Origin of the sequence: Reyranella sp., assembly GCF_044224635.1 — a bacterium.
Lineage (GTDB): Bacteria > Pseudomonadota > Alphaproteobacteria > Reyranellales > Reyranellaceae > Reyranella.
Genome location: NZ_JBGAKA010000009.1, coordinates 56,287 through 167,287 on the forward strand (window position 1 = coordinate 56,287; position 111,001 = coordinate 167,287).

A 111,001-nucleotide genomic window follows, 5' to 3' on the forward strand; every position below is an offset into this window, starting at 1 on the left:
GCGCCGGCCTCATTGTCCTCCCCAGCGAAGCTGGGGAGGTGTCGCCGTCTTACGGCGACGGAGGGGTCATAAGCCATCGGCCCGCCGCTTCTTGTGATTCATGACCCCTCCGTCCGCGAAGATGCGGACACCTCCCCGGCAAAAGCCGGGGAAGAGAAGACGTTGCGGCGCCAGCCTTGAGGGCCGGCGCCGCCGAAAACGATCCGAGCTGTTTTGCGTTTTTATCGAGAGAGGGGGCGTCGGTCGTTCTCGTTTGGGGTTGGCGACAAATCTCGTTTTCCGTTGGCGTTGATTTTCGTTCAGGCTTCCCCGACCGTCTCCAGGATCGAGGCGGTGAGGGCGTCGATCGGCGTCTTGCCGGCCCACACGACGTACTGGAAGGCGGGATAGAAGCGCTCGCTTTCGTTGATGGCGACCTCGACCAGGTCGTTCAGTTGCTCGGGCATCAGGCCGGTGGTGCCGCGCAACGGGATGGCGTGGCGGAACATCGGCAGGCCTTCTTCGCTCCACAGATCGAAGTGACCCAGCCACATCTTTTCGTTGATCAGGGCAAGCAGCACGTGGATGTCGCGATGACGCTCGCTCGGGATGCGGACATCGTAGGCGCAGGTGAAGTGCAGGGCCTCGACGTCCTCGCGCCAGCTGAAGAACATCCGGTAATCGCACCACCGGCCGGCGACCTCGACAGCGATTTCCTGATCGGACGTGCGATCGAAAGGCCAGTCATTGTCGGCCACGATCTTCTCGATCATTTTCAAAGGGTTGAGATCGGCTTTTCGCCTAACTCGCTCTTGTCGCGATAACGCCATCGACCCCACTCCCCCAACTTGTTCCGTCTTGCGGTGCCTGCTGGACCTTTTGTTACGACGGGTGGTCGACATATCGTTGGTGGAGACCAAGCCACCTACAAGCGGTAGCCTGCCACAAGCCATCAATTCGATGCAATCGAAAATAGTGGCTTAAATGGGGAAAAAGCAAGCGATTCCATAATTTTAATCCCCAGAGTTAACACAAGTTGCTTTGTATTTTGCATAGCGGCTGTGCGAGCATTTGCCTAAAATCTAGGCAAATGTCACGGACCGCTACAATCGATCCGGAAGCGCCGGTCTACTGGCGCGCGCTTTCTTTTTAGCCAGGCAAGTTTGCATTGGGCCTTTTATTAAAGTAGATTGTCGACAATCGACGATTGTTGAACCAATCCTTGTCACTGCCCGATCTCTCGCCGGCCGATTCCATGCCGCGGCTGGACCCTGTCCCGCGAAGCACGCTGCGCGCACACGTCGCCGAGCGGTTGCGGGCGGCGATCCTGGCTGGCGACATCGCGCCCGGCGCGCCGCTGGTGGAGACGGCGCTGTCGCAGCGCTTCGACGTCAGCCGCGGGCCGTTGCGCGAGGCACTGCGGCAGCTGATCGAGGAAGGGTTGCTGGTGACGGTGCCCTATACCGGGACGCACGTGGCGTCGCTGTCGTTCGAGGACGTGCGCGAGATCTACTCGCTGCGTACAGCGCTCGAGATTTTCGCTTTCGAGCAGGTGTGGGAACATCGGGACGATCGCTTCCGCCGCGAGCTGGCGCGCCGCAACGCGGCGCTCCTTGCCACGATCGATGCCGGCGACGATCGCGCCAGCATCGCCACCGAGCTGGCATTGCATGGGCTGGTCTACGAGGCGAGTGGCCACAAGCTGCTGCAGCGCGCCTGGCTCGGGCTGCGCGGACGGTTGCAGCTCTACTGGGCGGCCCATCATCGCGCGCATGGCCGTCGCGGACCGCGGCGCGACAGTCACGACAGCTACATCGCGGCGGCGCTGGGTGATGATCTCGCGGCGCTGCGGCTGGAGATCGCCGATCACATGCAGCGCGGCATCGCGGTGACCGAGCGCTTCCTGCGCTCGCTGCCGCAGGCGCCGCGTGACGGGCTCGATGGGGTGACGAAGAAGGGGGACTTGAGATGACGATCAACCGACGTTCGCTGCTGGCCGTAGGATTGGCCAGCTCTGCCGTGCTTGCGTTGCCGCTGGCGGCGCGCGCCGACGGCACGCTCGACGAGATCAAGAAGCGCGGCACCTTGCGCGTCGGTGTCACCCAGGCGCCGCCCTGGTTCTCGAAGGATCCCAAGACCGGCGACTGGACGTCGGGCCTCGGCGTGTCGATGGGCAAGGCGATGGCCGAGGCGCTGGGCGCCAAGGTCGAGGTGGTCGAGGTGACCTGGGGCAATGCGATCGCCGCCCTCCAGGGCAACAAGATCGACATCATGTTCATGATGGACGCCACCGACGAGCGCAAGCAGGCGGCCAATTTCCCGGCCGCGCCGCTGCTCTGGTACTCGCTCGCCGTGCTGGCGCGCGACGACCTGCCGGTGAAGACCTGGGCCGATCTCGACAAGCCCGGCGTGCGCATCGCCGTGCCGCAGGCCTCGACCATGGACAAGTGGGTGAGCGAGCACACGCCCAAGGCCGAGATCCAGCGCTTCCCCGGCAATGCCGAGGCGATCGCCGCCTTCCAGTCCGGCCGCGCCGACGTCGTCTGCCTGTTCCATCCGCCGCTGCTCGCCGCCCGCCAGCGCCTGGGCAAGGGCAAGATCGTGGTGCCGACTCCCGCCGAATCGCGGCCGTCCAGCGCCGCGCTGCGCAAGGATGACGCCGCCTTCACAGCCTGGGTCGACAAGCAGCTGCTGGCCTTCTACCAGAGCGGCCAGACGCAGAAATGGTACGAGGCGGCGGTCAAGGATTTCGGCCTCGATCCCGCCCTGGCGCCGCCGGTCATGAAGGAGATGATCAAGTAGGCGGCGGCATCCGCGGGCGATGTACCGCTGGGATTTCGCGCCGGTCCTCGCCAATGCGCCGCTGCTGGCGCAGGGCCTGGTCAACACGCTCAAGGTCACCGGCATGGCGCTGAGTTGCGGCCTCGTGCTGGGCTTGGCGCTGGCCCTGCTGCGCCTGTCGCGCCATCGCTGGGCGTCGTGGCCGGCCGGCCTCGTCATCGAAGTCTTCCGCACGACGCCGCCGCTGGTCCAGCTGTTCTGGTTCTTCTTCGCCCTGCCGCTGATCGTCGGCATCGAGATGACGCCGTTCGTCGCCGCCGCCGTGACCTTCTCGATCCAGTCGGCGGCGTTCTTCGCCGAGGTCTTTCGGGGCGGCATCGTGTCGGTCGAGCGCGGCCAGTGGGAGGGCGCGCTCGCCATCGGCATGACGCATCGCCAGGCCTTGCGTCGCATCGTCCTGCCGCAGGCGGTGAAACGGATGATGCCGGCCTTCATGGAACGCGCGATCGAGCTCATGAAAACCACGACCCTGGTCGCCACCATCTCCTATGCCGACCTGCTGTTCGCCGCCAACGAGATTGCCCAGAAGACTTTCAGGCCGCTCGAGACCTTCACCGTGGCGGCCGGCATCTACTTCATCGTCATCTTTGCCGCGAGCCTGGTTGCGCGCCTGATCGAGCGCCGTCTCGCGGTGAGCGGCGAGACGACGGTGCACTGATGAGTCCCCGTCAAGAGCCGCGACTGGTCGGGAGCGACAACGGGCGATGAATCACGCCTGGGATTTCGCCTCCGTGCTGGCCAACACCGACGCGCTGCTCGCCGGCGCGGGAGGCACGCTGCGCATCTTCGCGATCTGCCTGGTGGCCGGGCTGGCGCTCGGCCTGGTGGTCGGGCTCGGCCGTTACGCCAGGGCGTGGTGGCTCCATCTGCCGGCGACGGCGTTCGTCGAGTTTTTCCGCAACACGCCGGTGCTGGTCCAGATCCTGTGGTTCTACTTCGCCCTGCCGATCCTGATGCCGTTCGAGATCAGCCCGCTGGCCGCCGCCTCGCTCGGCATCTCGCTCAATTCGGCGGCGTTCTCGGCCGAGATCTATCGCGGCGGCATCCAGTCGATCGAGCGCGGCCAGTGGGACGGCGCCCGCGCCATCGGCATGAGCTGGGCGCAGGCGATGCGGCGCATCATCCTGCCGCAGGCGATCAAGCGCATGATGCCGGCGCTCACCAATCGCGCCATCGAGATCTTCAAGATGTCGACGCTCGCCTCGGCGGTGGCCTATGTCGAGCTCTTGCAGCAGGCCAAGCTGATCGCCTCGCTGAACTTCAACCCGATCGAGGCCTATACGGCGGTGGCGGTGATCTTCTTCGTCTTCCTGTGGCCCCTGGTTCAGCTCACCTACGGGCTGGAGCGCCGGTTGCGGAGGGATGAATGACCATCCTGCGCGTCACCGGCCTGGTGAAGCGCTTCGGCGCCAACGAGGTGCTGCGCGGCATCGACCTCGCGGTGGAGCGCGGCGAGCGCATCGCCATCCTGGGGTCGTCCGGCTCGGGGAAGAGCACCCTGCTGCGCTGCCTCAATTTCATGGAGCTGCCGACGTCTGGCCGCATCGAGCTCGACGGCCAGCTGCTCGGGCGCGAGGGCCGCGGCGGGGCGCGCAGCTATCGCGACGGCGAGCTGATCGGCGTGCGCCAGCGCGTCGGCATGGTGTTCCAGCAGTTCAATCTCTTTCCCCACATGACGGCGCTCGGCAATGTCATGGAAGGCCTGCGCACCGTGCGCCGCCAGTCGAAAGCCGAAGCGCAGGCGCGGGCCGAGAAGGAGCTGGCGCGCGTCGGACTCGCCGACAAGGCCGACCACTATCCGGCGCACCTGTCGGGCGGCCAGAAGCAGCGCGTGGCGATCGCCCGCGCGCTCGCCATGGATCCCGAGCTGCTGCTGTTCGACGAGCCGACCTCGGCGCTCGACCCCGAGCTGGTCGGCGAGGTGCTGGCGACCATCCGCAGCCTTGCCGACGAGGGCCGCACCATGCTGCTGGTGACGCACGAGCTCGGCTTCGCCTACCACGTGGCGACTCGCGTGATCTTCCTGGCCGATGGCGCGATCCACGAGCAGGGCACGCCCGACCAGGTGCTGCGCGCGCCGAAGCAGCCGCGCACCCGCGCCTTCCTCGACAGTCACCGGCAATACAGCCTCTAGGAACCAGGAATGTCAGCGACCGAGATCACCAGCGCACAAGCCTACCAGGCCGACAGCCGCAACGATGGCGTGCTGGTCTACGTCAACGGCGCGTTCGTGCCGCGCGGCGAGGCACGCGTCTCGGTGTTCGATTCCGGCTTCGTGCTGGGCGACGGCGTGTGGGAGGGCCTGCGCCTGGTCAAGGGCCGGCTGATCAGCCTCGACGCCCATCTCGATCGCCTGTTCGAGGGCGCCAAGTCGATCGACCTCGATATCGGGTTCACCCGCGAGGGCGTCGTGCGCGCGGTGCAGGACACGCTCGACCGCAACGGCATGACCGATGGCGCGCACGTCCGCCTGATGGTGACACGCGGGCTGAAGCGCACGCCGAACCAGGATCCGCGCTTCGTGATCGGCAAGGCGACGGTCGTGATCGTCGCCGAATACAAGACCCCGGTGCCGGAGGCCAAGACGCGCGGCTACGCGCTGTTCACCTCGACCTTCCGCACGACGGGTCCCGACCAGTTCGACCTGCGCCTCAACTCGCACAGCCGGCTCAACCTCATCCAGGCGCTGATCCAGGCGATCAAGGCGGGCGCCGACGAGGCGCTGATGCTCGACCCGCGCGGCTTCGTGGCGTCGTGCAATTCGACCAACTTCTTCATCGTGCGCCGCGGCGAGCTGTGGACCTCGACCGGCGCCTACAGCTTCAAGGGCATCACCCAGCGCAACGTCATCGACGCCTGGCAGGCGGTGGGCGGCGTCGCGCGCGAGTGCGATTTCACCCTGGCGCAGGTCTATTCCGCCGACGAGGCCTTCGTCACCGGCACCCTGGGCGGCGTGACGCCGGTGACGAAAGTCGATGGACGAGCGATCGCCGATGGCAGGCCCGGCAGCGTGACCGCACGGGCAAGCAGCCTCTATCTGGAGTCGGTCGGCGCGGCGTGAAGGTGCTGGCCTTCGCGGCCTACTTGATGGCCAGATCAGACCAGAGCGGTGCTTTCGTAGGTTGAAGCACCCTGAACATCACTTCACTCACTTGGACTTTGGTGTCGTCCTGAGCGCAGCGAAGGACCTGATCGCCGTTTGCCACAAGTGTGCTCTGAAACTTCTGGCGATGAGATCCTTCGCTTTGCTCAGGATGACAGAAGAGGCAGGCGCTTGGTCCCAAGTGAACCGATCGGATCTTGGGAGCCTCCGCCGTCGACGCCGCGGCGGATGACGCCCTTCCCGGCAAGCTCGTCGATCTCGCGATCGTCGAGGCCGATCTCGCGTAATGCTTCGTGGGTATGTTGACCGAGCATGGGCGCCGGGCTGGCGATGCGCCCGGGTGTCTCCGAGAGCTTGATGGGCACGCCGACGACCTGCAGCTCGGGAATCTTCGGGTGCGGCAGGTTCACGACCAGCTCCTGGTCGCGGACCTGCTCGTCCTTCATGACTTCGGCGATGTTCTGGATCAGGCTGGCGGGAACGCCCCATTCGTCCATCAAGGCGACCCACTCGGCGGCCGGGCGCGTGGCGAACAGCTCCGCCAATGACGACACCAGCTCGCTTCGATTGGCGACGCGGGCGGAATTCGTCGCGTAGCGCAGATCGTCGATCCAGCCGGTCCGCTCGATCGCCCGACAGAAGCGTTTCCACAGTCCGTCATTCCCGACGGCCAGCAGGAAATAGCGGTCCGCGGCCATGAATGCCTGATAGGGGGCCACGGCGCCCGTCACGTGGCCCATCGGCTTGGGCGGCACGCCGGCCGCCTGGGTCGCCACCGCGAAGTAGCTCATGGTCGCAATCTGGCCGGCCAGCAGCGACGACTGCACGTGCTGGCCGCGGCCCGTCTTCTCGCGCGCCCACAGCGCGGTCATGATGCCGCCGTAGGCGAGCAAGCCGGCGGTGATATCGGCGGAAGGATAGCCGACCCGGACGGGCTCGCCGTCGGGCGTTCCGGTCATGCTCATGACGCCGCCGTAGCCCTGCATGATGAAATCGTAGGCGGCCTTGTGGGCGATCGGCCCTGAGCGGCCGAAGCCGGAGACCGAGCAATAGATGATGCGGGGATTGCGCGCCGAGACCTCGGCATAGCCAAGGCCGAGGCGCTCGACGGTTCCGGTGCGAAAGTTCTCGATCAGCACGTCGCAGCGCTCGGCCAGCCGCAGCACGATCTCCCGTCCCGCGTCGGACTTGAGGTCGATCGCCACGCTCTTCTTGTTGCGATTGACCGCGAGATAGATTGCGCCTTCCCCGTTCCACAGCGGCGCCATGGCGCGCGTTTCGTCGCCCCGCTCCGGCTCCTCGATCTTGATGACGTCCGCGCCCATGTCGGCAAGCGTCATCGAGCAGAATGGGCCCGCGATTGTTCGTGCCAGCTCGAGGACACGCACGCCTTCCAACGGCAGGGACATGATTACCCAGTCTCCTCAATGATGTCTTGCGTGGTGCGCGCGTTCTTCAGCGGCTCGGCTCACGCGCGGTCCGGATTGTAGACCCGCAGCGGGCGATGGGTTTTGTAGGCGGATTTCTGGTCGGCCCACATGACGCCCGTGGCGCCGCCGCCATCGACGACGATGGCCTGGCCGGTGACGAAGCTCGAGCGGTCGCTTGCCAGGAAGAGCGCCATTTGCGCGATGTCATCCGGCCGGCCGGGCCGAGGGATCGGTTGCAGTCCGGCATAGTCGGCGATGCGCTCCTCGATGAGCGAATCCGGCTTGCCCACGGTGTTGGCGGAGAGCGGCGTGGCGATGGCGCCGGGACAGATGCAGTTGACGCGGATCGAAGCCTCGCCGAGCGGCATCGCGGCCGCCTTGGTCATGTGGATCACCGCCGCCTTGGCCGCGGAATAGACGATCGGGCCGCGGCCGGCGGTCACGCCTGCGATCGAGCCGGTGTTGATGATCGAGCCGCCGCCTTGCCGGCGCATCACCGGTGTCGCGTGCTTCATGCCGAGGAAAACGCCCCTGACCAGGACGTCGAAGGTCATGTCGAACTCGTCCGTCGGAATGTCCTCGAGCGGGCCGAGCGCGCCACCGAAGCCGGCATTGTTGAACATGCAATCGAGCCGTCCCCATCGGTCGACTGCCATGTCGATTGCGGCCCTCACCTGGTCTTCCTGGCGCACTTCGCAAAACACGAAGGCTGCGGCAGCGCCGAGCTCCTCGGCCAGCGCCGCACCGCGCTCGCGCTGCATGTCCGCGATGACGACGCGCGCGCCCTCGTTCACGAAGAGGCGGGCCGACGCTTCGCCGATGCCGCTGGCGCCGCCGGTGACGACGGCGACCTTGCCTTCCAGTTCTGCCATGGCTGTCCTCCCCCTGGACTAGACACTGCCCTCCAACCGATAGGGCGTCATCGACGTCTGCGCCGCCTCCCGCCGGTCGTGCCAGCGTTTGCCGCCGCCGTAGTAGGCAAGGCTGCCCGGCTTCGCCTTGCCGTCACCGTTGTAGTAGGAGAGGCAGTCCCGCAACGGCGCCGACAGGACATCCATCTGGGCACAGTGCCGGGCATACTCGTCTTCGGCCTCCGCGGTCACATCGATGGTTGCCGCGCCGCGCGCCCTGACGGTTTCCAGGGCCCAGACGATGTAGTGGACGTGCATCTCGGCCACGCGGGTGAAGTTGAATTGGCCGCCGCCGCCCTGCGGGCCGTTCATGATGAAGAGGTTGGGGAAGCCGGCGGAATGCATGCCGAGGAAGGTCTTCGTCCCCTCGGTCTCCCACTTCTCCTTCAGCGTCTGCCCGCCCAGTCCGCGAATCATGTTGAAAGAGCCGGTGCCCATCCATTCGAATCCGGTCGCGTAGATCAGCACGTCGAGCGGATACTCCACGCCGTCGTGAACGACACCTCGTTCGTTGATCAGCTTCACGCCCGTGGGCGCCGTGTCGACCAGATGGACATGATCCAGGTTGAAGGTCGGCAGGTATTCGTCGTGGAAGGTCGGCCGCTTGCAGCCGTAGGGATAATAAGGCTTCAAGGCCGCCGCCGTCTGCGGGTCCTTGACGACGGCGTCCACCCGACCGCGTATCTGCTCCATGATGCGGAAGTTGCTGTGGAGCTGGGCCTCGATCATCTCCTCGGGCGAAAGCTCGCGCTCGTACTGCTTCTGGCGCTTGTAGTTCGTGATCTTTCCCGACAGGAAGTCGTCATTGCCCTGTAGCGCGGTGCGTCCGGCGGAGATGAGGGCCAGGCGCTCCCGCCGCTTGACCGCCCAACCCCCCTCGTGCGGCCACGTCGCGTATTCTTCCTGTGTCGTGGCCCGCTGGTCGCGCACGTCGATGGACGAGGGCGTCCGCTGGAAGACATGGAGCGACTTCACCACCTTGGCGATCTCGGGCACGACCTGCACCGCCGTGGCGCCGGTGCCGATGATCCCGACGCGCTTGCCGCCCAAGTCGATGTTGTAGTTCCAGCGCGAGGTGTGGAATGCCTCGCCCCTGAAGGTCTCCATGCCGTCGATCCTGGCGAGGCGCGGGGTCGTCAGGATGCCGTTGGCCAGAACGACGAAGCGGGCGCGCATGGCATCGCCGCGGTCGGTCCTGACGATCCAGCGCCTGGCCGCTTCGTCCCACACCGTTTCCTCGACCGTGGTGTGGAACAGGCAGCGCTCGTAGAAGCCGAACCGCTCCGCCATGAGCTGGCAGTATTCCAGGATCTCGAAGCCCGAGGCGAACTTCATCGACGGGATGTGGCCCATCTCCTCGAGCAGCGGCAGGTAGCTGTAGCTCTCGACGTCGCAGGCGATGCCGGGATAGCGGTTCCAGTACCAGGTGCCGCCGACGTCGCCGCCCTTTTCGCAGAAGCGCACGTCGGTGAAGCCGGCCTTCATCAGCCGGTACCAGAGGAGGAGTGCGCCGAAGCCTGCCCCGATCACCAGGATCTCGCAGTCGTCGTCGAGGGCGTCGCGCGGCACCGGCGCATCGGAATAGACATCCTCGAGATACCGGGCGAACTCGCCTTCCAGGCGGATGTAGTCGGCGGCGCCGGTGCGGGCTTCCTTGAACTTCCGGTACTTCGCCTGCTCCTCGGCATCGAAGACCGCGCCGGGCGGTGGCGGCGGCAGGGTCTTCAGCGCCTCGTCCTCGACGATCGAGTAACCCTTCCCCGCGATCTTGTCCGTCGCCTTGGCGGCTCGGGTGGCGAACAGCTTGCGGCCGGTCTCGGCGTCGATGCGGACAGCCTGGCTCATGGGTGCGGCCCCTTCGTCGGCGTGTTCCCGGGCATCGAGCCAACCTCCGTCCCGGTCAGTATCTTGCCTCACTGTAGGAGACGGGGCGCGGTTGAGTAAGACGAGAATCGGCGGCCCAGCTTCCGCCACGTGAAAGCCTCTGTGCCGAATGCCGGAGCGCGGTGGACTCGCCGAGATGGCCTTCAGAACGGCGCAGTGTCTCTCTGCACGTCGATCGTCCGCATCGCGATGTCACGCATCAGCCCGATCTCCGTCATCTCGCGTCCCTCGACGAGCGCCTGGGTGACGATCGCCAGGTCGGGCCAGCACAGATCGCCGGCCGGCGACGCCTCGTGCATCCAAAGGGCGGTGCGCAGGAACATGTCGGCCCATTTCTGGCGATGCTGCGCAAAGACAGTCTGTAGGAGATACGTGGCGAGCTTCGGACGGCTGGCGCCGGATGCCTGCTCGATGGCCTGGGCGACCTCCGGGCTGTCCTCGAACCAGGATTGGGCGATGGCTTCGAGATCGACCAACTCGTCGCTCCTCTGCAGGATCGACGTGACGGCGGCCGGCTGGCGCATCGTCTTGGGTACCTCGGCGATCAGGTCGGCAAGCGTCTTCTCGAAGGGCATCAGCGAAGGCTGCCAGTCCGCCCCGCCGATCGTCTCGGCGACCTGCAGCAGGCCGCCGGGCGGGACGCCGCCATCCTGCAACCCGAGCGCCAGCTGGTGCGCGACGACGCGGTCGAGATAGGCGCGCGATACGGCGAGCGTCGGGATGTCCCTTCGGGCTTCGGCGATCTGCCGGTCGATGGCGCGGCGCGGCTCCGGTTGGTGGCTCCAGGCATCCGCGACCCCGCCCTTCGTCATCAGCGACGACAGGCGCACCTTCCGCCCGCTCGGTGATACCAGCAGGAAGATCTGTGTCGCAGAGCCATCGATGCCGCTGGCGTCGACCGACGTGACGCCGCCTTCATCCCATTGCGCGCAGTCGACACCGGCCGCCCGCGCCTTGCGGACGATTGCGTCGACGCCGGCGCGCTCGGTTTCGGGCCGCCAATTGCGCATCGAGATCAGCCGCCGCACGTCGGTCGGGGTCAGGGACCCGGCAACCTCTTCGAGCGCGTCGGCAATCGCACGACGAACGGACGCTTCCGGGTCGAGCAGGAACAGGACCGCGGCGCTGCGCGCCGGCGCACTGCCGCCGAGCGCCATGGCGCCGGCCACGGCGCCGCGCGCGTCCATCGGCATGGCGTGACTGCCCTTCATCAGCATGACGATGGTTTCGAACGGATCGCGGCCGCAAGCTTCGAGGATTTCGTCGAAAGCGGTGCGAATGTCCGGGGGCGCCCCATCATCGTCGTGCTCGACAGGTTGCTCGACCGCCAGCGCCGCGAGCTCCGGCGACGCCGGTATCTTCGATTGGTGAAGCGCATCGCCCAAGGCGGCGAGCACGCCGGCATCGACCTTCCCCGTCCGGACCTGCCTGACGACCTCTGACTGGAACTCGGCGATCAGCTCGGCCGCGTCAGCATAGCCGCGGTCGGCGCGGTAGCGCAGCGTCTCGAGCAGCCTCTGCAGGACGACGAGGTAACCGACGGCCAGAGATTCGTCGTCATCGGCCCGAGGCAGGTGCCGCGCGAGGCCGGCGAAGGCGGCAAAGACCTCGCGTGGCGCGCTTTCGCAGTACCGCTCGAGCTCGGCGGTGAGCGGCGGTGGTTGGCCCTTGGCGAACGCCCGCGCAATCCGTCTGGCATATTCGTCCGTCTGTGTCCGTTTCGACCGGGCTCGGCTCATCGCTCGCTCCTTATCGAACGATGGTAGCGGGACGTCGCAGCGCAGTCCTGTGGATCGGTCAGTGCGGCCCCATCCCGACTGACGGTTCGCACGAGATTGCACGCCTTTTAGGTGCGCAATACTGCTAGAGTCTTTGCGTGAATTCCCTTCCGCTACGATCTCTGGAAGCCTTTGTCGTCGTTGCACGCGCCCTCAGTCTGGCGCGCGCGGCGGCGATGCTCAATATCACGGTGCCGGCGGTGAGTCGCAGGATCCAGATCCTCGAGCGCCATCTTGGAGTCTGGCTGTTTGATCGCTTGCCCCGAGGTCTCGCCCTCACGGCAGCGGGCGAGCGCTACGTCGCGGAGCTTGGTCCGGCGTGGGACGCCGTGCGTGCCGCCACGGAGGCGGCAAGGGTTCCGGTGCGCCGCGATGCCTTCAGGGTGAGCGTCATCCCGACCTTCGCCGCGAACTGGCTCGTGCCGCGCCTCACCAGGAGCGGCATCGCGCTGGGCAACCTCGAGATCGAGCTCGAGACCTCGCCCGATATCGTCGATCTCGCCCAGCGCCGCGACCTCGACTGCGCCATCCGGCTCGGCCGCGGACCGTGGCCCGGCGTGGCCGGCCGCAGGGTCCTGCCGGTCGAGGCCTATCCGGTGGCCAGTCCCGGGCTCATTCCAGGCGATCGCCTGGAGAGCCTCGACGCGCTCTCGGCGCATACGCTCATCACAAGCTCACGGGATACATGGCGACCTACCGCTATCTGCGCGCCTTCACCGCCGCGCCCGATCCGGCGGTGCTCGCCTTCCTGCGCCGGCGGCTCGATGACTTTCTTGGTATTCTCGACGGCCATCTGGCGGACCGCAGCTTCGTGATTGGGGAGCGGGCGACGATCGCCGACATCTCCCTGATGGCCTACCTGTCGTTCCCGGTCCACGAGAGCGGATACGATCTTGCCGCGAGCCGTCCCGCCATCGCCGCCTGGCTTGCGCGCCTGGCCGAGCTTCCCGGATGGCAGGCACCCTACGATCTGCTGCCGGGCAAGCGCCTGCATTGCCACGTGTGACCGCTGTTTCCGGCAGATTGACGTCTGCCTCATCAGTGCGCAGTTGAATCGATATAGCCTATAGGCTATACTACTCCGCAGGCCGTGGACCATCGAGTTCCACGATCTGCTTGCTCCGGAATTTCGAAGCTGGCGGCATGACGTTCAGAGGGCCGCGGCGACGGCAATCGAGACGCTCCAGATCATCGGTCCGACCTTGGGTCGGCCTCACGCCGACACGCTGAAGGGATCGAGACATCGCAATATGAAGGAGTTGCGGTTCGGTGTCGGCGATGGCGAGTGGCGCATTGCCTATGCCTTTGATCCGCGTCGACAAGGCATCTTGTTGGTCGGCGCGACGAAGTCGGGCGTGGCGTCGGATCGATTCTATCGGCGTTTGATCACGACGGCCGACCTTCGGCTCGATGCGCATCTTGCAGAATTGCGCGCTAAGAGGAGATAGCGATGCCCGTGGCGTTTGAAGACATGATGAAGGAACTCTTTTCTCCGAAGGAGCGTGCCGCTATCCGGCGAACGGCGACTGCAGCTGCGAAACGGCACTTGGCGCTCAGGGAATTACGTGAGGCTCGCAACCGCACCCAGGTGGCGGTCGCCCGACGGCTGAGCGTGAAACAGGTCAATATCTCGCGATTGGAAGGCCGCGACGACCTGCGCCTGTCGACGCTCAGCAAGTACATCGACGCGATTGGCGGCCGGCTTCATCTGATCGTCGAGTTTCCGGAACAGGAGCCTGTCGTGCTGAGTGGCATCGGCCGCCGCCGCCCAAAACTGAAGAAGAAGGCCGCCTGAGCCGGAGACTGACGTTCAGTGCCAGACCCGCCGCGCCGTCTCCAAAATCACTTCGAGCTTGCGCCACTGCTGGTCGTGGTCGAGGTCGTTGCCGGACATGCCTGAGGCGAAGCCGCATTGCGGGCTCAGCGCGAGCTGGTCGATGTCGATGAAGCGGCTCGCCTCCTCGATGCGGCGCTGCAGGGCATCGACGGTCTCGACGTCCCCCGTCTTTGTGGTGACCAGGCCGAGCACAACGACCGGCGCCGTGCCGATTGGGCCCTTGGGCACGAAGCGCAGCGGCTCGAAGCCGCCGGCGCGGCCGGTGTCGTACTCGAGCAGCAGGCGATCGAAACGAAGGGTCGCGAACAGCTCCTCGGCGATGCCGTCGTAGGTACCTTCGCGATGCCACATGCTGGCGCGGTTGCCGCGGCAGATATGGATGCCGAACACGGCTTTGCCGGCGTGCCGGGCGACCACTGCATTCGACGCCTTGATGGCGCGCCGGAGGTTGGCCATCGGATCCTCGCCACTGGCACGCATGCGCTCCAGGGTCGCGCGGTCGACGTAGCCAGTGTAGCTCGGCTCATCGAGCTGCACGTAGGGACAGCCCGCCTCGACCAGCTCGCCGACCATGCGGCTCTGAACGTCGACGACATCGGCCAGGAAGGCGTCGGCGCTGTCGTAGGCGGCCTTGGAGGCGGGCAGGTCGCACATCTGCGAGACCCGGTCCGGGCCCATCAGCATTGCCTTGCCCGGCGTCGTGGCGATCGAGGCGAGACGCCGGTATTCGGCAAGCGGGAAGTTGCTCAGCAGCCGCAGGCGTGCGGTCGCCGGCGTCTTGTAGCTCTGGACGGCATCGGCGCCCATCGTGTTGGCGCGCTCGTGCTCGTGGCGCATCGCCGGATTGGCGAGAAAGGAGCGCCACGACGCCTCGTCGAGCGCCCAACCCTCGATCCTGCTGAAGCTCACATGCCAGTTGATGCGGCCGAACTCGCCGTCGGTGACGACCGGGAAGCCGATCGACTGTTGCCTGGCAACGACGTCGCGCACGGCCTGCTCGACCAGCCGATCGAGGGCGTCGCGCGCGAGCGCGCCCTTGGCGCAGGCAAGGAACGCATCCTTGAGCGACGACGGGCGCAACAGGCTGCCGACCTGGTCGACGCGCAGCGCGAGAAGGTCGGGCCGGCGTGCCATTCTGCGCGCCGCGCCTATTCGGCCGCGAGCTTGCGCGCCGCCCGCGGGTCGCGCGTGATCATGCCGTCGGCGAGGTCGCGCTCGATCATGGCGTCGGGCCGCTCGGCGAGGCGGCCGAAGCCGCCGCCGCCGCCCACGAACATCTCGACCAGGTCGCCTTTGCCGAGATCGACGGCGGCCTTGCTGCGCAGCTCCTCGACCGTGCCGTCGGCGCGCAGGATGCGGCAGTAGCCGCGCTGGCCGGGCTCGCCGCCCTGCAGGCCTTCGGGCGCCAGGCGGAAGCGGTCGGAATAGATGGCGAGCTGCACGTCGTCCGTCAGGATCTCGCAGCGGCGGAAGAAGCCGGCGCCGCCGCGCCGCGCGCCCAGGCCGAACGAGTCGGGCGCCAGCTCGTAGCCGACGATGCGGAAGAAATCGTAGTCGATGTCGAGCGATTCGACTGGCGCGTTCGAGCAATTGCTGAGCGGCGAGTCGACGGCGTCGCAGCCGTCGGCATCCCGGGAGGCGCCGTAGCCGCCGCCGAAGATCTCGAGATAGACGCTGTAGCCCCTCTCGCCGAGATGGGAGAGGCAGAGCGCCGTCGTGCTGTCGAAGCCGGTGGCGATCACCCGGTCGGGCAGCGCCTGCGCCAGCGCCTTCATCACCGCGTTGAAGGCGCGATAGGCCGGGATCATGCGCGCCCGCACCGGCGCCGGCGGCCTGGGATTGAGCAGCGAGCCGTACGGCACCTTTATGGTGATCGGCCGCGCCATGCCCTCGTTGTAGGGAATGTCCGCGCTGGTCAGCACCGACTTCACGCACGACAGCGCGGCCGACAGGGTGCTCGAGTAGGGGCAGTTGAGGTTGCGCTTGACCTGGCCGCAGGTGCCCTCGAAGTCGATCTCGACCGAATCGTCGCTGATCGTCACCTTGGCCTTCACCACCAGCGGCTCGTCGCTGAGACCGTCGTCGTCGACCGCGTCCTCGCCGTAGAAGGTGCCCTTGGGCGCCTGGGCGATGGCGGCGCGCACGCGGCGCTCGGAGTAGTCCTGCATCTCCGCCATCGCCGCTTCGACCTTGTCGGCGCCGTAGCGCTCGCACAGCTGCTTCACCCGCAACACGCCGATCGCGTTGGCGGCGAACTGGGCGTTGAAATCGCCGATCGTCAGGTCGGGTACGCGTACGTTCGCCGTCACCAGCCGCTCGAAGCTGCCGCCGTTCCAGTCGCGCGCGAAATCGTACTTGCTGGGCGGGAAGCGCAGGCCTTCCTGGTAGACATCCGAGGCATGGATGTTGAGGCCGGGCGCCCCGCCGCCGAGATCGAGATGGTGCGCCACCGAGGCGCCGAAGCCGACCACGCGGCCGCCCACGAAGATCGGCGTGAAGATGAACACGTCGGGGATGTGCTGGCCGCCCTCGAACGGGTCGTTGTTGATCAGGAAGTCACCTTCCTTGAGCGTCTCGACGGGATGGCGCCTGAGGCAGGCGCGCAAGGTCTCGCCGATCGGGCCGAGCTGCATGGGGATCAGCTCCGCTTGGGCGACGGTGTTGCCGTGGCGATCCATCAGGCCGGCCGAGCCGTCGCGTGCCTCGCGCAGGATGGTCGAGTAGGCCGAGCGGATCAGCTTCACGCCCATCTCGCGGGCGGCAGCGATCAGCGCCTGGCTGATGACGGCATAATCGAGGGGACTGAGCTGGCTCATGACGATCTCCGCAGGATCATATTGTCCGCTTCATCGAGGGTCGCTGTCCATCCGGGCGGCACCCAGGTGGTGGCGGTGTAGCCCTCGACGACGGCCGGTCCGGCAATGACCTGGCCGGCCGCGAGCGCCTCGGCCGCGTGGCGGGCGCAGTCGATCCAGGCCTCGCCGTGGAAGATGCGCGTCGCGTCGGCGCCGCGGCTCGCCTCGGTCTCGCGGTCGAGACGCGGCGCGGCGCCGATCGGCAGGGTGGCGCCGACCCGCAAGGTCACGATCTCGACCGGCCGGTCGAGCGTGGCGCCGTGCATGAAGGTGCGGTGATGGGCGTCGGCGAACAGGCCCGCGAGATACGCCGCGTCGAGCGCGCCGAGCCGGCTTGCCGGGATCTCGACGCCGACCTCGAAGGCCTGGCCGACGAAGCGCATGTCGAGCGTGTGGGTGTAGACGAGCTCGCCCGGCAGCTTCATGTCGGCGAACTGCTGGGCGAGCCGCGCCCGCATCTCGGCGAAGACGCGGCCGGCCTCCGCCGCCGCTTCGTCGTCGAGCTTCATCTTGCGCGTCACCGCATCGAACTTGGTGTAGTCCGACGCCACCAGGCCGTAGGCCGAGATCACGCCGGCGCTTGGCGGTACGACGATGGTGGAGATGCCGAGTTCCTCGGCAATGCGCGCGGCATGCAGCGGACCGGCGCCGCCGAACGGCACCAGCGCGTAGTCGCGCGGATCGCGGCCGCGCTCGGTCGAGACGAGCTGGATGGCGCGCACGATGTTGGCATCGGCGAGCTGCAGGGCCGACGAGGCGGCCTGCTCGATGCCGAGGCCGAAGCGCGTCGCCAGGGGCTCGAAGGCGCCTCGCGCGGCGTCGCCATCGAGCGTCATGCGGCCGCCCAGGAAGGCGCCGGGCCGGATGGTGCCGATCACGATATGGGCGTCGGTGGTCGTCGGTTCCGTGCCGCCCTTGCCGTAGCAGGCCGGGCCGGGATCGGCGCCGGCGCTCTGCGGGCCGACGCGCAGCATGCCGCCGTCGTCGACCCAGGCGATCGAGCCGCCGCCGGCGCCGACGGAGACGATGTCGAGCACCGGCGTGCGGATCGGCAGGCCGTCGATCTCGCTCTCCGAGGCGAGCGAGGGGCGGCCCTCCTGCACCAGGCAGACATCGGTGGAAGTGCCGCCCATGTCGAAGGTGATCAGGTTGTCGAAGCCCGAGCGCGCCGCCTGGCGCGTCGCCCCCACGACGCCGGCCGCCGGACCGGAATAGAGCGCCGTGATGGCGCTCTGGCGCATCGCCTCGGCGGGCAGGCGGCCGCCGTTGGACTGCATCACCGTGAAGCGGCCGCGAAAGCCCGACTGGGCGAGCTTGCTCTCGAAGCGGTGCAGGTAGCCGTCGATCACCGGCTGGACGTAGGCCGAGAGCAATGTCGTCGAGGCGCGCTCGAACTCGCGGAACTCGCGCGCCACCTGGTGGCTGGCGGTGACCAGCACGTCGGGCAGCGCTGCGCCGATCAGCGCGGCCAGGCGCTGCTCGTGCGCCGGATTGGCGTAGGCGTTGAGCAGGCAGATCGCGACGGCGCGGTAGCCGCCCGCCTTCAGCGCCGGGATCAGCGCGCTCCGGACGGCAGCTTCGTCGATCGGTGTGTCGATCGCGCCGTCGGCGGCGATGCGCTCGGGCACCTCGAAGCAATCCTTGCGGCGCACCGGCGGCGCCGGCTTGGCGTAGAACAGGTCGTAGATGTTGCGCCGGTCGTGGCGCTGCATGAAGAGCAGGTCGCGAAAACCCTGCGTGGCGACGAACGCCACCGCCGCGCCCTTGCGCTCCAGCACCGCATTGGTGGCGACGGTCGAGCCGTGGCCGAGATCCTCGATGCGCGCCAGATCGATGCCGGCGGCCGTCAGCGCCGCGAATGCCCCGATGTCGGGGCTGCGCGGCGTGCTCGGCACCTTGGTGACAACCACGCGGCCATCCTCGACCGCCACCAGATCGGTGAACGTCCCCCCGACCTCGACTCCAACGCGCATGCAGAACGCCCTCCTGAGGGAGCCATGCTACGAGGCTGCAGGCACGTATTCCAGTCGGGTGGAGGGGCGCCGCGAAGAAGCTCGACGACGTTCTGTGGCGCCGTCGATCGCCGCGGCCTCGTAAAGTTCCTCGGGCACCGATTTCATCGATGCCAGATTTCCCTACCGGTCTGTGCTAACCGGCCAGTTCGACGATCTGGGCAGCCAGCCCCATCACCTCGGCAGCTTGCTTGGCAAGCTCCTTGGCGCCTGGGGCGTCCGTAAGTGCTATGACCACCAGGTTGAGCGACGGCACCACAAGGGCAAACTGCGCGCCGTAGCCCCAAGCCAAGGTCGCAACGCGTCGATGGAGCGTCCCCGTGAACCACAGGTATCCATAGTCGACGTTGGTCATTGGCCCGAGTGGCCAACCGAGGGCGATGTGGCGGCGCGTGCGCTCCGCCACCCATTGTGCGGGGACGACCTGCCGTCCCCGCCATCGCCCGCCATCGGCCATCGTCCACGCAAGTCTGGCCAGATCGCGCGTGCGGAGCCTGAGGCCCGAATCCGAGCGGACGTTGCCGGCGGCATCGCGTCGCCAATCGTAGTCATAGTCGCCGATACCGAGCGGCGAAAAAAGCGAGGCTCTGGCGAAGTCCTCCACTGAGCCGCCAACAGCGTGAGCCAGGATCGGCGCAATCAAGGAGACGGCTGCGCTGCTATACCTCCATACAGGTGGAACAGAGGGCTCGAGTGGCACGTCCCGGACCTGCGGTTCCAGGTCCCTCGTGTCCGATTGCCGGTCATCCGGAAAGCCACCGGTTTGCGTGAGTAACTGTGCAAGCGTCACGCCATTCGCCGCTGACGCGGGGGCTCTTGCGGCCGCCTCGGGCAGAAGTTCGGCTATCGTTTGATCGAGGCTCCTGATCTTTCCTTGTTCCAGGGCGATGCCGACGAGGATGGAGGAGATGCTCTTTGTAATCGAGGCGATGTTGCGCAGTGTCGAAGCTTTGGATCCGGCGTAATAGCGTTCCTCGACCAGGAAGCCGTTGCGCACCACGACAAGGCTGCGGAGCGTATAGAGCGACGTCGCCAGATTCAAAATCCTGGCGGGATCCAGAATTGCATCCAACGCCACCTTGTCGATGCCTTGGCTCTCAGGCGTCGCTACGGGCCAGTCAGCCATGTCGGCAGCGCGCCCACCCGCTCCGGCGAAGGCCAATGCCGACAGGCCGCCAGCGATCATCATGCGCCTCGATCTCACGGTCTAGTTCTCGAGCGTGCGCTGAAAGAAGCTGCGAACGCGATTGGCCGCGTCCTGGGCTGCCGCCTCGTTGTACTGCAGCCAATGACCGTACAGGCGGATGCCCTCGCCCAACTCGGAGGCGACGAACGAGTGATAGGTGTCAGGATAGACCACCAGCTCGACCTTCGAGCGGTCGGCGGGTTCGCGCGGTGGCCCGAAGGCACCGGTCTTGCCGGCCGCCATGTCCCGGCATGCCGCGGCCGGAGTCCAGTCGTCGAGTTCGCCGATCAGGACGAGGGTCGGCGCCGTCATGATACCGGCCATGCCGGAACACCTTGGATAGAAGGCGACTCCGGAGCGGAACTTCACGGGGAACATCGGCTCGACCAGGTCGCGCTCGAGCGCAGTCAACACCGATCCGGCGCCCAGCGAGATGCCCAGCATGCCGACGCGATCGGCGCGCACGAATGGCTGCACTGCGAGGAAATTCAAAGCCTGATAGGCATCGAAGGTCTGCTCGTTCAGGCCTCTGCTGCAGGCGTTCGTCCGGTGACGGGGCGTGAGGCTGTCGATGGCGAGAACCACATATCCCCACCTGGCGAGCCGGTCGGCCCAGGTCACGGCGACGTTGTTGAAGCCGCCGCAGCCGTGCAGTACGACGACGGCGGGAAACGGGCCCGGACCAGAGGGCCGCTGGAGGTAAGCTGGCAGCGACGCTTGGCCCTCGTTCGCGCCAGGAACCTCGATAAGCGCGCCGGCAAGGGACGGGCTTGCCAGTGTCGCCCATGCGAGGATTGCCACGAGATGGGACCACAACGAAGGCATTCCGCATCCTCCTATTGCTGAGCCGGCCGCTGTAGACATGGTTGCACCAACCACTACGGGGAGCAATCGTGCGCGATTCCGTGGATGTGTGTCGCAGGACCGATACGCCTGCTCCGCTCACGTGAGCAACGGGTCATGCACGAATGGCCGGTTGCGGGGGCAGGATTTGAACCTTGCAGGCGCCAGGTCAGCAACGCCGAGCTGCACTATCAACTGCTTGGCAGTCCGGCCGTCGATGCGAGCGCGTGACCTGCAAGGCTAGGATGCGGACAGTTTGCTGCGCAGAGCATCGGCAATGGCTACCGCGTCAGGGAAGGGCCAGGAAGTTCGCCGCAGACACGATCGCAATCCCGCGCCACGGGTGCATCGAAAGCAGGTGACGAATGTCGCTGCTCACGATGACCTCTGCGCCGCCAGCGGCAGCCAATGCCAAGTATTGGTTGTCCTTCGGGTCGCGGCACTCCCGTGCGATCTCGGTCGGCTCAACCCGATCTGCCGCAATGACTACCACGTCGAGGATGCGCTGGCGGCGTTCGATTGCGACGAAGCGATCGAACTTTGGTGGGAGTATTACCTCTCGATGTTCGTCTTCGATCGCTTGAGAAAGAAGCAGGCGATTGGGTGCGGTCACAGCACGCTGAAGGGAGTGCCTTGCCGCCTGGAGCTAAACCTCCGGCGAAATGCCCGCGCCGGATGGCGGGACATCCGCCGCGCCGCCGCCCGCCAGCTTTGCCTGCAGTTCGGCGATCTGCTTCTTGAGCTCCTCGTTCTCCTCGCGCGCCTTGGCGGCCATCGCCTTGACGGCATCGAACTCATCGCGGCGCGGAATGTCCATGCCGTCGAGGATCTTGGCGATCTGGTCGCGGAAGCGCGCCTCGACCTCGTCCTTCACGCCGGTCAACGCGCCCATGGCGCCGTTGGCCATCTTGGTCAGGTCGTCGATGAAGGGATTGCGGGTCTGCATGAATTGTCTCCTGGTGCGGCGAGTATGGTCGGCTGCTAGCATCCGGCGCAACATACACCGGAGGGCGCCGTGGGCCTGGTCAAAGTCGAGTCGAGCGAAGGCATCACCACCATCACCATGACGCGGGCCGACAAGCGCAACGCGCTGAACCAGGCCCTGTGCGACGGCCTCTACGACGCCTATTGCGCCTTCGAGGCAGGTGGCGATCAGGTCGCCGTCCTGCAAGCCGATGGGCCGGCTTTCTGCGTCGGCGCCGACCTCAAGGAGCCGCCTGGGGCGATGTGGAAGGCGGTGCCCGACGTCAGCCACAAGCTCACCAAGCCGGTGATCGCCTGCACCCAGGGCTGGGTGATCGGCGGCGCCATCTGCATGGTGATGACCTGCGATCTCATGGTCTCGGCCGACACCACGAAGTTCATGTATCCCGAGGCCAAGGTCGGCGTGTTCGGCGGGCTGATGCCCGGCATCGTCTCGCGCATGCCGCACAAGGTGGCGATGGAGCTGCTGCTGCTCGGCGAAGAGGTGTCCGTGAAGCGCGCCTACGATGTCGGCTTCGTCAACAAGGTGGTGCCGCTAGGCGAGGAGCGCGAGGAGGCGCGCCGCATGGCCAGGATCATCGCCGGCTCGGCGCCGCTGGTGATCCGCACCCTGCGCGACTTCGCCAACCAGACGCTGCCGCGCGGCCCGGCCGAGATCTTCGTGCCGGAACGCTACAAGCTCGAGCGCATTGCCAACAGCGAGGATCGCAAGGAGGGCGCCGCCGCCTTCCGCGAGAAGCGCACGGCGCGCTTCAAGGGCCGATAGGCCGATAGCTTCAAAGGCAGATAGGCCGATAAGAGAACGGGGAAACGAGGGGATTGGCCATGGGCAAGCTGATGCTGGTCGGATGCGGCAAGATGGGCGGCGCCATGCTGGACGGCTGGCTGGCCCGCGGCCTCAGCCCCAACGACATCGTCGTCGCCGAGCCGGTCGAGGCGCTGCGGCCCAGGCGCGACGGCCTGCGCACCGTCGCGTCGACCGCCGAGGTCGTCGAGACGCCGGAGCTCGTCGTCCTCGCCGTCAAGCCGCAGTCGATGGACGGCGTCCTGCCCGACCTGCGGCGCTTCGCCGACGACGGCGCGGTGTTCCTGTCGATCGCGGCGGGCAAGACGGTGAAGTATTTCGCCGCCCATCTCGGCAGCACGGCCAAGATCGTGCGCTCGATGCCCAACACCCCGGCGGCGGTGCGCCAGGGCATCACCGTCGCGACGGCGGTCGGCGGCGTGTCGGCGGCGGAGAGGAAGCGCTGCCACGATCTCCTGGAGGCGGTCGGCCAGGTGCTGTGGGTCGACGACGAGGCGCTGATGGACCCGGTGACCGCGCTGTCGGGCAGCGGCCCGGCCTATGTCTTCCTGCTGGTCGAGGCGATGGCGGCGGCCGGCGCCAGGCTCGGGCTCGCGCCCGACATGGCGATGCAGCTCGCCCGTGCCACCGTCGCCGGCAGCGGCGAGCTGCTGCGCCAGTCGAGCGAGCCCGCCGCCCAGCTGCGTGTCAATGTCACCAGCCCGGGCGGCACCACCGCCGAGGCGCTCAAGGTGCTGATGGCGCCCGAAGGTATCCAGCCTGTGTTCGACAAGGCCTTGGCCGCCGCCTCGCGCCGCTCCAAGGAGCTGGCGGGATGACCGGCGCACCCGACGCCGCGCTCGATGCCTTTCTGGGCCTGGTCGCCGCGAAGGGCTACGCCGACGTCGCCCTGCGCGACGTCGCGGCGGGTGCCGGTCTCGGGCTGGCCGAGCTCTATCGCCGCTATCCCGACAAGGCGGCGCTGGTCGCGGGCTTCCTGGCGCGCATCGACGCCGAGGTGATGGCGGGGACGCCGTCCGCCAGCGATCCCGAGGAGACGGTGCGCGACCGCCTGTTCGACGTGCTGATGCGCCGCTTCGACGCCCTGCGCCCGCACCGCGCGGCGGTCCAGGCGATCCGCCGCGCCGGGTTGCGCGACCCGCTGCTGGCGCTGTCCCTCGGCCCGGCAGTGCGCCGCTCGATGGCCGCCATGCTCGAGGCGGCCGGCGTGCCGAGTGACGGCATTGCGGGTGCAATGCGGCAAAGCGGCCTGCTGGTCCTTTACCAGTCTGTCTCGCAGGTCTTCGAGCGCGACGAAACGACCGACTCTTCGAAGACGATGGCGGCCCTGGACAGCCGCCTCAAGGGCGCCGAACGCTGGGTTCAATTTGTTGATAAATATACGAAAAAGCCTCGAGCCAATACCGCGGAGCCGACCCCGGACGAGGCCTCCGCGTAGAATCTTTGTGCACTGCACAAAATGATTCCTTGACTTGGCGCGGCGGGCGCCTACATTCCGTCTCGTTGTGCACCGCAGCATTTGCGGTTCCTACGCCCGTCCGAACGCCCATTCGCCCAAGGAGACCGCCATGTACGGCAACGGCGCCTTCAAGAATCCCTTCACCGACTTCGACTTCACCAAGCTCACGGCCGACTTCAAGATGCCGGTCGTCAACGTCGAGACCATGGTCGAGGCGACGCGCAAGAACTTCGCGGCCATGACCAGCGCCAACACGACCGCCGTCGAGACGATCAAGACGATTGCCCAGCGCCAGGGCGACATGGTCCGGGCCGCGATGGAAGACCTGTCGAAGTACGGCAGCGAAGTGCTCGCCGCGGCCACCTTTGAGGAGAAGGCGATCAAGCAGATCGACTTCGCCAAGAAAAGCTACGAGACCGCCATCGCCAACGGCAAGGAACTGGCGGACCTCTACGGCAGGGCCCAGTCGGATGCGTTCGCCGCGCTGAGCGCGCGCGTCAGCGAGATCACCGACGAAGTGAAGGCGGCGATCGCCAAGAAGTAGGTCTCCCCGTCGGCGGCCCGCAGAAACCTGGTGAAATGGGTTAAGTTGGGCCAATGACCACGATCACGTACGAAGACTTCTCCAGGGTCGACATCCGCGTCGGCACCATCGTCGACGCGGCCATCCTGGAGGGCGCGCGCAAGCCTGCCATCAAGCTGTCGATCGATTTCGGGCCGGACATCGGCATCAAGAAATCCTCCGCCCAGCTCACCGTCCATTACACGCCCGAAGCGCTGGTCGGCCGCCAGGTCGCCGCGGTGGTGAATTTCCCGCCGCGCCAGATCGGCAAGTTCATGTCGGAGGTGCTGACGCTCGGCTTCCCGATGGCCGACAACAGCGTCGTGCTCGTGGTGCCCGACAAGAGCGTGCCCAACGGCGGCAAGCTGTTTTGAACTCGTCCTCCTCCCCACGCCATGCGTGGGGAGGTGTCGCGTCTTACGCGACGGAGGGGTCATGAGCCTCAGGCTCAACCCCCTCTCATGACTCAATGACCCCTCCGTCGCCGAAGACGGCGACACCTCCCCAAGCTTCGCTTGGGGAGGAATATTGAGTCACGCCGGCAGGGCGTAGCCGATCTTCGATTCGATCTCGATCGTCTTCTTGACGGCGGGCCGTTCCATCATCCGCGCGTAGTGCGCCTCGATGTTGGGGAAGTCGCCGGGCTCGGGATCGAGCGAGCCGCGGAATCGCCAGAACAGGCGGAACAGGTGGATGTCGGCGATCGAGAAGCGTCCGCCGACCGCCCAGTCGTTCCTGCCCAGCCGCTGGTCGGCGAGCTTGTAGACGCTGCGAGCGTGCTCGATTCCCTGGCGGCGCGCCGGATGGATGGTCGAGGCGATGAACGACATCCATGACACGACCTGCGCCTCGGCCTCGACGTTGCCGGCCGGCAGCAGGCCGGCCTCGGGAAAGCGCCGCGCCAGGTAGAACAGGATCCCGGCCACCTCGGTGAGCCGCCTGCCGTCGATCAGCAGGGTCGGCACCTTGCCCTCGGGATTGATGGCCAGGAACTGGGGCGTGTGCGTGTCCTTGGTGGCGAGCGACACCGGCTTGCCCTCGAAGGCGGCGCCGACCTCGTGCAGCGCGATGTGCGCCGCCATCGAGCTGGCCCCGGGCGCGAAATAGAGCGTGAGCATGGACGATCCTCCTCGGTCGGTAGCATAGCTTTCGTTTCCTCCCCCGTAATCGGGGGAGGTGCCCCACAGGGGCGGAGGGGGAAGGCAGCAGTGGAGATCTCTGAAGGTCAGACGTCGGAATCGGAAAGATCTCGACTGTGACTCTCCCCCTTCGGCCCGTATCACGGGCCACCTCCCCCGATTGCGGGGGAGAAATGAAAAGTCGTTGTCATCCAGATTGCAGCGAGGGACCCTTCGTGAGTGTACGATCCATCGGATCGCGGATCGCGGGTCGGAGTACGAGGCACCATGAAGCAACGTCGGATGATGCGCCTCGGCGCATTTGTGCACGAGACTGGCCAGCATGTCGCCGCCTGGCGGCATCCCGAGGCGCATGCGCTGTCGGGTGTGAGCTTCGCCCAGATGCTCGAGACCGCCCAACTCGCCGAGCGCGGAAAGTTCGATCTCCTGTTCCTGGCTGACAGCGCCGCGGTCAGCCTGGCCGGCAGCGCCGATGCGCGCGGCCGCATGGGCAAGGTGGTGAAGTTCGAGCCGATGACCATCCTGTCGGCCCTGGCCGCGGTGACGAAGAATCTCGGCCTCGTCGCCACCTCGACCACGACCTACAACGAGCCCTACACGCTCGCCCGCCAGTTCGCCTCGCTCGACCAGATCAGCGGCGGCCGCTCGGGCTGGAACCTCGTCACCTCGAACAACGAGGCCGACGCGCTGAACTACAGCAAGGACGAGCACCTCGCGCACGCCGACCGCTACGAGCGCGCGATCGAGTTCGCCGACGTGGTCAATGGCCTGTGGGACAGCTGGGACGCCGACGCCTTCCGGCGCGACAAGGAGTCGGGCGTATTCTTCGACCCGTCGAAGCTGCATGTGCTCAACCACAAGGGCAAGCACTTCAAGGTGCGTGGTCCGCTGAACGTCGCGCGCTCGCCGCAGGGACGGCCGGTGCTGGTGCAGGCCGGCGCCTCGGGCACCGGGCGCGACGTCGCCGCCCGTCTGGCCGAGCTGGTGTTCACCGCCCAGACGACGATCGAGCAGGGCAGGGAATTCTATTCGGACGTCATGGCGCGCGTCCCGAAGTTCGGGCGCACGCCGGAAGAGGTGAAGGTGATGCCGGGCTTCTATCCGGTGGTCGGCCGCACCGAGGCCGAGGCCAGGGAGAAGTTCGAGTACCTGCAATCGCTCATCCAGCCGGCCGTCGGGTTGGCGATTCTCGAGCACACGATCGGCGTGCACGGCCTCGACAAGCTGCCGCTGCACGGGCCGGTGCCGGAGATGGCCGACACCAACGGCCCGTTGAGCCGCCAGCGCCTGCTGCTCGAGGCGGCGCGGCGCGACAAGCTCACCCTGTGGCAGCTCTGCCTGCTCAATGCCGGTCCGCGCGGTCACGTGCTGGCGATCGGCACGCCTGAACAGGTCGCCGACGTGATGGAAGAGTGGTTCGTGGGCGGCGCTGCCGACGGCTTCAACGTGATGCCCGCCTGGCTGCCTGGCTCGCTCGCCGATTTCGTCGAGATGGTGATCCCCGAGCTGCAGCGCCGCGGCCTGTTCCGGACGGAGTACGAATCGACGACGTTGCGCGGCAATCTCGGCTTGCCGCTGCCGCGCAGCCGATTTCACACGACGGGCGTGGTCGAAGCCGCGCAGTAGTTTTCAGTCGCTGGGAGCGCGCCACTCCCGTGGCGCAATCTTCGCCTCCCCAACGAAGTTGGGGAGGTGCCGCCGTCTTACGGCGGCGGAGGGGTCATGAGCCATGGGCCCCGCTGTCTCCCGTGGCTCATGACCCCTCCGTCCGCTTCGCGGACACCTCCCCAGCCAAGCTGGGGAGGCGAAGATTGCGCCACAGGAGTGGCGCGCGCTCCCAGCGATGACTCTCCCATCGGGCAATCTGCCTCGCATCGGGCACTGACCCGCTCGCCGCGTGATCGCGCCGTCGCCAATTGTCCAATCAATCGGTGCTTTTCATCGGTGGCATGGGAGTTGCTGCGTTGCAGCACGAGCCACACCTTCGAGGAGGGACGATGGAAATCGGCGTGTTCATTCCGATTGGGAACAACGGCTGGCTGATCTCGTCGACCTCGCCGCAATACACGCCGAGCTTCGATCTCAATCGCGAGGTACTTTCACCGCCGTCGACGGCGTGTCGCTGCAGGTCGAGAAGGGGCAGTTCGTCTGCCTGCTGGGGCCGTCGGGCTGCGGCAAGACCACGACCTTGCGCTGCGTCGCAGGCCTCGAGGAACCGGATGACGGCGGCATCCTGATCGGCGGCAAGGAGGTGACGCGCGACCCGCCGTGGCAGCGCGACATCGCCATGATGTTCCAGGATTTCGCGCTGTTCCCGCATATGACGGTGGCCAGGCAGGTGGGCTTCGGGCTGGAGATGCTGAAGAAGCCCCGGGCCGAGATCGCCCGGCGCGTCAACCAGGTGCTGACCTCGTTCGAGATCGCCAGCCTGGCCGATCGCAAGCCGGCCAGCCTGTCGGGCGGCCAGCGCCAGCGCGTCGCGCTGGCCCGCGCCATGATCACCGAGCCGCGCATCCTGCTGCTCGACGAGCCGATCGGTGCGCTCGATTACTCGCTGCGCGAGACCGTGATGCTCGAGCTCAAGCTCCTGCAGCAGCGCACCGGCATCTCCTTCATCTGGGTGACGCACGACCAGAACGAGGCGTTCTCGCTCGGTGACCTCGTGGTGGTGATGAACCACGCGCGCATCGAGCAGCAGGGTCCGCCGGAGGAGGTCCTGCAGCGTCCGGCGACCGCCTTCGTCGCGAGCTTCGTGCAGGGCAACAACGTCTTCCGCGGCGGGGTGACGGAGATCCTGGCCGGTGCGCTGCGGGTCGAGACGCCGGTCGGCACGTTCGTCGTGCCGCGGCCGATGACGGGCTCGACGCCGGCGCTGGGCACATCGGTGTCCTTCTCGGTGCGCGCCGAGCTGATCACCGACTTGGGCGTCGAGCGCCACGTCAACCGACTGTCGGTCCGCTGCACCGCCGTCGAGTATTTCGGCTCGGTGCGCCGCCACATCTTCGAGCGCGCCGACGGCGAGGTGCTGAAGGTCGACCAGTTCGGCGCCCAGGCGGCGCGCATCGCGCCCGGGCAGACCGTCCCGCTGGGCTGGACGGCAGAGGCCAGCGTGCTGCATGCGGTGTCGCCGGCATGAGCACCATCCGCGTCCGCTCGCCGGCCAGCTACTGGCTCGCCGTGCCACCGGCGCTGTGGATGCTGGGCGTCGTCGTGGTGCCGATCGTGCTGCTGGTCTGGGTGTCGCTGTGAGGCGGCCGCGCCTTCTCGACGGCGAGCCCGCTCACGATCGACAACTACGCGCGTTTCTTCGCCAACCCGATCTACGTCAAGCTGATCTTCACCACCATCCTGCACACCGTGGGGCTGATGGCCGTCACCGGCGCGCTGGGCTACTGCATCGCCTATTTCCTGACGATGAAGGTCAGGAGCCCGTTGTGGCGGACGGCGCTGTTCCTCGCGTTCATCATCCCGTTCTGGACCAGCACCCTGATCCGCGCGATCGCCTGGGTGCCCTTCCTCGGCGTCAACGGCGTCATCAACCAGACGCTGATGTTCCTCGGCGCGACCCAGTCGCCGATCGAGGCGTTCCTCTATTCGCGCACCGGCATCACCATGGCGCAGGTGTCGCTCTACACCATGATGGCGGCCGGGCCGGTCGTCTACATGCTGAACTCGGTCGCGCTGCAATGGCGCGAGGCGGCGATGACCCTGAAGGCGACGCCGTTCACCGTGTTCTGGCGCATCGTCTTTCCGCTCACCCTGCCCGGCGTGGTGATCGGCCAGGTGCTGGTCTTCCTCAACGTCATGGCGGATTTCGCGACGGTGGCGACGATCGGCGGCAACAAGCACGCGCTGCTGCCCAACCTGGTGCTGCTGTTCTACGAAAGCTCGCAGCTGCGCGCCGCCTCGGTGGTGGCCGTGCTGCTGATGATCTGCATGCTGGTGGGCGTGGTGGTCGCGCTGCGCGTCGTCGACATCAGGCGGCTGGGAGCCGAGCGATGATCGGCTGGCGCTTCCGCCTCAACCTCACCGGCTGGATCCTGGGCGCGATCACGCTGTTCTTCCTCGCCTACCAGTGGCTGCCGATCTTCACCCTGGTGCAGGTCTCGTGTGGAACACGCGGCCGAAGAACCTCGAATACTACACCGAGAAGTGGAACGAGTTCCTGGCGGCGTAGTGATCAGATTCCTCCCCAGCTTCGCTGGGGAGGTGTCGCCGTCATACGGCGACGGAGGGGTCAGAGGCCCCAGTCCCGTTGCTCATGACCCCTCCGTCCGCGATTACGCGGACACCTCCCCAAGCTGCGCTTGGGGAGGAGAATGAGTATCGACCGTCGGGTCTTTTGCTCTAGTCTCCGCCCCCATGTCTCGTCCGCTTACGCTGCTGCTGTCGGCTCATGCTCACAAGATCTGGGGCGCGCGCGCGGCGGCCGCCGTGCCTGCCGGCAACCTTGCCTTCATCACCGCCGAGGAGGCAGTAGCCGTCGACGGCCCGTGCGCCGCCGACATCGCCTTCATGACCCGCGAGGTCACCGGCTCGTCGAGCAAGGACCGGAAGACTCCCGAGCTGCAGGGCTTCGAGACCGTGCTGCGCAAGTCACCGAACCTGAAATGGCTGCAGATCCATCCGGCCGGGGCGGAGCGGCCGATCTATCGCGAGCTGCGCGACCGCGGCGTCAAGGTGACGACGGCATCGGGCGCCACCGCCGTGACCGTGGCGCACAGCACGCTCGGCGCCGTGATCGCGCTCAACCGGCGCTTTCCACTGCTCGCCGACGCCCAGCGCCGCCACGCCTGGGAGCCGCGCCTCGGCGAACGCTCGCCGCGCGATCTCGGGGGCCAGTGCGCGGTCATCGTCGGCATGGGCCCGATCGGCCGGCACGTCGCCTCGTTCCTGAAGGTGCTCGGCATGACCGCGATCGGCGTGCGCCGCACCGCCGATCCTATCGAGCCGTGCGACCGCACGATCGCCTACGAGCAATTGCACGCGGTGCTGCCGCAGGCCGACTGGCTGATCCTGTGCTGCCCGGCCTCGCCGGTGACGCGCGGCATCGCCAACGCGGCGGCCTTCGCCGCCATGCCGGCCGGCAGCCATTTCATCAACGTCTCGCGCGGCGAGGTCGCAATCGAGAAGGATGTCGTCGCGGCCCTGGCCGGAGGCCACTTGGCGGGCGCCTATCTCGACGTCTTCGAGCGCGAGCCGCTCGATCCGGCGTCGCCCTTGTGGGACATGCCGAATGTGCTCGTCTCGCCGCACACCGCCAGCCACTCTCTTGGCCAGAATGAAGCGATCTTCGACATCTTCCTCGACAATCTCGCGCGCTGGCGCGCCGGTGCCAAGCTGCGCAATGATGTCGACGATCTCGGCTGACAAGACCTGTCACAGGCCCTGGTCGTTTCGCAGGAGGCTGGCATGGATCTCGGATTGAAGGGCAAGCGCGTCGCCGTCACCGGCGGCAGCAAGGGCATCGGCCGGGCGATCGCCGAGGGTTTTGCCGCGGAAGGCGCCAACGTCGCGATCTGCGCGCGCAATGCCGACGATGTTTCGGCTGCCGTCGCGTCACTCGAGGCCAAGGGCGTGAAGGCGTCGGGCAAGGCGCTCGACGTCGCCGACGGGCCGGCGCTCAAGGACTGGATCGTCGCGGCTGCCGGCGAGCTGGGCGGTCTCGACGCGCTGGTCTGCAACGTGAGCGCGCTCGCCGTCGGCGACTCGCCCGAGAGCTGGGAGAAGTCGTTCCGTACCGACATGATGCACACGGTGAACGCCGTCTCGGCCGGCGTGCCGTTCCTCGAGAGGTCGACCTCGCCGTCGATCGTGCTGATCTCCAGCGTCTCGGGTTTCGAGGTCGATTTCGCCGCCGGCTCCTACGGCGCGATGAAGGCGGCACTGATCCATTACGCCAAGGGGCTCTCCCGCCAGCTCGTCGGCAAGGGCATCCGCGTCAATTGCGTGTCGCCGGGCAACACCTACTTCGACGGCGGCATCTGGCAGAATATCGAGAAGAACATGCCGGACCTGTTCGCCTCGACGCTCAAGGTCAACCCGACCGGCAAGTTCGGCACGGCTGAGGAAGTGGCGACCGGAGTCGTGTTCCTGTCGAGCCCGATGGCGAGCCGCATCTCGGGCACCAACCTGGTGATCGACGGCGCCCTCACGGTCGCGGTGTAGGAGCGTCTTTTTCCGTCATCCTGAGCGTAGCGAAGGGATCTCATCGCCAGAAATCTCCAAGGATTGGTCGCAGGCGGCGATGAGATCCTTCGCTAACGGCGCGGTAAACCGCGCCTTGCTCAGGACGACAGATTTGCGCGGAGGATCATCGTGAAAGCAGTCGTCATCAACGCCACCGGTGGCCCCGAGCAGCTCACGGTGGCCGACATGCCCGATCCGGTCCCGGGTCCCGGCGAGGTGCTGATCGACGTCGCCTATGCCGGCTGCAACTGGGCCGACACGCAGGTCCGCGTCGGCATCTATCCGCATCCCATGACCTATCCGATGGTGTTGGGCTTCGAGGTCTCCGGCACCGTCGCGGCGCTGGGCGCCGGCGTGACCGGCATCAAGGTCGGCGATCGCGTGGCGACCTTCCCCGAAAAGGGCGGCGCCTATGCCGAGAAGTGCGTCGCTTCGGCAACCGGCCTGATCAAGCTGCCGCCGGCCGTCGGGCTCGATGTCGGCGCAGCGTTCCCCATCCAGGCGCTCACCGCCTATCACATGCTCTACACGATCTACGGCCTGGAGCGCGGCGACACCGTGCTGGTGAACGCGATCGGCGGCGGCGTCGGGCTCGCCTGCACCCAGCTCGCCGTGCATGCCGGCGCGCGCGTCATCGGCACCGTCGGCACGCCGGGCAAGGAGACGCGGGCGCTGCAGTACGGCGCCGCGCGCGTCGTGGTGACCACGGCAGAGGATTTCGAGAAGGCGGTGCTCGACTTCACCGGCGGCAAGGGCGTCGACCTCGCGATCGATTCCTACGGCGCCACCATGCTCGACCGGACCTTCAACGTGGTGCGAAAGCTCGGTCACGTCATCAGCATCGGCGAGGCGGAAGGGCAGCCGTTCAAGAACATCCGCGAGCGCATCCTGCCGCGCTCGCAAACCTTTACGCGCCTGCATCTCGGCCATGTCGACCAGGCCTCGCCCGAATGGGACGCCGGCATCACCCACGTGCTCGCCGGCATTGTCGAGGGCTGGCTGAAAGTGCCGATCGAAGGCATGTTCACCCTCGACCAGGCCGCCGACATGCACCGCCGCCTCGAAGGCCGCCATGTCGCAGGCAAGCTGCTGCTCAAGGCGGGCAAGGGTTCGTGATCTTCGCTGGGAGCGCGTCACTTCAGGCGGAGTAACCTCTGCCGACAGTGGCGCTCTTCGCCGCGCAAGAGTGTTCCGTCATCCTGAGCGCAGCGAAGGATCTCATCGCCATTAGCCACGAGTGTGCTCTGTCACTTCTGGCGATGAGATCCTTCGCTGCGCTCAGGATGACAAGGAGAACGAGTACAAATGAAGCGAGGCCCCTGAGGGGGCCTCGCTGTCTACCCTGGGCGGGCGGGAAGTTGGAGAGGCTACTGCCTCTGGCAGACCGACGTCGGGACGTTCTGCCGTGTCGCCGCATCCAGGCACTCCCTCAGGGTCGGATAGGCGTTGGGGTTGAAAGGCTGCGTCGGAGCGGCCTGGGCAAACTGGTTGCTCTGGCCGAGATGGCCGTCCTGTACGACGTCCACTGTCGTGGCGCCGACCACGAACGCGCCTGCACCAATGGCAATAAGGAAAAACAGCGGCATTTCTGTGCCTCCTCAGGTTGTCCGTCTGCACGAACGCTGCGATCACAGCGCGTGTCCCGATCAACGTGATGGCATGCTGGGGGATGCCGCTTTCCCAATTAGGTCACAGCGCCCGACGAGAGCATTGTCGATCATATGACGATCAGGTCGCGCAACCTTGTCGCGGGACGATCGTTGAGCGCCGCTCCCTGGACCGTAACGGGCGAGAGTGCGCGTGCGCCAGCACATCCGGGTTGACCACGCGGGTCGGCGTACCGTTTGCGTAGGCTACGATCTGGTCGAAGACGTCGGTGAACTGCCCCTCGTATTTGTCGCGCGAGACGTAGCAGCGTGCGCAGCATATCGAAGTCGTCGTCGAGGATGGCGATCTTCATGATCGGGTGGCGTTCCGGCGCTCAGCTTTCGGAGATATGCAGCTGCTGGATGGAGCTGATCGTCTTGCCGAACTTTTCCCGTTGCGCGTCGCTCAGCGGCTGGTCGTCGGGCAACGAACGCAGCAGAAGCTCGTCCTCTTCCAGCTGCTTCACCAGCTTGATGGCCTGGCGAACGTCATGATGCTTGTCCTTGGGCAGGATCGGATAGGCCGAAAGGAAAAGCGACGACAGGCTGCGATTCTGCAGCTCCGGCGCGAGCGGGATCGGGCTCTTGAACACGCCGTCGAGCGCCACCTTGGCGGCGCCGACCGTCTTGGCGCGGCGCAGCAGGAAGGCCATGTTGCCGAGCCGGTGCTCGATCTCGAAGCGCAGAGTGGTCAGCTCCTGCTGGTTCTTCAGGGTTATCTCGTGGTCGTGCTGGATCTGCTGGAGCACCGCCGCACCGCCGGTCAGCAGGACGGAGGACAGCAGCCACATGCCGACCGAGCTATTGAGGAAATGCATCAGGCGCTGGCCGAAGCTGGGCCTGGACGGCGGCGGCGGCTCAGCCGGTTGGGCGGGCGGCTGCATGCTCCGGCGGACTGCGTGGCGGAGCCGTTCGTCCGCTTCGATGCGTGCGCGGTCCTCGTCAGTCAGCATCCGGTCTCCCTGCAGATCACGGCTCAATGCGCGGATCATGCCATAACACGGCTCGGGGGCCCGGCCGAAGCGACGCGTTGGAGGGCGACGATACCGGCTCAGCGTCGCCGCAGCACCGCGCTCAGGACGGCCGTCGCCAGCAGCCCGAGGCTCGCCATCACCAGCACGGCATCGCGCGGCCCGAGCTCGCGCGCCAGCGCGCCGGCGGCAAGCACGCCGAGCGGCCCGGTGCCGATGCACACGGTGACGATGCCCATCAGGCGCGAGCGCATGCTGGCCGGCGCCTCGGTGAGCATCAGGGTGGTCTGCATGTTGCTGAATCCCGCCGTGCCGAAGCCGCCGATGATCAGCACCGAGAGCGCCAGCCAGTAGGACGGCGACAGCGCCATCACGATCAGCGCGACGAAGAAGAGTGCGGCGCCGCCGGCGAACAGCAGGCGGCGGTCGACCCGCAGCAGGCCCGCCGCCATCAGGGCGCCGCCCAGGAAGGCACCGAGCGGTTCGCCCGCCGCCAGCAGGCCGACCAAAGCCGGCGAAACCCCGAACACGCCCAGGCCCAAAGGCGATACCAGGCCGGAGTAGGAGAAGGCGAAGGCGTTGACCACGATGGTGATGCCGAAGACCAGGACGATCGTCGGCCTGGTGCGCGCGAAGCGCAGCCCTTCGGCGATCTCGGCCGGCAGGCTGGCGAGCGCCAGCCGCCGCGTGATCTGGGTATGGGTGAGACGGCTCATGGCGAGGGCGCCGCCGGCCTGGACCAGCGCCGTTATGGCGTAGGCGCCCTGCATGCCCAGCCATTCGAAGGCGATGCCGCCCAGCAGCGGGCCGACCATGCGCGTCGCCGCATTGGTCGCCGAATCGAGGGCGATGGCGTTGACGATGCGATGCGGTCCGGCGACCTCGCCGACCATGCGTCGGCGGGTCGACATCTCGGTCGCCCAGAAGATGCCCGAGACCAGGTTCGCCATCGCGATGTGCCACAATGCCAGGTGGCCGGTGGCGGCGAGCAGGGCCACCAAGCTCGACACGATCGCCGGCACCAGCATGGCCAGGACGACGATCAGCTTGCGGTTCACCGCCTCCGACACGGCGCCAGCGAAGGCGCCGAAGGCGAATTGCGGCAGCTGACGGGTCGCCACCACGATGGCGACCGCGAAGGCCGACCCGGTGACCTCGAAGGCGAACAGGCTCGAGGCGAGCAGCTCCAGCCAGCGCATGGCGTTGCCGGCGCCTCCGGCCAGCCACAGCCGCAGAAAATCCGGCACGCCCAGCAGCTCGCGCACCGGGCGGTCGCGTTCCTCCGTCGAATTCATTGCCGGGGACGCTAGAGCACATTGCGTCCGGCTGGAACAGCCGACCGCGCTGTGGCGAAACAACGGAGGACGGAGGTCATGGCCGGGAGCGCGCCACGGAGAGCTTGTGAACTTATTGCCGATGTCGCTTTCGATCCGAGGTTGAAAAAATTAGAGGTCCCTCGCTGCGCTCGGGATGACAATAATACTGTCGTCCCGAACGCAGCGAGGGACCTTTCCTTTCTCGGAACTGCGGCCAAAGTCGATGCCGCTAATGAATTCACAAGCTCGGAGTGGCGCGCTCCCGGCGGATGAGTCTGCTTCTCGTCATTGGCGCGCTCCCAGCGAAATTCTTGGATGGAAAAAGCCGCGCATTCCCTCGAAACGGGAATCGCTCTAACGTGAGGTGCTTCGGTCGGCGGGCCGAAGCCGTTCGCGGGGGGAGTTTTCATGATCCAGCGTCGGGCCTTGCTCGTTGCGGCCCTGGCGGCACCGGCGATCGCGCGCGCCGATGTGTCGTCGTGGCCGGCCAAGACCGTGCGCTTCATCTGCCCGTTCGCGCCGGGCGGCGGCACGGACACGGTGAGCCGTCTGATCTGCGATCAGCTGTCTCGACGCTTCGGCCAGCAGTTCGTGGTCGACAACAAGAGCGGGGCGGGCGGCAATATCGGCACGGTGGAGCTGGCGCGCGCCGCGCCGGACGGCTACACGCTCGGCCTGATCTCGGTGGCCAGCCATACGCTGAACCCGATGCTCTACGCCAGGCTGCCCTACGATCCCGACAAGGAGATCGTCAGCATCTCGCGGCTGGCCGTCCTGCCGAACCTGCTCGGCGTCACGCCGTCGCTGCCGGTGAGCTCGGTCGCCGAGCTGATCGAGGTCTGCAAGGCCAATCCAGGCAAGTACTCCTTCGCCTCGTCCGGGCCGGGGTCGTCGCTGCATCTCAGCGGCGAGCTGTTCAAGGCCATGGCGGCGGTCGATATCATCCACGTGCCCTACAAGGGCGCCGGGCCGGCCTACAACGACCTGGTGTCCGGCACCATCACCATGATGTTCGCCAACATGCCGTCGATGCTGCCGCAGGTTCGCCGCGGCCGGATCAGGGGGCTGGGTGTCACCTCGCGCGAGCGGTCGTGGGCGGCGCCCGACCTGCCGACGATCGGAGAGACCCTGCCGGGCTACGCCGCGACGTCGTGGTACGGCGCCGGCGCGCCGACAGGCACGCCGGAACCGATCCTGGCCCGCCTCGAGACGGCGATCGCCGAGGCGCTGGCCGAGCCGGATATCCGCAAGCGCTGGGAGACCGATCTCGGCATGGACATGCCGCCGCCGGGCCGCAAGGGCTTCGAGATCTTCCTCGCCGAGGACCGCCGCCTGTGGGCGCCTGCCGTGAAAGCCTCGGGGGTCAGGCTGGATTGATCACTTCATCTTCCTCCCCAAGCGAAGCTTGGGGAGGTGTCGCGTCTTACGCGACGGAGGGGTCATGAGCAACGAGAGGTGGCCCATGACCCCTCCGTCCGCGATTACGCGGACACCTCCCCGCGCTTCGCGCAGGGAGGAAAACGACGCCCGCTACAGAACCTGCTTCACCGCCGCCAGCACGACCAGTGCGCCGATCGCCATCGCGGCGCTGCCCAGCGAGATCACCATCAGCGCGCGCCCCGGCGTCAGGCGGCCCATGCTGGCGGCGATCCAGAAGAACGGGTCGTTGACGTGGCAGATCGCCATCGAGCCTGCGCCGACGGCGGCCGCCGCCAGCGCCCGGCCGGAGGCGCTGTCGAGGCCAAGTGCCGGCAGCATCGGCTCGACCATGCCTGATGCGGTGAGCACCGCAGTGAGCGAGTTGCCCTGCATGGTCTTGACGATCGCCGCGGCGAGGAAGGGCGTCAGCAGGCCGAAGCGCGGATGCAGCGCGTGCTCGGCCAGCAGCTCGGCCATGCCGGTCTCGTCGAACACGCGGGCGAGGCCGCCGGCCGCGCCCACCGTGAGCAGCAGCGGCGCCCAGCCGCGACCCGACAGCGCCGACGGCTGCCAGCGTCCGGCGAACAGCACGGCGAGCGTGATGGCCAGCGCCGCCAGCATCAAAGGCTTGCTGATGCCGATGTAGAGCTCGCGCGCGCCACCCTTGCCCAGCGGCTCGCTCGGCATCTGCGCCACCGACTGCACGACCAGCAGCGCCACCGGCAGCATCACGGCGAGCCACGCCCAGCCCAGCCGGCCCGGCGCGGCGGCAGCCGTGCTCTCGTCGTCCGGCAGCTGCCGCGACACGTGCCACCAGCCGATTGCCACCGCGATGATGGCGACCGGCAGCGCGGCCATGAGCATGGTCGAGGCCGTCGTCTTCATCACCGATGCCGCGGCGACGGCGAGCGGCGAGGGCGCCACCAGGGCGCTGACGGCGAGCAGGGTGAGGGCGAGACCGAGCGCCCGGCGCGGCGCCTCCTGCCCGGTCGCCTGCAGCAGGGCGAGCCCGCCGGCCGCCGAGCTGCCCAGCCCCGCGAGCGCCCCGACGGCCGCCGAGGTGCCGGTGCCGAGCGGCTCGCGCAGGGCCACCGCGCCGGCCAGCGCGCCGGCCACCACCAGCAGGCCGACCTGCTCGAGCGCCGCCGAGAAGCCCAGGCCGAAGGCCTTGCCGACCGACTGGAAGGTCATGTCGGCAGCGATCCCGTAGACCACGATCGTCGCCATGATCGCGAGAAAGGCGGGAAGCCGCAGGCGCTGGACCAGCAGCACGATGGCCAGGACGGCGATCGGCACCAGGAGAGAGGCGAGAAGCATGGGGCGCGACCTTAGTCGGCTGCTAGAGTGACGTCATGCGCCTGCTGCTCGTCGTGCTGTCGTTTGTCTGTGTCGTTTTGCCTGCCCATGCCGACACCGGCCTGGCGCGCATCGAAGGCAGGAATTTTGTCACGGCCGACGGCCGGACATTGCAGATCAAGGGGATCAGCCTCGGCAACTGGCTGATGCCCGAAGGCTACATGTTCAAGTTCGAGGTCGCCAAGGCGCCGCGCCAGATCTACGGCGCCTTCGACCGCCTGCTCGGAGCTGAGCGCGCGGCCGGGTTCTGGCTGCGCTACCGCGACCGCTACATTGCCCAGGCCGATATCGAGTTCATCAAGTCAGTCGGCTTCAACACGGTGCGCATCCCGCTGCACTACCGCCTGTTCATGACCGACCAGGGCGAGATGGAGGGGGCGGGCTGGGCGCTGCTCGATCGCGTGCTGGGCTGGGTCCGTGACGCTGGCCTGCTCGCCATCCTCGACCTTCATGCCGCGCCGGGCGGCCAGACCGGCATCAATCACGACGACGGGCCGGGCTATCCGCTGATGTTCTACGTGCCGCGCGATCGCGCGCTCACCATCAAGCTGTGGCGCGCCATCGCCGGGCGCTACCGCGGCGATCCGGCGATCCTGGGCTATGACATCCTGAACGAGCCGATCGCGCCCTATCACGACGTGGCGACGCTCAACAGGCGGCTCGAGCCGTTCTATCGCCAGGTCACCGCGGCGATCCGCGAGGTCGATCCCGGCCGCATCGTCATCCTGGCCGCCGGGCAGTGGAGCTCGAGCTTCGACATGTTCGGCCCGCCGTTCGCGCCCAACCTCGCCTACACGTACCATTCGTTCTGGGCGAGCACGAAGCGCGATTCGATCCAGCGCCATCTCAACTTCGCCAACCGCTACGGCGTGCCGCTGTTCCTCGGCGAGACCGGCGAGCTGACCGACGACTGGAACGAGCAGTTCCGCCTGCTGCACGAGACGCACGGCATCGGCTGGTCGTTCTGGACCTACAAGAACCTCGACACGCAATCGACCGTGGTGTCGATCCCGCGCCCCGACGGCTGGAACGAGATCGTGGCCTTCGCCGACGGCACGCGGAAGGACAAGCCGGCGCAGGCGGTGATCGACCGCGCCATCGCCGAGTACCTCACCGGCATCGAGTTCGCCCACGGCGTGGTGCGCTGGAGCTACCTGCGGTCGCTCGGGCTGAAGGCGGGGCCGTAAGCGTTCCCCCCGTCGACGCTTGCTGTTGTCCTCCCTGCGCGAAGCGCGGGGAGGTGCCCCCGCAGGGGGCGGAGGGGTCATGAGCGACACACGTATGGATCAAGTTCGTCATCCCGCCAACGATCCGCGATTGGATTCACTTTGTGGATGATGACGTCTTATCCCAAACGGACGCCTCGACTGAGACTCATGACCCCTCCGCCCCTGCGGGGCACCTCCCCGCGCTCCGCGCAGGGAGGAAAACGATCATCGCTCCCCCGGCACCCCGAACTTCGCGGCGCGCGCCGGGTCGAGGGCGCGCCACACGTAGTCTTCCAGCTGCGGCGCATAGAGCTCCCACACGCGACGCAGGTCGGCGAGCGGCGTATCGCTCCAGTCGACGCGCAGATCGACGATCGGCCACTCGATGTCGCGGACCACGACCAGTCCGGCAGAATGGACGGGACCGGCTTCGCCGCCGGCAGCGAGCCCGGCCTCGAGCGCAGCGAGCAGGCGGCCGGGAAAATCGGTCTGTGCGGCCTCGAACGCCGTCATCATCGCGCGCGGCACGTCGAGACTGGCCAGCAGGTTGCCGGCCGAGACGGCCCCGTCGCCCTGCACGATGGCGTGGATGCCGAGCGCGCCCGCGCCGGACAGCGCCGCCGTCCGTCCCGCCGTGTCGACCAGCGCAAGCTGGCGGAAGTCGATGAAGGGCGACGCTTTCAGCTCGGCAAGTGCCGCCTCCGCCGAGGCGCCTGCCGCCATCAGGTCGAGGCCCTGCTTGCCGAGCCGCGGATCGGTGACGTTCTGGCTGGCGATTGCGCCCACGCCCGGCCGCAGGTGCGCGCAGCGCGCGGCAACCGCGGGCGATGACGAGGAGATGGCGATGCCGAACATCCCCGTCTCCGGGCAGCGCGCGGTGATCGAGAAGGTCATGCGCGGGCGGGCGGAATGACCGCGATGGCGTCGACTTCGACCAGCCATTCCGGCCGTGCGAGCGCGGAGACCACGATGCCGGTCGAGACCGGGAACACGCCTTTCAGCCACTTGCCGACGACGCGATAGACCGTCTCGCGATAGCGCGGATCGACGATGTAGATCGTGATCTTGCAGACGTGCTCGAGCTTCGCGCCGGCCTCCTCGAGCAGCGTCTTGATGTTCGCCATCGCCTGCTCGGTCTGCGCCGCGACATCGCCGATGCCGACGCTCCTGGAGGTGTCGAGGTCCTGCCCGATCTGGCCGCGCACGAACACGAGCTTCCCTTCGGCGACGACGACCTGGCAGAGGTCGTTGTCGAGCTTCTGCTCGGGGTAGGTGTCCTTGGTGTTGAATTTGCGAAGCCGCGTGTGCGCCATGGGGTGTCCGTCGTTCCTCTTCGGCTCCGCGCGGCGAAGCCTGGCAGGACTATCCGACGAGCCAGCGTTTATGGAAATCGGAAAAGAGTTGTCAGCGAGCCGCCGCCGGTGGGGGACGAAGGGACGAAGCTCATACGGTCACTCCGCAGCGATCGGCAATTCCCGGCGCGCCTTCTCCAGGTCGTGTGCGGTTTGAAGGTTCATCCAGAACTCCGCTGATACGCCGAAGCGACGCGATAGACGCAGGGCCGTATCCGCGGTGATCGCGCGCTCCCCATGGAGGATCGCGGTGATTCGGTTGGCCGGAATGCCCAGTTCGCGAGCAAGCGCACGGGCGGAAAGCGACATTGGCACCATGAACTCTTCACGAAGCACCTCGCCGGGCGTGATAAACGCCAGGGTTCGTCCAGTGCTTTCGGCCGACAGGTCTACTTTCCCTGCGTCGAGATCCTCGCGATGGATTGTCACTTTCCTTCGATGGATTGTCGTTTTCCTCCGAGGCATGTCACCTCTCCTCAATGGTAGTCCACGATCTCGACGAAGTGTGCCGCTCCATTGTGCCAAACGAAGCAAACCCGCCATTGATCGTTGATCCGTATGCTGTGCTGCCCGGCACGATCGCCCTTGAGAGGTTCCAGCCTGTTGTTGGGCGGTACACGCAATTCATCCAACGAAAGTGCCGCATCCAGCATTCGCAATTTCCGGCGCGCAACCGACAGGATGTCGGAGGGAAAGCCTTTTGGAGCCTGCCTCTGGAAGACGAGGGCCGTTTTCCTGCAGGCGAAGCTCTTGATCACGCGTTACGAATTACGTAACAGGCGCCGTTATGTCAAGCGTAACGACCGGGGTTCGCCCCCATAGGCGTTAAAATACAAAGAGACCTCACCCTGAGGAGCGGCCCGGAGGGCCGCGTCTCGAAGGGTCGGCAACAGAGCGGGTGCCGCGACACCGCCTTTTTAGCGATCTCCTGTGCGGCCCATCCTTCGAGACGGCCGCTACGCGACCTCCTCAGCATGAGGACTTTGTTGAGTCTTCGACCTACTTTAACGCGTATGGGGCTCGCCCCCCAATCAGTTCGCCAACCGATCGCGATAGTGATCGGCCAGCGCCGTCAGCGCGGCCGCGCCGTCGCCCTTGAAGGTCGGGCCGTGCATCAGGGCGATCGTCGTGGGCTTCAGCCCGGCCAGGCGGCGCAGCGTCGGCTCGGTGAGCTTGGTCACCGGCATGTAGGGCACCGCCGTCTCGGTGGCGATCGCCGGACCCACGATCTCCGACTCCGTGGTCGGTGCGGCCGGCCCGAACTGGGTGAACAGGTCGCTGCTGAACAGCGTGCCGGTGGTCTCCTCGTAGATCACGCCGGCATCCCAGTTGTGCGGCACGTGCGGCGTGTCGAGCCAGCGCACGCGCTTGCCGCCGAGGTCGAGCACCTCGTCGTTGCCGAGCACGCGCGGCTCGCGGTCTGCCATGTCGCGCAGCCAGATGTTGCACCCGACCTGGCCGTGCGCCGGCGTCGCTTTGGGGGCCGCGGCCAGCCATTGGTTGAGAGCACCCGATTCATCGGCCTCGACATGGCTGCAGGTCGTCCAGCGCAGCTTGTCGAGCGGAATCACGCTCTTCACCGCGGCCGAGATCAGCGGGAACAGCGAGCGCTGGCCGTAATGGAACAGCAACGGCTCGTCGGCATCGATCAGGAACTGGTTGAACGTGAATCCCGTCGGCCCGACGGCGGACACGAAGGTCGACAGTCGATAGATCTTGTCGGCGATCTCGGAGACTTCGGTTTTCACGGCGCCCTCCCGGTAGTGGCGATCGGCGACCGCAAGGATCGCCGATCAGGGTGCAAGAATCTCGATCAGCTTGGCATTGAACGCGTCGGCGGCCTCGTAGGCAACCCAGTGGCCGGCGCCCGGGATGACATTCATCTCGAAATCGGGCTGGCGGGCGCGGAACAGGTCGATGCGCTCCTGGATGTGGGGGTAGGTCGTTGAATCGAACTCGCCCCAGATGCCGGTGAGCGGCACTTTTACCCGCGGCAGCACCTCGCTGAGCTTGAATTGCTGGCCCATGTCTCGGCTGCGCGTCTTGGCCCGCGTCGTGTTCATGATCTGCATGTGGATGGCGACGCCGTCGACCTTGGCCGGATCGTGCAGCATCAGGATCTCGAGATTGCGCCGCGCCTCGGTGGCCAGCGTCTCGGCCGGCATCGAGGCCAGCAGCTTGTGCAGCTTCGGGCCGGGCTTGCGCGTCGCCTTGAGCCCGCCGGCGCCGACCATGACGATGCGGCGGATCTGCTGGGAGAACAGCACGGCGATGTGACCGGCCACCATGCCGCCGAACGAGAAGCCGGTTATGGCGAATTTTTCCCCGGGCGGCAGCAGGCCTTGCATGGCGATCTGAACGCAATGGGTCACCGACCAGATGTCGCGCACGTCGTCGGGCGGATCGCTGTCGCCGAGGCCCGGCATGTCGGCGGCGTAGACCGTGAAATGCCGGGCGAGCGGCTGGACGTTGCGGATCCAATGGATCCACGAGCCCGAGCCGCCGTGGAACAGCAGCAGGATCGGCTTGCCCGAGCCCTCGCCCCAGATGTGCCACATCATGCGGCCGCCATTGCCCATCGGCATGCGCACCGCGCGGGCGGTCGATTCGATTTCCTGGATGTGCTCGGCGGCGGTGCGGCCGTCCGGCATGCGCGGGACGGCGGAAAAGTCGAGCTCCTCCATCAGCCGAGCGCTCCCAGCAGCCGTTCGACGAATTGCGGCGCCTGCTTGCGGTCGATCCAGCGCAGCACGGTGACGAGATCGTTGTCGGGATCGATCCAGACGATGTGGCTGCCCCAGCCGAGCGCGAAATGGCTGCGCTCCGAGGCTGCCGCGAACTGCCGCCGGTTGGCATTGAGCCACCACATCAGGCCGTAGAACGGCGCCACCGGGCAGGGTTTCACCAGCTCGTCGGTCCAGCCCGGGTGCAGGATCTCCTTGCCCTCCCATTTGCCGCCCTGCGCCACCAGCAGGCCCATCAGCGCGAGGTCGCGCGCCGAGATGACGATGCCGCCGCCCCAGTGGCCGCCACCCGGCACCGAGACCATCTGCTTGCCGTCGATCGTCACCGCCGAGTTGCGATAGCCGTCCCATTTCCAGGTCGACGAGGCCCCGATCGGGTCCATGATCCGCCGCTTCAGCACCGACGGCAGCGGCTCCTTGAAGAGCTGCAGCAGGCAGAGCGACAGGCGGTTCACGCGCACGTCGTTGTACTCGTAGAAGGTGCCGGGCGGCTTCAGCGGGCGCCGCGTGCCCTTGGGCGCATCGGCGACGGCGATGCCGACCACGCGGTTGTGGTCGATGCGATCCTCCTTGCCGAACAGCGTGCCCTGCCATTCACTGGTCTGGGTCAGCAGGTGGCGCCAGGTGATGTCCTTGTTCTGGTCGCTCGCGAAGCCGTCATCGAGCTTGTAGCCGGCGACCTTGTCGTCGAGGCTCTTGATCAGCCCGTCGCCCACCGCGAGGCCGGCCAGCAGGGCGAGGAAGCTCTTGGCGACGCTGAAGGTCATGTCGGTGCGACCGACATCGCCCCATTCGGCCACGAGCTTGCCGCCGCGATAGACCATGCCGGCGTGGCCGCCGCGCGGCGTGACCGGCCCCAGCACCTCGTTGTCCGGCGCCTTCTCGCCCGAATCGTAGGTCATGACGAACTGGCCGTCGGGCATCTGCATGCTGGCAGGCCACTTGGATTCGGCCGATTTGGCGAACGCTATTGCGTCTTTCAGATCCTTCATGCCCGCAATCAACAGTCATTCGCGCCCACAATCAACATTGGAGGCTGCCCGGGAGCAAGCGTAGAAACGCGAATGGCCCCGCCGACCTCGATCACCCTCCGCCAACCCGACGACTGGCACGCCCATCTGCGCGACGGGCCGATGCTGCAGGCCTGTGCCGTCCATACGGCAAGCCAGTTCGCCCGCGCCATCATCATGCCCAACCTGGTGCCCCCGGTGACGACGGTCGTCGAGGCCAAATCGTATCGCGAACGAATCCGCAGTGCGGTCCCGGCCGGCCTCGCCTTCGAGCCGCTGATGACCTGCTACCTGACCGACGGCGCCGATCCGGCCGAGCTGGCGCGCGGCAGGCGCGAGGGCGTGTGGGTCGCGGCCAAGCTCTACCCGGCGCACGCCACCACCAACTCGGCGCACGGCGTCACCTCGATGGACCGCATCGCGCCCGCGCTGGAGGCGATGGAGAAGGCCGGCATGCCGCTGCTTGTCCATGGCGAGGTGACCGACGCGGACGTCGACATCTTCGACCGCGAAACGGTGTTCCTCGACCGCGTGCTGGCGCCGCTGCTGAAGCGCCACCAGGGGCTGAAGGTGGTGCTCGAGCACATCACCACCCGGGAGGGCGTCGCCTTCGTCGAGGCCGGCGGCGCGCGCGTCGGCGGCACGATCACGCCGCATCATCTCAGTTACAACCGCAACGCCCTGTTCAAGGGCGGCATCCGCCCGCACCTCTACTGCCTGCCGATCGCCAAGGCTGAGGAGCACCGCCTGGCGCTGCGTCGCGCCGCGACGGCGCCTGGCCAGACGCAGTTCTTCCTCGGCACGGACACCGCGCCGCACACCGCCGACACCAAGGAATGCGCCTGCGGCTGCGCCGGCATCTTCAACGCCCCGGTGGCGATGCAGGTCTACACCCAGATCTTCGCCGAGGAAGGCGCGCTCGACCGGCTCGAGACGTTCGCCTCGCTGAACGGGCCGCGCTTCTATGGCCTGCCGGTCAATGAGCAGCGCGTGACCTTGCACGCCGCGCCGCTGGTCGCGCCCGAACGAATCGATGTCGCGAATGGCGACAAGAGCGTCGTGGTGTTTCGCCCGGACGCGCCGGTCGAGTGGTCTTACTAGAACGACTGCCGGTGTGAAATTGATTATTCCAGCATACGTCGAGTGCCAGAACCTCAACATCCGCATGGGCAACCGGTGCATGACGCGGTTGACGGACGCCTTCAGCAAGAAGGCCGCGAGCCACAATCACATGATGGCCATCTACTTCATGCACTACAATTTCGTGCGCATTCACAAGACGCTGAAGACGACGCCCGCCATGGCCGCTGGCGTCACTCCCAAGCTCTGGGAAATGGCCGATATGGTGAAGGTGCTGGAGGATTGGGAGGTCGCCCGGCAGGGGCGGGGCGCACTATGTCTTGGGCGCAAAAGCAATCCGGCAAGGACTGTCGAAATCAGTGTAATAGAATGGGCGAGCTCCGCTGCCCGGCTCGAACGTTACGTAGAACTCTCTGTCCTTCCAGTCTTTGCCGACAACCTTTCCAGAGCCATCTGCCTGCAACGCCTTCAAATCGACAGTGAATGAATCCTTCTTCGCCGATTGCCTCGTAAAAGTGAGCGTGTTCCCCTTTATGTCGACCTGCCAGGACACATTGTTGTAACCGCACCACACCGAGGTGTTCTTACTGCCGTCGGAAACGGCAACCCAAGTCGCGTCTGCCGCGCTGGAGATGTGAGAAGCACCCGCCAGGCCGATCAATGTCGCGAGAAAAAGCCCTAGTCTCATGATCGCCTTCCCCGATTGCAGTTCTGAGGATTCTCTTTCTTCAATCGGGCGTCAAGGAATCCGGCCGATTTTCAAACTGTACCACTACCGAGACCGCCTCGAGCTTGGCGGCGCGGATCGCCTCGACCAGGGCCGGGATCTCGCCCTCGGCCAGGGGCAGCACGATTTCGCCCTGGGCGTCGACCCGCTCGGTGATCTCGTAGCGGAAACGGCGCGGCACCGGGATGTCCGGTCCATCCTGCATCAGGTCTTACAGGCTTGCCTTGGACGAGCGCCTAAGCTCGAGCAGGTCGCGAAAGCCGCGTGTGCCGACGAAGCCGCAGCGCGCGCCCTTGCCTTCCAGCAGCGCATTGGTGACCACCGTCGTGCCGTGCGCCAGCAGCGCCACCGCGCCAGGATTGATCGGCCCGGTCGCCAGCGCCTTGCCGAGCCCGTCCAGCACGCCTTCGGCAAAATTACCCGGCGTGGTCGGCACCTTCACCACGCCGATCCCGCCGGTCGCCTCGTTGACGATGGCGACGTCAGTGAACGTCCCGCCGATATCGATGCCCAGTCGCCACGCCATCGCTCAGGTTCCTGCCGGAAGGATCATTGCTGGGACCGCGCCACGCATCGGCGCCAACTCTTTACTTCGGCGCCTCGTCGCTGGGAGCGCGCCACAGGAGTGGCGCGCTCCCAGCGCGTAACCCCTTCTTTCGGAAGGGTCGATGCTGCAGGCAGCAGGAGCCGGACGAGGCAAATGCGGGACGAGGGTGGCCCGGGAAAATTCGGCAAAAGTCATAGGCCAAAAGTATCCCGACCCCTTTGATCGGCGCGCAAACAGCAATTACTATCGCATTGTTAAGTACAGCTAATCTGTAGATGTAACACAAACTCACCTAATGCATGGTCGGCGGATGCTTGCTTGCGGCCGGTGCCCCCGGCCGCGCATAGACAAGAGTGGTAACGGTGCAAGCGGGATCGCCATGCAACATCCTCTGAGGTTCGGCATCTGGGCCCTGGTCCACGGCAACCGCGCCGCCCTGCATGACCCCGAGGAACCCTACGACGCGTCGTGGGAGCGGAACCGCAAGCTGATCCTGGAGGCCGAGCAGCTCGGCTACGACTGCACGCTGGTCGCCCAGCATACCGCCAACCCGCACCGCGAGGACCTCGACCAGCTCGAGGCCTGGACGTCGTCGGCGGCGCTGGCGGCGCTGACCTCGCGGATCGAGATCATCACGGCCATCAAGCCGATGCTCTACCATCCGGTGGTGCTGGCCAAGATGGCGCTGCAGATCGAGCACATCGCGCGCGGCCGCTTCGCCATCAACCTGGTGAATGCCTGGAACCGGGCGGAGATCGAGAAGGCCGGCATTCCCTTCCTCGAGCATGACGAGCGCTACGCCTACGGCCGCGAATGGCTCTCCGTGGTCGAGCCGCTGATGGCCGGCGAGCGGGTGAGCTGGAAGGGCAAGTACTTCGACGTCAGCGACTACATCCTGCGGCCGCACCGCACCTTCCGCCCGCGGCCGCGCATCTATGTCGGCGGCGAGTCGGAGCCGGCGCGCCAGCTGGTGGCTGACCTCGGCGACGTGTGGTTCATCAATGGCCAGCCCCTGGCCGACGTCGCCCGCCTGATCGCCGACGTCGCGCGCCGGCCGCGGCCCGGCGCCCCGCTGCGCTTCGGCCTTTCCGCTTTCGTCATCGCCCGCCCGACCGAGGCGGAAGCCCAGGAGGAATTCCAGCGCCTGCTGGCGCTGGCGGCGCTCGACGCCGACGCGCGCGTGATGCAGGAGCGCAACACGGACGCCAAGGTCGTCATGAAGCAGACCATGGCGAAGTTCGAGAAGGTCGGCACCAACGGCGGCACCGCCGCCGGCCTGGTCGGCAGCTACGACACCGTCGCCGAGCGCATCCGCCAGTTCCACCAGGCCGGCATCGAGACCCTGCTACTGCAGTTCCAGCCCTTCGAGCGCGAGATGCGCCGCTTCGCCGCCGAGATAATGCCGCGGCTGAAGGTGCGAGAGGCGGCGTAGGCCCTAGTCGACAAACCGGGTCATTGCCGGGAACGCCGCTTCAGGCGCAACCCTGCCCGAAGAGCGTGTCATACGCCGGGAGCGCGCCACTCCGTGGCGTTCATGAGATGTCAAAACATGCATAAGGCGGCGCCCGAACGGGACTGCTCGCGTGGCAACTTCATGTGTAGCCAATGACGAGCAATCCCTGGCAATCGAAATCGCGACCGCCGATGCGCTACAGTGCTGACGCGCCGGATTTCCGCGCGCAGTCGAAATTGCAGAAGTGAGGTTACGATGCGCAGGATTTTGGTCATCGCTGCCTGCATGGCATTTTTTGCGGCGGGTCCAGCCCACTCCCAGGGCATCAATGAGGCTTTGACAGCTTTCGGTCTCGTCGGGACGTGGTCTCCCGACTGCGGTGACAAGACCAAGCCGAGATGGACTTTTGCCGGTGGCGGAAAGCCTGCCGTGGCGTTCAGCAGCCCAGGAAAGGAATCCGCGAACGACGAATCCGCGGAAGGCACCATCACCGCGGCCGAGATCGTGTCGCCAACGAAAATCTCCGTGACCGTCGTGCCCACCAAAAAGAACGGCAAGAGCATCGACCCGACCTCGCCGGATGCGAAGCCCGAGACTGGCCTCCTTGAAAAAGTGGGTAACATGATCAAGCCGCCTAGCGGGGCGATGCTTCAGAGATGCGTCAACTAGACGAGGCGATCATGCTGCCTCCGACGGCCGCCGAGCCGGTGAGCGGAACAAGTGGCTGCATTTGCGCACCTTGATGGCGGGGTGACGGTTACTCCGCGGACAGGGCGCCTAGGGTTGCGGACAAAGCGCGCGCGTTCGGCGCGCAATGTCCGCAACTGAACGAGGTCGCATGGTCGAGCTTCCCGATATCGCGTCGCGCTTCCCCTGCTCAGGAGGGAGAAATTCCCTGATATGGTGCAATCAGTTCCCTGTTAATTTTTCTGAATTCCCTGTTCCGATTCCCTGTTGTTCGAATGCTTGCACGAGTGCGGGTTCGGCTAGAGCCTTGTCATGACAGGCTTTTTCATGTGTCAAGACTCGGTCGGGCGAATCGCGGTTGCACTTTTTTGTTCCACCGGGACGCTGCTGTCAGCCGCCGCTGCCGAGCGCGGTGAAGGGCGAATATCGGTCTTCAACCGGTCGACAGAGGCCGTCGTGCAATCAATTGCACAGCGGGCCGCTTCATCAGTGGCGCAGTCCTTGTGCGTACTCGATCTGCATGGCGACGAGGTTCGCTGTGTCCGCGCCGTAGCGTGCCGCGATGCCGTCGAGAGCCTGGTCCAGTGCCTGCGCCGGCGGCCCTTGTTCCAGGGACGGCAGCATCGGGGTTGTCGAACCAATCGTCGCGACCTGGTCGGGGACGATGCGGATGCCGTTCTGCGACTGTCGTGCCTCGGCTGTTGCAGCGACCGTCCGCACGCGCGAGCGATAGGTGCGCGACCAGGCATCGGCGACGAGGGCAAGGGACACCTCGTCGGCGCCGGCGTCGAGTGCGATGCCGAGCCGCTCGTGATTCCACACGGCGAGCAGGCTGGCGAGCACCGTCGCGGCGAACGGCCGCGTGAAGATGAAGGCGCTGCTGTCGTGCCGCGCATCCCACTGCGCGACGCCGAGGCGCTGCGCGACGGCCTCGGCTTTCGCCCTTCCGGCGATTGCCTCGATCAGGGTCAGGGCCATCGGCATGGAGGCAGATACGCCGGTCGTCGTCGCGATGCGGGTGTCGACGACCAGGCGGCGGTCCGCGACGTATCGGATCGACGGGTGGCGGCGGCGCATCTCGTCGAGGTAGTACCAGTGCGTGGTCGCGCGCTTGCTGTCGAGCAGCCCGGCATCGGCGACGACCTTGGCGCCGGCGCACACCCCGACGATGATTGCTCCCTGGGCGGCTTGGCTCCTGAGCCACTGCGGGACCGCCGGGTCGTCATCCCGCTGCATGGCGGGGACGATGACGTAGTCGGCGCCGTCGCGGTGGCGCGCGTCGAAGTCGGCGGTAGTCGCCTGCGGCTCCACCGTGAGCGCCGGGAACAGGGTCACGGGCCCTGGTCCCGTTGCCAAGGCCTCGACATCCGCGACATCGGCGCGCCGAAGAATGCCGAAGGGCATGAGATAGTCAGTGGTCTCGGTCCCGTCATTGATGCCGACGATGGCGATCAGCGGCCGCTGGCGCTTCGGTGGCTTCAAGGCCTCAATCATGGCGGAGGTTTCGTCCTCTGCGATTCGCGGGGCAGCCTTGATTGCCGGCGGCCCAGGCAGCGACAGAATCCAGGCCGCGCCGGACACCAACGCGAGCGCCATGATTGTCACGGCGCCCCACAGAAGAAATCGCATCGCCATGGCAGGCACCATGCCTCAGGCACTGCTGAACGGCTCGTAGCCCGGTGCCAGGATGTTGGCCGGATCGTAGCGCCCGGCGGCATCGCGCAAGGATTGCCAGCGCGAACCGAGATGCTGTTTCCAGTCGTCAGGCGAGAAGGGCAGGGCACTCACGGGATAGAGAACGCCGCCGGCGTCGCGAAGGTGCTCGTAGAGCACAGGCCCTCGAGCGCCTTGTGTTCGAGCGTGGCGCGGCGCGTGGTGCGGCGCACCAGCTCGACGCCGACGCGTCGCTCGAGCGCCAGCAGCGAGCGATTGACCGATTGCAGCGAGCGCCCGAGGCGACGCGCCGTGGCCGTCTGGCTGCCACCCTCGATGATCGCGAGAAAAGTCTCGATATCTTCCATCGAGCTGCTTCGACGTTGGATCAGGTTCCGACGCGATATGGGGGCTGCCCGGTCGTCTTGCAGGGCGATCGCAAATGCCCCTTTGTCCGTCATCCCGAGCGGAGCCACCCGGAGGGCGGCGTAGCCGAGGGACCTTTCTTGCCGATGTTGCAACCAGAAAGGTCCCTCCCCTACGCCTCGCTAGCGGCACTTGCTCCGCAAGTGCCTGTCTCGGCTCCGGTCGGGATGACGGTACTTATGCGAATGATTCTATCCGGGCTCGGTGATGCGAGGAGTGCTGGAGCGCTCCGTTTCCTGCGTCTATCGTTGCGATCATGAGCAAGCGAACGATTCCCGCCGGCGCTGTCGTGCGCGGCACCGACAGGGGCTACGACCACGCAGCCCCCAAGCCCGGCAGCGAGCGGCCCATCACCGAGCGGCCCATCACCGAGCGGCCAGTCGACCCGACCCATGAAGACAAGAAGTACCCTTATCTGCGGCCCCGCGATGCGGCGACGCTGATCCTGGTGCGCCAGCGTGGCAAGGTTCCCGAGGTGCTGCTCGGCTGTCGCGACGCCAAGCATGCCTTCATGCCCAACCGCTATGTGTTCCCCGGCGGCCGCGTCGATCCGGACGATGCGCGCGTGCCGGTGGCGACGCCGCTCGACCGCTTCGTCGACGAACGGCTGCGCAAGGCGGCGACGGCGCAACGGGCGCGGGCGCTGGCCGTTGCCGCGGTGCGCGAGACCTTCGAGGAGACCGGGCTGATGCTGGGCAAGCCCCTGAAGAATGGACCGCCCGACGAGGATTTCGGCGAGCATTGGCGCGGCTTCCTCGACAAGGGGTTTGCTCCGGCCCTCGACTGCCTCGACCTGATCGCGCGCGCCGTGACGCCGCCCGGCCGGCCGCGCCGCTTCAATGCCCGTTTCTTCATGGCCCGGGCCGAGGATGCCACCGGCGAGATCCGCCATTCGAGCGAGCTCGGCGACATCCGCTGGGTCCAGCTCGACGAGGCGCGCGAGCTGCCGCTGCCGACCATCACCGGGTTGATCCTGGGCGAGGTCGGCCGTCTTGCGAAGGAGCCGCCCGATCGCAAGAAGCAGCGCAAGATCCCGCTCTTCACCACGATCCATCGCAAGCACCTGATGCTCGAGGAGTAGCGCCATGGCACCTGTCGGGACCGCTTCGCCCTCCTCGAGCGGGGCTGCTCCCGGCCCGTTGTCATCGGCCGCCGCCGGTTCGCGCCTGCCGACGCGCGGCGGCGTGCGCCTGCGCGCCCTGGTCCTCATCCGCTGGGCCGCCGTCGCCGGCCAGTTCTTCACCGTTTCGGTCGTTCACTGGGGGCTGGGCTTCACCCTCCCGCTGCTGGCGGTGTTCGGCGCGATCGCGCTGTCGGCGCTGCTCAACCTCACGGTCAGCATCGGCCGTCCGGCCTCGGCGCGCGTCGACGACCGCGAAGCGGCCGTCTTCCTCGCCTTCGACGTGCTGCAGCTCGCCGTGCTGCTCTACCTCACCGGCGGGCTGACCAATCCCTTCGTGCTGCTGCTGCTCGCGCCGGTCGCCATCGGCGCCACCGTCCTGTCGCTCGCCAGCAACATCGTGCTGTCGATGCTCACCATCCTGTGCATCGGCCTGCTCGGTCTGTTCCACCAGCCGCTGCCGTGGCGCGGCCCACCGCCCGAGTTGCCCGACATCTACCGCGCCGGCCTGTGGGCCGGCCTCACCCTCACCACCCTGTTGACCACGCTCTATGGCTGGCGGCTGGCCGAGGAGGGGCGGCAGATGGCCGATGCGCTGGCCGCGGCGCAGGCCGCGCTGGCGCGCGAGCAGCGCCTGTCGGCGCTGGGGGCGCTTGCGGCCGCGGCCGCGCACGAGCTCGGCACGCCGCTCTCGACCATCGCCGTGGTGACCAAGGAGATGCTGCGCGAGGTCGAGGCCGACGATCCGCTGCGCGAGGACGTCGAGCTGCTGTCGTCCGAATCGGAGCGCTGCCGCACCATCCTGGCCCGGCTCTCGGTCGATCCGGCCGGCGACGTGTCGGATGCCTATATCCTGGTGCCGCTGCCGGCGCTGATCGAGGCGGCGGCGCAGCCCTACAAGCGCGAGGATATCGCCATCGCCTTCGAAGCCGGCCCGACGGGCGAGGGCGTGCCGGCCATGGCGCCGATCCAGGTGCGCAGCCCCGAGCTGATGCAGGGTATCGGCAACATCGTGCAGAATGCCGTTTCGTTCGCGCGCAGCGAGATCACCATCGCGACGCGCTGGACCACGGAATGGTCGGAGGTCGAGGTCTCCGACGACGGTCCGGGCTTCTCCGAGGCCCTGTTGGACGAACTGGGAACACCCTTCATCTCGACCCGGCAGGGCGAGGAGGGACACATGGGGTTGGGTGTCTTCATCGCCAAAACGCTATTGGAGCGCACCGGGGCGACCGTGACCTTCGGCAATCGCCGGCTCGGCACGGGGGCTGCAGTATCGGTGCGCTGGCCAAACCCCGTCTTCAAGGCTACATAGCGGCCGATGTCGAAGGAGTCGCCATGAGCCAGGACACAGGCGCGGGTCGACCCGTGTCGCCCGTAATCGACGGTGCGACGGCGAACAAGGACCGCACGTTGCTGATCGTCGATGACGACGCGGCCTTTCGCAACCGGACCGCCCGGGCCTTCGAGCAACGCGGCTTCATCGTTTCGGCCGTCGGTTCGGTCGCCGAAGCGCTGGCCCAGACGGCGCGGCCGCCCGCCTTCGCCGTGATCGATCTGCGGCTGGGCGACGGCAACGGTCTCGAGCTGGTGGGGCCGTTGCGCCAGGCGCGCCCCGATATCCGCATCGTCGTGCTGACCGGCTACGGCAACATCGCCACCGCCGTGGCAGCGGTGAAGGAAGGTGCGATCGACTATCTCGCCAAGCCGGCCGATGCCGACGCCATCGAGCAGGCGCTGACCGCGCATGGCCGCAAATTGCCGCCGCCGCCCAGCAATCCGATGTCCGCCGACCGCGTGCGCTGGGAGCACATCCAGCGCGTGTTCGAGCAGTGCGACCGCAACGTCTCCGAGACGGCGCGCCGGCTCAACATGCATCGCCGCACCTTGCAGCGCATCCTCGGCAAGCACGCGCCGCGCGAACATTGATGCCACCAACGTTGATGCCACGAACATCGATGAAGGCGTACTGATCACCGTCCAGCTTCTGGTCAACGCGCTGGCGCTGGGCATGGCCTATGCGCTGGTGGCGCTGGGCTTCGTGCTGGCGCTCAATGCCGTGGGCGCGGTGAACTTCGCGCATGGCGATCTCGTCGTGCTGGGTGGCGCCGTCGCGGTGGCGGCCGGCATGTGGCTTGGCCTGCCGGGCGTGGTGCTGCTGCCGGTGGTGGCGGCGGCGCTGGCGGTCGCCGGCATCATCGCCGGCCGCGTGACGATCCTGCCGCTGACCGTGCGACCGCCCGAGGCGACCTTCGTCGCCACCATCGCGCTTGCCGCCATCATCGAGCAGGGCCTGACCGTGGAGATGGGAACGGCGCCGCGCACCGCGCCCTCGCTCGCCGGCAGCGGCTCGTTCGCGCTGGCGGACCTGGCGCTCGGCCGCCAGCCGATCGCGATCATCGTATTGGGCAGCGCCCTGGTGCTGGCGACCTGGTTCCTGCTCGAGCGCACGCAGACAGGCCGACGCATGCGGGCGGTGTCTGGCGATCGCTACATGGCGCGCGCCGTCGGCATCCCGGTCGGCCGCTACGTCCTGCTGTCGCTCGGGCTTGCCGGGGCGCTTGCGGGCGTCGCCGGGATGCTGCTGGGGCACCAGTTCCTGGTCGCCCCCACCCAGGGCGCGGGCTACATGCTCAAGGCCTATATCGCGGTGGCGCTGGGCGGCTGGGGCAGCGTGCCGGGCGCCCTGCTGGGCGCGCTCGGCATCGGCGTGTTCGAAACCTTCGTGTCGGCTGCCTTCGGCGATGCCTGGGCGTCGGCGGCCCTCTACCTCAGTGTCCTCGTCGTGCTGGCGGTTCGGCCGCAAGGCCTGTTCGGCGAGCCGGTCGGCCGCCGCGCCTGACATGCGCGCGCTCGGCGTCTTCTGGCTGGTCGCGCTCGTCCTCCCGCCAGTCATTGCCCTCGGCGTGCTGGCGCCCTTCGGACAGCGCATGGTCACCTTGGTCGGCGTCTATGCCCTGATGGGCCTGGGGTACCAGCTGATCTTCGGCCATCTCGGCGCGCTCAACCTGGCGCAGGGCGCGCTGTTCGGCGTCGGGGCCTATGCCACCGCCCTCCTGGCACCGGCGCTGGGCGGGCTGGCGCTGCCGGTGGCGCTGGCCGCTGCCGCCGGCCTGGCAGCCATCGTGGGCGGGCCGCTGCTGCGCCTGCAATCGCATTACTTTGCGCTGGCGACGCTGGCGCTGGCCTCGCTCGTCAACCTCGTGGCGGTGCATGCCGAGACCCTGACCGGCGGCGCCAACGGCCTCGCCGGCTTTGCGCGGGGGCTGCCGCGGGGTCCCTTGCTGCTCGCTGTGGTGTGGGCCTGCCTGGTCGTCCTGGTGGTGGCTTGCGCCGCGCTGGCGCAGGGGCGCGCCGGGGAGCGGGCGCGCCTGTTGCGCCAGGCGCCGTTGCTCGCGGCCACGCTCGGCATCGATGGCGGACGTTGGCGTCTGGCGGCCTTTGTGGTTGCCGGCGCGCTGGCGGGGCTGGCCGGCGCCTTCTCCGCCGCCCTGAGCGGCGTGGTCTCGCCGGAAGCGACTGGTTTTTCGATCATGGTGCTCTGCCTCACGTCGGTCGTGCTGGGTGGCACGCGCCATCCGATGGGCGCCGTGCTCGGCGCCGCGCTGGCCGTCGGGCTGCCCGAGCTGCTGCGCGACTTCCAGGGTGCCTGGCTGCTCGCCTACGCCGTTGCGACACTCGCGGTCGTGCTGTGGGCGCCCGACGGGCTGGCCGGCCTGGTCGATCGACTGCGCAACGCCCCGGTGGCTGCAGCGCCCTCGCCAGCATGGCCCGCTTTGCTGGCGCCGAATGCCGGTCCGCGGCAGCTCAGGGTCGATCGGGCGGTCAAACGCTTCGGCGGCGTCGAGGCGCTGTCCGGCATCTCCTTCACCGTGGCGCGCGGCGAGATCGTCGGCCTGATCGGCCCCAACGGATCGGGCAAGACAACTCTCCTGAACGTGATCTCCGGTCTCGAGCCGGCAGACGGCGGGACGATTGCGCTCGACGAGCGGCCGATCACGCCTCTGCCGCCTCACGCCGTCGCCCGGGCTGGCGTGGGCCGCACCTTCCAGGCGCGCATGCTCGAGGGCGAGACGCGACGCGACGAGCTGGCGCGGGCCTTGTCAGTCAGGCCGGCCTTCGTGCTGCTCGACGAGCCGGCCGCCGGCGCGACCGACCGCGAGCGCAGCGACCTGGTCGACACCCTGCGCGGACTGCGCGACGGCGGGCTGGGGCTGCTGGTCGTCGATCACGATATCGAGCTGCTGTCGCGCCTCAGCGATCGCCTGGTCTGCCTCGATCGCGGCCGGCTGCTCGCCGTTGGCGCCCCGGCAGATGTGCGCGCCGACCCGCGCGTGCGCGCGAGCTTCCTCGGCCTCGACGAGGCGGCATGAGCGCGGTGCCATGAGTGCGGTGCTCGAGATCGGCGACCTCGCGGTCGAGCCGGGCGAGATCGTCGCCGTGCTGGGCGGCAACGGCGCCGGCAAGACCCGCCTGCTCGAGACCATCCTCGGCTTCCAGCCAGGACCGGTGCGCCTCTTCGGCAGCGACGTGGCGGCGCTCGCCGTCGAGCAGCGTGTGCTGATGGGCGTGGGCTATGTGCCCGAGCGGCGGCGCGTGTTCGCGGGCCTCACCGTGCAGGAGAATCTCGAGGCCGCGTCGTCGCTGTCGGCTCCCGAGCGCCGGCAACGCGCGGCCGAGATGATGGCGCTCTTCCCCATGCTCGGCGAGCGGCCGCGGGCGCGGGCGTGGCTGCTGTCGGGCGGCCAGCAGCAGATGCTGGCGCTGGCGCGGGCCCTGATGAACCGGCCGCGCCTGCTGCTGCTCGACGAGCCGACGCTCGGCCTGGCGCCGCTGATCGTTGCCGATTTGCTGCAACGGTTGCCGGCGATGGCGGCGGACGGGCTCGCCGTCGTGCTGGCCGAGCAGCGCGCCAGCCAGGCCCTGCGCGTGGCGCATCGCGGCGTCGTGCTGAGCCGCGGCCGCATCGTGCGGCAAGGGACGGCGGCCGAGCTCGCGGCTGATCCCACGCTCGCCGATCTGATGGCCGGCGGGTAGTTCCTGCTCCTCCCCAGCGAAGCTGGGGAGGTGTCCGCGTCATCGCGGACGGAGGGGCCATGAGCCTCAGTCCCGCTGCTCATGACCCCTCCGTCGCCGTACGACGGCGACACCTCCCCAGCGAGGACGCTGGGGAGGAGGAAGAGTCACGCCCGCCGGCTCTGCGCGTTCCAGAACTGCTCGAGGTTGGCGATCAGCGCCGGGCTGAAATGGCAGAGCGCTTGCTCGCGGGCATAGAGCGCTGCGTAGCGGCGAAACATGTCGAGCGGCTCGGCCGACAGTCGCAGCGCGCGGCGATTGCCGATCGCGCCCACCATGCCCGAGCCGGTCAGCCGGTCGATGACCCGGGCAACCGTCGCATCCATTGCATCGGGCTCGACGATCTCGTCGCAGATCATGCGTCCGATCTCCGAATCGCAGTCGATGCGGCGCTCGTACATGATCGCTTGGCGGGCGATGCGATCGCCGACGAAGCGCGCCAGGCGCAGGTTGGCCATCGCCGGGATGATGCCCTCCTTGCGCGCCGGCAGAGTCATGTAGGCCCCCCGCTGGGCGATGTTGAAATCGGTGGCGAGCAGGATCTGGCAGCCGCCGCCGATGGCGAAGGTCTCGACGGCCGAGATCCACAGCTTCTCGATAGAATCGCCCGCGACTTCGTCGGGCGGCAGGTCGGGCTTGGCGAGGCCGCGCAGCACCTTGTTCACGAATCCCAGGTCACGCACCATGAACCACAGGAAGGGGATCTTGCCGTAGTACAGATGCGTGAGATTGATGCCGGCGTTGTAGACGCGCCGGCCAGCATACTTGCCGGCGGGCACGATGTCGCCGCGCAGCACCGCGACCTCGCTGTCCGGGTCGAGGATACAGACGTCGGCCGCGATCTCGGTGGCGGGCTGGGTAGAGTTGTCCTCGGCGTTGAGGAAACGCGGATTGGCGAGCAGCAGCTCGGCCGCCTTACCACGGCGCTCGACCTTGGCGTAGCCGAGATCGAGGCGGCCATCGCGCCGGAACTTCGCCAGCGCCTCGGCCGATTCCTCGCGCGGCAGCAGCATGGCGTGGCAGAGATGGGCGCCGCACGCCGGATCGGCCAGGACCTGGTTGCAGAGAATGCCCTGGTCGATCTCGCAGCCGTCCTTGTCGGCCTGGCGCAGCTCGGTTTCGGCCGCCACCTCGGCGCGCGTCGGCACCAGGCCAGGCACCAGCTGGGCGGCGTCATAGACCAGGCGATCGACGCGCACGAACTTGCGCCGGCTGTCGGTGAGCTTGTCGTAGAGCGTGACGACATGGCGACGCAGGAAGACGAAACGCGCCTGGCGCGCCGCCTGCTTGAGGGCTTCGGCGGCCTGGTGAGATGCCGCGTCGCGCTGCGGCTTGGCCGGCAGGCGTGCCAGCGTTTCGGCGACGCCGCGCCAATAGGTCGAGAACCGGGCCTGATCGGCCGCAAAATCGCCGGTGGCCGCGACCGGAGCCGATACGACCGAATTCATGCCGCCGTTTCCTGCCCGCATTGAAAATGTTGGAGCGGGCGACGGGATTTGAACCCGCGACCTACGGCTTGGGAAGCCGACGCTCTACCCCTGAGCTACACCCGCTTGGATGCCATTCTAGCCTGCGTCGGGGGCTCAATGAAAGGTCCCTGTCTTCTGGACCGGCGGGGCCGTCCCCTACCAACGGGTGTCTCGCCGGCTCACGAACTTCACCGACGATTTCGCCATCTGGATCACCTTCTGCGGCCCGGTGAAGTGACGACGCGGTGATCTCGCGCCCGGTTTGTGCCATGAGAAGCCGATGCTGGACGAAATCCTGACACCGCAAGAACGCGCCGTGGTGGCGCGTGCCAAGGCCTTCGCCGAGGAACATGTCGCGCCCAACGCGGCGCGCTGGGAATGGGAGCGGCGCTATCCGCTCGAGACGATCAAGGCCGCCTGTGCCGCTAACCTGCATACGATCGAGCTGGCCGCCAGGCACGGCGGGCAGGGCCTGTCGTTCTCCTGCAAGCTGCGCGCGTTCGAGGAAATCGCCCGGCATGATTTCGCCTTCGCCTTTGCCCTGATCAACCATCACAACGCCGTGGCGCGCTTTGCCCGCGACGGCCAGCCGGCGCACGTGGCGCGCCTGCTGCCGCGCATGATCGCCGGCGAGGTGATCGGCTGCGCCGGGTTGAGCGAGCCCGGCGTCGGCAGCGACTTCGGCGGCCTCGAGATGACGGCGGTGCAGGTCGACGGCGGCTGGAAGCTGAACGGCGCCAAGGCCTGGATCACCAATGCAGCGGTGGCCGGCCTCTCGGTCGCCTATGCCCAGACCGACAAGGCGCAGGGCTATCGTGGCATCGCCTGCTTCGCCATCGAGGCGGATCGACCAGGCTTCCATCGCGAAAAGCCGTTCGAGCTGCATGGCGGGCATGCGATCGGCGTCGGCGGGTTTCGCTTGGTCGACTACATCGCGCCCGACGAGGCGCTGCTGCATCCACCGGGCCGTGCCTTCAAGGCGGCACTGGCCGGCATCAACGGTGCGCGCGCTTACGTCGCCGCCATGTGCTGCGGCATGTTGCAGGCCTCGCTGGAAACGGCGGTGCGCTATACGCGGCAGCGCAAGACGTTTGGCCAGCCAGTGCTCGAGCACCAGGGCGTGCGGTGGAAGCTGGTCGATGCGGCGACCGATCTCGAGGCGGCGCGGCTGCTCACCTATCGTGCGGCGCGCCTGATCGACGAGGCGGGCGATGCCGTGCTGCCGGCGGCGCACGCCAAGAAGTTCGCCACCGAGATGGCGGTGCGCCGCATTGCCGACTGCATCCAGGCGATGGGCGCCAACGGCCTGCGTGCCGACTATCCGCTGGCCCGCCATCTCGCCTGCGCCAAGATCGCCGCCTACACCGACGGCTCGATCGAGATGATGAACGAGCGCATCGGCGTCGCCCTGCCGCAGGTGTTCGGGTGATCCTCTCGACGGTCGAGATGCACACCGGCGGCGAGCCGACCCGCATCATCGTCGATGGCTGGCCGGCGTTCGAAGGCCGGACGCTGCTCGACAAGCGGCGCGAGGCGAAGGAGCACTTCGATCATTTGCGGCGCGGCCTGATGCTGGAGCCGCGCGGCCACGACGGCATGTACGGCGCGCTGCTGGTCGAGCCCGACCATCCCGAGGCCGATCTCGCCGTGCTGTTCATGCACAACGAGGGCTACAGCACGATGTGCGGCCACGCCACGATCGCGCTGGCGCGCTGGGCGGTCGACAGCGGGCGGGTCGCCCGCCGCGAGCCGGAAACGATGGTGCGCCTGCAATGTCCGTGCGGGCTGGTGACGGCGCGCGTGGCGGCTGACGGCATGGTGCGCTTCGAGAGCGTTCCGGCCTTCGCCTATGCGTTGGATCGCATCGCGCCCACGCGGACGTGGGGACCGGTCACCGTCGACATCGCCTATGGCGGCGCGTTCTATGCCTTCCTGGCCGCCGATTCGATCGGGCTCGACCTCACCGCCTCGCCGATGCGCCAGATCGTCGATGCCGGCGAGGAGATCGCGCTCGCGGCAGCCAAGGCAATCGCCATCGACCATCCCGACGAGCCCGATCTCGCCTTTCTCTACGGCACCATCCTGACCGACGGCGAAGAGGGCGCCGAGGGCCGGCCGAGCCGCAACGTCTGCATCTTCGCCGGCCGCCAGATCGATCGCAGCCCGACCGGCAGCGGCGTCACGGCGCGCATGGCCCTGCAGGCCGCGCGGCGCCGGGTGCGGGTCGGTGACGAGCGCCTGTTCGAGAGCTGCACCGGCGCCGTGTTCACCGGGAAAGTGATGCGCGATGCGCTGCCGGTCGGCGGCCGCAAGTCGGTGATCGTCGAGGTCGGCGGCCGCGCCCATCAGACCGGCGACGCACGCTTCCGTTTCGACGATGACGATCCCCTGCGCGAGGGGTTCAGCCTCGGGCTGTAGAGTCGCCGACTCGTTCACCCCCTCCCCAGCTTCGCTGCGGAGGTGTCGCCGTCATACGGCGACGGAGGGGTCATGAGCCACAGTCGCGTTGCTCATGACCCCTCCGTCCGCGATGACGCGGACACCTCCCCAGCGAAGCTGGGGAGGGACATGAAAAAGAGCGCTCTCACGCGTTGTGGGCGCGACGCAGGGCCTGGTCGAGGTCGTCGAACAGGTCGCCGGAATCCTCGACGCCGACCGACAGGCGCAGCAGGTCGGTTGGGCAGGGCGTGCCTGGGCCCTCGATGCTGGCGCGGTGCTCGATCAGGCTTTCGACGCCGCCCAGCGACGTCGCGCGCTTCCACAGCTCGACGCGGGCCGCGGTCGCAATCGCTGCGCGCTCGCCGCCTTTGACGCGCACCGACAGCATGCCGCCGAAGCCGCCGGCCATCTGCTTGCCGGCGATGGCGTGACCGGCAAAGCCCGGCAGGCCGGGATAGAGAACCTCGGCCACCATTGGGTGAGCGGCGAACCGTTCGGCCAGCGCCTCGGCCGACCGGCAGGCCCAGGCGACTCGGGGGAACAGCGTGCGCATGCCGCGCATGAGAAGCCATGCCTCGGTCTGGCCGAGGATCGTGCCGAGCTGCGCCCTGAGCGTGCGCAGCTTCGCCCAGTAGGCGTCGTCGCGCGCGCCGACCAGCGCGCCGGCGATGATGTCGGAGTGACCGTTGAGATACTTGGTTGCCGAATGCATGACGATGTCGGCGCCGTGCTCGATCGGCCGTGACAGCACCGGCGTCGCCACCGTCGAATCGACGGCGAGCAGGGCGCCGGCCCGATGGGCGATGTCGGCCGCCGCGGCGATATCGGTAATGCACCAGGTCGGATTGGCCGGTGTCTCGATCCACACCAGCCTGGTGGCGCCGGGCCGGACGGCAGCGGCGATCGCGTCGTGCCGATCGGCGTCGACGAACTCGACCTCGAGCCCCCACGCCGTTGCAAAGGTGGCCAGCCAGTTCCGTAGGGCCCAGTACATGACCTTGGGAGCGACGACGTGGTCGCCCGGCGCCAGCGCCAGGAAGCAGGCGGTGGCGGCGCTCATGCCCGAGGAGAAGATCAGGGCCTTCGGGCCGCGTTCGAGAGCGGCCAGCGTCGCCTCGGCCTGATCGAAGGTCGGGTTGTCGGCGCGTGCATAGATGCGACCCGATCGATAGGCATTGTCCTCGTCGCGAACATAGGTGCTCGCCATATGGATCGGCGGAACGACCGCCTTCGTCACCGGATCGATCCAGCCCATCGCCTGGGCGGCGAGCGATGCGGCGGCTAGGGTCTTGTCGTTCATTTCGGGTTTCCGTGACCTTACGGGTTGCTTACACTGGACGCGCTTTAATAGCGCATCGTCGCACTTCCGTCGTAGATGCATTAGTATCCGTCCGCGCCGCAAATCTGAAACATGGATGACGCGGCGCACGTCGCGATTTGCGTGACCCTTCCTGTCGCGATGATCAGCATTCGGGAGATTGGTGCATGAATTTCGTCGCTTCCATCCGCCCGCCACAAATGCCGACCGCTGGACGCGGTGATCGTGTGGCGCGTACGCGCGAGGCCATCATCGCGTCGGCCTTGGCGCTGGCATTGGCCGGCGAGGTGGCGCCGATCGTGCGCGACATCGCCAAGACGGCGGGCGTCTCGGCGCGCACCGTATTCCAGCATTTCTCCGACACGGCGGAACTCTACGTCGCCGTGCTCGGCCGCATGCTCGCCGCCGTGGTCGGCGATCTTCCCGAGCTTGGCGCCGCCTGGTCGATCGAGGAACGCATCGCCGCGATCACCAACCAGTATAGCGACCGCTGCGAGCGCCTGCTGCCGATGTGGACCTTCGTCGAGACGTTGCAGCGCCGCTCGTCCAATGCCTCGGACATGGTGGTGCAGATGTACAACGGCAACCGTCATCAGCTGGCGATCTGGTTCGATCGCGAGCTGACGGCGATGCCGCCCGAGTCGCGCGAGCGGACCCTGAATGCGCTCGCAGTAGCATGTGCCCCGGAAGCATGGGTCGTGCTGCGCCGCCGCCTCGGCCTGTCGATCGATCAGGCGCGCGACGAGCTGCGCTTCATCACCCGCGCCGTCTTCACCGACGGCGGCGCTCGGCACTAGGCGAACGCGGTGTCATATGCCTCCCCCGTAATCGGGGGAGGTGGCCTGTGGGGCCGGAGGGGGAAGGCCGCAAACTGGTGTTCTCCGATTTTGACGTCGGAATCAGAAGCATCTCGATTGGGGCTTTCCCCCTCCGCCCCGCATGACGGGGCACCTCCCCCGATTACGGGGGAGGCGAATGAGGTTCGCTACGGCGCCGCCGCCCGCCGCGCCAGCTCCTCGAGCGCGCGGTCGCGCAGGCCGAGCTCCGCGAGGTGTTTTACCGTGTTCTCGACATAGTCGAGGTTGCTGCCGGTGGCGCCGCGTCCGCGGCGCACCAGCGACACCGCCGTCTCGATCGGCAGCCTGCCGGCGAACTGGCGATGCTGGCGGTCGGCCAGGTAGACCAGCGACGGCACGACCCGGCCGTCGTCGAGATGGATCGGCCGGACGGTCTCGCGATAGACGCCGTCATTGTCGATCTCGCGATGGATCAGGTAGCGGCGCACCGCGTCGTAATCGTCGTCGGGCAGGCGATGGGCAAGGCCGCGACAGGCGCCGCCCGGCAGCAGGCCGAGAATGAGTCCGGGCTGCTGCGGCGTGCCGCGATAATGCTCCGAGTAGATGCAGAAGGCGCGATGCCAGCCCTGCAGGCGCGCCGGCCGCGTCTCGGGCGTGGCGAAGCCCGGATTCCACATCAGGGAGCCGTAGCCGAAGACCCAGCGCGGCCGGGTCTCCATGCCGTCGTCCGGCGTGCTCACTCCTGGTGGAGGTGGATCAGCGCGCGGCGGATCTCGCGCGTGCGCGTGAACAGGTCGAACAGCTTGTCGCCCTCGCCCCAGCGGATGGCGCGCTGCAGGTAGAACAGGTCCTCCTGGAAGCGCGCCAGCACTTCCAGCACGGCCTCGCGATTGTTCAGGAAGACGTCGCGCCACATCGTCGGATCGGAAGCGGCAATGCGCGTGAAGTCACGGAAGCCGCCGGCGGCGAAGCGCAGGACCTCGCTGTTGAGATGGCCGGCGAGATCGTCGGCTGTGCCGACGATGGTGTAGGCGATCAGATGCGGCAGGTGCGAGGTGATGGCGAGGATGCGGTCGTGATCGGCCGGGTCGAGCCGCTCGACCTCGCTGCCCAGGCCGCGCCAGAAGGCTTCGAGCTTGTCGGCCGCGGCGGCATCGACGCCGGGCAGCGGCGTCAGGATGCACCAGCGGCCGTCGAACAGCTCGGCGAAGCCGGCCGTCGGACCGGAGTTTTCGGTGCCGGCGACCGGATGGGCCGGCACGAAGTGGACATGGGTTGGCAGGTGCGGCGCCATGGCGCTGATCACCGCCTGCTTCACCGAGCCGACGTCGGAGACGATGCAGCCCGGCTTCAGCTTGGGCGCGATGGTCCGGGTCGCCTCGCCACAGGAGCCGACCGGCGTGCAGACGATCACCAGGTCGGCATCCTCGCAGGCGGCGGCGAGGTCGGTGCCGCAATGATCGACCAGCTTCAGCTGGTTGGCGGTCTCGGCGGTTTCGGCGCGTCGCGTGGCGGCGACGATCGTGCGCGCCAGGCCGGCGCGGCGGGCGGCGAGCGCGATCGAGCCGCCGATCAGGCCGATGCCGATCAGCGCGATCTTGCCGAACATTGGCTTGCCGACGGGGGGCTTGTCGGGAGAGGGCTTGGTCATTGCTGGGCGACGAACCGGGCGAGCGAGGCCTGCACCGCCTTGACCTCGGCTTCGGTGCCGATGGTGATGCGCAGATGCTCGGGCAGGCCGTAGCCGGCGATCATGCGCGGGATCAGCCCGTCGTTCATCAGCCAGGCGTTGGCCGCCTGGGCGCGCTCCTTCGAGCCGAAACCCACCGTGACGAAGTTGCCGACGCTGGGCAGCGGCGCGAGGCCGAGCTTGGCGAGCTCGGCGCTGAGCCAGGGCAGCCAGAGGTCGTTGTTGGTGCGACTGGCATCGGTGTGGGCGATGTCGGCCAGCGCGGCGACGCCGGCCGCCTGCGCCGCCAAATTGACGTTGAACGGCTGGCGCAGCCGGCTCATCACGTCGACGATCCCGGCCGGTCCATACATCCAGCCGATGCGCAAGCCCCCCAGGCCATAGATCTTGGAGAAGGTGCGGGTCATCACGACGTTCTCGGCCTGGTCGACCAGCTCGACACCCGACTCGTAATCGTTGCGGCTGACATATTCGGCATAGGCGGCATCGATCACCAGCAGCACGTTCTTCGGCAGGCCGGCATGCAGGCGGCGCACGTCGTCCTTGGTGATGTAGGTGCCGGTCGGGTTGTTCGGGTTGGCGAGGCAAACGACGCGGGTCTTGCCGGTGACCTTGGCCAGCATGGCGTCGACGTCGGCGTGGTAGTCCTTCTCGGGAGCCGCGACCGGCGTGGCGCCGACGCCCAGCGCGTTGATGGGATACATCAGGAAGCCGAATTGGCTGTAGAGAAGCTCGTCGCCCGGCCCGCAATAGGCGCGCACCAGGAGATTGAGCAGCTCGTCGGAACCGGCGCCGCAGACGATGCGCGCCGGATCGAGGCCGTAGTGACGGCCGATCGCCGCCCTGAGCTGCGCGGTGTCGCCGTCGGGATAGCGATGCAGGTCGGCAGCCGCCTTGGCGTAGGCCGCCATCGCCCGCGGGCTCGGGCCCAGCGCGCCCTCGTTCGACGACAGCTTGGCGACTGTCTGCTTGCCGTCGATGGAATCCTTGCCGGGGACGTAGGGCGCGATCTTCATGATGCCCGGACGCGGCGTGAGCGCGCTCATGGCAGTCTCCTGTTGGGGTTGAGGGAGCCCGCGCCGCTAGGCCCGCACCAGGGCGGGAGCGGCATAGGCGCCAATGGCGGCGACACGACCATTCTGCAGTCCCAGGGCGGCGCCGAGGGCGCCGAGCCGTGGATCGGAATCGGTGACCAGGCCGGGTAGCTCGACGAGGTAGTGATGCACGCCGCCCACCACCTGGTCCAGCGCCGAGGTGAAGGCTGGCAGGCCGGCCTTCTCGAGCGCCCCGGCGATGCGGTTGCGGCTGAGACCGGTCTCGGCCTCGAGCGCGATCAACGCCCGATCGTCGCCCGATTCTTCCGGCTCCATGCGTGCCAGCACGAAGGCCGAGATGCCGCGGGCGCGCGCATTGGGCATCATCAGGAAGGGCAGGCGGACCACGACGTTGGGCAGGCTGGCATCCCGGCCAGTCAGCAGCGGCCACCAGGGGGTCGTATCGGCTTCGATGGGGGCCGGCACGACACCCAGCGTCGTCGGGCTGGCGCGCACCGCCGCCAGCACCTGGGCCGGCGTATCGTGGGCGACCAGCGGGATCTGGCAGCCGAAATGGTCGCGCGCCAGATCCCAGTAGCCCGGCTGGTCGATCGGCCGGCAGATCGCGATCTTGATGTCGGGTGTCTGCATCAGGGTGAAGGCGCACATCATCTCGCGCCACATCCGCCACACCGCGGCCGCGGGGAAAGGCCCCCGGTGCCCGGCCAGTCGCTTGCGCATCACCTGGGCCTCGCGTCCCGGCCGCAGGGCCAGCCCGCCGCCACCCTTCTTGGACGCGGCAATCCGGTCGACCAGGTCGGCCCGCCGCTCGATCAAACCGTGCAAGTCGCTGTCGATGGAATCGATTTCCTGGCGCAAGCGGTCGAGGGTGGGTGAATCCATTAGGCTGGTGGTTCCTGTGCGGCTGCGGCGATACTACGTTCGGCCGGTCCGCGTAAAGGCTTAGAAACCGCAAGGGTCTTGCGCGTCGCCGGTAGCATCCGTATAGAGGGCTTCCCGTGGAATTTGAGCCGACCGGCTTGCGACCACGTTAATCATCGCTAAAAGGTCGGAGCGCTCGAAAAAGCCCCCGTCCTTCGCCGGCCGGGGGCTTTTTCGTCGCCGCGGGCGCGCGGCTCGAGGGGAGTGCACATGGAGGGGACGATCGGCTCGCTGCGGCTCGACGACCTCGCCGATGCGGAGCGCAAGGCGCTCGGCCGGTGTCATCATGCCATCCTGGGGGCGGACCGTCCGTTGCATCTCGATTGCGGCGTCGATCTCGGGCCCTACCGGGTAGCCTATCAGACCTACGGCACGCTCAACGCCGAGAAATCCAACGCGGTGCTGATCTGCCACGCCCTGACCGGCGACCAGTTCGTCAACGAGCGCCATCCGGTGACCGGCAAGGACGGCTGGTGGGACAGCATGGTCGGCCCGGGCAAGGTGCTCGATCCGGCGCACTACTACATCATCTGCGCCAATGTGCTGGGCGGCTGCATGGGCACGACCGGGCCGTTGGCCAGCGATCCGGCGAACGGCAAGGCCTGGAACCTGCGCTTTCCGGTGGTGACCATCGCCGACATGGTGCGCGCCCAGGCGGCGCTGCTCGACCATCTCGGCATTGCAGACCTGTTCTGCGTCATCGGCGGCTCGATGGGCGGCATGCAGGTGCTGGAATGGGCGGCGAGCTTTCCCAAGCGGGTGTTCGCGGCCGTGCCGATCGCCTGTGCGGCGCGCCATTCGGCGCAGAACATCGCGTTCCACGAGGTCGGCCGCCAGGCGATCATGGCCGACCCGGAATGGAAGGGTGGCGACTATCGACTGCACAAGACGGTGCCGGCCCGCGGGCTCGCGGTCGCGCGCATGACCGCGCACATCACCTACCTGTCGGAGCAGGCGCTGCAGCGCAAGTTCGGCCGCTCGCTGCAGAACCGCAATGCGCTCGGCTTCGGCTTCGACGCCGATTTCCAGGTCGAGAGCTACCTGCGCTACCAGGGCTCGACCTTCGTCGAGCGCTTCGACGCCAACAGCTACCTCTACATCACGCGGGCGATGGATTATTTCGATCTCGCCGATGCCCATGGCGGCGTGCTGGCCAATGCCTTCCGCGGCTCGCCGACGCGCTTCTGCCTGGTGTCCTTCACCAGCGACTGGCTGTTCCCGACGCACGAGAGCCGTGACGTCGTGCATGCGCTGAACGCAGTGGCCGCCAACGTCTCGTTCGTCGAGATCGAGAGCGACAAGGGCCACGACGCCTTCCTGCTCGAGGAGCCGGAGATGTTCCGCACGCTCAGCGGCTTCCTCAAGGGCGCCGCGACGGTGCGCGGCCTCAGGGGAGTGCGGTGAACTCTGCCGCCATCCGTGTCGACCTGCAGCTCATCGCCGACATGGTCGATCCGTCGGCTCGCGCGCTCGATGTCGGCTGCGGCGACGGCTCGCTGCTCGCCTACCTGGTGAACTTCAAGCAGGTCGATGCGCGCGGCATGGAGCTCAGCCAGGCCGGCGTCAACGCCTGCGTCGCCAACGGCCTGTCGGTGATCCAGGGCGACGCCGACACCGATCTCGGCGACTACCCGGACGATGCGTTCGACTACGTGATCCTGAGCCAGACGCTGCAGGCCACGCGCGAGCCGCGCCAGGTGCTGCAGCAGATGCTGCGGGTCGGCAAGCGCGCCATCGTGTCGTTCCCCAACTTCGCCCACTGGCAGGTGCGCCTGCGCATGGTGTTCGGCGGCCGCATGCCGGAGACGCCGTCGCTGCCCTACAAATGGTACGACACGCCCAACATCCATCTCTGCAGCATCGACGATTTCCGCGCGCTGTGCGCCGACATGGGCGTGCGCATCGAGCGCGCCATCGTGCTCGACCGCAACAGCAAGCCGATCAACCTGCCGCCGCTCGCCGCCAACCTGCTGGGCGAGCAGGCGGTGTTCATGCTGAGAAGGGATTGAGAGATCATTCGCCTCCCGGCGAAGCCGGGGAGGTGTCGCCGTCTTGCGGCGACCGAAGGGTCATGGCCGGGAGCGCGCCACTTCAGGCGGAGAAACCTCCGCCGACGTGGCGCTCTTTTCATTCTCCTCCCCAGCTTCGCTGGGGAGGTGTCTCGGTAATCCGAGACGGAGGGGTCAGGAGTCTCAGTGGGGCTTTCGACCCCTCCGTCCGCGAAGACGCGGACACCTCCCCAGCAAAGCTGGGGAGGAGAAGGAGCGCCACGTCGGCGGAGGTTTCTCCGCCTGAAGTGGCGCGCTCCCGGCAATGAATGCCATCGTGGATTACGATCGCGTGGCTTCGGCGGAGTGCACTGGCCGCTCGTACTCGGCTTCGATGTCGTCCTCGCCGATCTTCACGAAGCCGTGGCGGAGATAGAAGCGGGCGGCGGGGCTGCCGTGCAGGACCTCCAGGCGCACCGGCAGGCCCAGGGCGTCGGCCTCGGCCAGCAGAGTCTTCAGGATCTCCGTTCCCAATCCGCTGTTGTGCAGGTGCTTCGCGAGGTAGAACGAATCGAGCTTGATCTCGCTGGTGCCGATGCGGAAGCCGACGCAGCCGATCCGCTCGTCGTCCAGCAGGATCAGCCGCATGCCGGGTTCGTCGAAGGACTCGCGGAAGACTCGCCGCGCTCGCGACGGCTCGTAGCGGAAGACGCGCTCGAGATGCTCGCGCATCACCTCGATGCGCAGCGCCAGCAATGGTTCGAAGTCTGCTTCGCTCGTCGGCGCGAACCGCCAAGCTTCAGGCACCGGCGGCGATCCTGGCGACGCGCGGCTGGGCGACGGCGAGCCAGTCCTTGGTGTCGAGTTCCATCGAGCGGTCGAGGCGGCCGGCGTTGAAGAACAGCGTGTCGTTGGCCAGCAGGTCCTGGTCGACGACGATGGCCAGTGCCGGATCGAGCGAGAAGGGCGGCACCGAGCCCATGACACAGCCGGTGAGCGCCTGGGCCGTGTCGGGCGAGGCGAAGCCGCACTTGCGCGCCTCGAACAGGGTCGCCACTGCGTTGAAGTCGAGCTTGCGGTTGCCCGGCAGGATGGCCAGCACGTGGCGCTTGCCGCTACCGCCGCCGCGTACGTCGAGCACCATCGCCTTGGCGGCCTGGTCGGGCCGGTTGCCGCGGATGACGCTGATCGCTTCGGAGCGGCCTTCCGGCTCGTGCTCGATGACGCGGAACTTCGCCTTGTCGTCGTTCAGCAGCGCCACGAGCTGGTCGAAAACATCAGCGGCCACGAATCACCTTCTCCGACAGGATCCTCAACGCTTCTTCGAGACTCGGCACCTTGCCGTCGGCCGGCGCAATGCCGGCATCGATGGAGCGGCGAAGACTTCGCTCGGTCGTTTCGGTCATCAGCGGATCGACGCCGGTCTCGCGCAAGGTCTTGCCGACCAGTCCCATCTCCTCCCAGCGGCGGTAGGCGTGCACGGTATGGGTCTGCACCAGTGTGCCGACGAAATTGGCGAAGCCGACCTTGTCGACGTCGCCCATGCACTCCATGACTTCCTTCAGGATGCCCTGGCGCTCCGCCGTGACGTACGCCTCCACGCCCAGCGCCTCGACGCCCTTGATCAGCACGCTGCGGATCATCTTCACCGACGAGGCGCTGCCCGGCTTCGGGCCGAGCACCCTGGCATCGAAGCCGCTGGCGTTCATCCAGGCGACGGCCGCCTCGACATCCTCGCCGGCCACCAGCATGGGCGCCTTGATGCCATGCTTGAAGAAGCCGCCCATGACGGCGATGTCGATGTAATGACCGCCCGCCGCCTCGATCAGTGCACGGTCCTCGTCGGACATCTTGCCGGTCACCGTGCAGAGGTCGAGATAGTGCACGCCCTTCTTGAGCAGAGGCGCGGCGGCCTCGGCTGCCTCCAGCGCATGCTCGCCCTGCACCGCGCAGATCACGAGGTCGGCCTCGCCGAGGGCTGACGTGTAGTGACTTTCGATCGCGACATCGAGCCGGCGCGCTTCCTTGCCGAGCGTCGTGCCCCGTGCGTCCTTGTCGAGCGCGGTGTCGATGGCGATGACGCGGCGCGGGGCGTTGTCGCCCGGACGCGTGGGACCGCGCCAGCCGCCTTCGGCGCACAATCCGCGGGCGATTGCCGATCCGGCCTCGCCAAAGCCCAACAGCGCGATCACGCGCGGAGACAGCGACATGCGAATGCTCTCGTGACGATTGACGTGATGGTCTTCTCGGAGGACTCAGGACGCCGGCGCTTCGCCGTCGCCCGAGTTGCGCGCCGCCTGGGTGTCGCGCGAGCTGGCGATGCGCAGCTTCGGTCGCGCAACGGCCTGCTCCGCGGTCTGGCTGCGCTCGGCGATGCCGGCATAGAGCTGCTTGCCGGCTTCGATGACGCAGACGCCGGCGAAGCGGCCGAGCCAACGGCGGCCGAAGCGCTCGACGGTCGGCGCCATGCGCAGCGCCAGGCGCGAATGGGTCGGCGGCATGAACAGCGCCCGCGTCTGCTGCATCGGCGCGAACATGTTGGCGCGCAGCAATCCGGCAAGCTGGCCCGCCGAGTAGGGATGGCCCTGGTAGAACGGCGAGCGATCGATCTGCGACCACAGGCCGGCACGCGTCGGCGTGACGACGAGCAGGCGCCCGCCATCGGCCATCACGCGCCAGATCTCGCGCAGCATCGGTCGCACCCGCTCGGTGCATTCGACGGCGTGCACCAGCACGACGCGGTCGATCGAGCGGTCGGCGAGCGGCAGGTCCATCTCGTCGACCAGCGCGGTACGGTTGCGCCCCTCGCGCGGCCAGCGGGTGACGCCCTGCGGCGCCGGCATGAAGGCGATGGTGCGCGCCGCCTCCTCGGCAAACGGCCGCAGGAACGGTGTGGCATAGCCCAGGCCGAGGACACTTTCGCCGCGCACATTGGGCCACACTTCGCGCAGCCGGGCGCGCAGCAGGCGGGTCGTCATCTGGCCGAGCGTGCTGCGGTAGAAATCGTTGAGATCGAGGACGTCCGTCCACATGAGACGATCTTAGCAGACTCCACGCCCCTGCGACCATGGCGGCCGCAAGGTAGCTTTGCTAGCGTTGCCTGCCATGAGCGCAACACTAGACATCGTCCGTATCCCCGTCCTCAACGACAATTACGTGTGGTTGATGCGCGAACCGCAGAGCGGCGCGGTCGGCGTGATCGACCCCGCGGTGGCCGGCCCGGTGCTCGCCGAGGCGGCCCGGCGGCGCTGGCAGATCACGCACGTCCTCAACACCCACCATCATGGCGACCATGTCGGCGGCAACCGCGCGATCAAGGACGCCACCGGTTGCACCATCGTCGGCCCGCGCCGCGACCGGGCGCGAATCCCCGGCATCGATGTCGAGGTCGACGACGGCGAGCGCTACCGCTTCGGCGAAGCCGAGGCCGACGTGTTCTTCGTGCCGAGTCACACCAGCGGCCATGTCGCCTATGCCTTTCGCGAGCAGAAGGCGCTGTTCTGCGGCGACACGCTGTTCGCCCTGGGCTGCGGCCGCCTGTTCGAGGGAACGCCGGCGCAGATGTGGAGCTCGCTCAGCCGGTTGCGGGCGTTGCCCGACGACATGCGGGTCTACTGCGCGCACGAATACACCCAGTCGAACGCGCGTTTCGCCCTGACCGTCGAGGCCGACAACAGGGAGCTGCAGGAACGCTCGTCGGCGATCGACGCGGCGCGGGCGCGCGGCGAGGCGACGGTGCCGTCGCTGCTCGGCGAGGAGAAGGCCACCAATCCGTTCCTGCGCGCCGACGTTCCGGCGGTGCAGCGCGCCGTCGGCCTGTCCGGCGGCGACCCGGTCGCCGTATTCGCCGAGGTGCGCCATCGCAAGGACGTGTTTCGGTAGTCATCCTCCTCCCCAGCTACGCTGGGGAGGAGGGACTAGACCGGAATCCGCACGATCACGCGCAGGCCGCCCAGTGGCGAGGCGTCGAGGGCGACGTCGCCGCCGTGGCTGCGCGCCACGTCGCGCGCGATGGTGAGGCCGAGGCCGACGCCGCCGGTCTCGACGTTGCGCGATTCGTCGAGCCGGAAGAACGGGCGGAAGACGTCCTCGTACTTGTCGGGCGGAATGCCGGGGCCATCGTCGTCGATCGTGATCTCGACCGAGGTGCGGCCGCGCACGGCGTTGAGGCGGACCTTGGTGCCGTAGCGCAGCGCGTTGGACACGAGGTTGGTGAGGCAGCGCTTCATGGCGAGCTCGCGCAGCTCGACATTCATGTCGCCTTGCCAGGCGACGTCGACGTCGGCGTTGTTGCGCCGGGCGCCAGCCGCCACGTCCTCCAGGATCTCCGACAGATCGACCGGACCGGGTTCCTCGTCGCCCTCGCCACGGGCGAACGCCAGGTAGCCTTCGATCATCCGCTCCATGTCGACCACGTCGTCGCCGAGTTCCTTGCTTTCGGGCGAGTCGGGCAGCAGGGCGAGCGACAGCTTCATGCGGGTGAGCGGCGTGCGCAGGTCGTGGCTCACGCCGGCCAGCATCTCGGTGCGCTGCTGGATCGAGCGGCGCAGGCGGATGCGCATGGTGTGGAAGGCGGTGGCGGCGTTGCGCACCTCGCGGGTGCCGCCGGAGAAGGCGAAATCGGGAATGTCGCGGCCCTTGCCCAGGGCGTCGGCCGCTACGCCGAGATGCTCGATCGGCACCAGCTCGCGATGCATGAACCAGATCGCCAGGCCGAACAGCACCAGCGCCAGGCCGAGCTGGGCGATCACGTAGGCGAAGCTCGAACCGAAGGTGAGACGCACGTGCGGCACCAGCACGTCCATCACGGTGCCGTCGTTGAGCTGGATCTCGATCAGCATCTGGCCGCCGCCGACATTGTTGTCGATGAAGAACGGGCGCTTGAGATCGGCGTCGAGCGCGCCCTGCACCTCGCGCGCGGCGATGTCGAAATACTCCGGCTGCTTGAACGGCCGTATGATGCCCTTGCGGAAGCTGACGAACAGCAGCAGATCCTGCGCCGAGCGCCGCAGGATCCATTCGCGATGGGCGTCGTCGGGGAAGTCGGCGTGCAGCGCGATCAGCAGGCGCAGGTCGCGCACCAGCAGGATGGCCAGCCGGTTGGTCACGTTGTCGCCGCGCTGGCTGTAGAACCACCAGGCCGACAAGGCCTGCAGGAGCAGCATGGGGACGACGATGATGATCAGCGCGCGCGCGAACAGCGTCTGCGGGGAATGCCGGTCGGCGAGGCGGGCGATGCGTTCGAAGGCGTCGCGGATCGCGCCCAGAATCATATGTCGCCCATCATGCGTCGACCAGTCGATAACCCTGGCCGCGGACCGTGCGCAAGTAGCGCGGAAACGACGGGTCGGGCTCGATCTTGCGCCTGAGCCGGGTGACCTGCACGTCGATGGCGCGCTCGTTGACGGCGCTGCCGACGATCCGGCACAGCGCCTCGCGACTCACCGCCTCGCCGAGGCGAGCGGCAAGGGCGCGCAGCAATGCCGTCTCGGTCTCGGTCAGGGCCACGCGCTTGCCGTCCTGGGCCAGCTCGCCGACCTCGAGATCGAACTGGAACGGGCCGAATGACACCTGCCGCGGCGTCTCGGCGTTCGCCGGCGCCTGGGGCTTGTTGCGTCGCAGGATGTTCTGGATACGCAGCAGGAGCTCGCGCGGATCGAACGGCTTGCCGAGATAGTCGTCGACGCCCTGCTCGAGGCCGGCGATGCGGTCCTTGGGTTCGCCCATAGCTGTCAGCATCAGGATCGGCACGTCGTCGGAGCGCCGCAGCTCGCCGGCGAACTCGAGGCCGCTCTCGCCCGGCATCATGACGTCGAGCACGATCAGGTCGAAATCGAGCGCGCTCAGGCGCTGGCGCGCCTCGGCGGCATTGCTCGCGGTGGTGACGCGAAAGCCGCTCTTGGACAGGAACGTGTTCAAGAGGCCGCGCAGGCGCGTGTCGTCGTCGACCACCAGGACATGCGGCTTGTCGACCGTGCTGTCGAGCAGGCTCATCGTCCGCCCCGCACGCGCTTGTCGACGATGGCGCGCTCGGGCGGGTCGAGCAGGCCGAGCAGCACCTTGCGGAAGCCGTCGACAGCCTCGGCGCCGGTCTCGCGGTAGGCGCGGGCGAAGCGCTGGCTCTGCCGCCCGGTCAGGTCGCGCTCGAGCTTCTGGCCCTTCTCGGTGAGCCACAGCAGGCGCTCGCGGCGATCGCGCGCACCGCTCTTCTGCTCGACATAGGCCTGGCCGATCAGGTCCTTCAGGACGCGCGAGATCGACTGCTTGGTGACCTTGAGGATCGACAGCAGGTGGCCGACGGTCTGGCCGGGATGGCGCCCGATGAAGTAGAGCGCGCGATGATGCGCCCGGCCTAGCTGGTAGCGCTTGAGCTGCTGATCCGATTCGAACGTGAAATCGCGGTAGGCATAGAACATCAGCTCGATGCCCTGGCGCAGCTCCTCCTCGCGGAGGAACAGAGGGTTAGCGGGAGGTTTCGAGTCCACCATGAAGCTCTGTGCCGAGTTTCGGTCGGTTCTGATCGTAAACCGCGACTATAGAGGCGGCGCGTTGCGTTGACACCCTTGGGGGCGTGGAGGGAAGCGAGCGCGGTTCCTGCACGAAGCAAGCTCATGGCCGGGAGCGCGCCACTTAAGGCGGAGTAGCCTCCGCCGACGTGGCGCTCATCTTCGTTCTCCTCCCCAGCCTTGCTGGGGAGGTGTCGCGTCATACGCGACGGAGGGGTCATGAGGCCATGGGTGGGGCTCTTGACCCCTCCGTCCGCGATTACGCGGACACCTCCCCAGCAAAGCTGGGGAGGAAAATGAAAAGAGCGCCACGTCGGCGGAGGCTACTCCGCCTTAAGTGGCGCGCTCCCGGCCCATGACTCTCGTTTAGGCAATGATATTGACAAGGTCATTATTATTGACCTAATTAGACAGAAGGTTGCTATGGAGCGACCTGGAGTGATCGCTTTGGAATATTTCCCCGGGAGGGAGAGCAATGTCCTTATCGATGGAAGACCGCGACGGGTTCATCTGGCTGGACGGCAAGCTGGTGCCGTGGCGCGACAGCCGCATGCATGTGCTGACCCATGCGCTGCATTACGGCTCGGCCGTGTTCGAGGGCGAGCGCATCTATGACGGGAAGATATTCCGGCTGGCGGCGCACAGCGCGCGGCTGATCAACTCAGCCCACCTGCTCGACTACGAGATCCCGTGGACGCGCGAGCAGATCGAGGCGGCGACCCGCGAGGTGGTCAAGGCGAACGGACTGCAGGCCGGCTATATCCGGCCGATCGCCTGGCGCGGCACGGAGGTGCTGGGCGTGTCGGGCATCGGCACCTCGGTACACCTCGCCATCGCGCCATGGGCCCAGGAGGGCCGGCTTTCGGTGCAGGCGCGCGACGCCGGCATCAACGTCACCATGGCCAAATACCGCCGCCCGTCGGCCGATTTCGCGCCGGGTCACGCCAAGGTCGCCGGCCTCTACATCATCTGCGGCATCGAGAAGGACCGCGCCCTCAAGGCCGGCTTCGACGACGCCCTGATGCTCGACTGGAAGGGCGACCTCGCCGAATCGACCGGCGCCAACATCTTCCTGGTGATCGACGGCACGCTGGTGACGCCGACGGCCGAGAACTTCCTCGACGGCATCACCCGCCGCGCCGTCATGGGCATGGCGCGGAAGCGCGGCTGGGCCGTCGAGGAGCGCGCGGTGAAGCTGCAGGAGCTTGCCGACGCCAGCGAGGTATTCCTCTGCGGCACGGCTGCCGAGATCGTCCCGGTGGGCTCGGTCGATGATCACCACTACCAGTCCGGCCCCTGCGCACGCACCTTGATGACGGATTTCCAGAAGCTGGTGCGCCAGCCGGACTGCGAAGGCTTCGGCGAATCGACGCATCTCGCCCCCGCGAGCACCTCGCTCGCCGCTTGACAGCGCAGGCGCTCTGCACTTTGCTTCGATGACGTCCGAGGGGTGCCCGGTCTTCGTGAGACCGGGCTGAGACAGCCGAGCGGCTGAACCCTTTGAACCTGATCCGGATCATGCCGGCGAAGGAACGGGAGCTCATCGATTGGCCAGATCATCCGTCATTGTCATTGGCGCCGGGGTAGCCGGTCTTTCCTGCGCGCTCGCGCTCAGCGAGCGGGATGTTGACGTCACGGTGGTCGAGCGCGGCCGCGCGCTGGGAGACGGCTGCTGCTCGTGGATGGCGGGCGGCATGCTGGCGCCGTGGTGTGAGCGCGCCACCACCGAGCCGGAAGTCGCCGACTGGGGCGCCGCCTCGATCGACTGGTGGTCACGGCGATACGCCGGCACCCAGCAGCGCGGCAGCCTGGTGGTGGCGCAGCCGCGCGATGCCACCGACCTGACACGCTTCGCCCAGCGCACCGAACGCTTTCAATGGCTCGATGCCGACGCCATCGCCAGCGTCGAGCCGGCGCTGGCGGGCCGGTTCCGCCGGGCCCTGTTCTTCCCCGACGAGGCCCATCTCGATCCGCGCGGCGCCCTGGCTGCCCTGGCCGGCGAGCTCGGCCGTCGCGACGTGGCGATCGAGTTCGGTGTCGAGCATGCGGTGCGCGCCGCGGCGAGCGAGACCGTCGTCGACTGTCGTGGCTACGCGGCGCGCGATCGCCTGCCCGACCTGCGCGGGGTGCGCGGCGAGATGGTGCTCGTGCGCTCGCCCGACGTCGAATTGTCGCGGCCGGTGCGGCTGCTGCATCCGCGCCTGCCGCTCTACATCGTGCCGCGCGGCGCTGGCCTGTTCATGATCGGCGCCACCATGATCGAAAGCGAGCGGCGCGGCCCGGTCAGCGTGCGCTCGGCGATGGAGCTGCTGAGCGCCGCCTACGCGCTGCATCCGGCCTTCGGCGAGGCCGAGATCGTCGAGCTCGGCGCCGATCTGCGCCCGGCCTTCCCCGACAACCTGCCGCAGCTCCGCCGCGACGGCCACGTGCTGCACGCCAACGGCCTGTTCCGTCACGGCTTCCTGCTGGCACCGACGCTGGCGGGCTGGGTCGCCGACGCCATCACCCGAGAAGAGTTGGAATCGGAGGTCAGTCATGCGGATTTTCCTCAACGACGACGCGCATGAGATCGATGCGGCCACGCTGGCCGCGGCGCTCGAAGCGCTGGGCTTCGGTGGGCGCAAGATCGCGACGGCGGTGAACGGACGCTTCGTTGCCGCCGCGGCGCGCCCCGCGACGCCGCTCGCCGACGGCGATCGCGTCGAGGTCGTGGCGCCGATGCAGGGAGGCTGACCCGTGTTCTACGGCGCAAACGTTTCCTCGCGCCTGCTACTGGGCACGGCGCGCTATCCGTCACCCGCCGTGCTCGAGCGGGCAATCAGGTCGTCAGGGGCCGAGATCGTCACGGTGTCGCTGCGCCGCGAAGGCGGCGCCAGCCGTGCCGGGAAGAGCTTCTGGTCGTTCGTCCAGTCGCTCGGCCTGCGCGTCCTGCCCAACACGGCCGGCTGCCATTCGGTGCAGGAAGCCGTGACCACCGCCCACATGGCGCGCGAGCTGTTCGACACGACCTGGATCAAGCTCGAGGTGATCGGCGATGCCGACACCTTGCAGCCCGACGTGTTCGGCCTGGTCGAGGCGGCGCGCATCCTGGCGCAGGACGGCTTCGAGGTGTTTCCCTACACCACCGAGGATCTGGTCGTTGCCGACCGGCTGGTCGAGGCCGGGTGCCGCGTGCTGATGCCGTGGGGCGCGCCGATCGGCTCGGCGCGCGGCCTCAACAATGTCTATGGGCTGCGCTCCCTGCGCGCGCACTTTCCCGACATCCCGCTGGTCGTCGATGCCGGGCTGGGCGTGCCCTCGCATGCTGCGGCGGCGATGGAGCTGGGATACGACGCCGTGCTGCTCAACACCGCCATCGCCGAGGCGGGCGATCCTGTCGCGATGGCGCGCGCCTTCGCGCTCGCCGTCGAGGCCGGCCGCACGGCTTTCCTGGCGCAACCGCTCGAGCCGCGCGACATGGCCCGGCCGTCGACGCCGGTGATCGGCAAGGCCGTGCTGGGAGGCTAGGCATGCTCGACCGCTTCTATCCCGTGGTGCCCGATGCCGACTGGGTGACCCGACTGGTCTCGGTCGGCACGCGCCTGATCCAGCTTCGCATCAAGGACCAGCCCGATGACGAGATCCGCCGCCAGGTCAGGCAGGCCAAGCTTGCTTGCGCCGCATCAGGCGCCCAGCTGATCGTCAACGACCACTGGCAGGCGGCAATCGATGAAGGCTGCGATTACGTCCATCTCGGCCAGGAGGACCTGCTCGACGCCGACATCAAGGCGCTGCGCAAGGCCGGCCTCAGCATCGGCGTCAGCACGCACGATCACGCCGAGCTCGAGAAGGGCCTCGCCGTCGATCCCGACTACGTCGCCCTGGGGCCGATCTATCCGACCAAGCTCAAGCAGATGCCGTGGGCGCCGCAGGGCGTCGAGCGGCTCGCCGAATGGAAGCGGCTGATCGGCAAGCGGCCGCTGGTGGCGATCGGCGGCCTCACGCTCGACCGGGCGCTGCTCTGCCTGGCGGGCGGCGCCGACAGCGCCGCCGTCGTCGGCGACGTCGTCAACCACGCCGATCCGCTCGGCCAGGCGCGTGCCTGGATCACCGCGACGCGAGGCGTGTCATGACCGACCGCTATGCCCGCCAGGTCGTCCTGGCCGATGTCGGACCCGAGGGACAGGCCCGTCTGGCCGCCGCATCCGTCCTCGTGGTCGGCGCCGGCGGCCTGGGCTGCCCCGTGCTGCAGTATCTCGCCGGCGCCGGTGTCGGACGCCTGGTCATTGTCGATCACGACCGGGTCGAGGAGACCAACCTCCATCGCCAGCCGCTCTATGCGGTGGCCGATCTCGGCCAGCTCAAGGCGGAGCGCGCCTGCGCAGCCCTCAAGCGCTTCAATCCGAACATCGTCGCGCGCGCCGTGGCCGAGCGGCTGACGCCGCAGAACGCCGCCGCGCTGGTCGCCGCGGCCGATCTCGTGGTCGATGCGGCCGACAGCTTCGCCGTCACCTACATCCTGAGCGATGCCTGTCATGACCTGGGCAAGCCGCTGGTCAGCGCCTCGATCGTCGGCCTCAGCGGCTATGCCGGCGCCTTCTGCGGCGGCGGTCCGAGCTACCGCGCCGTCTTCCCCGAGATCACGTCGGATGGCGGCACCTGCGCCACCCTCGGCGTGCTGGGCACGGCGGTGGCCGTGGTCGGCGGGCTGCAGGCCCATCTCGCCCTGCACCTGCTGCTCGGGCTGCAGCCTGGCGTGCTCGGGCGCGTGTTCACCTTCGACGCGCGCCGCCCCGGCTTCGGCGGCTTCGACTTCACCGGCAGCCCCGAGCCCGAGAGCTTCGTGCCCTTCATCGCGCCGGCGGCAGTGAACGACGACGATGTCGTCGTCGATCTGCGCGGCCTCGACGAGGCGCCTCAATCGCCGTTCGTCGGGGCGCTGCGCCTCGACGTCGATCATGTGGCGACGCTGTCGGCGGAGCGCTCGCGGCGCATCGTCCTGTGCTGCCGCAGCGGCCAGCGTTCGCTCGCCGCCGCCGACCGGCTGCGCGAGCGCGGCTACGCCAACCTCGCGCTGGTCGCGCTGGGGTAGAATTCCTCGCCCGCCATCAGACTCCCTCCCCCGTCAACGGGGGAGGTGCGCCGTCATACGGGGCGGAGGGGGGCATGAGCCTCAGTGCCGCTGCTCATGACCCCTCCGTCGCCGAAGACGGCGACACCTCCCCAAGCTACGCTTAGGGAGGGACATGAGAAGAGCCTGGCGCAGACCAGCCCGGTCCCGAACAGCATGCAATCGGGGCTTCATTTTCCGTCGCCAACCGCGATAAATAGGCCCCAACAAGAGAGCGCCATGTCCCAGACCCTTCCCATCGAGTTCGCTGAACAACCGCATCCCTCGCCAACCACGCCGGAGAAGCGCGCAGCCATCCTGCGCGATCCCGGTTTCGGCCGTGCCTTTACCGACCACATGGTCACGATTCGCTACAGCGAAGGCAAAGGCTGGCACAGCGCCAAGGTTGGGCCACGCGAAGCGATCCCGATGGATCCGGCCTCGGCAGTGCTGCACTACAGCCAGGAGATTTTCGAGGGGCTGAAAGCCTACCGCACGGCGAACGGCGGCGCGGTGATGTTCCGTCCCGAAGAGAATGCGCGCCGCTTCAACAAGTCGGCCGAGCGGCTGGCCATGCCAAGCCTGCCCGAGAAGACGTTCGTGGAAGCGGTCGATCGGCTGGTCGCCATCGATCGCGACTGGATCCCCGAAGGCGAAGGCAGCCTCTACCTGCGGCCGTTCATGTTCGCGAACGAGGTCTTCCTGGGTGTCAAGCCGTCGTCGGAATACCTGTTCATCGTGATCGCCTCGCCGGTCGGCTCCTATTTCAAGTCGAAGGACAGTGCCGTCTCCGTCTGGGTCGAGCAGGAGCTCACGCGTGCCGCACCGGGCGGCACCGGTGCCGCCAAGTGCGGCGGCAACTACGCCGCCAGCCTGATGGCCCAGATGGACGCCTACAAGCACGGCTGCGAGCAGGTGGTGTTCCTCGACGCCGTCGAGCGCCGCTGGATCGAGGAGCTGGGCGGCATGAACATCTTCTTCGTCTTCGACGACAGCTCGATGGTGACGCCGCCGCTCGGCGGCACCATCCTGCCGGGCATCACGCGCGCCTCGATCCTGACCCTGGCCAAGGACATGAAGATCGCCGTGCGCGAGGAGCCCTACGCCCTCGACCAGTGGCGCGCCGATGCCGCGAGCGGGCGGCTGCGCGAAACCTTCGCCTGCGGCACCGCTGCGGTATTGACGCCGATCGGCACGGTCAAGTCCAGGGACGGCGATTTCGTCATCGGCAATGGCGGCTCAGGGGCGCAGACCGAGAAGCTCAAGGCTACCCTGATCGACATCCAGCGCTGCCGCGCCAAGGACATGCACGGCTGGGTGCACAAGGTGTTTTAGATTCATTCTCCTCCCCAGCTTCGCTGGGGAGGTGTCTCGGTAATCCGAGTCAGGCGCGGCTCGCGAAGCGAACGCGCCGCAGGAGGGGTCAGGAGCCTCAGTGGGGCTTTCGACCCCTCCGTCCGCGAAGACGCGGACACCTCCCCAGCGAAGCTGGGGAGGAGAATGAAAAGAGCGCCACGTCGGCGGAGATTACTCCGCGTTTAGGTGGCGCGCTCCCGGCATCACATCCATTCCACCACGGCGGATCGAAGCGATCCCGCGCGAACGACGGTGCCGGGTCGAGTCGGGGACGAGAAGGCGAAAAGGTCAGCCGGCTGGATGGCTTCGAGCGCGCCGTCCTCGAGGTCGCGGGCGATGATGACGAGAAACAGCGGCACGTCGGGCTGCGGCGTGCCGAACGGACGCGGCGGAGAGAACAGGGTGCCGACGCTTTGCACCAGGACCGGTCGCGGGCTCTCGGCCACACGGACCAGCCCCTTCAGCCGCAGCAGCCGGTCGCCCAGAGCACCGGCGAGATTGTCGAGCCAGGCCGCCAGAGCGTCGTAGCCCAGGACACCGGCCGGCCGGGCAAGCCGCACGGCGATGCGCGGATGCGGGGCCGCGCTGACAAGGCGCGGCAGGACCGGCGTCGCCGCCGAGCGCGCCAGCGGCGCGAAAGCCGCTGCGACCGCCTTGTCGCGGGACATGGTCGCCACGATCTCCGCCAGCGGGTTGAGAGCCTCGGCCTCGCTTCTCGCCCGCGCGAGCGGCCCTTCTGGGACGCCGTCGTCGCCTGCAGCGATATCGGCCTTGGTGACGACGATGCGGTGAGCCGCCGCCCATTGCGCAGCCGCTTCCTCGAACGCCGCCGGACGCAGCCCGCAGGTGGCATCGAAGGTGGCCACCACGCTGACCCTCAGGCGATGCTCGGCGAGGCTCGCGAGCTGGCGCAGGACCGGTCCCGGCTTGGAGAGCCCGCTGGTCTCCAGGATGATCCGGCGCAACGGTCCCTGGGCGCCCGGCCGGTCGACGGCGAGCAGCGCGTCAACCGTGTGGGCGAGGTCGCTGCCGGCCTGGCAGCAGATGCAGCCGTCCGACAGCATGGCGATGGGCGTGCCGGCGCTGCTTTCGCGCAGGATCGCGCCGTCGAGGCCGATCTCGCCCACCTCGTTCACGATCACCGCGGTGTCGGCGCCCTCGGGAAGCTTGAGAAAGTCGCGCAGCAGGGTGGTCTTTCCCGATCCGAGAAACCCCGTCAGGACGACGAAATCCAGGCCCCCGGATCCGTTACCCTCAAATCGGTTGTCCGCAGCACCGTTCACTGCGCCGCTTCCTGCTGTTGCCGGAAGCGGGCCGGGACATCTTCCGCCCAGGTTTCCTTGACCAGCTCGCGGACGTCGGCGAGCAGCTCGGCGGTGTCGAAGATCACGCCGTCCTTGATCGTGCATTTCAGGCCGCGATGCCATTCGACACGGTTGGTCGCTTCGTTGAGGCGCATCGCGCCGGTCCCGTAGAGCAGCTTGAAGTCGGTGAGCGGGTTGTGGTCGTGCACCAGCAGGTCGGCGAGCTTGCCCGCCTCCAATGTGCCCAACTCGTCTTGCACGCCGCACAGGGCAGCGCCCTGCGACGTGGCCGAGCGGATGACCTCGAGCGGATGGAAGCCCGCTTCCTGCAGCAGCTCAAGCTCGCGGATATAGCCGAAGCCGAAGATCTGGTAGATGAAGCCCGAGTCGCTGCCGGCACAGACACGGCCGCCGCGGTTCTTGTACTCGTTGATGAACGCCATCCACAGGCGATAGTTCTCCTTCCACTCGATCTCGTTCTGCGTGGACCAGCGATACCAGTAGGAGCCGTGGCCGCCGCGCTGCGGGGTGAAGTAGTCCCACATCGACTTCCAAGTGTACTCCTTGTGCCAGTCGGCCTGCCGCGCCCGCATCAGGTCGCGATTGGCGTCGTAGATCGTGAAGGTCGGCACGAACGTGAAGCCGATCTCGAGGAAGCGCTCCAACACCTCGTTCCATTTGGCCGAGCCCGGCTTGGCGCCCTGCTTGAACATCTGTCCGGAGACGGAGAAGCGGAAATATTCGTCGTTGTAGTCGTAGTCGAGCGGGAAGTTCTGGACCACGCGGTCCTCGAACAGGGATTCGGGCAGGCCGTAGTAGTGCTCGGCACTCGTCAGCCCCCAGCGCGCCGTGGTGAGGGCGTTCATGCGGGTGACCGACATCTGGGCGTGATGACAGCCCGACCGGAGGCCGAGCTTGCGGCATTCGTCGAGAGCCGCTTCCATGATAGCGGGCGGCGCCCCGAAGAATTTTACGCCGTCTGCACCGCGTTCCTTGAGGCGGCGCAGCCAGGACCGCCCTTCGTCGGGGGTGTGCAGCACCTTCAGCATGTCGTTGACCGCCGGGAAGTAGGCATAGGCGAGCAGGCGGGGTGCGGCGATGCTGTTCTCGGCGGAGCGCTTCTTCTGGTCGAGCATCCAGCCCAGCCCGTTCATCGAGCCCATCTCGCGCACGGTGGTTACGCCGTGGGCCAGCCAAAGCTTGTAGACATAGTCGACCGGCGGGACCCAGCCGTTGGCCGCATGGTAGGCGACGCCGGCATGGGCATGGCAGTCGATGAAGCCCGGCGTGACCCATTTGCCGCGGCAATCGATCTCGTGATCGCCCTGGGCCGGCCGGTTGGCGGCGGTGGCGAGATTGCCGGTAACCTTCTTGAGGAGCGTGATACGGTTGTTCTCGATCACGATGTCGGTCGGCCCGATCGGCGGTGCACCGGTGCCGTCGATCACCGTCGCGCCGCGCAGCACCAGGCGCTTGAAGGGGCCGATGCCGCGGTCACGCTGACGCGCCGGCACGATCGCGGGCTGGCCGGCCTTCGATCGGTACGCCACCAGCTCGTCGCCGGGCGGGATGTCGCTGGAGATCGGCCGATCGGTCATGGGGAGCTTCCTCGAAGGTTACGCGAACGATCGGCAAGCGTACCCAGAAGTCGCGCGATGCACCATGGAGGCAACGGGCAAATCCGAGCCTCGCGCCTGATGAGTCAAGCGCTTCAGTTTCACGAGAGTGCATTCGGCAATGCTGTCATCCCGAGCGCAGCGAGGACCTTTCCTGCTGCTTCAAAGGTCCTCGCTACGCTCGGGATGACAATTTTTCTGATGCACTCAGCTGGTGAAATGAGATTCAGCCCGGCGCGGCACCCTGGACGGCGAGATAGACGGCGTAGAGCGACTGGCTCGCGGCCATGAACAGGCGGTTGCGCTTGGGGCCGCCGAAGCAGATGTTGCCGCAGACTTCCGGCAGCCGGATGCGCCCGATCAGCTTGCCTTCCGGGTTCCACACCGTGACGCCGCTGTAGCCGACCGAGCGACCGGCGTTGCTCGAGACCCAGAGATTGCCGTAGACGTCGCAGCGCACGCCATCAGGCCCGCACTTGATGCCGTCGACCATGAAATCGCTGAACAGCTTGCGATCGGAGAGCTTGTTGTCCGAGCCGACGGTGAAGGAATAGACCTCGCCCTTGCCGCCGGGACCGGTGTCGCCGGGCCCTTTACCCGTGCTGGCGACGTAGAGCGTCTTGTAGTCGGGGGAGAAACAGAGCCCGTTGGGATCGGGCACCTGCTCCTCGGTGACGACGAGGTCGATGCGGCCGCTGGGATCGATGCGATAGCAGTTGGTCGGCAGCTCGCGCTTGGCCGTGGTGCCGATGCCGGGTGGTTGGCCGAGACGGGGATTGATCTTGCCCGCCATATTGCTCGGGCCGCCGGCGACATCGGTCGTGCCTTCATAGAGCTGCCCGCCGTAGGGCGGATCGGTGAACCAGTAGCTGCCGTCCGGATGCGGCACGACATCGTTGGGCGAATTCAGCTTCTTGCCGTCGAAGGAGTCGGCCAGCACCGTCGCCGAACCATCGAGCTCGTACCGCACGACCCGCCGCGTCAGGTGCTCGCACGAGACTTGGCGCCCCTGGAAGTCGAAGGTGTTGCCGTTGCTGTTGTTGGACGGGCTGCGGAACACCGTGACCCGGCCGTCGTCCTCGATCCAGCGCAGTTGGCGGTTGTTGGGAATGTCGCTCCAGACGAGGTAGCGGCCCTGCGAGTTCCAGGCCGGTCCCTCCACCCACAGGGCGCCGGTCCACAGCCGCTGGATCGGCGTGTTGGGCTGGCGCAGCGCGTTGAAGCTTGGATCGATGGTGAGAATGTCGGGGTCGGTGAAGTAGGTGGTCGGCGCACCGCTGCGACTGAAGTCGCGGGGCGGCGTCGTAACTGTCGATGGCGGCGCAACCGGACCGGTTTGCGGCGGCGTCTGTGCAAAGGCCTTGCCCGCAGCCAACGTCGCAGCGGCTGCCCCCGCCGCGCCGACCAGGGCGCGGCGAGACATATTCGTCCGCCTCTCGACTCGCATCGAAGAGCTCATGAGCGTTACTCCCGTTGGTTGTTGAACTGTTTTGCGAAATTCTATCAATGTCGGCCGCCGCCGAGAAGGGCGGCCAGGCGTTGGTCACCGTGGCAGCCGCACCGTCGCAACGATTGCGAGTGTGTGCCGGGAACGGCCGCTGCCTGAGCGGACCGTTCTCGCGAGCATTTCCGGATGAGCGCGGAAGGGCATCACCCTACAAATCAGGAGATCTTCACATCAGCGTCGCGAATGACCGGTGCCCTCTTGTCGAGCTCGTCCCTGATGAACCGCGCCGCGCGCTCGGGCGTGGTGTCCGGCGTTGGTATGGCGGCGTTGCCCTCGAGGACCTTGATCGTCGTGAGCGGAGGTTACTCCGCCTGAAGTGACGCAGTTCCAGGCGAAAGAGGTGCTAGGTGCAGGGCTTTTCCCAGCGCGCGGCGGCCGCATCGTCGCCTTCGTGCGCGCCGACCCACTTGTCGCCGGCCGGCGTTTCTTCGAGCTTCCAGAATGGCGCCTTGGTCTTCAGCCAATCGACCAGGAACTCGCACGCCTCGAAAGCGGCCTCGCGGTGCGGCGAGCCGACCGCCACCAGGACGATGCGCTCGCCGGCCGACATCCTGCCGTAGCGATGGACGATCAGCGTCGCTTCGAGTGGCCATCGCCGATGGGCTTCAGCCTCGATGTCCTCGAGCGCCTTCTCGGTCATGCCGGAATAGTGCTCGAGCGTCAGGGAATCGATGCGCTCGCGATGCAGCCCTTCGCGGACGTGCATCTCGCGCACCAAGCCGACGAACACCGCAAGTCCGCCGATCCGCTTGTTGCCCTCCGTCAGTCGGTCGAGCTCGGCGCCGACATCGAAATTGTTCTCCTGGACGCGCACGCTCATGTCGTCACCCGCCGGTGAAGGGAGGAAAGAACGCGACCTCGCGGGCGCCGGCGATTGGCGCGTCGAACGGCACGGTGCGCTGGTCGACGGCGGCGCCGAAGGCAGCACCCTCCGCCAGCGCCTCGGCGTGACCGGGGCTGCGCGTGCGCAGCCAGGCGACGAGGTCGGCCACGGTGGTCACGGTCGCCGGCGGGGTCACTTCCTCCTCGCCGAGGCCGACGCGGCGCTTCATCCAGGCGAAATAGCGGATCTTCACTCGGCACCCCCGGGACTCGCCTGGTCCTCGGCCATGTGACGCAACCCGGTTCGCAGATAGTCATAGCCGGTGATCAAGGTCAGCCCGGCGGCGATCCAGATCAGCACCAAGCCGGTCACCGTGACGGCTGGCGGCGAGACATTGCGCAGCAGCAGGAAGGCGATGGCGACCATCTGGGCGCCCGTCTTCCACTTTGCAAGCTGGCTCACCGGCACGCCGACACGCAATTCGGCGAGGAACTCGCGCAAGCCCGAGACCAGGATCTCGCGCATCAGGATGATCAGCGCGGCGAGCACGTGAATGCCGTGCAGGGTGCCGTTATAGACCAGCATCAGCAGGGTTGCCGCGACCAGCAGCTTGTCGGCGATCGGGTCTAGGAAACGGCCGAGACGCGAAATCTGGTGGTAGCGGCGCGCGAAGTAGCCATCGAACCAGTCGGTAACGCAGGCGATCACGAACAGGCTCATCGCCAGCCACTGCGTCCAGGCGCGGTCGAACCACAGGCAGGCGACCACCAGCGGGATCGCCGCGATGCGCGACAGCGTGAGCAGGTTGGGAAGGTTGAGCATCGTCGATGGTTAAAGCCCATTTGGAGGGGGCCTGTCACCCCGGAGGGCAACGGAAGGAAAGGTCCTCGCTATGGTTCGGGATGACCCCATTGGGCTGGCGGCAACAACAGTGTCATCCCGAGCACAGCGAGGGATTTTTCCTTTCGTTATTGCCCGCCGCGGAAATGGGCGTGGATCTTTTGGGCCAGCGCGTCGGAGATGCCATCGACTGCCTTGATATCCTCGAGCGTCGCCATGGCGACGGCGCGGGCGCTGCCGAAATGGTGCAGCAGGGCGCGCTTGCGGCCGGCGCCGATGCCGTGCACCTCGTCGAGCGCCGAGCGCGTGATGTCGGCGGCCCGGCGCGTGCGGTGCGTGCCGATGGCAAAGCGGTGCGCCTCGTCGCGCAGGCGTTGCAGGAAATAGAGCACCGGATCGCGCGGCTCGAGCGAGAAGGGCGGCTTGCCCGGCACGAAGAAGCGCTCGCGGCCGGCATCGCGGTCGGGTCCCTTGGCGATGCCGACCACGGCAATGTCCTCCAGGCCGAGCTCGCTCAGCACGCTGCGCGCAGCCTCGAGTTGTCCCTGGCCGCCGTCGATCAGCACCAGGTCAGGCCAGTGCTCCTCGTTGCGCTCGGGGTCCTCGCGCAGTGCCCGGCCGAAGCGCCGCGACAGCACCTCGCGCATCATGGCGAAATCGTCGCCCGCCGCACCCTCGGTCTTGATGTTGAACTTCCGGTAGGAATTCTTGATGAAGCCTTCCGGGCCGGCCACCACCATGGCGCCAATCGGCGCGCTGCCCTGGATGTGGCTGTTGTCGTAGATCTCGATGCGCTCGGGCGGGCCGTCGAGCCCGAATACGCGGGCCGTGCCCTCGAGCAGCTGGCGTTGCGTGCCGCGTTCAGCCATGCGCCGCGCCAGCGCCTCGCGGGCGTTGGTAACCGCCTGGTCGAGCGCATCCTTCTGGTCGCCGCGCTTGGGATGGCGGATCTCGACCTTGTGGCCGGCTGTCATGCCGAGCGCGCTTTCCAGGAGGTCGGCCTCGGCGATGTCGTGGCTGGTCAGGATCAGGCGCGGCGCCGGACGGGCCTCGTAGAACTGGCCGATGAAGGCCGACAGCACGGCGGGCTCGTCGAGATCCCTGGTATGGGCCGGGAAATAGGCGCGGTTGCCGAGATTCTGGCCGGCGCGCAGGAAGAACACCTGGACGCAGACCTGCCCACCTTCGGCGTGGGCGGCGAAGATGTCGGCCTCGTCGATCGAATGCAGGCTGATCGACTGGTGCGACTGGATGTGCGCCAGGGCGCGGATGCGATCGCGCAGCACGGCGGCGCGCTCGAACTCGAGGTCGGTCGAGGCCTGCTCCATGCGCTGCGACAGGGCCTGCTGGACCTCGCGATTGCGGCCGCCCAGGAAGTCGCGCACCTCGTCGACGATCGTGCCGTATTCGGTCCTGTCGATGCGGCCGACGCAGGGCGCGGTGCAGCGCTTGATCTGGAACTGCAGGCAGGGCCGGGTGCGGGTCGAGAACACGCCATCGGAGCACGAGCGCAGCGGGAAGGCCCGTTGCAGGGCGTAGAGCGTCCGGTTGACCGCCGTGGCCGAGGCGAAGGGCCCGAAATACTCGTTGTCCGGCTCGCGCGTGCCGCGATGCTTGGCCAGCTGCGGCCATTCGGTGTCGCGCCGGATGACGATGTAGGGGAACGATTTGTCGTCGCGCAGCAGCACGTTGAAGCGCGGCCGGAAGCGCTTGATCAGGTTGTTTTCGAGCAGCAGGGCCTCGGCCTCGCTGCCGGTGACGGCGAACTCCATGGTCCGGGTCGCCGACACCATGCGCATCAGGCGGATCTCGAGCCGGGTCGGCTGGGTGTAGGCGGCGACCCGGCTGCGCAGCGAGCGCGCCTTGCCGACATAGAGCACCTCGCCGTCGGCCGCGATCATGCGATAAACCCCGGGCTTGCGCGGGAGGGTGCGCACGAACTCGGCAATGATCCGCATCCCGTCGGCGAGGGAACCCTCGCTCGGCTGCGGCTCGGTATCGATTACGGTATCGTCAGTCACGGAGATCCTGTCTGAGCGCCGCCCATCATATGGGTAGGCCGAACTGTTCCCGCCGGACAGCGCGTCGATGTGGGAAAGTCTGTGAACAAACGATCGGGCTGCCGACTGTTGCGTCAGCGTCACTGTATTGACTTGAAGAAGCCACGATGGCAGTCGAGCCGAAATTATGCCTTAACCAATTGACACTAAAGTGTTTTTTAAGCTGGGGACAGCTTTAAGAAAGGGCTGGTCGCGGTCGATGTTCCTGGTTTGATCCGATTGTCCGTCGCGCTTCGTTCGGTGGATAAGTGGCGGTGTTACATCTCACACTTCTGATCCCGTGGAGGGATCTTCCGTAAGGACAACGAAAGACATTGCGGCTATAGTGCGGATACCATCCGGGTTGGGAGCCGGGGTGGGAATTGGGAACGGGAAATGGGTGTGGGTCATGCGATGCCACCTAATGAAGGACGGCCAAGTTCGTGGTGTGCTGCTGCTCGACGACAAGCCGTACGAAGGGCTGATTGAGCAGGCAGAAGCGATACTCAAGGAATGGACGCCGTGGATCACGAGCGTCGAGGTGTGCCGCGGGACGAGCGTGATCTACCGATCGTCGGCGCCGCCGCCTCGCCTTGAGATGGCAGCTGACTAGGGCATGATCTTCTTTTGTTGAGGCACCAAAGCCCCGAGGAGCCACGCGGAGCGTGGCGTCTCGAAGGCCTCCCCATCACTCCCGGCATGTAGCGTCGCCGGGGAAGTTTGGCTGGTCGGAACCCTACAGGACCGACAGCATGCGGCCGACCAGGGGATGGCGGACGACATCCTTGTCGGTGAGCCGGATGACGGCGACGTCGTCGAGGCCCTCCAGCCTCTGGCCGATTTGGCCCAGGCCGCTCAGCTCGGGCAGCAGGTCGGTCTGGTCGGGATCGCCGGTGATCACCATGGTGGAGTGCCAGCCCAGCCGGGTCAGCAGCATCTTGAGCTGGCCGTAGGTGCAGTTCTGCGCCTCGTCGATCAGCACGAAGCTGTTGTTCAAGGTGCGTCCGCGCATGAAGGCGACGGGGGCGATCTCGATGGTGCCGTCGTCGAGGTTCTGGCGCAGCCGCTTGGGGCCCATCCGGTCGTTCAGGGCGTCATAGAGCGGCCGCAGGTAGGGATCGAGCTTCTCCCGCATGTCGCCCGGCAGGAAGCCGAGATTCTCGCCGGCTTCGACGGCCGGCCGCGACAGAACGATGCGCGAGACGCTGCCGGCCTCGAGGGCCTCGACGGCGGCCGAGATGGCCAGGTAGGTCTTGCCGGTCCCCGCCGGACCCATGGCGATGGTGAGCGGAGTCGCGTCGACCGCCTCCATCAGGATGCGCTGGTTGTCGCTGCGCGGCCGGATCTTGCGGATGTAACTTTGCTCCCGGTCGTTGGCCGGCGCCGGCTCGAAGACCAGGTTGTGAATACGACCCGTGTCGATGGCGTGCAGCTTGGCGCGGCGAGTGGCGCGTTTTGCCATTGGCGTACTCCGGAGCAGGGAACGGTAGTGGGGAGCCGTCCGCGGGGCGCGCCCGCGTCCGCCTGCGGGCGTGGACCCGCCGGCCGCCCTCGGGGCTGACCCCGCGGGCTTGTCGCCAAAAGAAAAACGCCCCCGCAAGCGGAGGCGTCGGCGATCGGCAGTCGTGAAGGTGCGGTTGCCAGGGCACTCGATGGATTATCCACCGGTGATCCACAGTCCGTCGGGCACAGCGTCCTCGAACGGATAGGCGACCTCCCTCATTGACTGCCTTCAGCCTACCGTGAATGGGTCGAACCGGCCACAATATTTATGGGCCGCAACGCAAATATCACACTAGAGAGGGGGTCGTCCGGCTGTAGGCGAGACGGCCCGCAATGTAGGTCGCCTGGATCGCGCGATCGTCGGCCAGGGTCATCTGGACGAACAGCTGCTCGGCGAAGTCGGCCGCGTGATCCATGCGGAAGGCGATCAGCGGGGTGGAGCGCATGTCGAGCACCACCAGATCGGCCTCCATGCCGGGCGCCAGGCTGCCGATGCGGTCGTCGAGATACATCGCCCGGGCCGAGCCGCGGGTCGCGAGATACCAGGCATGGCAGGCCGACAGGGACTGGCCGTTGAGCTGGCTCGCCTTGTAGGCCTCGCCCAGGGTCGCCAGGATCGAGAACGAGGTTCCGGCGCCGATATCGGTGCCCAGGCCGACCCGCACCGGCCGCTCGCTCGCCATGGCCCGGAAGACGTCGAAGGTGCCGCTGCCCAGGAAGAAATTCGAGGTCGGGCAATGGGCGATCGCCGCGCCCGTGACATGGAGGCGCTGCAGCTCGTCATCCTGCAGCCAGATGCCGTGGCCGAACACGGCGCGGCGGCCGCACAGGCCATGATGGTCGTAGACGTCCAGGTAGCTGCGGCGATCGGGGAACAGCTGCTTGATCCAGGCGACCTCGGCGCGGTTTTCGGCGATGTGGGTCTGCATCAGGCAGTCGCCGTGCGCCCGCCACAGCGCGCCGGCGGCGGCGAGCTGCCCGGCCGAGCTGGTGCCGGCAAAGCGCGGCGTGATGGCATAGAGCAGCCGGCCGCGACCGTGCCATCTGGCGATCAGGGCCTGCGACTGGTCGTAGCCCGACTGCGCCGTGTCGCGCAGGCCGTCCGGCGCGTTGCGATCCATCAGCACCTTGCCGGCCGCCAGCCTGAGGCCGAGCGCCTCGGCTTCCTCGAACAGGGCGTCGACCGATTGCGGGTGGACGGTGCAGTAGACGCAGCTGGTCGTGATGCCGTTGCGCAAATTCTCGCGCAGGAAGATCCGGGCAACGTGCCGGGCGTGCTCCTTGTCGGCAAACTTCAGCTCGTTGGGGAAGGTGTACTTCTCGAGCCAGTCGAGCAGCTGCTCGCCGTAGGCGGCGATCATCGGCGTCTGCGGGAAATGGACGTGGCTGTCGACGAAGCCCGCCGAGATCAGCGCATCTTTGCCGTAGTCGCGGACCGCGGTGCCCGGCGGCAGCAGGCGCTGGATGGTGCGGGCGGGACCGAAATGGAGGATGCGGCCGTCCTGCACGGCAACGATGGCATCGGGCTCGTGCACCAGGGTGCGCTCGAGCCCGTCGCGGAAAGGGTCGCCGGAGAAGGAAAGTGCCGGTCCGCGAAGGGCCGTGACCGGCGACTCCGCGGGCCGTTGCGTCACAGGAAGACGACGCGCGTCTCGCGTTCGAGCATCTGCGGTATCTTGCTCGGATCGTCGAACTCGATCTCGGCCTCGACCTGGTGGGCGCTGCCCTCGCCGAGATCGGCCTTGCTGCGCTTCACGCGGGTCACCGTCATCGGCGAGCGCACCACCTTGCCGGTATAGACGGTCGGGCTGCCGCGGAAGGTGATCTCGACCTTGGCGCCTGGGACCAGCCGGTCGAGGTGCAACTCGTCGACCTCGGCCAGCACGCGCAGCTTGCGCATGTCGACGATCTTGGCGATGCCCTGGTGGCTGACGCGCTCGCCCTGACGCGTGAATATCTGCACCACCACGCCGTCGATCGGCGAGCGCACCAGGGCGGCCTCGCGATTCGTCAGCGCCCGGTCGAGGACCGCCTTGGCGTTGGCGATGTCGAGCGCGTTGATCGCCAGGTCGGCCGCCAGGGTCTGCTTCTGCAGGGACAGGCTGGTCTTCTGCTTTTCCAGGTTCTGCTCGATGAGGCTGAGCTCGATCTCCTTCTGGTCGGGCGGCTTGCCCGAGCGCTGCAGCTCGAGCACCTTCAATCGGTTGCGCTCGACCGTCTGCGCGATGTTGTCCTCCGCCATGGCGATCTCGGTCACCCGCGACCCTTTGGTCATGGTCTCGCGCACTTGCATGAGCTTCTCGAGACTCGCCTCGGAGGTGCGCACCGTAATGTCCGCTCGCGGGTACTCCGACAGCACGCCAATGATCTCGCCTTCCTTGACCGTCTGGCCGTCCTTGATGCGCAGCTCGATCAATGTCGCGCCGCCGATGGGATCACCGGCCACCGTGAACGTGCCGGCAGGCGCGTCGGTATAGCCGCGCGAGATCAGCGGCTGGTGGTTGGGCCGTGCCGCATCCTGGGCGATGCCGGTCGGCAGGCTCGGCGCGAACCAGGCCGTGAGCCCGGCGATCGCGCCGATCGCTGCCACGCCTATGATCGCGAGGAATCTTCTTACGCGCCCCATGGGCGACCGCTCCCCATCCACACCATCTGGTCAATCATTGTAACGCGTCCGCCGGGCAAAATCGCGGCAGGAATGTACTGCACCGGCAGTCCCTGTCCCATCGGATGGCGGCAAATTTGTGCACAGAATCGCAAATGTCGAGGGTCCATTGGTCGCGCTCTCGGTCGATGACGTGAATTCCCCCTGCCGAGCGGGCAATAACGCCTTGTCATTTGCCGCTCGCGGTCGCCGGAGTGGGCTGACCGCGCCGGGCGATGAACCTTGCGATCGCGAGGTCGCTCCAGGGCTGGCGGCTGCCGACGCCGTGGAAGCCGACATGGCCACCTTGCCCGGGCAGCAGCGGCAGCAAGGCGTGCGACGTGTACGAGCTCCGGTGTCATCGTAGTAGCACTATCGCGGCGGGCGCTCTGCCTGGCTTGCGAGGAAGCGCAGCGCCGAGCGGCTCGGCATGAAGAAATAGCCGCCGGCTTTCACCGTCACGAAGTTCTTGAGCCCCTTCAGCGTGACGGCGCCAGCCGTCGTCGGGATCGTGAAGTCGTGCGGGCCGGAACACGGCGGCGGCCCGGTGATCGGATCGGGTTCGTTGGTGAGCCCATGGAAGGCGGGCGATCCGATCCAGGATTGCTGCAGGAACTCGAACTGGCGCTCGAGGTCGGCGCAGAGGGCGACGAACAGCATGCCGCGTTCCGCCGGGTCGCCATCGGCACCGGTATAGGGCCGACCGCGCCGTAACACCCGATGACGCCGCTCGATCTGGCTTTGGATCGGATCGTCGGGCGCCAGGCTGCCGCGCGGGTTGGCCCGCCGGATGTGCGCGCCGAAGGGGCAGCGCAGCCCCTGAGGGTCGTCGGTCGCGAAACTGAAGTCGTTGTCAGCCGTCTGCGGCGGCGGGCGGCCTTTTACGGCATGCGGCGCGCGGATGAGCGAGGCGCCGGTCTGCCAGCGACCCATCATCTTGGCGGCGATCCAGTCGTCGGTGATCGGGCCGCCAACGACTTCCTGGATGCCGGGATATTTTTCCAGCTCCTGGCGCTGGGCGGCGACGAAGCCGTTGAACCCGTCGACATCCTGCGCCAGCTGGCGGACCGCCACGAAGGTCCCGTTGCGGCCGAAGTCGCGCGACTCGGAGTCCTGCGAGCCGTCGAAGCGCGGAAAGCGCGAGGCGAAGGCCGGCGTATCGGTTTCCAGGTCGTCGCCCGGGTCGCGTTCGGCCGGCACGGTCACCGCCGGCGCCACGTAGCCCGCACCGTTCTTGTAGCCCAGGATCAATTCGCCGGCGGCGACCAGGTCGGCGCTGTAGCCAGTCGCCGCGGCGCGCTGACTGCCACGGATGACCGGTTGGGAAATGCCGTCGCGGAAACCGAAATGCTCGTACATCGGCGCGGCGCCCCGCTCACCCCTGGATTGGCTTTCCTCCTCGGCCTCGAGAGATTTCTCCGTCGGTTGGGTCATGACCTCCCAGGTCGCCATCGGCTTCAGGACCGCGTAGTGGCGGTCCAGCGCCTGCCGGCAGTCCTCGATCGTCCTGCCGTAGACGAAGAGCATGACGTCCGCCGTCTTGGCGGAACCCTGCGTGGTATCGGCATCCGCCCAGCGCCAGCTGTCCGGCGCCGATGCCCCACGGTCGCCAAGGATCGTGGCGCGCCTCGCCATGCCGAGGCGGAAGGCCGAGGGGAAGGTGCTCATCACCCGCTCGGCCTCTTCGGGACGATCGCGGCAATCCAGGCACTGCGCGATGCCGCGCGCGGAAAAGCCGACGAAAGTCGCGACTCGTTGCGAGAGGTCCGGATGCTCGCCGAAGCGCACCTGCTGGCACAGGAGGTCGAGCCACGCGCGCCGCTGCGCCCGGTCCTCGGGCAGCGCGAGCGCGGCGCTCAGCGTGTAGCGGTAGGCAGGCAGGCCGCGGAACACGATCGACTGGACTTCGTCGGACTCGAGGGCGTTGTCGGGACGCGGCATGGTTCCGATGCAGTCGAGCCAGGCGCGCGCCGCGGTGTCGGTCTGCGCCCGCATCAGGCCGTCATGGATGAGGGCATTGGTGCGGATCTGGTCGGTCGTCAGGTCGGGGAAGCGGCTGTACCAGAACTGCGTGACGATCTGCTGGCGCCGCACCCAGCGCTTGAAGCGGTCGCCGTCCTTCGCCCCTTCGAGGACCAGCAGGGTCGTCTTGGGAAACCCGCGGCCGTTGCTCCACGCCGCCGACTGGCCGTTGTGGGCCTTGGTGACGAAGTCCTCGAGATAGCTTTGCCAGCTGCCGTCGTAGTTGGAGAAGAACACCAGCATCTCGCTGCCTGGCAGGCGGAACCATCGCGCATAGTGGATGGTGCCCATGTTGAGCACGAAGCCCGGCCGGAACCAGTACTGCACCAGCTTGCCGATGCCCCAGAGCGACACCGCCAGCGTGAGCTTGCGGAAGGCGCCGGCCTTCAACGGCGTCACCGCGGTGATGTGGTTCTGGACATAGCCAGCCGGATTCTCCTTGGCGGCGATGCGGGCGATGCTGTCGAGCGGCGCCGTCCGCTCGTCGGGTACGTCGTGCAGCTCGTGCCAGTAGAGGATCGCCAGGAAGACGCCGGCAACCGCCAGAAACAGCAGGAAGCTTGCGAGAATTCCGCCGGTCACGGTGAGCGCCAGCGCCCCCAGGTGCCGCCACAGGAAGCAGGCGACAGCCAGCGCAGCGATCCCGGCGACGACCAGGAGCAGCGGCTGGCGATACCTCCAGAGCAGCGGCACGAACGCGGCGAGGGCGCGCAGCACGACGGCGGTTACGATCAGGCCGCACGCTACCGCCAGCACCCAGCGCACGCTGTCGGCGAGACCGGGCAACCAGTCTTGCAGGATGCGGGACGCTTCGCCCGAGGCAACGACCACGCCGCCGGTCACGATCGCGAGCGCTGCTACGCCGGCCAGAAGGATGCCGAGATAGACGAGGATCGTGACGATCCGATTCCACACCTCGCCGATCCGGGCGAAGCCGTTGGCGACGAAGGTTGCGATGAGGAGAGCGGCCGTGGCGGCGCCCCACACGACCAGCAGGGCCGGCGTGATCCAGGGTGTCGTGCCGACGACGGAATGGATCGCAGCGCCGTTCAGCGACACGACCGCGATCACCAGCAGCAGGCCGTAGAGCCCGACCGTGGATCTGAGGAGAGCCGGCCAGCCCACGCTGTTGCCGCGGCCGGTCCATTCGGACATCGCCAGGCGTCGCCCCGCCGGGCGGATCAGGAACGGGCGCAGCGCCGCGCCGTCGCTGCGCAACGTTGCTTCGGCTGCTTTGCCGGCGGCATCGGATGGCGACGCTTTTGCCGACTGCAACGTCTCGTGGGGAAGCGTCAGGCTCCTGACATAGGTCAGCACATCCATCGCCCGCTTGTGGACGCCATCGTGGGCGCGCAGGAAGCGATCGAGGGCGTCGCGCACGAACGTCGACACCTTGCGCTGTTGCTCGATGTCGCCCACCGGGCAATCCGGCGTGCCGTTGAAGTTGAGGCCGGTAGCGCCCCACGGAAAGAAGTGGAGCTTCGTCTTGTGCGCGTGGAGCAGCTCGGCGAGCGGACGCGTCCCGCTGCCGGCGATGTGCCGGAAGATCGGCTCGATCAGCGGGCCGGCTTCCTCGACGATCCGCACCAGAGCCCGGTCGGCTTCTCCGTCGACGCTGAGCTCGAGGACAAGACGAGGATCGGGCGCGGCCTGCGCGTCGTCCGGATCGGCGGCGTCGAAAGCCGACAGCGATGCGAAGTGAACGAGGTTGGTGCGCCCGAGCGCTTGGCCGATGGCGCTGTCGGCGGTCGCCGGATTGCCGAGCGCCACGATCATGGCGCGCACCTCGGCCAGGCTGTCCGGCGCGAGCCGCGCCTGGATGGTGATCATGTTCTGCTGTGCCGGCGCGCCGGCGGGCTGGAACACCATGTCGAGCCGGCGCGGGTAGGGGCCGATGTGGGACATGATGCCGGCGGCGCCTTGGGCGAGCTGGATGCCGGGCTGGGCCAGCAGGATCTGGAAGATCTCGGTGATCTGCTCCATGGCGAGGTGGGCGCCGAGGCAGCGATGCGATCCGGTGCCGAACATCAGGTCGGGGTCGACCCTGCGGCCCGCCTCGAAGCGATCCGGCGCAGTGAACGCCCGGCGATCGCGCAATGCCGAGAGGGTCGCCACCATGATGACCGACCCGGCCTCGATGGTCTTGCCGGCGATGGTGGCGGTACGCGGGGCGAAGCGCCATTGGCCGGGAAACAGCGCCGGGTTGAGCCGCGATGCCTCGAACAGCAGGTCGCGCAGGACTTGGCGATGCCGGTCGGCGGTTTGCGGATCGGTTTGGCGATGGCGCTCGGCTGCCGCGGCCGTCTCGATGGCCTTCTGCAGCAGGCCGCGCCGCATCAGCTCTTCCAGCATCTTGCCTGCGCCCAGGAGGTTGGTCGGGATCAGGCCGGTCATCGTGCCGATCATCATGGCGCGGATCTCGTCGTCCGGGATCGCGGCGCCGTGCTCGTCCCTGAACTGGACCAGCCGATCGATGACGGTCTCGCGCGGCAGGGCATGGGCGCGCTCGATGGCACGGTCGACGAGGTAGCGCACGCGCTGGGCGCCGTTCATGGCCAGCCGGCGGGTTTTCAGGCTGCCGAACGGATCGGCGAAGATCAGGGCGGAGATGCCGATCGAGCGGTCGAGGAAGGCGTGCGGCTCGTCGAGGTCGAGCCCGAAATACTCGCTGCAGCTCTCGGTCAGGACGCGGCCGAAGAGGTCGGTCATGACGTCGATCCGGCCGCCCGAGCTCTCGAGGAGCGCCGTGGTGAAGTAGCGCGTCCGCTCGAGGATGCGCGTCGCGTCGGCCCGGCGCACGACGGCGTCGAGGAAGCGGCGCTGCCGGTCGTGGGCCTCGCCGTCGAGGCCGAGGGCGAAATCGGCGCCGCCAGTGAGGCTGCGCATCTCCGGGCCGAACGGCACCTGGAAATGCTGGCGATCCAGCAGCACCTCACGGACGTCGGCGTGGCGCGAGACGATGACCAGCCGGCCGATGCGCGCCACCGGGCAGAAAGCACGCAGCAGCTTGAAGATGGCCAGCACGGCGACGCGCACCACCTCGGTGATGGCGCGTTTCATCGTGTTGTCCTGGCCGAGCTCGGCGATGTCGAAGGGGCGCGCCGGCGGCGGCTCGGCCGCTTCCCGCTCCGCCCGCTCGTAGGCGTCGATCAGCCTGAAGTATTTGAGCTCGAGCATGGAAGAAGGCCCCGCAAGCCGTGGAAGAAAGACGCCGCTCAGGGCGTGTGATTCAGTTCACGCGATTGAGTGCATCGGGATGACAGCGTCTGTGTCTCGCGCGCCACGTGCCAGTATCGGAGCTTCAAGCATTTGTTTGTTACAGGCTCTTACTGGCGCCGTCGCGACACCGGCTTTACGTCACCTGTCACCTGGGCGATGCCGCCGGCCAGACGCTGGTTCCAGGTGCGATCGATGAACGGAGTCCAGTCGATGAACTTCGGCGTGAAATCCGGCTTCAGCATCATCAGCTCGTCGTAGGCGCGCCGCGCCGCGCCGCGGTCGCCCTTGCCGAGCAGGGCGTTGATCTTGATGACGAGGGCGTACCAGTAGGCCGGCCGGCGGACCAGCGACTGATCGGCGTGGTCGATGGCATCGTTCCAGCGGCCGAGCATCCAGTACGACAGCGCCAGCTCGCCGATGATGAAGAAGATGTGGATGTCGTTTGGGCTCAGCCGCTGGGCGCGGCGCAGCGGTTCGATCGCCTGCGCCGGCTCGCCCATCAGGTTGTGCTGGCAGCCCAGCTGGGCATGCGCCTGGCACAGGCTGGGATTGAGGGCAATGGCGCGCTCGAACAGGGTGCGCGCCCGTGCAGTCTGACGCAGCCACAGCTCGGCGATGCCGGCCAGCATGTGGCCCCGGCCATCGTCGGGGTCGGCGACAATGGCGCGATGCGCCAGGCGCCGCATCTCGCCGATCTCGGCTTCGTTGCCGCGCTGCGCCCACAGCGTCCAGCCCAGGCAGTAGGTCGCCTGGATGAGCGCTTCGGGCGAATCGGGCTCGAGCTCGAGCGCCTGCTCGAAGAGCTGCCGGGCGATCCCGGAATCGGCGCTGGTGAGCCGGTTGAGATGCCAGCGGCCACGCCAGATCAGGTTGTTGAACTCCAGCCGGTTCTGGCGGTTGCCGCGGGCGCGCGCCTGCTCGGCGTAGTCGACCTGCGTGTCGAGCACGCCGACCAGCTCGGCGACGATCGGGTCGAGCGCATCCTGCGAGCGGTCGGGTGGCAGCGGCACGCGATGCGACCACATCGAATAGCCGCTGACCGCGTCGGACAGGTTGACGGCGAGGGAGAAGCCGTCGCTCGACGGCTTGAGGCGGCCTTCGAGGAGGTACTTCGCGCGCAGCTGCTGGCCGATGACCCGCGGGTCGAGGCGGTCGGAGGCGAAGGCGAAGCTCGAGTTGCGGGAAATCACCGGCAGCCAGCGCAGGCGGGACACGCGGTCGATCAGGTCCTCGCTGACGCCTTCGCACAGATAATCGTTGGCCGGATCGCCCGTGAGGTTGGCGAAAGGCAGGATGGCCAGCGCAGGGCGATCGACGAAGCCGCTCTCCGGGGCGCGCGCTACCGACACGTCGCGCAGCACCGGTCGCCCGGCCGCCTGGCCCGGCAGGCGCGCCGCCAGCTGGCTCCTCTGCTCCCGCAACCAGTCCTCGAAGCCTTCCTCGCCGGCGAGATCGAAGCCCTCGAGGAAGTCGCCGCCGCTGCTGCCCTCCTGTCGTAGGCCCAGCACGTCGACGTCGAATTGCGGCAAGTCGAGGCGCACCCGTTGCCGCTCGCAGATCAGCGCCGGCTTCGGTCCGGCATTGAGGTGCTCACGCAGATGACTGAGCTCGCGTCTCAGGCTGCCCTGGGCCTGCGGCCGGTCGCGCTGTCCCCACAGCTTCTCCTGCAGCCAGCCGCGCGTCCGCTCGCCGCCGTCGGCGGTGGCGAGCATGGCGACCATGGCCATGCCTTTGCGGCTGACGATCTCGATGCGCTCGCCGTCCGGGCCGACAAGCCGGAACGAGCCCAACAGCGAGAGCGAAAATCGATGGGCCGGAACAGCCATCATTCCCCCGATCGACGGCGACGGGGCGCACTCTAGCCCGCGGGGCGAATCGCGTCGATACACGCGGAAATCACGTTTTCCGAACGCTGGCTTCCCACCCGGATAACGCCCGGTGTCGATACTCGACCGCGCTGAAGCCCGCCGTTGGGAGCGGAAGTTTCGTCGCAAATTGACGGGGTGCACGATGAGCAAGCTTGGACATCTCGATCGCATGGACGCTTTCGAGTTCGCCCATTACCTCTGCCTGACGGGTGTCGGCTTGAACCCGACGCTGGGCTGGACCAATTGGTTCGCGCCGATTCATGCGGTGCCGAACACCTACGAGTTCCGCCAGGAACCGCCGGCCGGCATCGTGCTCGAAGTCCCTATGCCGCTGCATGCCATGGGCATCTTCACCTCCACTGGGGTCAGGGAGGTGGTGGTGCGCCACCTGGTGAAGGGCAAGCCGACCGACGTGCGCGTGCCCTTGCGCCCGATCTCGCGCCTCGAAGAGGAAGAGATCTCGGGCCTGATGTCGTCCTCGGCGCTTTCTTATCTGCGGAACCGCGGCAGTGATCGCATCCTGCCATCGATCGGCTCGAGCTTCACCATGCGTCTCGGTTCGGTCGACATCCCGTTCGCCTGCGGCCGGTGGAACGATCCGCCGCGGCCGCGTCGCTATGACGTCCGTCTCAATGTCGACGCCCTGCTGCCCAGCCCGTCCGATATCGAGCTTGCCGTGCTGGGGTGCTTCGCGCGCGGATCGTCGGCTGCGGCCCTGGCCGCCCTGCTCACGCCGGCCGGCTGGGCCCACGGCATGAGCGACTTCCAGCACGCCGTCGAAAATGCGCTGCTGGACCAGCTCGGCGACAAGCTCGTCAACGTCTCGGTAACTGCGTGGTCGCGTTGCCTGGAAGGGGCGGTGCCGCACTTCACGGCCCAGCTCAACGGTCTGCAGGTGCCATCCGTCTGTTGAGGAGGCCGCCGGCCTCCAACCGCAAACACAGGAGGGGAAAATGCCGATCGCAATCCGTCGCCGCACCACTCTCGGTGCCGGTCTCGGCGTTGCTACGCTTGCGCTGCCCTCGTTCGCCGGCATCGGCCGGTCCCAGGGATTCACGCCGGTCGACGGCGTCGCCCGCATTGTCGTGCCGTTCGCCGCCGGAGGGACCACCGACGTCATGGCGCGTGTGGTGGCCCATATCCTGGGCGAGGCGACGGGATCGCCGTTCATGGTCGACAACAGGACCGGCGCGGGCGGCGATGTCAGCGCCGAGATCGTCGCCAAGGCATCGCCCGACGGCCGTACCTTGCTTCTCGGTCATATCGGCACCGCCGTGACGAACCACTATCTGCGCAAGTATGTGCCGTACGACGGCGTCGAGAGCTTCGCGCCGATCTCGCTCGTCGGCGAGGTGGCGAACGTGCTTGTCGTGCATCCGAGGTTTCCGATCCGCTCGCTCAGGGAGTTCGTCGACTATTGCACAACGCTCGGTCCGTCCCGCGTACGTTATGCCTCGCCCGAGCTGGGTAGCGCCGGTCACCTGGCGATGGAGTATCTCCAGAGCGTCACCGGGATCCGGTTGAGGCACATGATCTACGACAGCCGGTCGCGCATGCTGGCGGATCTTCTCGCCGGCAACATCCACGTCGCCATGGACAATCTGCCGACCTGCCTGTCGTACATCCGTTCCGGTGCGTTGCGCGCTGTGGCGGTAAGCTCGAGCCAGCGCTGGTTCGCCGCGCCCGACATTCCAACCGTGGCCGAGCAGGGCTACGCCGATTTCGAGGCGACGCTCTGGTGGTATCTCGCGGCGCCGGCGGGTACGCGCGTCGACCTCGTCGACAAGCTTTCGCGTGCCGTCGCCAAGGGCATTCGCTCGGAGGCGATGGTGCGCAAGATCCGCAACGTCGGTGTGCGCGAGCTCTCGAGCTGCCCCGAGGACCTCGTGATCCGCATGGCCGCGGAGAGAGCGAAGTGGAAGAAGGTGATCGACCACGCCGGACTGGAAGCGCGCTGACAGGGCGGCGTGCGCGTCGAGACGCGCGGCGCCATCCATTGTCAGTGCGGTGTAACGCAAAAGTCCGGTTGTTGCCGCGATCGTTGCGGAATCTGCCGTCGCTCGATCCTCGAGCGATGGAGGTTGCCATGACTAAGACCTTGAAGGGTTTGCTTGTCGTCGCCGCGATTTCTCTGCCGGGCGCGGCGTCCGCGCAATCGAGTGACGCCGACTACTGCCGGTCGCTGGTCGCCAAGTACGAGCAGTATCTCGACATGAGCTCCAAGCGCGGACGGCAACCGCAAAGCCTCGAAGCGCGCGCGGCGGTGGCGCAATGCAAGGTCGGTGACGTTGCGGGCATTCCCGGCATCGAGAAGGCCTTGCAGGATGCCAGGTTCTCCCTGCCGTCGCGCACCGAAGCGGGTGCAGCGGCGCCGACCAAGGACGCGAGCTGCGGCATCGAGGCGTGGTCGACCGAGAAGATGATGTACGTCGGCACGCCGTGCCCGTAGAGCATCTCTGACGAAGATCCGACCGTGATCTAGCGTCGGCCGGCGGGCGGCCGTAGTTATTTGAAAGGTCCCTCGCTGCTGCGGGCGTGCCACTCCGATGGTGCTCATGGGTTGTGTGATCAACGAGAACAGCGCCTTACATGCTGCGTCGGCTCTCCTGGGCGAGCGAACGACTGATTCGCTGGCCAAATTAGGACATTATGCTGCGGTCCATTGACCGGGCGATCCTGGTTCGAAGGAGGGACTACCTTGCGTTTGCTGCCCCGCGGCCCTGCCGATCTCGCTGAGGGAATGGCGCGCCGCGGTTTCATCGCGCTCGCTGGTGGCGCAGCGGCATGGACGGTTGCGGCTCATGCGCAGGCCATGCCGATTATCGGCTATCTCGGCTCCGAGTCCCCGCAACGCTACGGCAGTCGGCTCAGTGCCTTTCGCGAGGGCTTGGCGCAAGCCGGCTACGCGGAAGGTCGCAGCACCGTCGCGATCGAGTTCCGGTGGGCAGAAGGCCAGTACGCCCAACTGCCGGCGCTCGCGAAGGAGCTCGCGAACCGTCAGGTGGTGGTCGTGGTGGCGGCAGGCGGCGCCGAAGTGGCGCTCGCGGCAAAGCAGGCGACGTCGACCATCCCGATCGTCTTCGAGATGGGCGGTGATCCGATTGCGCTGGGCGTCGTCGACAGCCTGTCGCGGCCGGGAGGCAACCTGACCGGCGTGACGAGCCTCAGCGTGGAGGTTTCGCGCAAGCGCCTGGAGTTCATGCGTGAAGTGCGCCCGGCCAGCAAGATATTCGCCGTTGCCATCAACCCGACGAGTCCGACCTCGAACTCGCAATTGAAGAACCTCCATGCCGCGGCGGAGAGCCTCGGCGTAAGCCTGGTCGTCCTGAAGACGAGCTCGGAGGAGGAGTTCGACCGCCTGTTCGCCGCCGCGCGTGAGTCTCAGGCAGGCGGACTCGTCTTCAGCTCCGATCCCTATTTCGCTTACCGCAGCCAGCAGCTGGCGGCGCTCGCGGTGCGCCATGGCGTGCCCGCAATGACCCAATCGCGCGACTTTACGCTCGCTGGCGGCCTGATGAGCTATGGTGGAGATTTCAGCCAATCGCACCGCAATGCCGGGATCTACGCCGGCCGCATCCTCAAGGGCGAGAAGCCTGCCAATCTGCCGGTGCAACGAGTCACCAAGGTCGAGCTGTTCATCAATCTGAAGGCTGCCGACACGCTCGGCCTCGCCTTTCCGTCTTCGCTCCTGGGCAGCGCCGATCGGGTGATCGAATGACCGGGTCGATCGGCCGTCGCGCGAGCTGATACGATGGCCGATCCGATCGCCGCTCCGCGCGCGACGCTCTTCAAGAAATACTTTCGCACCCTGTTTGCGGCGGTCGTCGCGCCGCTTCTGATCGCGGGTGCAAGCGAAGCATGGTTCGGATACCGCGACCAGCGCGCCAGGCTGAATGACCTCCTGGATGCGGAGGCCCGGCTGGCGGCCGTGAAGATTGCGGATTTCATCGACGGGATCCGCGACCAGATGGGCTGGACGGTACAGTTGCCGTGGTCGGAGAATCCCGGCAACCGGCGCCGGCTCGACGCCCTGCGCCTGCTGCGCCAAGCCCCGGCCATCGAGAGCCTCATTCTGGTCGACCCCGCCGGACGGGAACGCCTGTTCATATCGCGCATCGGCCTCAACAGGATCGAGGACGGCCGCGATCTTTCCGCGAGCCCTGCCGTCGTGGGGGGCCGATCGGATCGGACGTGGTTCGGACCGGTCACCTTCCACAACGACTCGGAACCCTTCATGACCGTCGCCATCTCGGGCAATCGTGCGGCGGACGGGGTGGCGATCGCCGAGGTCAATCTCAAGTTCATCTGGGAGGTGATCTCGGGCATTCGGGTGGGGCGCACCGGCGACGCCTTCGTGCTCGATCAGCCGGGACGTCTCGTCGCCCATCCCGACATCAGCCTGGTGCTGCGCGCCGACGAGAGCGCGCAAAGACCGTTGCAGGCTCTGCGGGCGGCCATTGTCGCCCGCTCGGGACAGGTGGCTGCCGGCCGCGACATTTCCGGCAATCGGGTGCTGGCGGCGATGGCGCAGATCCCCGGCGTGGATTGGAGCGTCGTCGTCGAGCAACCGGTCGCCGAGGCGTTCGAGCCGATCTATGCTGCGCTCTGGCGCACCGTGGCCTTGCTGGTTGCCGGCACGGCCCTCGCGGCCGGGCTCGCTTACTGGCTGACCCGGCGCATGATCGAACCGATCCGTGTGCTGGAGGACGGGGTCACCCGGATCGGTGCAGGACAATTCGCTCATCGGATCAGCCTGACGACGAGCGACGAGTTCGAGCGGCTCGCGACCCGGTTCAACGAGATGGCGGGCGAGCTCGCGCTGTCGCAGGAGCGCTCGGAACGCATCGGCCGGCTCAGGCGCTTTCTCCCACCGCAAGTGGCCGAGCTGATCGATCGCACCGGTGACGACCGCGTTCTGGATGGCCGGCGCGTCGACGTGGTGGTGATCTTCTGCGATCTCCGCGGCTTCACCGCCTTCTCGGCTGGCGCCGAGGCCGAAACCGTCATCTCTGTGCTGCGCGAGTACCACAACGCGCTCGAGCGCGCGGTCAGCGCCCACGAGGCGACGCTGATCAACTTCTTCGGTGACGGCGTGATGGTGCTGGTCAACGCGCCGGTGTCCTGCTCCGATCCGGCCCTGCGGGCGGTCAAGCTGGCGAACGACATGCAAGGGAGCGTGCAGAAGCTCCTGATCGGCTGGCGTGCACTCGACAGCCGGCTTGGCTTCGGCGTCGGCCTGGCGATGGGGCCCGCCACGGTCGGGCGAATCGGATCCGAGGGCCGCCTCCACTACACCGCGATCGGCAATGTCGTGAACCTCGCGTCGCGCCTGTGTGCAAGCGCGGAGGACGGTGAAATCCTCATCGATCGCGTTGCGGCGCGCGAGGTTGGTTCAAAGGTGTCGCTGGTCGAGCTCGATCCGCGGAAGCTGAAGGGATTCGACCAGCCGGTTCCCGTGTATGCCGCCGGCGATGGAAAGGTAAGGGCCTAGAGCCTGATCGGTTCAAGCGGAAACAGATGAGGCTTCAAGAAGGATCAGCTTCATTCCCGCTCGCTCATGAATCTGAGCGAGCGGGACCCTCGCGGTCCGGAAGAGCATGATCAACCCGAAAACATTGCCCGAGACTGCCGCGCCTGCCTGCAGCAGCTGAGCCCCTTCAGCTACGCGGGTTGCGCAGAACGATGCAGGCGCCGCCGGCGGCGCGCAGCCTGGCGCACAGTGCGTTCGCCTCTGCCCGGCTGCTCTCCGAGACGCGGACGATGACCGAGAAGGGCACCCGACGACGCGCGTTCAGCACCAGCGGCAGCCGGTCGCCGAGAACGGCCGTGTACTTGCGCCGCAACTGCTCGTAGGTGGCGAGGACGCGTCCTTCGGACCAGGTGCCGGCAAGCTGGACGCCCCAGGGCCCCCATGCCGGATCGGAAGCAAGATCGCGCCGAGGATGCGGACTGATCATCATCTGCCTGGCGAGCTCGACGCAGCGCACGCCGCCAAGCGTGCTCGAGTACGGCAATTGCGGCGGTTGCGACGCCCAGGTCTGCGCGGCGTGGCCGGTGATGATGAGGACATAGGCAAGCGTCTCGTTCGGAAGGCGGCGTCGGCCGGCCAGCCAGGCTTCGACCTGGGCGGGGCCGGCGTTGTATGCCGCCGCCGCCAGCCCGAGATTGCCGCGGAAGGTTGCGCGCAGCTCGCGCAGATAGCTCGCCGATTCGCGCAACGCCTGCAGCGGCTCGAACGCGTTGGTGAGTCCACGCGTCGCGGCGGTTTGCGGCATGAACTGCGCGATCCCCTGCGCGCCTGCCGGGCTGACCGCCTTGGGGTCGAAGCGACTCTCCTGCCAGATGAGACGGGTGAAGAACTCCTCGGGGAGCTCGTTGTCGGCCGCCGCCCGGGCCAGCGTGCGGCAGATCTCGTCGACCGACGGACGTGAGTCCTTGGCTTGCGTCCCTGTCGACGCGGCTTTCGGAGATTCCTCGTTTGCGGCGCCGGTCGACTCGTCCTGCGCTTCGGCGTGCACCGGCGCCAAGTGCGACAGGGCAGCCGCGAGCAGCGCACAGGCCGCCGCGAGCCGCAATGTCACCCTCCGCCGGGCCATCGCGTGCTTCATCGGAGGGAGAGGCGTGAAGCGGTCACGATGGGGTTCCTCCCGAGCACCGTTGCTCAGGCTACAGGGCGCGGCTCGGACACGGAACGGGAAAGAGAGGCCCGGAAGGGACGCCGCGACACGGACGACACAATTTGCCTGGGCCGCAACACGGCCGGGATACGAAGCATCGGTACACGAGCCGTCGTTCGAAGATCGATCTTCGGATGGTCGAGAGCCTCCAAGTCTTCCTCGTCGCCTTGGATCGCGCGGGAGGCCATCCAGAACTCACTTGTCAGCCATTCGGGGCATTGCCGTGTCCGATATGATCATGCGCTCGCCGTCGGCACCGAACCACTCCCTGCGGCTCAGGATGCGGGGCCATCGCGGCAAGGCAGTCGAGTGCGCCCTTGTCGCCTTCCTGGTGGCCTTTGCAGCCCTTCAGGCCCTGCTCGTCGTGGGCGCATCTGCGACGTAAGGCGGCAAGAGGAACCGGAAAGCGCAACGACTGCGATCGGTGGCGAGATGGCGCAGGCTGCGAGAAACGCCTAGGCTCCACGCACCGACGTGGCCCGGTCATGCATCAAAAGTTCCATCCAAGGAACGCGGGCCGCGACGTCAAGGAGGAAGCCCACGATGATACGCGTCGCTTTGTTGTGTGTGCGATTTGTGGTTCTCGCGTTCCTGCTCAGCGCACCTTTCGCCAGCGCCTCCGCCCAGAAGCAGGGCGGCATCCTGCGCATCACCCACCGGGACAGCCCCGCCAGCATGTCGATCCACGAGGAAGGCACGATCTCGACCGTGCTGCCGATGATGGGCGTGTTCAACAACCTGGTCATGTTCGATCCGGCCAGGAAACAGAACAGCCTCGACGACATCGTGCCCGATCTCGCCGAGAAGTGGGCCTGGAGCGAGGACGGCAAGACGCTGACCTTCACCTTGCGCAAGGGCGTCAAGTGGCACGACGGCAAGCCGTTCACGGCCGCCGATGTGAAGTGCACGATCGATCTTCTGCAGGGCAACGCGCCGGAGAACTTCAAGGTCAACTTTCGCAAGGGTTGGTATGCCAACGTCGAGAGCGCGACCGCCAATGGCGAGAGCGAGGCCGTCCTCAAGCTGAAGGCGCCGCAGCCCGCGCTGCTCGGCCTGCTCGCCTCGGGCTTCTCGCCGATGTATCCCTGCCATGTCGGCCCGCGCGAGATGCGCCAGGCGCCGATCGGCACCGGCCCATTCAAGTTCGTCGAGTACAAGCCCAACCAGACCATAAAGCTGGTGCGCAATCCGAGCTATTGGAAGCCGGGCAAGCCGTATCTCGATGGCGTCGAGTACACCATCATCCCCAACCGCTCGACGGCGATCCTGGCCTTCCAGTCGAGCAAGTTCGACATGATCTTCCCGTTCGAGGTCACGGTGCCGCTGGTCGGCGACATCAAGGCCAACCGGCCCGATGCGATCTGCGAGACCGCCCCGATGAACGTCGCCGCCAACATCCTGATGAATCCCGTCCCGCCGTTCGACGACATCGAGGTGCGCCGCGCCGTCGCCATGACGCTCGACCGCAAGGCGTTCCGGGACATTATGACCTCGGGCACCGGCGACGCCGGCGGCGCCATGCAGCCCCTGCCGGAGGGCCGCTGGGGCCTGCCGGCGGAGATCCTGCGCGAGCTGCCGGGCTACGGCGCCGACGTCGCCAAGAGCCGCGAGAAGGCGCGCGCGATCATGGCGGCCAAGGGCTATGGGCCCAACAAGCCGCTGAAGCTCAAAGTCTCGACCCGCAACCTGCCGACCTATCGCGACGCATCGGTGATCCTGATCAGCCAGCTGAAGGAGATCCACATCGACGGCGAGCTGCAGCTGGTGGATACGGCGCAGTGGGTGCCCAAGCTGATCCGCCGCGACTACGCGATCGCCGTCAGCCAGGTCGGCAACGGCGTCGACGATCCGGACCAGAACTATTTCGAGAATTACGTCTGCGGCTCGCGCACCTACATGGACTACTGCAACAAGGACATCGACGCGATGGTGGCCGCGCAGTCTGCCGAACGCGATCCGGAGAAGCGCAGGAAGATCGCCTGGGAGATCGACAGGAAGCTGACCAACGAGGCGGTGCGGCCGATGCTCTACTACATGTATGGTGCCACCTGCTGGCAGCCCGGCCTCAAGGGCGTCACCATCCAGGTCAACAGCATCTACAACAACTGGCGCTTCGACGACGTCTGGCTGGAGTAGCGATTGCCTGACGGCGGGCCTCTGGCCCGCCGTCAGGATCGTGATCCGTCCTCGATCGAACATTGCGTCGGCGCGGTGAGGGGCTGTTTCGAGCGGCTCGATACCCTGGTCAACAACGAAACATTCGAGGAACGCCGCTCCACCAGTCAACGGCGACCCGAACGGTTTCCGCCCTTTTCGAGGCGCTCGAGGCGTGTCTCCCACTTCGTCCGCAGGGCTTCCAGCTGTTGCTGGAGCTGCTGGTCCTGCGCCCTGATCTGGTCGAGCCGCGCGTTGAGAGTGGCAAGCTGCTGCTGAAGGGCACTCAAGCGACGCTCGACGTAGGCCATGTCGACGCTGCGCTGCTGCCCGTTCGTGGCTGTGGGCACCAGGAAGATTGTCGAGACGCAAGCATAGAGGCCGACCGTCTTCATCGAGACGGGGCTCTTCGACAGTGAGTGAAGTTCGGCAAGGCGACGGATGGCTTTGGCTCGCATCATCGGCTGTTGACCCAGTCGCCGCCTCGTGGCGGCTTCTCCTGTCGGACAGTAGCAGCGGCTCTGTAGAGGTCGAGGTCGGTTTGATATCCGTCGAGCCGGGATCAGCGG

105 protein-coding genes, 1 tRNA gene, 3 pseudogenes and 2 riboswitches are annotated in these 111,001 nt (G+C 67.3%); of the genes and pseudogenes, 53 read left to right on the top strand and 56 right to left on the bottom strand.

Going from position 1 to position 111,001, the window contains the following annotated elements; genetic code table 11:
* Window positions 1-299: 299 nt before the first annotated feature.
* On the bottom strand, window positions 300-809 hold the full coding sequence (locus tag ACILR9_RS10810; protein WP_395709928.1) for a YbjN domain-containing protein: 510 nt from the start codon (window positions 807-809) through the stop codon (window positions 300-302).
* Between the two features lie 392 nt (window positions 810-1,201).
* Here ACILR9_RS10810 and ACILR9_RS10815 point away from each other — a divergent pair, with 392 nt between their 5' ends.
* Genes ACILR9_RS10815 through ACILR9_RS10840 form a run of 6 tightly spaced genes read left to right on the top strand, consistent with a single transcriptional unit; the run spans window position 1,202 to window position 5,881 of the window.
* Window positions 1,202-1,951, top strand: a complete 750-nt coding sequence (locus ACILR9_RS10815) for a GntR family transcriptional regulator (RefSeq protein ID WP_395709929.1) — start codon at window positions 1,202-1,204, stop codon at window positions 1,949-1,951.
* The gene (locus ACILR9_RS10820) at window positions 1,948-2,781 is read left to right on the top strand and encodes a transporter substrate-binding domain-containing protein (RefSeq protein WP_395709930.1); all 834 of its coding nucleotides are present in this window, start codon (window positions 1,948-1,950) and stop codon (window positions 2,779-2,781) included. The genes ACILR9_RS10815 and ACILR9_RS10820 overlap by 4 nt, the downstream gene beginning before the upstream one ends.
* A gap of 19 nt (window positions 2,782-2,800) precedes the next feature.
* Window positions 2,801-3,478, top strand: coding sequence for an amino acid ABC transporter permease (locus ACILR9_RS10825; protein WP_395709931.1), 678 nt, complete (start codon window positions 2,801-2,803; stop codon window positions 3,476-3,478).
* 46 nt (window positions 3,479-3,524) lie between these two features.
* The gene (locus ACILR9_RS10830; RefSeq protein ID WP_395709932.1) at window positions 3,525-4,190 is read left to right on the top strand and encodes an amino acid ABC transporter permease; all 666 of its coding nucleotides are present in this window, start codon (window positions 3,525-3,527) and stop codon (window positions 4,188-4,190) included.
* A complete protein-coding gene (locus ACILR9_RS10835; RefSeq protein ID WP_395709933.1) occupies window positions 4,187-4,954 on the top strand; it encodes an amino acid ABC transporter ATP-binding protein in 768 nt (255 codons plus the stop codon). The genes ACILR9_RS10830 and ACILR9_RS10835 overlap by 4 nt, the downstream gene beginning before the upstream one ends.
* A gap of 9 nt (window positions 4,955-4,963) precedes the next feature.
* A complete protein-coding gene (locus ACILR9_RS10840) occupies window positions 4,964-5,881 on the top strand; it encodes an aminotransferase class IV (protein ID WP_395709934.1) in 918 nt (305 codons plus the stop codon).
* Window positions 5,882-6,069: 188 nt separating this feature from the next.
* On the opposite strand, the gene ACILR9_RS10845 is transcribed toward ACILR9_RS10840, so the two are convergent.
* From ACILR9_RS10845 to ACILR9_RS10860, 4 genes are all read right to left on the bottom strand, one after another.
* Window positions 6,070-7,332: a CaiB/BaiF CoA transferase family protein gene (locus ACILR9_RS10845; RefSeq protein ID WP_395709935.1), complete on the bottom strand. Its 1,263-nt coding sequence runs from the start codon at window positions 7,330-7,332 to the stop codon at window positions 6,070-6,072.
* Window positions 7,333-7,391: 59 nt separating this feature from the next.
* A complete protein-coding gene (locus ACILR9_RS10850) occupies window positions 7,392-8,225 on the bottom strand; it encodes a glucose 1-dehydrogenase (RefSeq protein WP_395709936.1) in 834 nt (277 codons plus the stop codon).
* 18 nt (window positions 8,226-8,243) lie between these two features.
* Window positions 8,244-10,109, bottom strand: coding sequence for a flavin-containing monooxygenase (locus ACILR9_RS10855; RefSeq protein ID WP_395709937.1), 1,866 nt, complete (start codon window positions 10,107-10,109; stop codon window positions 8,244-8,246).
* Between the two features lie 182 nt (window positions 10,110-10,291).
* The gene (locus ACILR9_RS10860) at window positions 10,292-12,073 is read right to left on the bottom strand and encodes a hypothetical protein (protein ID WP_395709938.1); all 1,782 of its coding nucleotides are present in this window, start codon (window positions 12,071-12,073) and stop codon (window positions 10,292-10,294) included.
* Between ACILR9_RS10860 and ACILR9_RS10865 the strand changes: the two are divergent.
* The 4 genes and pseudogenes from ACILR9_RS10865 to ACILR9_RS10880 form a co-directional block, all read left to right on the top strand.
* Window positions 12,025-12,603, top strand: a pseudogene (locus ACILR9_RS10865) (LysR family transcriptional regulator); the annotation flags it as partial. The gene ACILR9_RS10860 and the pseudogene ACILR9_RS10865 sit on opposite strands and share 49 nt — an antisense overlap.
* 8 nt (window positions 12,604-12,611) lie before the next feature.
* A complete protein-coding gene (locus ACILR9_RS10870; protein ID WP_395709939.1) occupies window positions 12,612-12,932 on the top strand; it encodes a glutathione S-transferase family protein in 321 nt (106 codons plus the stop codon).
* A gap of 106 nt (window positions 12,933-13,038) precedes the next feature.
* Entirely contained in the window at window positions 13,039-13,374 is a 336-nt protein-coding gene (locus ACILR9_RS10875) for a type II toxin-antitoxin system RelE/ParE family toxin (RefSeq protein ID WP_395710061.1), read from the top strand.
* A gap of 2 nt (window positions 13,375-13,376) precedes the next feature.
* Window positions 13,377-13,721 carry a helix-turn-helix domain-containing protein gene (locus ACILR9_RS10880; RefSeq protein ID WP_395709940.1) on the top strand — a complete coding sequence of 115 codons (345 nt, stop codon included), beginning with the start codon at window positions 13,377-13,379 and terminating at the stop codon, window positions 13,719-13,721.
* 15 nt (window positions 13,722-13,736) lie between these two features.
* On the opposite strand, the gene ACILR9_RS10885 is transcribed toward ACILR9_RS10880, so the two are convergent.
* The 7 genes from ACILR9_RS10885 to ACILR9_RS10915 form a co-directional block, all read right to left on the bottom strand.
* Window positions 13,737-14,897, bottom strand: a complete 1,161-nt coding sequence (locus ACILR9_RS10885) for a hypothetical protein (protein ID WP_395709941.1) — start codon at window positions 14,895-14,897, stop codon at window positions 13,737-13,739.
* Window positions 14,898-14,911: 14 nt separating this feature from the next.
* Window positions 14,912-16,579 carry a hydantoinase B/oxoprolinase family protein gene (locus ACILR9_RS10890; protein WP_395709942.1) on the bottom strand — a complete coding sequence of 556 codons (1,668 nt, stop codon included), beginning with the start codon at window positions 16,577-16,579 and terminating at the stop codon, window positions 14,912-14,914.
* Window positions 16,576-18,591 (bottom strand): hydantoinase/oxoprolinase family protein, encoded by a 2,016-nt coding sequence (locus ACILR9_RS10895; RefSeq protein WP_395709943.1) that lies wholly within the window; start codon window positions 18,589-18,591, stop codon window positions 16,576-16,578. Before ACILR9_RS10895 ends, ACILR9_RS10890 begins: the two co-directional genes overlap by 4 nt.
* 175 nt (window positions 18,592-18,766) lie before the next feature.
* Entirely contained in the window at window positions 18,767-19,819 is a 1,053-nt protein-coding gene (locus ACILR9_RS10900; protein WP_395709944.1) for a serine hydrolase domain-containing protein, read from the bottom strand.
* An 18-nt stretch (window positions 19,820-19,837) separates the two neighbouring features.
* Complete coding sequence (locus ACILR9_RS10905; protein WP_395709945.1) at window positions 19,838-20,641, bottom strand: dienelactone hydrolase family protein; 804 nt, start codon at window positions 20,639-20,641, stop codon at window positions 19,838-19,840.
* 307 nt (window positions 20,642-20,948) lie between these two features.
* Window positions 20,949-21,272 carry a putative toxin-antitoxin system toxin component, PIN family gene (locus ACILR9_RS10910; RefSeq protein ID WP_395709946.1) on the bottom strand — a complete coding sequence of 108 codons (324 nt, stop codon included), beginning with the start codon at window positions 21,270-21,272 and terminating at the stop codon, window positions 20,949-20,951.
* Between the two features lie 33 nt (window positions 21,273-21,305).
* On the bottom strand, window positions 21,306-21,605 hold the full coding sequence (locus ACILR9_RS10915) for an accessory factor UbiK family protein (protein ID WP_395709947.1): 300 nt from the start codon (window positions 21,603-21,605) through the stop codon (window positions 21,306-21,308).
* Window positions 21,606-21,674: 69 nt separating this feature from the next.
* Here ACILR9_RS10915 and ACILR9_RS10920 point away from each other — a divergent pair, with 69 nt between their 5' ends.
* From ACILR9_RS10920 to ACILR9_RS10940, 5 genes are all read left to right on the top strand, one after another.
* Window positions 21,675-22,409 (top strand): enoyl-CoA hydratase/isomerase family protein, encoded by a 735-nt coding sequence (locus ACILR9_RS10920; RefSeq protein ID WP_395709948.1) that lies wholly within the window; start codon window positions 21,675-21,677, stop codon window positions 22,407-22,409.
* 59 nt (window positions 22,410-22,468) lie between these two features.
* Window positions 22,469-23,266 carry a pyrroline-5-carboxylate reductase gene (gene proC / locus ACILR9_RS10925; RefSeq protein WP_395709949.1) on the top strand — a complete coding sequence of 266 codons (798 nt, stop codon included), beginning with the start codon at window positions 22,469-22,471 and terminating at the stop codon, window positions 23,264-23,266.
* Window positions 23,263-23,886, top strand: a complete 624-nt coding sequence (locus ACILR9_RS10930) for a TetR family transcriptional regulator (protein ID WP_395709950.1) — start codon at window positions 23,263-23,265, stop codon at window positions 23,884-23,886. Before proC ends, ACILR9_RS10930 begins: the two co-directional genes overlap by 4 nt.
* A gap of 130 nt (window positions 23,887-24,016) precedes the next feature.
* Window positions 24,017-24,451 (top strand): phasin family protein, encoded by a 435-nt coding sequence (locus tag ACILR9_RS10935; RefSeq protein WP_395709951.1) that lies wholly within the window; start codon window positions 24,017-24,019, stop codon window positions 24,449-24,451.
* A gap of 53 nt (window positions 24,452-24,504) precedes the next feature.
* Window positions 24,505-24,843, top strand: a complete 339-nt coding sequence (locus ACILR9_RS10940) for a tRNA-binding protein (RefSeq protein WP_395709952.1) — start codon at window positions 24,505-24,507, stop codon at window positions 24,841-24,843.
* Window positions 24,844-25,002: 159 nt separating this feature from the next.
* Here the strand turns inward: ACILR9_RS10940 and ACILR9_RS10945 are convergent, their stop codons facing one another.
* Window positions 25,003-25,587 (bottom strand): glutathione S-transferase family protein, encoded by a 585-nt coding sequence (locus ACILR9_RS10945; protein ID WP_395709953.1) that lies wholly within the window; start codon window positions 25,585-25,587, stop codon window positions 25,003-25,005.
* Between the two features lie 288 nt (window positions 25,588-25,875).
* Between ACILR9_RS10945 and ACILR9_RS10950 the strand changes: the two genes are divergently transcribed.
* The 6 genes from ACILR9_RS10950 (at window position 25,876) to ACILR9_RS10975 (ending at window position 32,913) form a co-directional block, all read left to right on the top strand.
* Window positions 25,876-27,234, top strand: coding sequence for an LLM class flavin-dependent oxidoreductase (locus tag ACILR9_RS10950; RefSeq protein ID WP_395709954.1), 1,359 nt, complete (start codon window positions 25,876-25,878; stop codon window positions 27,232-27,234).
* Window positions 27,235-27,724: 490 nt separating this feature from the next.
* On the top strand, window positions 27,725-28,744 hold the full coding sequence (locus ACILR9_RS10955; protein WP_395709955.1) for an ABC transporter ATP-binding protein: 1,020 nt from the start codon (window positions 27,725-27,727) through the stop codon (window positions 28,742-28,744).
* A gap of 230 nt (window positions 28,745-28,974) precedes the next feature.
* Window positions 28,975-29,610 carry an ABC transporter permease gene (locus tag ACILR9_RS10960; protein ID WP_395709956.1) on the top strand — a complete coding sequence of 212 codons (636 nt, stop codon included), beginning with the start codon at window positions 28,975-28,977 and terminating at the stop codon, window positions 29,608-29,610.
* A 360-nt stretch (window positions 29,611-29,970) separates the two neighbouring features.
* Complete coding sequence (locus tag ACILR9_RS10965; protein WP_395709957.1) at window positions 29,971-30,978, top strand: D-2-hydroxyacid dehydrogenase; 1,008 nt, start codon at window positions 29,971-29,973, stop codon at window positions 30,976-30,978.
* Window positions 30,979-31,020: 42 nt separating this feature from the next.
* A complete protein-coding gene (locus ACILR9_RS10970) occupies window positions 31,021-31,776 on the top strand; it encodes an SDR family NAD(P)-dependent oxidoreductase (RefSeq protein ID WP_395709958.1) in 756 nt (251 codons plus the stop codon).
* A gap of 150 nt (window positions 31,777-31,926) precedes the next feature.
* Window positions 31,927-32,913, top strand: coding sequence for a zinc-binding alcohol dehydrogenase family protein (locus ACILR9_RS10975; protein ID WP_395709959.1), 987 nt, complete (start codon window positions 31,927-31,929; stop codon window positions 32,911-32,913).
* A 251-nt stretch (window positions 32,914-33,164) separates the two neighbouring features.
* Here the strand turns inward: ACILR9_RS10975 and ACILR9_RS10980 are convergent, their stop codons facing one another.
* The 3 genes from ACILR9_RS10980 to ACILR9_RS10990 form a co-directional block, all read right to left on the bottom strand.
* Window positions 33,165-33,383 (bottom strand): hypothetical protein, encoded by a 219-nt coding sequence (locus ACILR9_RS10980; RefSeq protein WP_395709960.1) that lies wholly within the window; start codon window positions 33,381-33,383, stop codon window positions 33,165-33,167.
* A gap of 395 nt (window positions 33,384-33,778) precedes the next feature.
* On the bottom strand, window positions 33,779-34,396 hold the full coding sequence (locus ACILR9_RS10985) for a hypothetical protein (RefSeq protein ID WP_395709961.1): 618 nt from the start codon (window positions 34,394-34,396) through the stop codon (window positions 33,779-33,781).
* Window positions 34,397-34,494: 98 nt separating this feature from the next.
* Window positions 34,495-35,709, bottom strand: a complete 1,215-nt coding sequence (locus tag ACILR9_RS10990; protein ID WP_395709962.1) for an MFS transporter — start codon at window positions 35,707-35,709, stop codon at window positions 34,495-34,497.
* A 429-nt stretch (window positions 35,710-36,138) separates the two neighbouring features.
* On the opposite strand from ACILR9_RS10990, the gene ACILR9_RS10995 reads away from it, so the two are divergent.
* On the top strand, window positions 36,139-37,107 hold the full coding sequence (locus ACILR9_RS10995) for a Bug family tripartite tricarboxylate transporter substrate binding protein (protein ID WP_395709963.1): 969 nt from the start codon (window positions 36,139-36,141) through the stop codon (window positions 37,105-37,107).
* A 153-nt stretch (window positions 37,108-37,260) separates the two neighbouring features.
* Here the strand turns inward: ACILR9_RS10995 and ACILR9_RS11000 are convergent, their stop codons facing one another.
* Window positions 37,261-38,466 (bottom strand): hypothetical protein, encoded by a 1,206-nt coding sequence (locus ACILR9_RS11000; RefSeq protein ID WP_395709964.1) that lies wholly within the window; start codon window positions 38,464-38,466, stop codon window positions 37,261-37,263.
* A gap of 35 nt (window positions 38,467-38,501) precedes the next feature.
* Here ACILR9_RS11000 and ACILR9_RS11005 point away from each other — a divergent pair, with 35 nt between their 5' ends.
* Complete coding sequence (locus ACILR9_RS11005; RefSeq protein WP_395709965.1) at window positions 38,502-39,692, top strand: glycoside hydrolase family 5 protein; 1,191 nt, start codon at window positions 38,502-38,504, stop codon at window positions 39,690-39,692.
* A gap of 246 nt (window positions 39,693-39,938) precedes the next feature.
* On the opposite strand, the gene ACILR9_RS11010 is transcribed toward ACILR9_RS11005, so the two are convergent.
* The 7 genes from ACILR9_RS11010 to ACILR9_RS11040 form a co-directional block, all read right to left on the bottom strand.
* The gene (locus tag ACILR9_RS11010; protein WP_395709966.1) at window positions 39,939-40,607 is read right to left on the bottom strand and encodes a DUF1028 domain-containing protein; all 669 of its coding nucleotides are present in this window, start codon (window positions 40,605-40,607) and stop codon (window positions 39,939-39,941) included.
* Window positions 40,604-41,026, bottom strand: a complete 423-nt coding sequence (locus tag ACILR9_RS11015) for a RidA family protein (protein WP_395709967.1) — start codon at window positions 41,024-41,026, stop codon at window positions 40,604-40,606. The genes ACILR9_RS11010 and ACILR9_RS11015 overlap by 4 nt, the downstream gene beginning before the upstream one ends.
* 138 nt (window positions 41,027-41,164) lie before the next feature.
* On the bottom strand, window positions 41,165-41,530 hold the full coding sequence (locus tag ACILR9_RS11020) for a HigA family addiction module antitoxin (RefSeq protein WP_395709968.1): 366 nt from the start codon (window positions 41,528-41,530) through the stop codon (window positions 41,165-41,167).
* An 11-nt stretch (window positions 41,531-41,541) separates the two neighbouring features.
* On the bottom strand, window positions 41,542-41,823 hold the full coding sequence (locus ACILR9_RS11025; RefSeq protein ID WP_395709969.1) for a type II toxin-antitoxin system RelE/ParE family toxin: 282 nt from the start codon (window positions 41,821-41,823) through the stop codon (window positions 41,542-41,544).
* 273 nt (window positions 41,824-42,096) lie between these two features.
* Window positions 42,097-42,813 (bottom strand): MBL fold metallo-hydrolase, encoded by a 717-nt coding sequence (locus ACILR9_RS11030; RefSeq protein ID WP_395709970.1) that lies wholly within the window; start codon window positions 42,811-42,813, stop codon window positions 42,097-42,099.
* A gap of 45 nt (window positions 42,814-42,858) precedes the next feature.
* A complete protein-coding gene (locus ACILR9_RS11035; RefSeq protein ID WP_395709971.1) occupies window positions 42,859-43,749 on the bottom strand; it encodes an alpha/beta fold hydrolase in 891 nt (296 codons plus the stop codon).
* Complete coding sequence (locus ACILR9_RS11040) at window positions 43,749-44,801, bottom strand: serine hydrolase domain-containing protein (RefSeq protein ID WP_395709972.1); 1,053 nt, start codon at window positions 44,799-44,801, stop codon at window positions 43,749-43,751. The genes ACILR9_RS11035 and ACILR9_RS11040 overlap by 1 nt, the downstream gene beginning before the upstream one ends.
* 72 nt (window positions 44,802-44,873) lie before the next feature.
* Between ACILR9_RS11040 and pyrC the strand changes: the two genes are divergently transcribed.
* Together pyrC and ACILR9_RS11050 are read left to right on the top strand one after the other, a co-directional pair.
* Entirely contained in the window at window positions 44,874-45,920 is a 1,047-nt protein-coding gene (pyrC, locus tag ACILR9_RS11045) for a dihydroorotase (RefSeq protein WP_395709973.1), read from the top strand.
* Between the two features lie 16 nt (window positions 45,921-45,936).
* Window positions 45,937-46,194 (top strand): annotated as a pseudogene (locus ACILR9_RS11050) (IS1 family transposase); the annotation flags it as partial.
* Window positions 46,195-46,627: 433 nt separating this feature from the next.
* Here ACILR9_RS11050 and ACILR9_RS11055 read toward each other — a convergent pair.
* A pseudogene (locus ACILR9_RS11055) lies at window positions 46,628-47,152 on the bottom strand (hydantoinase/oxoprolinase N-terminal domain-containing protein).
* A 400-nt stretch (window positions 47,153-47,552) separates the two neighbouring features.
* Here ACILR9_RS11055 and ACILR9_RS11060 point away from each other — a divergent pair.
* Window positions 47,553-48,605: an LLM class flavin-dependent oxidoreductase gene (locus tag ACILR9_RS11060; protein WP_395709974.1), complete on the top strand. Its 1,053-nt coding sequence runs from the start codon at window positions 47,553-47,555 to the stop codon at window positions 48,603-48,605.
* A 276-nt stretch (window positions 48,606-48,881) separates the two neighbouring features.
* Entirely contained in the window at window positions 48,882-49,295 is a 414-nt protein-coding gene (locus ACILR9_RS11065; RefSeq protein WP_395709975.1) for a hypothetical protein, read from the top strand.
* Window positions 49,296-49,799: 504 nt separating this feature from the next.
* Here ACILR9_RS11065 and ACILR9_RS11070 read toward each other — a convergent pair.
* From ACILR9_RS11070 to ACILR9_RS11080, 3 genes are read right to left on the bottom strand one after another with little or no spacing between them, the layout of a single operon-like run.
* On the bottom strand, window positions 49,800-50,948 hold the full coding sequence (locus tag ACILR9_RS11070) for a DJ-1/PfpI family protein (RefSeq protein WP_395710062.1): 1,149 nt from the start codon (window positions 50,946-50,948) through the stop codon (window positions 49,800-49,802).
* A gap of 15 nt (window positions 50,949-50,963) precedes the next feature.
* Window positions 50,964-51,101, bottom strand: a complete 138-nt coding sequence (locus tag ACILR9_RS11075; protein WP_395709976.1) for a hypothetical protein — start codon at window positions 51,099-51,101, stop codon at window positions 50,964-50,966.
* On the bottom strand, window positions 51,098-51,334 hold the full coding sequence (locus tag ACILR9_RS11080) for a LysR family transcriptional regulator (RefSeq protein ID WP_395709977.1): 237 nt from the start codon (window positions 51,332-51,334) through the stop codon (window positions 51,098-51,100). Before ACILR9_RS11080 ends, ACILR9_RS11075 begins: the two co-directional genes overlap by 4 nt.
* A gap of 314 nt (window positions 51,335-51,648) precedes the next feature.
* Here ACILR9_RS11080 and ACILR9_RS11085 point away from each other — a divergent pair, with 314 nt between their 5' ends.
* From ACILR9_RS11085 to ACILR9_RS11110, 6 genes are all read left to right on the top strand, one after another.
* Window positions 51,649-52,473, top strand: coding sequence for an NUDIX hydrolase (locus ACILR9_RS11085; protein ID WP_395709978.1), 825 nt, complete (start codon window positions 51,649-51,651; stop codon window positions 52,471-52,473).
* A 4-nt stretch (window positions 52,474-52,477) separates the two neighbouring features.
* Window positions 52,478-53,827: an ActS/PrrB/RegB family redox-sensitive histidine kinase gene (locus ACILR9_RS11090; protein WP_395709979.1), complete on the top strand. Its 1,350-nt coding sequence runs from the start codon at window positions 52,478-52,480 to the stop codon at window positions 53,825-53,827.
* A gap of 23 nt (window positions 53,828-53,850) precedes the next feature.
* Window positions 53,851-54,441: an ActR/PrrA/RegA family redox response regulator transcription factor gene (locus ACILR9_RS11095; protein WP_395709980.1), complete on the top strand. Its 591-nt coding sequence runs from the start codon at window positions 53,851-53,853 to the stop codon at window positions 54,439-54,441.
* Between the two features lie 70 nt (window positions 54,442-54,511).
* A complete protein-coding gene (locus ACILR9_RS11100) occupies window positions 54,512-55,354 on the top strand; it encodes a branched-chain amino acid ABC transporter permease (protein WP_395710063.1) in 843 nt (280 codons plus the stop codon).
* A gap of 1 nt (window position 55,355) precedes the next feature.
* The gene (locus ACILR9_RS11105) at window positions 55,356-56,885 is read left to right on the top strand and encodes an ABC transporter permease subunit (protein ID WP_395709981.1); all 1,530 of its coding nucleotides are present in this window, start codon (window positions 55,356-55,358) and stop codon (window positions 56,883-56,885) included.
* Window positions 56,886-56,895: 10 nt separating this feature from the next.
* Window positions 56,896-57,549 (top strand): ABC transporter ATP-binding protein, encoded by a 654-nt coding sequence (locus ACILR9_RS11110; RefSeq protein WP_395709982.1) that lies wholly within the window; start codon window positions 56,896-56,898, stop codon window positions 57,547-57,549.
* Between the two features lie 146 nt (window positions 57,550-57,695).
* On the opposite strand, the gene ACILR9_RS11115 is transcribed toward ACILR9_RS11110, so the two are convergent.
* Window positions 57,696-59,036 carry an enoyl-CoA hydratase/isomerase family protein gene (locus ACILR9_RS11115; protein WP_395709983.1) on the bottom strand — a complete coding sequence of 447 codons (1,341 nt, stop codon included), beginning with the start codon at window positions 59,034-59,036 and terminating at the stop codon, window positions 57,696-57,698.
* Between the two features lie 30 nt (window positions 59,037-59,066).
* Window positions 59,067-59,141: transfer RNA gene (locus ACILR9_RS11120), tRNA-Gly, on the bottom strand.
* Between the two features lie 196 nt (window positions 59,142-59,337).
* Between ACILR9_RS11120 and ACILR9_RS11125 the strand changes: the two genes are divergently transcribed.
* Together ACILR9_RS11125 and ACILR9_RS11130 are read left to right on the top strand one after the other, a co-directional pair.
* Window positions 59,338-60,486: an acyl-CoA dehydrogenase family protein gene (locus ACILR9_RS11125; protein WP_395709984.1), complete on the top strand. Its 1,149-nt coding sequence runs from the start codon at window positions 59,338-59,340 to the stop codon at window positions 60,484-60,486.
* A complete protein-coding gene (locus ACILR9_RS11130) occupies window positions 60,483-61,475 on the top strand; it encodes a proline racemase family protein (RefSeq protein WP_395709985.1) in 993 nt (330 codons plus the stop codon). Before ACILR9_RS11125 ends, ACILR9_RS11130 begins: the two co-directional genes overlap by 4 nt.
* Before the next feature lie 166 nt (window positions 61,476-61,641).
* On the opposite strand, the gene ACILR9_RS11135 is transcribed toward ACILR9_RS11130, so the two are convergent.
* Window positions 61,642-62,796 carry a trans-sulfuration enzyme family protein gene (locus tag ACILR9_RS11135; RefSeq protein WP_395709986.1) on the bottom strand — a complete coding sequence of 385 codons (1,155 nt, stop codon included), beginning with the start codon at window positions 62,794-62,796 and terminating at the stop codon, window positions 61,642-61,644.
* 185 nt (window positions 62,797-62,981) lie between these two features.
* On the opposite strand from ACILR9_RS11135, the gene ACILR9_RS11140 reads away from it, so the two are divergent.
* Window positions 62,982-63,611, top strand: coding sequence for a TetR/AcrR family transcriptional regulator (locus ACILR9_RS11140; protein WP_395709987.1), 630 nt, complete (start codon window positions 62,982-62,984; stop codon window positions 63,609-63,611).
* Window positions 63,612-63,799: 188 nt separating this feature from the next.
* Here the strand turns inward: ACILR9_RS11140 and ACILR9_RS11145 are convergent, their stop codons facing one another.
* Genes ACILR9_RS11145 through ACILR9_RS11160 form a run of 4 tightly spaced genes read right to left on the bottom strand, consistent with a single transcriptional unit; the run spans window position 63,800 to window position 67,238 of the window.
* Entirely contained in the window at window positions 63,800-64,330 is a 531-nt protein-coding gene (locus ACILR9_RS11145; protein WP_395709988.1) for a gamma-glutamylcyclotransferase, read from the bottom strand.
* 17 nt (window positions 64,331-64,347) lie between these two features.
* Window positions 64,348-65,262 (bottom strand): prephenate/arogenate dehydrogenase family protein, encoded by a 915-nt coding sequence (locus tag ACILR9_RS11150; protein WP_395709989.1) that lies wholly within the window; start codon window positions 65,260-65,262, stop codon window positions 64,348-64,350.
* Window positions 65,259-66,347, bottom strand: coding sequence for a histidinol-phosphate transaminase (gene hisC, locus ACILR9_RS11155; RefSeq protein ID WP_395709990.1), 1,089 nt, complete (start codon window positions 66,345-66,347; stop codon window positions 65,259-65,261). Before hisC ends, ACILR9_RS11150 begins: the two co-directional genes overlap by 4 nt.
* 36 nt (window positions 66,348-66,383) lie before the next feature.
* On the bottom strand, window positions 66,384-67,238 hold the full coding sequence (locus ACILR9_RS11160; RefSeq protein ID WP_395709991.1) for a chorismate mutase: 855 nt from the start codon (window positions 67,236-67,238) through the stop codon (window positions 66,384-66,386).
* A 106-nt stretch (window positions 67,239-67,344) separates the two neighbouring features.
* Window positions 67,345-67,420, top strand: a riboswitch (SAM riboswitch).
* A 67-nt stretch (window positions 67,421-67,487) separates the two neighbouring features.
* On the opposite strand from ACILR9_RS11160, the gene ACILR9_RS11165 reads away from it, so the two are divergent.
* Window positions 67,488-68,681, top strand: a complete 1,194-nt coding sequence (locus tag ACILR9_RS11165) for a homoserine O-acetyltransferase (RefSeq protein WP_395709992.1) — start codon at window positions 67,488-67,490, stop codon at window positions 68,679-68,681.
* Window positions 68,678-69,286, top strand: coding sequence for a methionine biosynthesis protein MetW (metW, locus tag ACILR9_RS11170; RefSeq protein WP_395709993.1), 609 nt, complete (start codon window positions 68,678-68,680; stop codon window positions 69,284-69,286). The genes ACILR9_RS11165 and metW overlap by 4 nt, the downstream gene beginning before the upstream one ends.
* A 321-nt stretch (window positions 69,287-69,607) precedes the next feature.
* Here metW and ACILR9_RS11175 read toward each other — a convergent pair whose 3' ends face one another.
* From ACILR9_RS11175 to ACILR9_RS11190, 4 genes are read right to left on the bottom strand one after another with little or no spacing between them, the layout of a single operon-like run.
* The gene (locus ACILR9_RS11175) at window positions 69,608-70,072 is read right to left on the bottom strand and encodes a GNAT family N-acetyltransferase (RefSeq protein WP_395709994.1); all 465 of its coding nucleotides are present in this window, start codon (window positions 70,070-70,072) and stop codon (window positions 69,608-69,610) included.
* On the bottom strand, window positions 70,065-70,553 hold the full coding sequence (locus ACILR9_RS11180; protein ID WP_395709995.1) for a YbaK/EbsC family protein: 489 nt from the start codon (window positions 70,551-70,553) through the stop codon (window positions 70,065-70,067). The genes ACILR9_RS11175 and ACILR9_RS11180 overlap by 8 nt, the downstream gene beginning before the upstream one ends.
* On the bottom strand, window positions 70,543-71,475 hold the full coding sequence (locus ACILR9_RS11185; protein ID WP_395709996.1) for a DUF1932 domain-containing protein: 933 nt from the start codon (window positions 71,473-71,475) through the stop codon (window positions 70,543-70,545). Before ACILR9_RS11185 ends, ACILR9_RS11180 begins: the two co-directional genes overlap by 11 nt.
* A 45-nt stretch (window positions 71,476-71,520) precedes the next feature.
* On the bottom strand, window positions 71,521-72,297 hold the full coding sequence (locus ACILR9_RS11190; RefSeq protein ID WP_395709997.1) for a class I SAM-dependent methyltransferase: 777 nt from the start codon (window positions 72,295-72,297) through the stop codon (window positions 71,521-71,523).
* Window positions 72,298-72,370: 73 nt separating this feature from the next.
* Between ACILR9_RS11190 and gloB the strand changes: the two genes are divergently transcribed.
* Window positions 72,371-73,147 carry a hydroxyacylglutathione hydrolase gene (gene gloB / locus ACILR9_RS11195; RefSeq protein WP_395709998.1) on the top strand — a complete coding sequence of 259 codons (777 nt, stop codon included), beginning with the start codon at window positions 72,371-72,373 and terminating at the stop codon, window positions 73,145-73,147.
* Window positions 73,148-73,182: 35 nt separating this feature from the next.
* Here the strand turns inward: gloB and ACILR9_RS11200 are convergent, their stop codons facing one another.
* From ACILR9_RS11200 to ACILR9_RS11210, 3 genes are read right to left on the bottom strand one after another with little or no spacing between them, the layout of a single operon-like run.
* Entirely contained in the window at window positions 73,183-74,538 is a 1,356-nt protein-coding gene (locus tag ACILR9_RS11200; protein ID WP_395709999.1) for a sensor histidine kinase, read from the bottom strand.
* A gap of 10 nt (window positions 74,539-74,548) precedes the next feature.
* Window positions 74,549-75,259 (bottom strand): response regulator, encoded by a 711-nt coding sequence (locus tag ACILR9_RS11205; protein WP_395710000.1) that lies wholly within the window; start codon window positions 75,257-75,259, stop codon window positions 74,549-74,551.
* Window positions 75,256-75,753, bottom strand: a complete 498-nt coding sequence (locus ACILR9_RS11210) for a MarR family winged helix-turn-helix transcriptional regulator (protein WP_395710001.1) — start codon at window positions 75,751-75,753, stop codon at window positions 75,256-75,258. Before ACILR9_RS11210 ends, ACILR9_RS11205 begins: the two co-directional genes overlap by 4 nt.
* A gap of 493 nt (window positions 75,754-76,246) precedes the next feature.
* Here ACILR9_RS11210 and ACILR9_RS11215 point away from each other — a divergent pair, with 493 nt between their 5' ends.
* From ACILR9_RS11215 to ACILR9_RS11245, 7 genes are all read left to right on the top strand, one after another.
* Complete coding sequence (locus tag ACILR9_RS11215; protein WP_395710002.1) at window positions 76,247-77,179, top strand: branched-chain amino acid aminotransferase; 933 nt, start codon at window positions 76,247-76,249, stop codon at window positions 77,177-77,179.
* A 28-nt stretch (window positions 77,180-77,207) separates the two neighbouring features.
* Window positions 77,208-77,321, top strand: a riboswitch (TPP riboswitch).
* On the top strand, window positions 77,319-78,338 hold the full coding sequence (gene thiO / locus ACILR9_RS11220; protein ID WP_395710003.1) for a glycine oxidase ThiO: 1,020 nt from the start codon (window positions 77,319-77,321) through the stop codon (window positions 78,336-78,338). It overlaps the preceding riboswitch by 3 nt.
* Window positions 78,307-78,504 (top strand): sulfur carrier protein ThiS, encoded by a 198-nt coding sequence (gene thiS / locus ACILR9_RS11225; protein ID WP_395710004.1) that lies wholly within the window; start codon window positions 78,307-78,309, stop codon window positions 78,502-78,504. Before thiO ends, thiS begins: the two co-directional genes overlap by 32 nt.
* Window positions 78,505-78,507: 3 nt before the next feature.
* Complete coding sequence (locus ACILR9_RS11230; protein WP_395710005.1) at window positions 78,508-79,278, top strand: thiazole synthase; 771 nt, start codon at window positions 78,508-78,510, stop codon at window positions 79,276-79,278.
* Between the two features lie 2 nt (window positions 79,279-79,280).
* Window positions 79,281-79,883: a thiamine phosphate synthase gene (locus ACILR9_RS11235; protein WP_395710006.1), complete on the top strand. Its 603-nt coding sequence runs from the start codon at window positions 79,281-79,283 to the stop codon at window positions 79,881-79,883.
* Entirely contained in the window at window positions 79,880-80,842 is a 963-nt protein-coding gene (locus ACILR9_RS11240) for a ThiF family adenylyltransferase (protein WP_395710007.1), read from the top strand. Before ACILR9_RS11235 ends, ACILR9_RS11240 begins: the two co-directional genes overlap by 4 nt.
* A 258-nt stretch (window positions 80,843-81,100) precedes the next feature.
* Window positions 81,101-82,195, top strand: a complete 1,095-nt coding sequence (locus ACILR9_RS11245; RefSeq protein WP_395710008.1) for a branched-chain amino acid aminotransferase — start codon at window positions 81,101-81,103, stop codon at window positions 82,193-82,195.
* 224 nt (window positions 82,196-82,419) lie between these two features.
* Here the strand turns inward: ACILR9_RS11245 and ACILR9_RS11250 are convergent, their stop codons facing one another.
* From ACILR9_RS11250 to uvrC, 7 genes are all read right to left on the bottom strand, one after another.
* Window positions 82,420-83,499 (bottom strand): CobW family GTP-binding protein, encoded by a 1,080-nt coding sequence (locus ACILR9_RS11250; protein ID WP_395710009.1) that lies wholly within the window; start codon window positions 83,497-83,499, stop codon window positions 82,420-82,422.
* Window positions 83,496-85,118: an amidohydrolase family protein gene (locus ACILR9_RS11255; RefSeq protein ID WP_395710010.1), complete on the bottom strand. Its 1,623-nt coding sequence runs from the start codon at window positions 85,116-85,118 to the stop codon at window positions 83,496-83,498. The genes ACILR9_RS11250 and ACILR9_RS11255 overlap by 4 nt, the downstream gene beginning before the upstream one ends.
* 244 nt (window positions 85,119-85,362) lie before the next feature.
* The gene (locus ACILR9_RS11260; RefSeq protein ID WP_395710011.1) at window positions 85,363-86,559 is read right to left on the bottom strand and encodes an SMP-30/gluconolactonase/LRE family protein; all 1,197 of its coding nucleotides are present in this window, start codon (window positions 86,557-86,559) and stop codon (window positions 85,363-85,365) included.
* Window positions 86,560-86,986: 427 nt separating this feature from the next.
* Window positions 86,987-87,463 carry a molybdenum cofactor biosynthesis protein MoaE gene (locus ACILR9_RS11265; RefSeq protein WP_395710012.1) on the bottom strand — a complete coding sequence of 159 codons (477 nt, stop codon included), beginning with the start codon at window positions 87,461-87,463 and terminating at the stop codon, window positions 86,987-86,989.
* A gap of 4 nt (window positions 87,464-87,467) precedes the next feature.
* Entirely contained in the window at window positions 87,468-87,719 is a 252-nt protein-coding gene (moaD, locus tag ACILR9_RS11270; protein WP_395710013.1) for a molybdopterin converting factor subunit 1, read from the bottom strand.
* On the bottom strand, window positions 87,716-88,288 hold the full coding sequence (gene pgsA, locus ACILR9_RS11275; protein ID WP_395710014.1) for a CDP-diacylglycerol--glycerol-3-phosphate 3-phosphatidyltransferase: 573 nt from the start codon (window positions 88,286-88,288) through the stop codon (window positions 87,716-87,718). Before pgsA ends, moaD begins: the two co-directional genes overlap by 4 nt.
* 146 nt (window positions 88,289-88,434) lie before the next feature.
* A complete protein-coding gene (gene uvrC, locus ACILR9_RS11280) occupies window positions 88,435-90,327 on the bottom strand; it encodes an excinuclease ABC subunit UvrC (RefSeq protein ID WP_395710015.1) in 1,893 nt (630 codons plus the stop codon).
* Between the two features lie 442 nt (window positions 90,328-90,769).
* On the opposite strand from uvrC, the gene ACILR9_RS11285 reads away from it, so the two are divergent.
* Window positions 90,770-90,958 carry a hypothetical protein gene (locus ACILR9_RS11285; protein WP_395710016.1) on the top strand — a complete coding sequence of 63 codons (189 nt, stop codon included), beginning with the start codon at window positions 90,770-90,772 and terminating at the stop codon, window positions 90,956-90,958.
* Between the two features lie 123 nt (window positions 90,959-91,081).
* On the opposite strand, the gene ACILR9_RS11290 is transcribed toward ACILR9_RS11285, so the two are convergent.
* The 5 genes from ACILR9_RS11290 to ACILR9_RS11310 all read right to left on the bottom strand — a co-directional run bounded on the left by ACILR9_RS11290 (window position 91,082) and on the right by ACILR9_RS11310 (window position 101,562).
* The gene (locus ACILR9_RS11290) at window positions 91,082-91,807 is read right to left on the bottom strand and encodes a PhoH family protein (protein ID WP_395710017.1); all 726 of its coding nucleotides are present in this window, start codon (window positions 91,805-91,807) and stop codon (window positions 91,082-91,084) included.
* Between the two features lie 328 nt (window positions 91,808-92,135).
* Window positions 92,136-93,482 carry a guanine deaminase gene (gene guaD / locus ACILR9_RS11295; RefSeq protein WP_395710018.1) on the bottom strand — a complete coding sequence of 449 codons (1,347 nt, stop codon included), beginning with the start codon at window positions 93,480-93,482 and terminating at the stop codon, window positions 92,136-92,138.
* A complete protein-coding gene (locus tag ACILR9_RS11300; RefSeq protein WP_395710019.1) occupies window positions 93,479-94,438 on the bottom strand; it encodes an HlyD family secretion protein in 960 nt (319 codons plus the stop codon). Before ACILR9_RS11300 ends, guaD begins: the two co-directional genes overlap by 4 nt.
* A gap of 426 nt (window positions 94,439-94,864) precedes the next feature.
* Window positions 94,865-99,691 carry a cytochrome P450 gene (locus ACILR9_RS11305; RefSeq protein WP_395710020.1) on the bottom strand — a complete coding sequence of 1,609 codons (4,827 nt, stop codon included), beginning with the start codon at window positions 99,689-99,691 and terminating at the stop codon, window positions 94,865-94,867.
* 149 nt (window positions 99,692-99,840) lie between these two features.
* Window positions 99,841-101,562, bottom strand: a complete 1,722-nt coding sequence (locus tag ACILR9_RS11310) for a hypothetical protein (protein ID WP_395710021.1) — start codon at window positions 101,560-101,562, stop codon at window positions 99,841-99,843.
* 181 nt (window positions 101,563-101,743) lie between these two features.
* Between ACILR9_RS11310 and ACILR9_RS11315 the strand changes: the two genes are divergently transcribed.
* The 5 genes from ACILR9_RS11315 to ACILR9_RS11335 all read left to right on the top strand — a co-directional run bounded on the left by ACILR9_RS11315 (window position 101,744) and on the right by ACILR9_RS11335 (window position 107,092).
* Window positions 101,744-102,514 carry a hypothetical protein gene (locus ACILR9_RS11315; protein WP_395710022.1) on the top strand — a complete coding sequence of 257 codons (771 nt, stop codon included), beginning with the start codon at window positions 101,744-101,746 and terminating at the stop codon, window positions 102,512-102,514.
* Between the two features lie 40 nt (window positions 102,515-102,554).
* On the top strand, window positions 102,555-103,559 hold the full coding sequence (locus ACILR9_RS11320; RefSeq protein ID WP_395710023.1) for a Bug family tripartite tricarboxylate transporter substrate binding protein: 1,005 nt from the start codon (window positions 102,555-102,557) through the stop codon (window positions 103,557-103,559).
* A gap of 128 nt (window positions 103,560-103,687) precedes the next feature.
* Entirely contained in the window at window positions 103,688-104,050 is a 363-nt protein-coding gene (locus ACILR9_RS11325; protein ID WP_395710024.1) for a hypothetical protein, read from the top strand.
* 291 nt (window positions 104,051-104,341) lie between these two features.
* Entirely contained in the window at window positions 104,342-105,319 is a 978-nt protein-coding gene (locus tag ACILR9_RS11330) for an ABC transporter substrate-binding protein (protein WP_395710025.1), read from the top strand.
* Between the two features lie 33 nt (window positions 105,320-105,352).
* Window positions 105,353-107,092, top strand: coding sequence for an adenylate/guanylate cyclase domain-containing protein (locus ACILR9_RS11335; RefSeq protein WP_395710026.1), 1,740 nt, complete (start codon window positions 105,353-105,355; stop codon window positions 107,090-107,092).
* Window positions 107,093-107,258: 166 nt separating this feature from the next.
* Here ACILR9_RS11335 and ACILR9_RS11340 read toward each other — a convergent pair whose 3' ends face one another.
* Window positions 107,259-108,197 (bottom strand): lytic transglycosylase domain-containing protein, encoded by a 939-nt coding sequence (locus ACILR9_RS11340; protein ID WP_395710027.1) that lies wholly within the window; start codon window positions 108,195-108,197, stop codon window positions 107,259-107,261.
* A gap of 657 nt (window positions 108,198-108,854) precedes the next feature.
* On the opposite strand from ACILR9_RS11340, the gene ACILR9_RS11345 reads away from it, so the two are divergent.
* A complete protein-coding gene (locus tag ACILR9_RS11345) occupies window positions 108,855-110,414 on the top strand; it encodes an ABC transporter substrate-binding protein (RefSeq protein WP_395710028.1) in 1,560 nt (519 codons plus the stop codon).
* Between the two features lie 146 nt (window positions 110,415-110,560).
* Here the strand turns inward: ACILR9_RS11345 and ACILR9_RS11350 are convergent, their stop codons facing one another.
* Window positions 110,561-110,827 (bottom strand): hypothetical protein, encoded by a 267-nt coding sequence (locus ACILR9_RS11350; RefSeq protein WP_395710029.1) that lies wholly within the window; start codon window positions 110,825-110,827, stop codon window positions 110,561-110,563.
* Window positions 110,828-111,001: the final 174 nt, after the last annotated feature.

What these genes read in the sequence shown, in the direction of transcription:
- ACILR9_RS11125 (WP_395709984.1), top strand. Translation starts at nt 59,338, where the DNA reads ATGCTGGACGAAATCCTGACACCGCAAGAACGCGCCGTGGTGGCGCGT.
- ACILR9_RS10810 (WP_395709928.1), bottom strand. Translation starts at nt 809, where the DNA reads ATGGCGTTATCGCGACAAGAGCGAGTTAGGCGAAAAGCCGATCTCAAC.
- ACILR9_RS10995 (WP_395709963.1), top strand. Translation starts at nt 36,139, where the DNA reads ATGATCCAGCGTCGGGCCTTGCTCGTTGCGGCCCTGGCGGCACCGGCG.
- hisC (WP_395709990.1), bottom strand. Translation starts at nt 66,347, where the DNA reads ATGAGCGCGCTCACGCCGCGTCCGGGCATCATGAAGATCGCGCCCTAC.
- ACILR9_RS11305 (WP_395710020.1), bottom strand. Translation starts at nt 99,691, where the DNA reads ATGCTCGAGCTCAAATACTTCAGGCTGATCGACGCCTACGAGCGGGCG.
- ACILR9_RS10870 (WP_395709939.1), top strand. Translation starts at nt 12,612, where the DNA reads ATGGCGACCTACCGCTATCTGCGCGCCTTCACCGCCGCGCCCGATCCG.
- ACILR9_RS11095 (WP_395709980.1), top strand. Translation starts at nt 53,851, where the DNA reads ATGAGCCAGGACACAGGCGCGGGTCGACCCGTGTCGCCCGTAATCGAC.
- ACILR9_RS10900 (WP_395709944.1), bottom strand. Translation starts at nt 19,819, where the DNA reads ATGATGATCGCTGGCGGCCTGTCGGCATTGGCCTTCGCCGGAGCGGGT.
- ACILR9_RS11215 (WP_395710002.1), top strand. Translation starts at nt 76,247, where the DNA reads ATGTCCTTATCGATGGAAGACCGCGACGGGTTCATCTGGCTGGACGGC.
- ACILR9_RS11150 (WP_395709989.1), bottom strand. Translation starts at nt 65,262, where the DNA reads ATGACCAAGCCCTCTCCCGACAAGCCCCCCGTCGGCAAGCCAATGTTC.
- ACILR9_RS11005 (WP_395709965.1), top strand. Translation starts at nt 38,502, where the DNA reads ATGCGCCTGCTGCTCGTCGTGCTGTCGTTTGTCTGTGTCGTTTTGCCT.
- ACILR9_RS10830 (WP_395709932.1), top strand. Translation starts at nt 3,525, where the DNA reads ATGAATCACGCCTGGGATTTCGCCTCCGTGCTGGCCAACACCGACGCG.
- ACILR9_RS10930 (WP_395709950.1), top strand. Translation starts at nt 23,263, where the DNA reads ATGACCGGCGCACCCGACGCCGCGCTCGATGCCTTTCTGGGCCTGGTC.
- ACILR9_RS11340 (WP_395710027.1), bottom strand. Translation starts at nt 108,197, where the DNA reads ATGGCCCGGCGGAGGGTGACATTGCGGCTCGCGGCGGCCTGTGCGCTG.
- ACILR9_RS10980 (WP_395709960.1), bottom strand. Translation starts at nt 33,383, where the DNA reads ATGCCGCTGTTTTTCCTTATTGCCATTGGTGCAGGCGCGTTCGTGGTC.
- ACILR9_RS11210 (WP_395710001.1), bottom strand. Translation starts at nt 75,753, where the DNA reads ATGGTGGACTCGAAACCTCCCGCTAACCCTCTGTTCCTCCGCGAGGAG.
- proC (WP_395709949.1), top strand. Translation starts at nt 22,469, where the DNA reads ATGGGCAAGCTGATGCTGGTCGGATGCGGCAAGATGGGCGGCGCCATG.
- ACILR9_RS10940 (WP_395709952.1), top strand. Translation starts at nt 24,505, where the DNA reads ATGACCACGATCACGTACGAAGACTTCTCCAGGGTCGACATCCGCGTC.
- ACILR9_RS10845 (WP_395709935.1), bottom strand. Translation starts at nt 7,332, where the DNA reads ATGTCCCTGCCGTTGGAAGGCGTGCGTGTCCTCGAGCTGGCACGAACA.
- pgsA (WP_395710014.1), bottom strand. Translation starts at nt 88,288, where the DNA reads ATGCTCAACCTTCCCAACCTGCTCACGCTGTCGCGCATCGCGGCGATC.
- ACILR9_RS11135 (WP_395709986.1), bottom strand. Translation starts at nt 62,796, where the DNA reads ATGAACGACAAGACCCTAGCCGCCGCATCGCTCGCCGCCCAGGCGATG.
- ACILR9_RS11290 (WP_395710017.1), bottom strand. Translation starts at nt 91,807, where the DNA reads ATGGCAAAACGCGCCACTCGCCGCGCCAAGCTGCACGCCATCGACACG.
- ACILR9_RS11335 (WP_395710026.1), top strand. Translation starts at nt 105,353, where the DNA reads ATGGCCGATCCGATCGCCGCTCCGCGCGCGACGCTCTTCAAGAAATAC.
- ACILR9_RS11265 (WP_395710012.1), bottom strand. Translation starts at nt 87,463, where the DNA reads ATGAGCGTGCGCGTCCAGGAGAACAATTTCGATGTCGGCGCCGAGCTC.
- ACILR9_RS10850 (WP_395709936.1), bottom strand. Translation starts at nt 8,225, where the DNA reads ATGGCAGAACTGGAAGGCAAGGTCGCCGTCGTCACCGGCGGCGCCAGC.
- ACILR9_RS11090 (WP_395709979.1), top strand. Translation starts at nt 52,478, where the DNA reads ATGGCACCTGTCGGGACCGCTTCGCCCTCCTCGAGCGGGGCTGCTCCC.
- ACILR9_RS10960 (WP_395709956.1), top strand. Translation starts at nt 28,975, where the DNA reads ATGGCCGTCACCGGCGCGCTGGGCTACTGCATCGCCTATTTCCTGACG.
- ACILR9_RS11205 (WP_395710000.1), bottom strand. Translation starts at nt 75,259, where the DNA reads ATGAGCCTGCTCGACAGCACGGTCGACAAGCCGCATGTCCTGGTGGTC.
- ACILR9_RS11105 (WP_395709981.1), top strand. Translation starts at nt 55,356, where the DNA reads ATGCGCGCGCTCGGCGTCTTCTGGCTGGTCGCGCTCGTCCTCCCGCCA.
- ACILR9_RS11190 (WP_395709997.1), bottom strand. Translation starts at nt 72,297, where the DNA reads ATGTGGACGGACGTCCTCGATCTCAACGATTTCTACCGCAGCACGCTC.
- ACILR9_RS11350 (WP_395710029.1), bottom strand. Translation starts at nt 110,827, where the DNA reads ATGAAGACGGTCGGCCTCTATGCTTGCGTCTCGACAATCTTCCTGGTG.
- ACILR9_RS11145 (WP_395709988.1), bottom strand. Translation starts at nt 64,330, where the DNA reads ATGGAGACCCGGCCGCGCTGGGTCTTCGGCTACGGCTCCCTGATGTGG.
- ACILR9_RS11020 (WP_395709968.1), bottom strand. Translation starts at nt 41,530, where the DNA reads ATGCCTCGGAGGAAAACGACAATCCATCGAAGGAAAGTGACAATCCAT.
- ACILR9_RS11110 (WP_395709982.1), top strand. Translation starts at nt 56,896, where the DNA reads ATGAGTGCGGTGCTCGAGATCGGCGACCTCGCGGTCGAGCCGGGCGAG.
- ACILR9_RS11140 (WP_395709987.1), top strand. Translation starts at nt 62,982, where the DNA reads ATGAATTTCGTCGCTTCCATCCGCCCGCCACAAATGCCGACCGCTGGA.
- ACILR9_RS11255 (WP_395710010.1), bottom strand. Translation starts at nt 85,118, where the DNA reads ATGACCGATCGGCCGATCTCCAGCGACATCCCGCCCGGCGACGAGCTG.
- ACILR9_RS10950 (WP_395709954.1), top strand. Translation starts at nt 25,876, where the DNA reads ATGAAGCAACGTCGGATGATGCGCCTCGGCGCATTTGTGCACGAGACT.
- ACILR9_RS11085 (WP_395709978.1), top strand. Translation starts at nt 51,649, where the DNA reads ATGAGCAAGCGAACGATTCCCGCCGGCGCTGTCGTGCGCGGCACCGAC.
- ACILR9_RS10890 (WP_395709942.1), bottom strand. Translation starts at nt 16,579, where the DNA reads ATGAGCCAGCTCAGTCCCCTCGATTATGCCGTCATCAGCCAGGCGCTG.
- ACILR9_RS11000 (WP_395709964.1), bottom strand. Translation starts at nt 38,466, where the DNA reads ATGCTTCTCGCCTCTCTCCTGGTGCCGATCGCCGTCCTGGCCATCGTG.
- ACILR9_RS11285 (WP_395710016.1), top strand. Translation starts at nt 90,770, where the DNA reads ATGAAGGACGGCCAAGTTCGTGGTGTGCTGCTGCTCGACGACAAGCCG.
- ACILR9_RS11330 (WP_395710025.1), top strand. Translation starts at nt 104,342, where the DNA reads ATGGCGCGCCGCGGTTTCATCGCGCTCGCTGGTGGCGCAGCGGCATGG.
- ACILR9_RS11060 (WP_395709974.1), top strand. Translation starts at nt 47,553, where the DNA reads ATGCAACATCCTCTGAGGTTCGGCATCTGGGCCCTGGTCCACGGCAAC.
- ACILR9_RS10840 (WP_395709934.1), top strand. Translation starts at nt 4,964, where the DNA reads ATGTCAGCGACCGAGATCACCAGCGCACAAGCCTACCAGGCCGACAGC.
- thiS (WP_395710004.1), top strand. Translation starts at nt 78,307, where the DNA reads ATGCGGATTTTCCTCAACGACGACGCGCATGAGATCGATGCGGCCACG.
- ACILR9_RS10915 (WP_395709947.1), bottom strand. Translation starts at nt 21,605, where the DNA reads ATGCAGACCCGCAATCCCTTCATCGACGACCTGACCAAGATGGCCAAC.
- ACILR9_RS10855 (WP_395709937.1), bottom strand. Translation starts at nt 10,109, where the DNA reads ATGAGCCAGGCTGTCCGCATCGACGCCGAGACCGGCCGCAAGCTGTTC.
- ACILR9_RS11235 (WP_395710006.1), top strand. Translation starts at nt 79,281, where the DNA reads ATGCTCGACCGCTTCTATCCCGTGGTGCCCGATGCCGACTGGGTGACC.
- ACILR9_RS11200 (WP_395709999.1), bottom strand. Translation starts at nt 74,538, where the DNA reads ATGATTCTGGGCGCGATCCGCGACGCCTTCGAACGCATCGCCCGCCTC.
- ACILR9_RS10970 (WP_395709958.1), top strand. Translation starts at nt 31,021, where the DNA reads ATGGATCTCGGATTGAAGGGCAAGCGCGTCGCCGTCACCGGCGGCAGC.
- ACILR9_RS11040 (WP_395709972.1), bottom strand. Translation starts at nt 44,801, where the DNA reads ATGAAGGATCTGAAAGACGCAATAGCGTTCGCCAAATCGGCCGAATCC.
- ACILR9_RS11315 (WP_395710022.1), top strand. Translation starts at nt 101,744, where the DNA reads ATGAGCAAGCTTGGACATCTCGATCGCATGGACGCTTTCGAGTTCGCC.
- ACILR9_RS11320 (WP_395710023.1), top strand. Translation starts at nt 102,555, where the DNA reads ATGCCGATCGCAATCCGTCGCCGCACCACTCTCGGTGCCGGTCTCGGC.
- ACILR9_RS10835 (WP_395709933.1), top strand. Translation starts at nt 4,187, where the DNA reads ATGACCATCCTGCGCGTCACCGGCCTGGTGAAGCGCTTCGGCGCCAAC.
- pyrC (WP_395709973.1), top strand. Translation starts at nt 44,874, where the DNA reads ATGGCCCCGCCGACCTCGATCACCCTCCGCCAACCCGACGACTGGCAC.
- ACILR9_RS10825 (WP_395709931.1), top strand. Translation starts at nt 2,801, where the DNA reads ATGTACCGCTGGGATTTCGCGCCGGTCCTCGCCAATGCGCCGCTGCTG.
- ACILR9_RS10985 (WP_395709961.1), bottom strand. Translation starts at nt 34,396, where the DNA reads ATGCTGACTGACGAGGACCGCGCACGCATCGAAGCGGACGAACGGCTC.
- ACILR9_RS11160 (WP_395709991.1), bottom strand. Translation starts at nt 67,238, where the DNA reads ATGGATTCACCCACCCTCGACCGCTTGCGCCAGGAAATCGATTCCATC.
- ACILR9_RS11065 (WP_395709975.1), top strand. Translation starts at nt 48,882, where the DNA reads ATGCGCAGGATTTTGGTCATCGCTGCCTGCATGGCATTTTTTGCGGCG.
- ACILR9_RS11070 (WP_395710062.1), bottom strand. Translation starts at nt 50,948, where the DNA reads ATGGCGATGCGATTTCTTCTGTGGGGCGCCGTGACAATCATGGCGCTC.
- ACILR9_RS10990 (WP_395709962.1), bottom strand. Translation starts at nt 35,709, where the DNA reads ATGAATTCGACGGAGGAACGCGACCGCCCGGTGCGCGAGCTGCTGGGC.
- ACILR9_RS11015 (WP_395709967.1), bottom strand. Translation starts at nt 41,026, where the DNA reads ATGGCGCACACGCGGCTTCGCAAATTCAACACCAAGGACACCTACCCC.
- ACILR9_RS11115 (WP_395709983.1), bottom strand. Translation starts at nt 59,036, where the DNA reads ATGAATTCGGTCGTATCGGCTCCGGTCGCGGCCACCGGCGATTTTGCG.
- ACILR9_RS11245 (WP_395710008.1), top strand. Translation starts at nt 81,101, where the DNA reads ATGTCCCAGACCCTTCCCATCGAGTTCGCTGAACAACCGCATCCCTCG.
- ACILR9_RS11010 (WP_395709966.1), bottom strand. Translation starts at nt 40,607, where the DNA reads ATGACCTTCTCGATCACCGCGCGCTGCCCGGAGACGGGGATGTTCGGC.
- ACILR9_RS11080 (WP_395709977.1), bottom strand. Translation starts at nt 51,334, where the DNA reads ATGGAAGATATCGAGACTTTTCTCGCGATCATCGAGGGTGGCAGCCAG.
- ACILR9_RS11260 (WP_395710011.1), bottom strand. Translation starts at nt 86,559, where the DNA reads ATGTCTCGCCGCGCCCTGGTCGGCGCGGCGGGGGCAGCCGCTGCGACG.
- ACILR9_RS10935 (WP_395709951.1), top strand. Translation starts at nt 24,017, where the DNA reads ATGTACGGCAACGGCGCCTTCAAGAATCCCTTCACCGACTTCGACTTC.
- ACILR9_RS10820 (WP_395709930.1), top strand. Translation starts at nt 1,948, where the DNA reads ATGACGATCAACCGACGTTCGCTGCTGGCCGTAGGATTGGCCAGCTCT.
- gloB (WP_395709998.1), top strand. Translation starts at nt 72,371, where the DNA reads ATGAGCGCAACACTAGACATCGTCCGTATCCCCGTCCTCAACGACAAT.
- ACILR9_RS11240 (WP_395710007.1), top strand. Translation starts at nt 79,880, where the DNA reads ATGACCGACCGCTATGCCCGCCAGGTCGTCCTGGCCGATGTCGGACCC.
- ACILR9_RS11035 (WP_395709971.1), bottom strand. Translation starts at nt 43,749, where the DNA reads ATGGAGGAGCTCGACTTTTCCGCCGTCCCGCGCATGCCGGACGGCCGC.
- ACILR9_RS10880 (WP_395709940.1), top strand. Translation starts at nt 13,377, where the DNA reads ATGCCCGTGGCGTTTGAAGACATGATGAAGGAACTCTTTTCTCCGAAG.
- ACILR9_RS10895 (WP_395709943.1), bottom strand. Translation starts at nt 18,591, where the DNA reads ATGCGCGTTGGAGTCGAGGTCGGGGGGACGTTCACCGATCTGGTGGCG.
- ACILR9_RS10885 (WP_395709941.1), bottom strand. Translation starts at nt 14,897, where the DNA reads ATGGCACGCCGGCCCGACCTTCTCGCGCTGCGCGTCGACCAGGTCGGC.
- ACILR9_RS10945 (WP_395709953.1), bottom strand. Translation starts at nt 25,587, where the DNA reads ATGCTCACGCTCTATTTCGCGCCCGGGGCCAGCTCGATGGCGGCGCAC.
- ACILR9_RS11185 (WP_395709996.1), bottom strand. Translation starts at nt 71,475, where the DNA reads ATGTCGCTGTCTCCGCGCGTGATCGCGCTGTTGGGCTTTGGCGAGGCC.
- ACILR9_RS10965 (WP_395709957.1), top strand. Translation starts at nt 29,971, where the DNA reads ATGTCTCGTCCGCTTACGCTGCTGCTGTCGGCTCATGCTCACAAGATC.
- ACILR9_RS11165 (WP_395709992.1), top strand. Translation starts at nt 67,488, where the DNA reads ATGGAGGGGACGATCGGCTCGCTGCGGCTCGACGACCTCGCCGATGCG.
- ACILR9_RS11325 (WP_395710024.1), top strand. Translation starts at nt 103,688, where the DNA reads ATGACTAAGACCTTGAAGGGTTTGCTTGTCGTCGCCGCGATTTCTCTG.
- ACILR9_RS11310 (WP_395710021.1), bottom strand. Translation starts at nt 101,562, where the DNA reads ATGATGGCTGTTCCGGCCCATCGATTTTCGCTCTCGCTGTTGGGCTCG.
- ACILR9_RS10905 (WP_395709945.1), bottom strand. Translation starts at nt 20,641, where the DNA reads ATGCCTTCGTTGTGGTCCCATCTCGTGGCAATCCTCGCATGGGCGACA.